This window comes from Nesterenkonia maliinae, assembly GCF_051262655.1.
In the GTDB taxonomy this organism is placed as follows: Bacteria; Actinomycetota; Actinomycetes; order Actinomycetales; family Micrococcaceae; genus Nesterenkonia.
Genome location: NZ_JBIMEY010000002.1, coordinates 1 through 112,638, shown reverse-complemented (window position 1 = coordinate 112,638; position 112,638 = coordinate 1). Strand labels below are relative to the sequence as shown.

General features: G+C 66.8%; 107 protein-coding genes and 3 tRNA genes. 47 read left to right on the top strand and 63 right to left on the bottom strand.

Features of this window, described 5'->3' with window-relative positions; translation table 11 throughout:
• Nucleotides 1-146: 146 nt before the first annotated feature.
• From ACHAA4_RS05000 to tctA, 3 genes are read left to right on the top strand one after another with little or no spacing between them, the layout of a single operon-like run.
• Nucleotides 147-1,163, top strand: a complete 1,017-nt coding sequence (locus tag ACHAA4_RS05000; RefSeq protein WP_435773095.1) for a tripartite tricarboxylate transporter substrate binding protein — start codon at nucleotides 147-149, stop codon at nucleotides 1,161-1,163.
• Nucleotides 1,160-1,756 (top strand): tripartite tricarboxylate transporter TctB family protein, encoded by a 597-nt coding sequence (locus ACHAA4_RS04995; protein WP_435773094.1) that lies wholly within the window; start codon nucleotides 1,160-1,162, stop codon nucleotides 1,754-1,756. Before ACHAA4_RS05000 ends, ACHAA4_RS04995 begins: the two co-directional genes overlap by 4 nt.
• A gap of 1 nt (nucleotide 1,757) precedes the next feature.
• Complete coding sequence (gene tctA / locus ACHAA4_RS04990) at nucleotides 1,758-3,263, top strand: tripartite tricarboxylate transporter permease TctA (protein WP_435773093.1); 1,506 nt, start codon at nucleotides 1,758-1,760, stop codon at nucleotides 3,261-3,263.
• Nucleotides 3,264-3,294: 31 nt separating this feature from the next.
• On the opposite strand, the gene ACHAA4_RS04985 is transcribed toward tctA, so the two are convergent.
• The 14 genes from ACHAA4_RS04985 to ACHAA4_RS04920 form a co-directional block, all read right to left on the bottom strand.
• Nucleotides 3,295-3,828 carry an AbrB family transcriptional regulator gene (locus ACHAA4_RS04985; protein WP_435773092.1) on the bottom strand — a complete coding sequence of 178 codons (534 nt, stop codon included), beginning with the start codon at nucleotides 3,826-3,828 and terminating at the stop codon, nucleotides 3,295-3,297.
• 13 nt (nucleotides 3,829-3,841) lie between these two features.
• On the bottom strand, nucleotides 3,842-4,375 hold the full coding sequence (locus ACHAA4_RS04980) for an AbrB family transcriptional regulator (protein WP_435773091.1): 534 nt from the start codon (nucleotides 4,373-4,375) through the stop codon (nucleotides 3,842-3,844).
• A gap of 18 nt (nucleotides 4,376-4,393) precedes the next feature.
• A complete protein-coding gene (locus ACHAA4_RS04975; protein ID WP_435773090.1) occupies nucleotides 4,394-5,227 on the bottom strand; it encodes a glycerophosphodiester phosphodiesterase family protein in 834 nt (277 codons plus the stop codon).
• Entirely contained in the window at nucleotides 5,228-6,184 is a 957-nt protein-coding gene (locus tag ACHAA4_RS04970; RefSeq protein WP_435773089.1) for an HAD family hydrolase, read from the bottom strand.
• A gap of 4 nt (nucleotides 6,185-6,188) precedes the next feature.
• Complete coding sequence (locus ACHAA4_RS04965; RefSeq protein ID WP_435773088.1) at nucleotides 6,189-7,181, bottom strand: carbohydrate kinase family protein; 993 nt, start codon at nucleotides 7,179-7,181, stop codon at nucleotides 6,189-6,191.
• A 29-nt stretch (nucleotides 7,182-7,210) separates the two neighbouring features.
• Nucleotides 7,211-8,467 (bottom strand): molybdopterin-synthase adenylyltransferase MoeB, encoded by a 1,257-nt coding sequence (moeB, locus tag ACHAA4_RS04960; protein ID WP_435773087.1) that lies wholly within the window; start codon nucleotides 8,465-8,467, stop codon nucleotides 7,211-7,213.
• 15 nt (nucleotides 8,468-8,482) lie between these two features.
• Nucleotides 8,483-9,292 (bottom strand): thiazole synthase, encoded by an 810-nt coding sequence (locus ACHAA4_RS04955; RefSeq protein WP_435773086.1) that lies wholly within the window; start codon nucleotides 9,290-9,292, stop codon nucleotides 8,483-8,485.
• A gap of 12 nt (nucleotides 9,293-9,304) precedes the next feature.
• The gene (gene thiS / locus ACHAA4_RS04950; RefSeq protein ID WP_435773085.1) at nucleotides 9,305-9,544 is read right to left on the bottom strand and encodes a sulfur carrier protein ThiS; all 240 of its coding nucleotides are present in this window, start codon (nucleotides 9,542-9,544) and stop codon (nucleotides 9,305-9,307) included.
• A 118-nt stretch (nucleotides 9,545-9,662) separates the two neighbouring features.
• A complete protein-coding gene (locus ACHAA4_RS04945; RefSeq protein ID WP_435773084.1) occupies nucleotides 9,663-10,907 on the bottom strand; it encodes an FAD-dependent oxidoreductase in 1,245 nt (414 codons plus the stop codon).
• Nucleotides 10,908-10,909: 2 nt separating this feature from the next.
• Nucleotides 10,910-10,980: transfer RNA gene (locus ACHAA4_RS04940), tRNA-Gly, on the bottom strand.
• Between the two features lie 146 nt (nucleotides 10,981-11,126).
• Nucleotides 11,127-11,519, bottom strand: a complete 393-nt coding sequence (locus ACHAA4_RS04935; RefSeq protein ID WP_435773083.1) for an Asp23/Gls24 family envelope stress response protein — start codon at nucleotides 11,517-11,519, stop codon at nucleotides 11,127-11,129.
• Nucleotides 11,520-11,571: 52 nt separating this feature from the next.
• Nucleotides 11,572-11,991 carry a hypothetical protein gene (locus ACHAA4_RS04930; RefSeq protein ID WP_435773082.1) on the bottom strand — a complete coding sequence of 140 codons (420 nt, stop codon included), beginning with the start codon at nucleotides 11,989-11,991 and terminating at the stop codon, nucleotides 11,572-11,574.
• Nucleotides 11,984-12,493 (bottom strand): hypothetical protein, encoded by a 510-nt coding sequence (locus tag ACHAA4_RS04925; RefSeq protein WP_435773081.1) that lies wholly within the window; start codon nucleotides 12,491-12,493, stop codon nucleotides 11,984-11,986. The genes ACHAA4_RS04930 and ACHAA4_RS04925 overlap by 8 nt, the downstream gene beginning before the upstream one ends.
• Nucleotides 12,490-13,074, bottom strand: coding sequence for an RNA polymerase sigma factor (locus ACHAA4_RS04920; protein ID WP_435773080.1), 585 nt, complete (start codon nucleotides 13,072-13,074; stop codon nucleotides 12,490-12,492). The genes ACHAA4_RS04925 and ACHAA4_RS04920 overlap by 4 nt, the downstream gene beginning before the upstream one ends.
• Nucleotides 13,075-13,184: 110 nt before the next feature.
• On the opposite strand from ACHAA4_RS04920, the gene ACHAA4_RS04915 reads away from it, so the two are divergent.
• The 4 genes from ACHAA4_RS04915 (at nucleotide 13,185) to thiE (ending at nucleotide 17,353) form a co-directional block, all read left to right on the top strand.
• Nucleotides 13,185-13,796 (top strand): malonic semialdehyde reductase, encoded by a 612-nt coding sequence (locus tag ACHAA4_RS04915; RefSeq protein WP_435773079.1) that lies wholly within the window; start codon nucleotides 13,185-13,187, stop codon nucleotides 13,794-13,796.
• A 177-nt stretch (nucleotides 13,797-13,973) separates the two neighbouring features.
• Complete coding sequence (locus ACHAA4_RS04910; RefSeq protein ID WP_435773078.1) at nucleotides 13,974-14,528, top strand: type 1 glutamine amidotransferase domain-containing protein; 555 nt, start codon at nucleotides 13,974-13,976, stop codon at nucleotides 14,526-14,528.
• Nucleotides 14,529-14,720: 192 nt separating this feature from the next.
• A complete protein-coding gene (locus tag ACHAA4_RS04905) occupies nucleotides 14,721-16,541 on the top strand; it encodes an ABC transporter ATP-binding protein (RefSeq protein ID WP_435773077.1) in 1,821 nt (606 codons plus the stop codon).
• A gap of 83 nt (nucleotides 16,542-16,624) precedes the next feature.
• Complete coding sequence (gene thiE / locus ACHAA4_RS04900; protein ID WP_435773076.1) at nucleotides 16,625-17,353, top strand: thiamine phosphate synthase; 729 nt, start codon at nucleotides 16,625-16,627, stop codon at nucleotides 17,351-17,353.
• Here the strand turns inward: thiE and ACHAA4_RS04895 are convergent.
• The 8 genes from ACHAA4_RS04895 to ACHAA4_RS04860 form a co-directional block, all read right to left on the bottom strand.
• Nucleotides 17,250-18,062, bottom strand: coding sequence for a LysR family substrate-binding domain-containing protein (locus ACHAA4_RS04895; RefSeq protein WP_435773075.1), 813 nt, complete (start codon nucleotides 18,060-18,062; stop codon nucleotides 17,250-17,252). The genes thiE and ACHAA4_RS04895 overlap by 104 nt on opposite strands.
• Nucleotides 18,063-18,071: 9 nt before the next feature.
• Complete coding sequence (locus ACHAA4_RS04890; RefSeq protein ID WP_435773074.1) at nucleotides 18,072-19,085, bottom strand: heme-dependent oxidative N-demethylase family protein; 1,014 nt, start codon at nucleotides 19,083-19,085, stop codon at nucleotides 18,072-18,074.
• On the bottom strand, nucleotides 19,082-20,017 hold the full coding sequence (locus tag ACHAA4_RS04885; RefSeq protein WP_435773073.1) for a PDR/VanB family oxidoreductase: 936 nt from the start codon (nucleotides 20,015-20,017) through the stop codon (nucleotides 19,082-19,084). Before ACHAA4_RS04885 ends, ACHAA4_RS04890 begins: the two co-directional genes overlap by 4 nt.
• The gene (locus ACHAA4_RS04880) at nucleotides 20,014-20,559 is read right to left on the bottom strand and encodes a dimethylamine monooxygenase subunit DmmA family protein (protein WP_435773072.1); all 546 of its coding nucleotides are present in this window, start codon (nucleotides 20,557-20,559) and stop codon (nucleotides 20,014-20,016) included. The genes ACHAA4_RS04885 and ACHAA4_RS04880 overlap by 4 nt, the downstream gene beginning before the upstream one ends.
• 95 nt (nucleotides 20,560-20,654) lie before the next feature.
• Nucleotides 20,655-21,374 carry a dienelactone hydrolase family protein gene (locus tag ACHAA4_RS04875; RefSeq protein ID WP_435773071.1) on the bottom strand — a complete coding sequence of 240 codons (720 nt, stop codon included), beginning with the start codon at nucleotides 21,372-21,374 and terminating at the stop codon, nucleotides 20,655-20,657.
• 168 nt (nucleotides 21,375-21,542) lie between these two features.
• Nucleotides 21,543-22,862, bottom strand: coding sequence for an ABC transporter substrate-binding protein (locus ACHAA4_RS04870; RefSeq protein ID WP_435773070.1), 1,320 nt, complete (start codon nucleotides 22,860-22,862; stop codon nucleotides 21,543-21,545).
• A 95-nt stretch (nucleotides 22,863-22,957) separates the two neighbouring features.
• Nucleotides 22,958-23,917 carry a carbohydrate ABC transporter permease gene (locus ACHAA4_RS04865; protein ID WP_435773069.1) on the bottom strand — a complete coding sequence of 320 codons (960 nt, stop codon included), beginning with the start codon at nucleotides 23,915-23,917 and terminating at the stop codon, nucleotides 22,958-22,960.
• Nucleotides 23,914-24,843: a carbohydrate ABC transporter permease gene (locus tag ACHAA4_RS04860; RefSeq protein ID WP_435773068.1), complete on the bottom strand. Its 930-nt coding sequence runs from the start codon at nucleotides 24,841-24,843 to the stop codon at nucleotides 23,914-23,916. Before ACHAA4_RS04860 ends, ACHAA4_RS04865 begins: the two co-directional genes overlap by 4 nt.
• 259 nt (nucleotides 24,844-25,102) lie before the next feature.
• On the opposite strand from ACHAA4_RS04860, the gene ACHAA4_RS04855 reads away from it, so the two are divergent.
• From ACHAA4_RS04855 to ACHAA4_RS04820, 8 genes are read left to right on the top strand one after another with little or no spacing between them, the layout of a single operon-like run.
• Entirely contained in the window at nucleotides 25,103-25,384 is a 282-nt protein-coding gene (locus tag ACHAA4_RS04855; RefSeq protein WP_435773067.1) for a hypothetical protein, read from the top strand.
• Complete coding sequence (locus ACHAA4_RS04850; protein WP_435773066.1) at nucleotides 25,381-25,728, top strand: cation:proton antiporter; 348 nt, start codon at nucleotides 25,381-25,383, stop codon at nucleotides 25,726-25,728. Before ACHAA4_RS04855 ends, ACHAA4_RS04850 begins: the two co-directional genes overlap by 4 nt.
• Nucleotides 25,725-26,699: a hydrogenase subunit MbhD domain-containing protein gene (locus ACHAA4_RS04845; protein WP_435773065.1), complete on the top strand. Its 975-nt coding sequence runs from the start codon at nucleotides 25,725-25,727 to the stop codon at nucleotides 26,697-26,699. Before ACHAA4_RS04850 ends, ACHAA4_RS04845 begins: the two co-directional genes overlap by 4 nt.
• Nucleotides 26,699-27,091 carry an NADH-quinone oxidoreductase subunit K gene (locus tag ACHAA4_RS04840; protein ID WP_435773064.1) on the top strand — a complete coding sequence of 131 codons (393 nt, stop codon included), beginning with the start codon at nucleotides 26,699-26,701 and terminating at the stop codon, nucleotides 27,089-27,091. Before ACHAA4_RS04845 ends, ACHAA4_RS04840 begins: the two co-directional genes overlap by 1 nt.
• A gap of 8 nt (nucleotides 27,092-27,099) precedes the next feature.
• Nucleotides 27,100-28,761 carry a complex I subunit 5 family protein gene (locus ACHAA4_RS04835; protein ID WP_435773063.1) on the top strand — a complete coding sequence of 554 codons (1,662 nt, stop codon included), beginning with the start codon at nucleotides 27,100-27,102 and terminating at the stop codon, nucleotides 28,759-28,761.
• Nucleotides 28,755-30,317: a complex I subunit 5 family protein gene (locus tag ACHAA4_RS04830; protein ID WP_435773062.1), complete on the top strand. Its 1,563-nt coding sequence runs from the start codon at nucleotides 28,755-28,757 to the stop codon at nucleotides 30,315-30,317. The genes ACHAA4_RS04835 and ACHAA4_RS04830 overlap by 7 nt, the downstream gene beginning before the upstream one ends.
• A complete protein-coding gene (locus tag ACHAA4_RS04825; protein ID WP_435773061.1) occupies nucleotides 30,317-32,188 on the top strand; it encodes a complex I subunit 5 family protein in 1,872 nt (623 codons plus the stop codon). The genes ACHAA4_RS04830 and ACHAA4_RS04825 overlap by 1 nt, the downstream gene beginning before the upstream one ends.
• Nucleotides 32,185-32,727, top strand: a complete 543-nt coding sequence (locus ACHAA4_RS04820) for a Na+/H+ antiporter subunit E (RefSeq protein WP_435773060.1) — start codon at nucleotides 32,185-32,187, stop codon at nucleotides 32,725-32,727. The genes ACHAA4_RS04825 and ACHAA4_RS04820 overlap by 4 nt, the downstream gene beginning before the upstream one ends.
• Nucleotides 32,728-32,741: 14 nt before the next feature.
• Here the strand turns inward: ACHAA4_RS04820 and ACHAA4_RS04815 are convergent, their stop codons facing one another.
• Nucleotides 32,742-33,068 carry a hypothetical protein gene (locus ACHAA4_RS04815; RefSeq protein WP_435773059.1) on the bottom strand — a complete coding sequence of 109 codons (327 nt, stop codon included), beginning with the start codon at nucleotides 33,066-33,068 and terminating at the stop codon, nucleotides 32,742-32,744.
• 126 nt (nucleotides 33,069-33,194) lie between these two features.
• On the opposite strand from ACHAA4_RS04815, the gene ACHAA4_RS04810 reads away from it, so the two are divergent.
• A complete protein-coding gene (locus ACHAA4_RS04810) occupies nucleotides 33,195-33,416 on the top strand; it encodes a hypothetical protein (protein ID WP_435773058.1) in 222 nt (73 codons plus the stop codon).
• Between the two features lie 9 nt (nucleotides 33,417-33,425).
• Here the strand turns inward: ACHAA4_RS04810 and ACHAA4_RS04805 are convergent, their stop codons facing one another.
• Nucleotides 33,426-34,643, bottom strand: coding sequence for an ROK family protein (locus ACHAA4_RS04805; protein ID WP_435773057.1), 1,218 nt, complete (start codon nucleotides 34,641-34,643; stop codon nucleotides 33,426-33,428).
• Between the two features lie 107 nt (nucleotides 34,644-34,750).
• Between ACHAA4_RS04805 and ACHAA4_RS04800 the strand changes: the two genes are divergently transcribed.
• The 5 genes from ACHAA4_RS04800 to ACHAA4_RS04780 are packed head-to-tail and all read left to right on the top strand — an operon-like array spanning nucleotide 34,751 to nucleotide 40,718.
• On the top strand, nucleotides 34,751-36,271 hold the full coding sequence (locus tag ACHAA4_RS04800) for a sugar ABC transporter ATP-binding protein (protein WP_435773056.1): 1,521 nt from the start codon (nucleotides 34,751-34,753) through the stop codon (nucleotides 36,269-36,271).
• The gene (locus ACHAA4_RS04795) at nucleotides 36,268-37,335 is read left to right on the top strand and encodes an ABC transporter permease (RefSeq protein WP_435773055.1); all 1,068 of its coding nucleotides are present in this window, start codon (nucleotides 36,268-36,270) and stop codon (nucleotides 37,333-37,335) included. The genes ACHAA4_RS04800 and ACHAA4_RS04795 overlap by 4 nt, the downstream gene beginning before the upstream one ends.
• Nucleotides 37,336-37,395: 60 nt before the next feature.
• On the top strand, nucleotides 37,396-38,451 hold the full coding sequence (locus ACHAA4_RS04790; RefSeq protein ID WP_435773054.1) for a substrate-binding domain-containing protein: 1,056 nt from the start codon (nucleotides 37,396-37,398) through the stop codon (nucleotides 38,449-38,451).
• Between the two features lie 9 nt (nucleotides 38,452-38,460).
• Nucleotides 38,461-39,711: a Gfo/Idh/MocA family protein gene (locus ACHAA4_RS04785; RefSeq protein WP_435773053.1), complete on the top strand. Its 1,251-nt coding sequence runs from the start codon at nucleotides 38,461-38,463 to the stop codon at nucleotides 39,709-39,711.
• Nucleotides 39,712-39,716: 5 nt separating this feature from the next.
• Entirely contained in the window at nucleotides 39,717-40,718 is a 1,002-nt protein-coding gene (locus tag ACHAA4_RS04780; protein ID WP_435773052.1) for a sugar phosphate isomerase/epimerase family protein, read from the top strand.
• Between the two features lie 132 nt (nucleotides 40,719-40,850).
• On the opposite strand, the gene ACHAA4_RS04775 is transcribed toward ACHAA4_RS04780, so the two are convergent.
• From ACHAA4_RS04775 to ACHAA4_RS04730, 10 genes are all read right to left on the bottom strand, one after another.
• Nucleotides 40,851-41,987 (bottom strand): ice-binding family protein, encoded by a 1,137-nt coding sequence (locus ACHAA4_RS04775; RefSeq protein ID WP_435773051.1) that lies wholly within the window; start codon nucleotides 41,985-41,987, stop codon nucleotides 40,851-40,853.
• Between the two features lie 453 nt (nucleotides 41,988-42,440).
• On the bottom strand, nucleotides 42,441-43,070 hold the full coding sequence (locus tag ACHAA4_RS04770) for a prepilin peptidase (protein WP_435773050.1): 630 nt from the start codon (nucleotides 43,068-43,070) through the stop codon (nucleotides 42,441-42,443).
• A gap of 14 nt (nucleotides 43,071-43,084) precedes the next feature.
• Entirely contained in the window at nucleotides 43,085-43,990 is a 906-nt protein-coding gene (locus tag ACHAA4_RS04765) for a type II secretion system F family protein (RefSeq protein ID WP_435773049.1), read from the bottom strand.
• On the bottom strand, nucleotides 43,990-44,955 hold the full coding sequence (locus tag ACHAA4_RS04760) for a type II secretion system F family protein (RefSeq protein ID WP_435773048.1): 966 nt from the start codon (nucleotides 44,953-44,955) through the stop codon (nucleotides 43,990-43,992). Before ACHAA4_RS04760 ends, ACHAA4_RS04765 begins: the two co-directional genes overlap by 1 nt.
• Entirely contained in the window at nucleotides 44,952-46,385 is a 1,434-nt protein-coding gene (locus ACHAA4_RS04755) for a TadA family conjugal transfer-associated ATPase (RefSeq protein WP_494337965.1), read from the bottom strand. The genes ACHAA4_RS04760 and ACHAA4_RS04755 overlap by 4 nt, the downstream gene beginning before the upstream one ends.
• Nucleotides 46,386-46,477: 92 nt before the next feature.
• On the bottom strand, nucleotides 46,478-47,239 hold the full coding sequence (locus ACHAA4_RS04750) for a CpaE/TadZ family protein (protein WP_435773046.1): 762 nt from the start codon (nucleotides 47,237-47,239) through the stop codon (nucleotides 46,478-46,480).
• A gap of 425 nt (nucleotides 47,240-47,664) precedes the next feature.
• Nucleotides 47,665-48,378 (bottom strand): Flp pilus assembly protein CpaB, encoded by a 714-nt coding sequence (gene cpaB / locus ACHAA4_RS04745; RefSeq protein ID WP_435773045.1) that lies wholly within the window; start codon nucleotides 48,376-48,378, stop codon nucleotides 47,665-47,667.
• 10 nt (nucleotides 48,379-48,388) lie between these two features.
• A complete protein-coding gene (locus ACHAA4_RS04740; protein WP_435773450.1) occupies nucleotides 48,389-49,372 on the bottom strand; it encodes a TadE/TadG family type IV pilus assembly protein in 984 nt (327 codons plus the stop codon).
• 20 nt (nucleotides 49,373-49,392) lie between these two features.
• Complete coding sequence (locus ACHAA4_RS04735; protein ID WP_435773044.1) at nucleotides 49,393-49,761, bottom strand: TadE family protein; 369 nt, start codon at nucleotides 49,759-49,761, stop codon at nucleotides 49,393-49,395.
• A 134-nt stretch (nucleotides 49,762-49,895) separates the two neighbouring features.
• Entirely contained in the window at nucleotides 49,896-50,129 is a 234-nt protein-coding gene (locus ACHAA4_RS04730; RefSeq protein WP_435773043.1) for a Flp family type IVb pilin, read from the bottom strand.
• Nucleotides 50,130-50,453: 324 nt separating this feature from the next.
• On the opposite strand from ACHAA4_RS04730, the gene ACHAA4_RS04725 reads away from it, so the two are divergent.
• Nucleotides 50,454-51,095, top strand: coding sequence for a TetR/AcrR family transcriptional regulator (locus ACHAA4_RS04725; RefSeq protein ID WP_435773042.1), 642 nt, complete (start codon nucleotides 50,454-50,456; stop codon nucleotides 51,093-51,095).
• 165 nt (nucleotides 51,096-51,260) lie between these two features.
• On the opposite strand, the gene ACHAA4_RS04720 is transcribed toward ACHAA4_RS04725, so the two are convergent.
• From ACHAA4_RS04720 to ACHAA4_RS04695, 6 genes are all read right to left on the bottom strand, one after another.
• A complete protein-coding gene (locus ACHAA4_RS04720; RefSeq protein ID WP_435773041.1) occupies nucleotides 51,261-51,794 on the bottom strand; it encodes a YceI family protein in 534 nt (177 codons plus the stop codon).
• 121 nt (nucleotides 51,795-51,915) lie between these two features.
• Nucleotides 51,916-52,887, bottom strand: coding sequence for a LacI family DNA-binding transcriptional regulator (locus ACHAA4_RS04715; RefSeq protein WP_435773040.1), 972 nt, complete (start codon nucleotides 52,885-52,887; stop codon nucleotides 51,916-51,918).
• 80 nt (nucleotides 52,888-52,967) lie between these two features.
• Nucleotides 52,968-54,413, bottom strand: coding sequence for a GH1 family beta-glucosidase (locus ACHAA4_RS04710; RefSeq protein ID WP_435773039.1), 1,446 nt, complete (start codon nucleotides 54,411-54,413; stop codon nucleotides 52,968-52,970).
• Nucleotides 54,410-55,387 carry a carbohydrate ABC transporter permease gene (locus ACHAA4_RS04705; protein WP_435773038.1) on the bottom strand — a complete coding sequence of 326 codons (978 nt, stop codon included), beginning with the start codon at nucleotides 55,385-55,387 and terminating at the stop codon, nucleotides 54,410-54,412. The genes ACHAA4_RS04710 and ACHAA4_RS04705 overlap by 4 nt, the downstream gene beginning before the upstream one ends.
• Nucleotides 55,384-56,388: a carbohydrate ABC transporter permease gene (locus ACHAA4_RS04700; RefSeq protein ID WP_435773037.1), complete on the bottom strand. Its 1,005-nt coding sequence runs from the start codon at nucleotides 56,386-56,388 to the stop codon at nucleotides 55,384-55,386. The genes ACHAA4_RS04705 and ACHAA4_RS04700 overlap by 4 nt, the downstream gene beginning before the upstream one ends.
• Before the next feature lie 2 nt (nucleotides 56,389-56,390).
• Entirely contained in the window at nucleotides 56,391-57,767 is a 1,377-nt protein-coding gene (locus tag ACHAA4_RS04695; RefSeq protein ID WP_435773036.1) for an ABC transporter substrate-binding protein, read from the bottom strand.
• A gap of 260 nt (nucleotides 57,768-58,027) precedes the next feature.
• Here ACHAA4_RS04695 and ACHAA4_RS04690 point away from each other — a divergent pair, with 260 nt between their 5' ends.
• From ACHAA4_RS04690 to ACHAA4_RS04650, 9 genes are all read left to right on the top strand, one after another.
• Entirely contained in the window at nucleotides 58,028-58,822 is a 795-nt protein-coding gene (locus ACHAA4_RS04690; RefSeq protein ID WP_435773035.1) for an FHA domain-containing protein, read from the top strand.
• Nucleotides 58,823-58,835: 13 nt separating this feature from the next.
• Complete coding sequence (locus ACHAA4_RS04685) at nucleotides 58,836-59,336, top strand: FHA domain-containing protein FhaB/FipA (RefSeq protein ID WP_435773034.1); 501 nt, start codon at nucleotides 58,836-58,838, stop codon at nucleotides 59,334-59,336.
• Nucleotides 59,337-59,339: 3 nt separating this feature from the next.
• On the top strand, nucleotides 59,340-61,193 hold the full coding sequence (locus tag ACHAA4_RS04680) for a PP2C family protein-serine/threonine phosphatase (RefSeq protein WP_435773033.1): 1,854 nt from the start codon (nucleotides 59,340-59,342) through the stop codon (nucleotides 61,191-61,193).
• Nucleotides 61,190-62,713: an FtsW/RodA/SpoVE family cell cycle protein gene (locus ACHAA4_RS04675; protein WP_435773032.1), complete on the top strand. Its 1,524-nt coding sequence runs from the start codon at nucleotides 61,190-61,192 to the stop codon at nucleotides 62,711-62,713. Before ACHAA4_RS04680 ends, ACHAA4_RS04675 begins: the two co-directional genes overlap by 4 nt.
• Complete coding sequence (locus ACHAA4_RS04670; protein ID WP_435773031.1) at nucleotides 62,710-64,155, top strand: penicillin-binding transpeptidase domain-containing protein; 1,446 nt, start codon at nucleotides 62,710-62,712, stop codon at nucleotides 64,153-64,155. The genes ACHAA4_RS04675 and ACHAA4_RS04670 overlap by 4 nt, the downstream gene beginning before the upstream one ends.
• A complete protein-coding gene (locus ACHAA4_RS04665; RefSeq protein WP_435773030.1) occupies nucleotides 64,152-66,047 on the top strand; it encodes a protein kinase domain-containing protein in 1,896 nt (631 codons plus the stop codon). The genes ACHAA4_RS04670 and ACHAA4_RS04665 overlap by 4 nt, the downstream gene beginning before the upstream one ends.
• Complete coding sequence (locus tag ACHAA4_RS04660; RefSeq protein ID WP_435773029.1) at nucleotides 66,044-68,422, top strand: protein kinase domain-containing protein; 2,379 nt, start codon at nucleotides 66,044-66,046, stop codon at nucleotides 68,420-68,422. The genes ACHAA4_RS04665 and ACHAA4_RS04660 overlap by 4 nt, the downstream gene beginning before the upstream one ends.
• Nucleotides 68,423-68,497: 75 nt before the next feature.
• Nucleotides 68,498-69,811, top strand: coding sequence for a MurT ligase domain-containing protein (locus ACHAA4_RS04655; RefSeq protein WP_435773028.1), 1,314 nt, complete (start codon nucleotides 68,498-68,500; stop codon nucleotides 69,809-69,811).
• Nucleotides 69,811-70,560: a type 1 glutamine amidotransferase gene (locus tag ACHAA4_RS04650; RefSeq protein WP_435773027.1), complete on the top strand. Its 750-nt coding sequence runs from the start codon at nucleotides 69,811-69,813 to the stop codon at nucleotides 70,558-70,560. The genes ACHAA4_RS04655 and ACHAA4_RS04650 overlap by 1 nt, the downstream gene beginning before the upstream one ends.
• Before the next feature lie 185 nt (nucleotides 70,561-70,745).
• On the opposite strand, the gene ACHAA4_RS04645 is transcribed toward ACHAA4_RS04650, so the two are convergent.
• Nucleotides 70,746-71,042 carry a cell division protein CrgA gene (locus ACHAA4_RS04645; RefSeq protein WP_435773026.1) on the bottom strand — a complete coding sequence of 99 codons (297 nt, stop codon included), beginning with the start codon at nucleotides 71,040-71,042 and terminating at the stop codon, nucleotides 70,746-70,748.
• A gap of 147 nt (nucleotides 71,043-71,189) precedes the next feature.
• Between ACHAA4_RS04645 and ACHAA4_RS04640 the strand changes: the two genes are divergently transcribed.
• The 3 genes from ACHAA4_RS04640 to ACHAA4_RS04630 are packed head-to-tail and all read left to right on the top strand — an operon-like array spanning nucleotide 71,190 to nucleotide 72,800.
• Nucleotides 71,190-71,960, top strand: coding sequence for a class E sortase (locus ACHAA4_RS04640; RefSeq protein ID WP_435773025.1), 771 nt, complete (start codon nucleotides 71,190-71,192; stop codon nucleotides 71,958-71,960).
• 1 nt (nucleotide 71,961) lies between these two features.
• Nucleotides 71,962-72,162, top strand: a complete 201-nt coding sequence (locus ACHAA4_RS04635) for a hypothetical protein (protein WP_435773024.1) — start codon at nucleotides 71,962-71,964, stop codon at nucleotides 72,160-72,162.
• On the top strand, nucleotides 72,159-72,800 hold the full coding sequence (locus tag ACHAA4_RS04630) for an aminodeoxychorismate/anthranilate synthase component II (RefSeq protein WP_435773023.1): 642 nt from the start codon (nucleotides 72,159-72,161) through the stop codon (nucleotides 72,798-72,800). The genes ACHAA4_RS04635 and ACHAA4_RS04630 overlap by 4 nt, the downstream gene beginning before the upstream one ends.
• A gap of 81 nt (nucleotides 72,801-72,881) precedes the next feature.
• Here ACHAA4_RS04630 and ACHAA4_RS04625 read toward each other — a convergent pair whose 3' ends face one another.
• A complete protein-coding gene (locus ACHAA4_RS04625) occupies nucleotides 72,882-73,841 on the bottom strand; it encodes a hypothetical protein (protein WP_435773022.1) in 960 nt (319 codons plus the stop codon).
• A 135-nt stretch (nucleotides 73,842-73,976) separates the two neighbouring features.
• On the opposite strand from ACHAA4_RS04625, the gene ACHAA4_RS04620 reads away from it, so the two are divergent.
• Together ACHAA4_RS04620 and ACHAA4_RS04615 are read left to right on the top strand one after the other, a co-directional pair.
• Nucleotides 73,977-74,510, top strand: a complete 534-nt coding sequence (locus ACHAA4_RS04620; RefSeq protein WP_106122709.1) for a peptidylprolyl isomerase — start codon at nucleotides 73,977-73,979, stop codon at nucleotides 74,508-74,510.
• Between the two features lie 129 nt (nucleotides 74,511-74,639).
• Complete coding sequence (locus ACHAA4_RS04615; protein WP_435773021.1) at nucleotides 74,640-75,395, top strand: rhomboid family intramembrane serine protease; 756 nt, start codon at nucleotides 74,640-74,642, stop codon at nucleotides 75,393-75,395.
• A gap of 259 nt (nucleotides 75,396-75,654) precedes the next feature.
• Here ACHAA4_RS04615 and ACHAA4_RS04610 read toward each other — a convergent pair whose 3' ends face one another.
• Both ACHAA4_RS04610 and ACHAA4_RS04605 read right to left on the bottom strand, forming a co-directional pair.
• Nucleotides 75,655-76,734, bottom strand: coding sequence for a CNNM domain-containing protein (locus tag ACHAA4_RS04610; protein ID WP_435773020.1), 1,080 nt, complete (start codon nucleotides 76,732-76,734; stop codon nucleotides 75,655-75,657).
• Nucleotides 76,731-78,092 carry a hemolysin family protein gene (locus ACHAA4_RS04605; RefSeq protein WP_435773019.1) on the bottom strand — a complete coding sequence of 454 codons (1,362 nt, stop codon included), beginning with the start codon at nucleotides 78,090-78,092 and terminating at the stop codon, nucleotides 76,731-76,733. Before ACHAA4_RS04605 ends, ACHAA4_RS04610 begins: the two co-directional genes overlap by 4 nt.
• Nucleotides 78,093-78,342: 250 nt before the next feature.
• Here ACHAA4_RS04605 and ACHAA4_RS04600 point away from each other — a divergent pair, with 250 nt between their 5' ends.
• Nucleotides 78,343-79,302, top strand: a complete 960-nt coding sequence (locus tag ACHAA4_RS04600) for an alpha/beta hydrolase (RefSeq protein ID WP_435773018.1) — start codon at nucleotides 78,343-78,345, stop codon at nucleotides 79,300-79,302.
• A 139-nt stretch (nucleotides 79,303-79,441) separates the two neighbouring features.
• On the opposite strand, the gene ACHAA4_RS04595 is transcribed toward ACHAA4_RS04600, so the two are convergent.
• From ACHAA4_RS04595 to ACHAA4_RS04540, 12 genes are all read right to left on the bottom strand, one after another.
• Nucleotides 79,442-79,517, bottom strand: a tRNA-Ala gene (locus tag ACHAA4_RS04595).
• 19 nt (nucleotides 79,518-79,536) lie between these two features.
• Complete coding sequence (locus ACHAA4_RS04590) at nucleotides 79,537-79,650, bottom strand: DLW-39 family protein (RefSeq protein ID WP_219886429.1); 114 nt, start codon at nucleotides 79,648-79,650, stop codon at nucleotides 79,537-79,539.
• A 23-nt stretch (nucleotides 79,651-79,673) separates the two neighbouring features.
• Nucleotides 79,674-79,747, bottom strand: a tRNA-Ile gene (locus ACHAA4_RS04585).
• A 95-nt stretch (nucleotides 79,748-79,842) separates the two neighbouring features.
• On the bottom strand, nucleotides 79,843-80,235 hold the full coding sequence (locus ACHAA4_RS04580; RefSeq protein WP_435773017.1) for a DUF3566 domain-containing protein: 393 nt from the start codon (nucleotides 80,233-80,235) through the stop codon (nucleotides 79,843-79,845).
• A 264-nt stretch (nucleotides 80,236-80,499) separates the two neighbouring features.
• Entirely contained in the window at nucleotides 80,500-83,238 is a 2,739-nt protein-coding gene (gene gyrA / locus ACHAA4_RS04575) for a DNA gyrase subunit A (protein WP_435773016.1), read from the bottom strand.
• A gap of 70 nt (nucleotides 83,239-83,308) precedes the next feature.
• Nucleotides 83,309-85,387: a DNA topoisomerase (ATP-hydrolyzing) subunit B gene (gyrB, locus tag ACHAA4_RS04570; protein WP_435773015.1), complete on the bottom strand. Its 2,079-nt coding sequence runs from the start codon at nucleotides 85,385-85,387 to the stop codon at nucleotides 83,309-83,311.
• Between the two features lie 264 nt (nucleotides 85,388-85,651).
• The gene (locus ACHAA4_RS04565) at nucleotides 85,652-86,215 is read right to left on the bottom strand and encodes a DciA family protein (protein ID WP_435773014.1); all 564 of its coding nucleotides are present in this window, start codon (nucleotides 86,213-86,215) and stop codon (nucleotides 85,652-85,654) included.
• Complete coding sequence (recF, locus tag ACHAA4_RS04560; RefSeq protein WP_435773013.1) at nucleotides 86,202-87,479, bottom strand: DNA replication/repair protein RecF; 1,278 nt, start codon at nucleotides 87,477-87,479, stop codon at nucleotides 86,202-86,204. Before recF ends, ACHAA4_RS04565 begins: the two co-directional genes overlap by 14 nt.
• Before the next feature lie 21 nt (nucleotides 87,480-87,500).
• The gene (gene dnaN, locus ACHAA4_RS04555; RefSeq protein WP_435773012.1) at nucleotides 87,501-88,628 is read right to left on the bottom strand and encodes a DNA polymerase III subunit beta; all 1,128 of its coding nucleotides are present in this window, start codon (nucleotides 88,626-88,628) and stop codon (nucleotides 87,501-87,503) included.
• 752 nt (nucleotides 88,629-89,380) lie between these two features.
• Nucleotides 89,381-91,057 carry a chromosomal replication initiator protein DnaA gene (gene dnaA / locus ACHAA4_RS04550; protein ID WP_435773011.1) on the bottom strand — a complete coding sequence of 559 codons (1,677 nt, stop codon included), beginning with the start codon at nucleotides 91,055-91,057 and terminating at the stop codon, nucleotides 89,381-89,383.
• A 101-nt stretch (nucleotides 91,058-91,158) separates the two neighbouring features.
• Complete coding sequence (locus tag ACHAA4_RS04545; RefSeq protein ID WP_435773010.1) at nucleotides 91,159-92,823, bottom strand: ABC transporter permease; 1,665 nt, start codon at nucleotides 92,821-92,823, stop codon at nucleotides 91,159-91,161.
• Nucleotides 92,820-93,779 (bottom strand): ABC transporter ATP-binding protein, encoded by a 960-nt coding sequence (locus tag ACHAA4_RS04540; protein WP_435773009.1) that lies wholly within the window; start codon nucleotides 93,777-93,779, stop codon nucleotides 92,820-92,822. The genes ACHAA4_RS04545 and ACHAA4_RS04540 overlap by 4 nt, the downstream gene beginning before the upstream one ends.
• 253 nt (nucleotides 93,780-94,032) lie before the next feature.
• Here ACHAA4_RS04540 and rpmH point away from each other — a divergent pair, with 253 nt between their 5' ends.
• The 8 genes from rpmH (at nucleotide 94,033) to ACHAA4_RS04500 (ending at nucleotide 101,222) form a co-directional block, all read left to right on the top strand.
• On the top strand, nucleotides 94,033-94,170 hold the full coding sequence (gene rpmH / locus ACHAA4_RS04535; protein WP_083504652.1) for a 50S ribosomal protein L34: 138 nt from the start codon (nucleotides 94,033-94,035) through the stop codon (nucleotides 94,168-94,170).
• Between the two features lie 183 nt (nucleotides 94,171-94,353).
• Entirely contained in the window at nucleotides 94,354-94,749 is a 396-nt protein-coding gene (rnpA, locus tag ACHAA4_RS04530; RefSeq protein ID WP_435773008.1) for a ribonuclease P protein component, read from the top strand.
• Nucleotides 94,746-95,177 (top strand): membrane protein insertion efficiency factor YidD, encoded by a 432-nt coding sequence (yidD, locus tag ACHAA4_RS04525; RefSeq protein ID WP_435773007.1) that lies wholly within the window; start codon nucleotides 94,746-94,748, stop codon nucleotides 95,175-95,177. The genes rnpA and yidD overlap by 4 nt, the downstream gene beginning before the upstream one ends.
• 68 nt (nucleotides 95,178-95,245) lie before the next feature.
• Nucleotides 95,246-96,208 (top strand): membrane protein insertase YidC, encoded by a 963-nt coding sequence (gene yidC / locus ACHAA4_RS04520; protein WP_435773006.1) that lies wholly within the window; start codon nucleotides 95,246-95,248, stop codon nucleotides 96,206-96,208.
• A gap of 5 nt (nucleotides 96,209-96,213) precedes the next feature.
• Entirely contained in the window at nucleotides 96,214-96,867 is a 654-nt protein-coding gene (locus ACHAA4_RS04515) for a Jag family protein (RefSeq protein ID WP_435773005.1), read from the top strand.
• A gap of 81 nt (nucleotides 96,868-96,948) precedes the next feature.
• Nucleotides 96,949-97,698 (top strand): 16S rRNA (guanine(527)-N(7))-methyltransferase RsmG, encoded by a 750-nt coding sequence (gene rsmG / locus ACHAA4_RS04510; protein WP_435773004.1) that lies wholly within the window; start codon nucleotides 96,949-96,951, stop codon nucleotides 97,696-97,698.
• A gap of 164 nt (nucleotides 97,699-97,862) precedes the next feature.
• The gene (locus ACHAA4_RS04505) at nucleotides 97,863-98,837 is read left to right on the top strand and encodes a ParA family protein (RefSeq protein ID WP_435773003.1); all 975 of its coding nucleotides are present in this window, start codon (nucleotides 97,863-97,865) and stop codon (nucleotides 98,835-98,837) included.
• 1,056 nt (nucleotides 98,838-99,893) lie between these two features.
• Nucleotides 99,894-101,222, top strand: coding sequence for a ParB/RepB/Spo0J family partition protein (locus tag ACHAA4_RS04500; RefSeq protein ID WP_435773002.1), 1,329 nt, complete (start codon nucleotides 99,894-99,896; stop codon nucleotides 101,220-101,222).
• A gap of 151 nt (nucleotides 101,223-101,373) precedes the next feature.
• Here the strand turns inward: ACHAA4_RS04500 and trxA are convergent, their stop codons facing one another.
• From trxA to ACHAA4_RS04475, 5 genes are all read right to left on the bottom strand, one after another.
• The gene (gene trxA, locus ACHAA4_RS04495; RefSeq protein WP_058887901.1) at nucleotides 101,374-101,700 is read right to left on the bottom strand and encodes a thioredoxin; all 327 of its coding nucleotides are present in this window, start codon (nucleotides 101,698-101,700) and stop codon (nucleotides 101,374-101,376) included.
• Between the two features lie 14 nt (nucleotides 101,701-101,714).
• Nucleotides 101,715-102,725: a thioredoxin-disulfide reductase gene (trxB, locus tag ACHAA4_RS04490; protein ID WP_435773001.1), complete on the bottom strand. Its 1,011-nt coding sequence runs from the start codon at nucleotides 102,723-102,725 to the stop codon at nucleotides 101,715-101,717.
• 115 nt (nucleotides 102,726-102,840) lie between these two features.
• Nucleotides 102,841-104,799 (bottom strand): hypothetical protein, encoded by a 1,959-nt coding sequence (locus tag ACHAA4_RS04485; protein ID WP_435773000.1) that lies wholly within the window; start codon nucleotides 104,797-104,799, stop codon nucleotides 102,841-102,843.
• Between the two features lie 70 nt (nucleotides 104,800-104,869).
• Nucleotides 104,870-106,684: a murein biosynthesis integral membrane protein MurJ gene (gene murJ, locus ACHAA4_RS04480; protein WP_435772999.1), complete on the bottom strand. Its 1,815-nt coding sequence runs from the start codon at nucleotides 106,682-106,684 to the stop codon at nucleotides 104,870-104,872.
• A gap of 21 nt (nucleotides 106,685-106,705) precedes the next feature.
• Entirely contained in the window at nucleotides 106,706-107,209 is a 504-nt protein-coding gene (locus ACHAA4_RS04475; protein WP_435772998.1) for an NUDIX hydrolase, read from the bottom strand.
• Nucleotides 107,210-107,385: 176 nt separating this feature from the next.
• On the opposite strand from ACHAA4_RS04475, the gene ACHAA4_RS04470 reads away from it, so the two are divergent.
• Nucleotides 107,386-108,810 (top strand): CCA tRNA nucleotidyltransferase, encoded by a 1,425-nt coding sequence (locus ACHAA4_RS04470; protein ID WP_435772997.1) that lies wholly within the window; start codon nucleotides 107,386-107,388, stop codon nucleotides 108,808-108,810.
• Here ACHAA4_RS04470 and ACHAA4_RS04465 read toward each other — a convergent pair.
• Nucleotides 108,796-110,238, bottom strand: a complete 1,443-nt coding sequence (locus ACHAA4_RS04465; RefSeq protein WP_435772996.1) for a glycosyltransferase family 87 protein — start codon at nucleotides 110,236-110,238, stop codon at nucleotides 108,796-108,798. The genes ACHAA4_RS04470 and ACHAA4_RS04465 overlap by 15 nt on opposite strands.
• A gap of 157 nt (nucleotides 110,239-110,395) precedes the next feature.
• On the opposite strand from ACHAA4_RS04465, the gene ACHAA4_RS04460 reads away from it, so the two are divergent.
• Nucleotides 110,396-111,481, top strand: a complete 1,086-nt coding sequence (locus tag ACHAA4_RS04460) for an inositol-3-phosphate synthase (protein WP_435772995.1) — start codon at nucleotides 110,396-110,398, stop codon at nucleotides 111,479-111,481.
• Between the two features lie 94 nt (nucleotides 111,482-111,575).
• On the opposite strand, the gene ACHAA4_RS04455 is transcribed toward ACHAA4_RS04460, so the two are convergent.
• Entirely contained in the window at nucleotides 111,576-112,442 is an 867-nt protein-coding gene (locus ACHAA4_RS04455; protein ID WP_435772994.1) for a potassium channel family protein, read from the bottom strand.
• Nucleotides 112,443-112,638: the final 196 nt, after the last annotated feature.

Here is a 112,638-nt window from a genome sequence, read left to right as displayed (position 1 = left end):
GGCGCCGGTGAAGGCGATGAAGACACCAACATATTGTAGGATAATCGCTACTTGGAGTGAGACGAGTCACGGACGATCAACCTGTACGGGACGCACTCCCAAGAATGTCCGATCCGCAATGACGCTGTTCGGCGTGAGGGGAACTGATGAGTCAGCAAGCGCAGTCCGACTCTGCACCAAAATCTCAGACCAAGAAGGTCCTCACCGCGGTGTTCGCCGTGGTCGCAGTGATCTGTGTGGGACTGGCCTCGTTCTTCTCCGTCCAGGCTGCATCAGGCGGCACGGACGTGCGCAACACGATGACCCTGATCGCGCCGGCGGCGGCGGGCGGCGGATGGGACACCTTCCAGCGCGAGCTGCAGCAGAGCATGCAGAACAACGATCTGGTGAACAATGTCCAGGTCATCAACGTTCCAGGTGCCGGTGGGACGATCGCGCTGGGCAACATGTCACAGCTGCCCGATGCCAACAACCTGATGGTCGGCGGGACGGGGCAGATCGCGGCCCAGATCCAGTTCGACACCCCGTCCCAGCTCCAGGACGTCACCCCGGTCGCGAAGGTCCTCGAGGAGTACGACATCGTCGTGGTGCCGGCGGACTCACCCCACGAGACCATGGACGACCTGGTCCAGGCGTGGCAGGAGGATCCCAGCGGGACGCCGTGGACCGGTGGCGGATCCTTCGACCAGCTGGTGATGACTGAGATCGCGCTGTCCGCGGACATCAGTCCCGGCGACACCACCTATATCCCCTCCGACGGCGGAGGCGAGGCGATCCAGGCGCTGCTCAACGGCACTGCCGTCGCCGCAGCAGGCGGCTTCGCCGATATGTACCCACAGGTGGAGTCCGGACGCCTGCGGGTCCTCGGCGTCGCCGCCGAGGACCGACTCGAAGGTGTCGACGACATCCCGACTCTGCCCGAAGAGGGGTACGACGTGACACTGACCAACTGGCGGGCGCTCTTCGCCCCGCCCAGCGCCACCGAGGAAGAGGTCGCCGAGCTGCGCGAGCTCGTGGACGAGGCGGTCGCCACCCCCGAATGGGCGGCCACCGTTGAGCGGAACTACTGGCGCGAAGCCCCCCTGCAGGGTGACGAGCTGGATCAATACATCGCTGACGAGACCGAACGCATCGCCGGCCTGTTTGAGGAGATTGAACAGTGAGCACCCCGACGAACCCTTCGCCTCCGGCGCACGGAGATGCCCCCTCCACGGTCAGCACCCACGAAGATCCGCCGCGCGGTGACCTTCCGGGCCCGACTCCCGCGGGAGAAGGCACTTTCTGGCACGGCCGCTCAGGGCTCATCATGCCGGTGGTCATCGCCGGGTTCAGCCTCTACATCCTCATCGGCGTCGCCACCATGGACGTCGGCGACGCCGATTTCCCGGGCCCCCAGTTCTTCCCGACCATCCTCGGCGTGCTGGGCCTGGTGCTCGCCGGCATCATCACCCTCGGGATCTTCCGGCATCCGGAGCATCCGGAGAACAGCTCGGACCGGTCCTGGCGGTTCCACTCCGACTTCACCGCGCTCGGCTGGACGGTCGGCGGGTTCCTCGCCTTCGCCGTCCTGCTCCCCTGGCTGGGGTGGATCCTCGCCGCAGCGCTGCTGTTCTGGTGCGTGGCCCGCGGCTTCGGCTCACAGCGTCCGCTCTTCGACATATTGATCAGCCTCTTCATGAGTTCGGTCGCATATCTTGGCTTCAGCGTGGCGCTGGGTCTGAACCTGCCCTCGGGCATTCTGGGAGGCGGTTTCTAGCATGGACTCACTTCCACTCTTGATGGAGGGCTTCGCCGGAGCCCTGACACCGGCCAACCTCTTCTGGGTCGTGGTGGGCTGTCTGTTGGGCACCGCGGTCGGCGTGATGCCGGGCCTGGGATCCTCAATGGCCGTGGCGCTGCTGCTCCCGATGACCTTCGCCCTGGACCCGACGGCGGCGTTCATCCTCTTCGCCGGGGTCTACTTCGGCGGCCTCTTCGGCGACTCCACCATGGCGATCCTGATGAACACCCCGGGTCAGGCCTCTGCGATCGCGTCGACCTTCGAGGGCCACCGCATGGCCCTGGACGGACGCGCGCCACAGGCCCTGGCCACGGCTGCCATCGGCGCGTTCATCGGCGGCATCATCGCCTCGACCATCGTGGTGTTCTTCGCCCCCACCCTGGCAGAGCTCTCCCGCTACTTCGGACCGGCCGAGTACTTCGCGCTGGCCGTGTTCGCCTTCATCGCGACCTCTTCGGTGGTCTCCGAATCAGTCCCCAAGGGACTGGCCGCGCTGATGCTGGGCCTGGGGTTCTCCACCGTCGGCATCGACTCGGTCACCGGGACCCAGCGCTTCACCCTCGGCGCGCCGCAGCTGTTCGAGGGCATCTCGCTGATCACCGTCACCGTGGCGATCCTCGCCCTGGGCGAGGTGTTCCACGTGGCCTCCCGGGCGCGGCGCGACCACCCGGACCTGAAGACCCGGTCCGCCGGACGTCCCTGGCTGAAGTGGGCAGAGTTCAAGGAGGCCGCTCCGGCATGGGGCCGCGGCACGGTGATCGGGCTGCCCTTCGGCGTGATCCCGGTCGGCGGCTCCGAGGTGCCCACCTTCATGGCCTACGACCTGGAACGCCGCCTGGATCGGCGTCGTCGCTTCCCGAAGTTCGGCAAGGGCGCCATCCGCGGCCTGGCCGCTCCCGAGGCCGCCGGCAACTCCACAACCGGCATGGCGATGGGCGCGCTGCTCGCCCTGGGTCTGCCGGTCTCGGCGACCGCCGCGATCATGCTGGCCGCCTTCCGCCAGTACGGCCTGCAGCCCGGCCCGCTGCTCTTCGACCGCAACCCCGACCTGGTGTGGGCGCTGCTCGCCAGCTTCTTCATCGCGATGGTCGTCCTGCTGATCATCAACCTGCCGTTCGCGCAGCTGTGGTCCAAGCTCCTGCTGATCCCGCAGCCCTACCTCTACGCCGGCATTGCGATGTTCTGCGGACTCGGCGTCTTCGCGACGTCCGGGCGGGTCTTCGACCTGTTGCTGCTGCTCGGCATCGGCCTGGTCGGCTTCGGGATGCGCCGCTACGGCTATCCCCTGGCTCCGCTGATGATCGGCATGGTGCTGGGACCGCTGGCGGAGACCTCGGTCCGCGACGCGCTGCTGTCCTCCGACGGCAACTATGCGGCCCTGATCGACAGCCCGATCACGTGGTTCATCTATGGGCTGCTGGCGCTGGTCCTGGCATTCACCATCCGCGCAGCGGTGCGCAAGAAGAGCCGCCAGGACATCTGAGGCGGGCACTTCGACGAGCCTGCGGCCGGGGTCACCCGTCGTCCGGGTCCGCGATCCAGCGCTCCCGGATCTTCACCGCCACCCAGAGCACCAGGGGAAGGCTCAGCAGCACGGTGAACAGCCGGACCATATGGGCTCCGATGATGACCGCCCCGTCGAAGCCCAGGGCAACCCCGGCGGTCACCATCTCCCCCACCCCGCCCGGCATCAGCGAGAGCATCGCCTCGGCAGGGTCGAGGATCCCCAGCGCGGCGAACGCCCACCCGAAGAGCAGCCCGGCGCCCAGCACAGCTCCGACGGCCAGGGTTCCGGGGGCCAGGAATCGCTTGAACTGACGGAACGTGTCCGGGGCGATCGTCGCGCCGATCGCCGTCCCGACGAGGAGCTGGGCGAGCAGCACGATCAGCTCCGGCACCTGCACCGCCAGGCCGAAGCCGAGGTTGATCGCGGCGGCACCCACCAGCCCGCCGGTGATCGGCCACAGCGGGATTCGACACCAGCGGAAGACCAGCGCGGCGACGGCTGATCCTGCCATCACCGCGAGCAGCGGCAACAGCTGCATCATGGGCACACCGCCGTCATGAGAGCACCAGCAGCAGGATCGGCAGGATGACGAGCACCAGCGAGAACAACCGGACCGCGTGGACGCTGAGCACCACCCCGACCTGGGCTCCCTTGTCGATGGCGATCGTGGTCACCTCGGCGAGTCCTCCGGGGGTCACGGCGAGGACCGCCGTGACCGGGTCCACCTGGTAGCGGGACATCAGGACCGTGACGAAGACCAGGTTCAGCGCGGTCAGAGCCAGGTAGGCCAGCACCACCGGCAGAGCGATCACGGCCGTGTTCAGGAGGGAATCCAGGGTGAGCAGCACTCCCGCGGCGAGTCCGACGGTGGTCAGTCCGATCTGTCGCACGACGAGCGGCAGGCTGGCGGACTTCATCCGGCGGGTCCAGGGCTGGTTGACCAGCGCCGCGCCCACCACGCTGCCGATCAGCATTCCGGCCGGGACGCCGAGCAGCTCCAGCACCGAGCCCACGCTCACTCCGCCGAGCAGCAGCTTGCCGATCCCGAGCAGCTGGGTCAGGCGTGAACCCTCATCGCCGATGGCCAAGTCTTCCCCCGTCCCGCTCTAGCGCTGGGGCCAGACGGAACGCTCCCGCATGACCTCCGCGAGCGCCTCGGCGTCGTCGGTCATCAGACCGTCCACGCCCATGTCGAGGAGTTCGTGCATCTCGGCGGGGTCATCGACGACCCAGACGTGGACCTGCAGACCGGCCCGGTGGCAGCGCTGCACGAAGCGCGGGGTCACGACGCGGATCCGTCCCCGGGAGACTGGGACCTGCACGCAGTCGATGTCGGCGACCCGCCCGCCGAGCCGTCCCATCAGCCCCAGCGGACCCATCAGCACGATCAGCGCGGTGGCCGCCCAGCCGCCCGAGGTCGCGACCGGCCGGCTGAGTCGACGTCGGACGCTGTGCCGTCGGGCGTCGTTGAAGCTGGCGGCGAGCACCCGGTCATGGACCTGGTGCTTCTCCACCAGTCGGGCGAACTCCATCACCGCCGCGGCATCCTTGAGGTCCACGTTGAGGTGGACGTCGTCCCAGGTGCCCAGCAGCTCCTCGAAACGGACCAGAGGCTCGGTGAACTCCTCACCGGCGCCGACCCGCAGCTGGGCGAGCTGCTCCCAGGTCTTCTCACTCAGCAGACCGCTGCCGGTGGTGGCGCGGTCCAGCTCTTCGTCGTGGAAGACCACAAGGGTGCCGTCGGCGGCGGTGCGGACATCGATCTCCAGATACCGGTAGCCGAGGTCCACCGCGCGGCGGAAGGCGCCCATGGTGTTCTCGCGGCGCGGATCGGCGCCGCGGTGTGCAAAGGCCAGCGGGCGGTGGTGCAGCGCACCGGGCCGGGAGTTCAGCAGATACGGGGCATCCCGATAGGCGTGCCGACGGTAGGGCTTGGCCATCTAGAGCTCTCCGGCGAGCAGCTTCTCGATCACCTGCGCGACGCCGTCCTCATCACAGGACGCGGCGGTATGGTTCGCGGCGGAGCGGGCCTCCGGATGCGCCGAGCCGACGGCCCATGAGGTCCCCGCCCAGCGGAGCATCTCGATGTCGTTGGGCATGTCCCCGAAGGCGACGACGCGTTGCCGGTCGATCTTCTGGGAGGCGGCGTAGCGGGCAAGCCCGGCGGCCTTGTTCACGCCGCGCGCGGAGAGCTCCAGCAGGCTGATCCCGGGAGCGGAGTGGGTGACGGTGAGCAGATCCCCGACCTGCTCCTGGACCCGGCCGAGGAACTCGTCCGGTGCCATGGTGTCGGTCTTGCAGAGCAGCTTGACCACCCGGTCCGTCACGTGGGCGCTCGTGACGTCGCTGCCCGGGGTCTGGGCGGCGTTGCTGAGCCCGTCGCGCTCGAGGGTCTCATCCAGCGGTCCGAGCCGGAGGTCTTCCTCGGTGACGCCGGCGGCGCGACGGCGGTCTTCCTCGAAGAACATCGAACCGGCGATGAAGGGCTCCTCCATGTGCAGGTGCTGGAGGGTCTCGGCGGCGAAGGAGGCGCGCGGATCGATCCGGCTGATCATGTCCTTGACGTCGAAGAGGGACTCGGCGTCCAGCGCGGCCTCGTGGATCAGCCGGTCGGCGGCAAGGTCGTAGATGACCGCGCCGTTGGAGGCGATGACGGTGCCCGGTGCGCCCAGGGTCGCACTGATGTGTTTGAGCCAGCGGACCGGGCGGCCGGTGACCAGCACGACCCGAATCCCCGCGGACTGGGCCGCCCGGAAGGCGTCCACGGTGCGGGTGGAGACGGTGCCGGACTGGGTGTGGGTGTAGCTGAGGATGGTTCCGTCGATGTCGCTGGCGATCAGGTGCACGGGCCCGCCGGTGAGCGTCGGAACGGAGGCAGGGAAGGAGAGCTCGGTCATCGGCTCAGCTCTCGAGGGCCTGGGTGAGCTCCTCCGCCGTGGGCGGCTGGGCGCCGAACCGGGAGGAGTTGATCGCGGCGGCCCGTGCGGCGGTGCGCAGCACGGTGGCCAGCTGGTCGGTGCTGATCTCGCGCAGCGTCGCACGCCGGGACGCGCCGAGCAGGTTCATCCCGCGCAGCGTGGAGAGGGTGGCGGCCATGAAGGAGTCTCCGGCGCCGACCGTGTCGGCGACCTCGATGGAGAAGGCCTCCTGTTCGGCGAAGCCTGCCCGGGTCAGTCCCATCGCTCCGGAGGGGCCTCGGGTGACGGTGACCACGGCGGGGCCCATCTGGAGCCAGGCCTCCATGGTCTCGCGGTGGCTGCGTTCGGGGTAGAGCAGGTCCAGGTCATCGGTGGAGGCCTGGATGATGTCGGCCCGGGCGATGAACTCCTCGGCCTGCAGGCGGGCCTCCTCACGGTTGGGCACCAGCGTGGGGCGGTAGTTCGGGTCATAGGAGATCGTCGCGACCTTCCGGGCCCGGTCGAGCACGCCCTTGACGGTCTCGGCGCCGGGCTGGAGCATCGCGCCGATCGAGCCGGTGTGGAGATGTTCCAGCGGGCCCGCGTCGTCGCCGGCCGTGTCAGCGGCGGCTGGCTTGTTCTGCCGGGCGAGGGCGCAGAACTTGTCCTCGAGCTCGGCAGCGCCGGGGAGGGTCCAGTCGAGGGTGAACTCGTAGCTGGCCTGCCCGGTGGGGTCCAGGGTGGCGCGGGCGACGGAGGTCGGGGAGGAGTCGGCGTCGAGCAGGGCGGTGATGCCCTGGGCGCGCAGGCTGCGGGCGATCATCCGGCCGTAGTCGTCGTCTCCGCGGCGACCGGCGAAGACCACGTCATGCTCAAGCCGGGCGAGTCCCACCGCGACATTGAACGGCGAGCCCCCGACGTGCGCCTTGGGGGCAGATGTCTCCGAATGGACGACATCTACCAAGCATTCACCGATGACCGCCAGGTATGCACTCACCCCACTAAACTACCGCACCGGGGGGAGGCTCAGAGCTGTTTGTACAGCTCGTAACCTCCGATGAGGTTGCGCAGCTCCGCACGGGGGTGGCGCTGGCGCAGCACTTCGAGCGCCTGGCGAGAGCGGACACCGATCTTGCAGTAGAGCACCACCGGCTTTCCCGCCCCGTCATCGAGACCCGAGACGCCGTCGTCGCCGCGCCAGAGATCGCCAAGCGGAACGTTCACGGCGCCCTCGATGGTGCCCATCTGATGCTCCCAGGGCTCCCGGACATCGACGATGCCCCCGATCAGGCCGGCGTCCATGAGTTCACGCAGCTCCTTCGGGGTGACTTCGTCGTCCAGCTTCGGGTCTCCGGTGAAGGGGTTGAAGTCGAGATCCTCGACGGCGGCCGGCGCTGGTTCCGGGTCAGCCGCGGCGGCGGTCGTGGCGGCGGCCGCGGCGGCGGATGGCGTCACATCCGACGCAACGGCGGCGGCTGGAGCGTCGGCGGTGAACCCGCCCAGTCCGGCCACGTCGGCGCCGATGCTGGTGACCGGCACCCGGTCGGGATCCGGACGCAGGCTGATCTCGCGGAAGCTGGCGCCCAGCGCGTCATAAATCAACACACGGCCCAGCAGGGTCTCACCGATGCCGGTGAGGAACTTGATGGTCTCGGTGGCCATGATCGAGCCGATCACTCCGGGCAGCACGCCGAGCACTCCCGCCTGGGCGCAGGTGGGGACCTCCCCGGCGTCGGGGGCCTCGGGGTAGAGGTCGCGGTAGGTCGGACCCTGCGAGGCCCAGAAGAGGCTGACCTGCCCGGCGAAGCGCAGGATCGAGCCGGAGACCATCGGCTTGTCAGCGATCTCGCAGGCGTCGGCGACCACGTAGCGAGTGGTGAAGTTGTCCGAGCCGTCCACCACGATGTTCGCCTCGGCGATGAGGTCCAGCGCATTCGACGCGGTGATCGGTTCGCGGTGTTCGTTGATGACGATTTCCGGGTGCAGCCCGCGCATCACTGCGGCGGCGGAGGCGGTCTTGGGCTCACCGATGCTGGCCTCGGAGTGGATCACCTGGCGGTGCAGGTTGGAGCGGTCGACGACGTCGTGGTCGATCACGTCGATGGTGCCCACTCCGGCGGCGGCCAGGTAGGTCAGGATCGGGGCGCCCAGACCGCCGGCGCCGATGACCACCACACGGGAGTTCAGCAGCTTCGCCTGGGCTTCGATGCCGAAGCCGTCGAGCGAGAAGTGCCGCTGGAACCGCTCCATCTGGGAGCGGGAGAACTGGGAGAGATCATTCATCGTGGGGCAGGGTCCTCAGGTGAGTTCGTCGATCGGGGCGATCCGGCCGTCAAAGGCCGAGGACGCCTGGGCGTGTTCGCGCCGCGGGATCCGGCCGGCGCGGGCGGAGAGGTAGCCGGCGTGCACGGCCATCCGCATCGCGGTGGCCATCTCGGTGGGGCGCTGGGCGCGTGTGACCGCGGAGGCGACCAGCACGGCGTCGCAGCCGATCTCCATGGCCAGGGCGGCCTCCGAGGCGCTGCCGATGCCGGCGTCGAGGACCACCGGGATGCTGGCCCGGGCGGTGATCAGCTCGATGTTGTGCCTGTTCAGGATGCCCAGGCCGGTGCCGATGGGGGCGCCCAGCGGCATCACCGCGGCGGCGCCGGCCTGTTCCAGGCGCAGCGCGACGGCCGGGTCGTCGGAGGTGTAGACCATCGGGATGAATCCGCGGTCGGCGAGCTGCTCGGTGGCCTCGAGGGTCTCGATCACGTCCGGGAGCAGGGTGTGCTCGTCGGCGATGACCTCGACCTTGATCAGGTTGGTCTCCAGCGCCTCGCGGGCCAGCTCGGCGGTGAGCACCGTGTCCTTGACCGTGTAGCAGCCGGCGGTGTTGGGCAGGATGTCGATGCCCAGCCGCTCCAGCATCGAGAACACTGAGGTCTTGGTCTCGGGGCTGTACCGGCGCATCGCCACGGTGGTCAGCGTGGTGCCCGAGGCCAGCAGCGCGCGTTCGAGCGCGTCGAGGTCGGTGATGCCGCCGGTGCCCATGATCAGGCGGTTGGTCAGCGTGTAGTCACCGACCTGCAGGGCGGGAAGGTCTGCGGCGCGCAGTGTTGTGCTCATAGGGCTCTCTTCTCAGCCGCCTTGGACGGCGGTGACGATCTCGAGGTCTTCTCCACCGGTCAGGGTGGTCGCGGACCAGCGGCTGCGTGGGACGACGGCGGCGTCGAGCGCGACGGCGACGCCGAGCCTTCCGCCGTCGGCGGGGGTGCCGTCGGGGTTTAGGCTGCGCCCGGTCGTCTGGGCGACGGCGTCCACGACGGTGGCGTCCTTGGGCAGCGTCACGGGTTCTTCATTGATGCGGACGGTGAGCATGATTCTCCACGTCATCAGGTGCGGGTGGTCTTGGCACAACACGGCGTGGGCCGGGTGTGTTCCTGGTCCGATCCAGGACTCGCCGCCTGCGCGACGACGCCGTGACCAGTCTAGTGAGTCAGTCCCGGTGCCGGGTGAGCCGCATGCTCTCGAGAAGCTGCTGGTCTTCTGCGCTGAGCTCCGGTGCAGATTTCATGAGTGCGGCTCCGAGCCGGGCGGCCAGCGGGGCGAGCAGGATGCCGTGCCGGGAGTATCCGGTGGAGACGACCAGTCCGGGGCGCAGCTCTCCGAGGAAGGGACGTTCATCCGGTGTGCCGGGACGGGCTCGGGTGGTGATCTCGGTGAGTTCCATGTCCTTGACCCCGGGCAGCACCGCGACGGCGTCGGTGAGCAGCTCCTGGACGGATCCGGCGTGGGTGCCGGTGAGGCTGTCCTCGCGAGAGGACGCCCCGATGACCAGTCCGCCGTCGGCGCGCGGGACCAGGTAGACCGAGCGGCCGTTGACCTTCGCCCGGACCGTGGCGTCGAGGATGTGGGACTCCCCGCGCATCAGCTGGGCCGGATTGACCTGCAGGCGCAGCACGTCGCCGTGGATCGGGCGCAGGTCCAGCGGGCAGGTCTCTGGAAGGCCGGCGATCCCGGAGTAGCCGAGCCCGGGCACCAGCAGCACCGAGCTGAACGGGTGCGCTGCGCCGTCGTCGGTGGTGACGGTGAAGCGCTGAGCCGGTGCGCCGTGCTCAGCAGGCGTGGCTCCCACGGCGGACTCGTCGACGGATGGTGACTCCCCGACGGCGGTGACCGTGGCCGTGAGCCAGCGGACCGGAGCCCCCGCGCCCGGGAACTGCTGCGGGTTCAGCTCGGCTTCAAGTGCGGCGCGGGTGGCGGCGACGAGCTGACGCGGATCGATCTGGTGATCGCTGGGGATGTCGAAGCCCTTCGCGAGCCCCGGGGCGAGGCCCGGTTCACGACGGCGCAGGGTGGAGCTGGTCAGCGCGGTGACCTCCATGCCGTGCTCGCGCTGGACCACGGCGAGTTCGGCGACGGCGTCGCGGTCGGAACGGTCGGCGGCGATGAGCAGCGTGCCGTTCTCGCGGTAGCCGGTGGGCACATCGGTGGCGCGGGAGACCGTGGCGAGGAACTGCGGGTACTCCGCCCGAGAGGCGGTCATGATCGGCCAGAGATCGTCCTGGCCGTATTGGACCTCGCTGATCGGAGCGAGCATGCCGGCGGCGGCCCAGGAGGCGTCCTGGGCGATGCTCGGCGCGATGACGGTGACGTCGTGGCCGGTCAGACGCAGCTGCCAGGCGGTCAAGAGCCCAATCACGCCGGCGCCGATCACTGCGGTGTTCGCCCTGGTGTTCACAGAGCGGGCGACGGGAATCGAACCCGCGTCGTCTGCTTGGGAAGCAGAAGCTTTGCCATTAAGCTACGCCCGCATTCTGGCCTGAAGTGGCCAGGTCTCGAGATTACCAGGTGCGCCGGACGGGTGCGCGCCGCCCAGGCGTTCGAAGCATGCGAGTGCCCAACCCGGATCAGAAGGGTTGGGCTGTGCGTAGCGAGGGTGCAGTCCAGGGCTCAGCGGTCAGGCCAGCGCCCGGTCCGGCTGCACAGATGGGTCCTCGTCGCCGGGAATGTGCACATCGGCGACCGTGATGTTGACCTCGACGACCTCCAGGCCGGTGCCGTGTTCCACCACGCGGACAACCTCGCGGCGGATGTTCCGGGCGACCTCGACGATCGGCGCCCCGAATTCCACGATCACCACGAGATCCACGGCTGCCTGGCGGAGGCCCTTCTCCACCGCGACCCCGCTGCCGGCCTGCGTGCGGGAGCCGGGGATCCGCTCGGAGATCGCATCGAAGGAACGGCGTGCTGCGCCGCCCAGGGCATGCACCCCTGGCACCTGGCGCGCCGCGAGGCCCGCCAGCTTGCGCACCACGACCTCCTCGACCGTGGTGATCCCGCGTTCGGTCACGAGTGGATTCAAGGCTGACTCGGTCCGGGGCGAAGAACCTGATGCTGTGCTGTCAGCCAGCATCCATGACACCCATGACGCGGACCTTGACCCGTGCTGGGGCTCCGTCATGACCGACCATCAGCGCCTGGACCTGGGCGTCGACGTCGTCGACCACGACGCCCGCCGGACGGGTGCCGTCGATGTAGAGATCGACATAGACGACGACGCCGGTCGCCTCGCTGACGATGTCGACGCCGGTCGCCGGGGTCGTCTCGGAGTTCAACAGCCGCTGCGCGGCGGCGGTGAGGACCTGTCGGAAGCTGGGCACCAGGCGCGCCACGCCGGGCACCATGGAGACGGACTCGACCACTGCGGCCTCGAGGGCCACACGGTCGCGCTCCGGTGCGCCTGCGCGCGGGGCGCGGTCGTCCGAAGCAGCTTTTTCCGGGGCGACATTGTCTGGCGCATCGTCCATCGGAGAATCACTCATCGTGGACATCCTCCACCACCAGATCCACGTGACCGGCCTTCACGCCGATGATCAGCTCCATGCGTTCGGCGATCCGAGCACGCAGCCGTGGGGCGAACTCGATCAGGGAATGTCCGAACGCCATCGTGAGCGTCACCCGAAGATCCAGCGGCTTGCCCGGCGCGCTCTCGGAGGTGACCTTGACCCTGCGGGCGCGCAGTCCGGGCTCTTCATCCACGGCGGCCCTGACCTGTGCGCGCAGCGAGGCGGTGGTCATGACGTAGGGAAGCCCTGCGGAGGAGTAGAGCGCGGTGCTGGGGCCGCGCGCGGCCTCGTCCTCGACGATGCTCATGATGCGGGCCTTGAGTCCGCTGACCTGGTCGCCCGCAGCGGTCTCGGTGCGCCTGTAGTCGTCCACCGCGCTGCGCAGCCGGTCATAGCTCTCCAGCGCCTGGGCTTCGCTGATGTCGCCGAAGACATCCTGATCCGCAGGCTCACGCGGGTCTGAGGGCGGCTGTGTCATGCCCATCCTTTCATCCCCTCGACGATGGCCAGGCGTGCGCGATGGATCCGTCCTCGCACGCTCCCTTCGGACACGCCCAGCACCTCCGCGATCTCGCCATAGGACTGACCCTCGATCTCGTAGAGCAGCCAGGCGATCCGCTGTTCCGGAGATAGCGTGATGAGCACCTGGTCAAGCTCCCTGACCGCCGCCGATGTCTCGGCGCGGTCTTCCACGGAGGGTCCTGTCGCCGATTCTCCCACCATGTCGTCAGGATCAACAGCGTCAGTTCTGCGCACCTCGCGGCGTCGCAGGAAGTCGAGACACCCATTGCTGGCGAGCCGGAACACCCACGACTTGAAGGCCGCTGGATCCTGCAGAGAGTCCAGCCCTCGCCAGGTGGTGAGGAAGGTGTCCTGGACGATGTCCTCGGCATCCGTGCGATTACGCAGCATGCGGATGCACAGTCCGAGCAGTCGGGATTCATAGCGGTCCACGAGCTGCTCGAATGCCATCAGGTCACCATCCTGGGCTCGCGCGACCAGCGTGACCTCATCAGGACCGGGGGAAGGTGCTCCGGCGCCGGTGGTCTGCCGTGACATGGGCTAATAGTACACAGACACTGGGAAGAACTTGGGCGGCTTCAACGTTCCACTCTGATGGAGCCAAAACCGGCAAATTCAAGCGCACATTCACGACCATGAGGAGATCCATGCCCACGGCGACTGCAGCACTCGACGGCGAGACGATGCACCGGCTCTTCGAGGGCCGGCACACGACGCACCTCTTCTCCGAAGGTGCGGTCGACCTGGAGTTGATCCACCAGGCCTACGAGGACGCTCGCTGGGCACCGACCTCCATGAACTGCCAGCCGATGCGCCTGACCGTGCTGAACCCCGGTGAACGACGCGACGCCGTCGTCGAGCACTTCAAGGGTGACAACGGCAAGAAGACCACCGCGGCACCACTGACCGTGGTCCTCGCCTATGACCCGAACTGGCACGAGCACATGCCCGCGCTCTATCCCCAGATGGAGGGCCTGCGGGAGAAGTTCGCTGATCGGCTCGAGTTCCGCGAGAAGATGGGGCGCGACAACGCCTTCCTGCAGGCCGGGTATCTCATCGTGGCGCTGCGCGCACACGGTCTCGATGTCGGGCCGATGGCGGGACTGGATGCCCCCGGGGTCGACGCCGAGGTCCACGCAGAGACGGGCTGGAAGACCCTGATGGTGCTCAACGTGGGCCATGGCCCCAGCACCGAGGAGGACGCTCAGTACCCGCGGGGCGAGCGTTTCGACTTCTCTGAGATCTCCCAGGTCTACTAAGCGGCTTCGGGACCCGGAACACAGCGCCCGCGAGCGCCGCTCAACGTGGCAGCGACGTCGAGAATCAGCTCACATGCAGGAGCCTCGCTGGCTCCGACCAGCGCCACGCACTAGTTTCGACAGGTGCATGAGTCCTTCAAGGGCCTGACCTGACCACCAACCGCAAGGAGCATCATCATGGCTGAGAATTCACCACAGATCACCGGCAAGACCATCGCACTGCTGGTCACCGACGGGGTCGAGCTGCCCGAGCTGACCGAACCGATCGCCGCCATCAAGGCGGCCGGTGGAACCGCGAAGATCGTCTCCCCCAATGAGAAGTCGCTGCAGGCGATGGAAGGGGACTGGAACCACTCGGATCACTTCGACGTGGACGTCCAGCTCGGTTCCGCCTCCGCAGGCGACTACGACGCTCTGGTGCTGCCCGGCGGCACCCTGAACGCCGACAGCCTGCGTATCGATGAGGACGCCAAGAAGTTCGTCTCCGCGTTCTTCCAGGCCGAGAAGCCGGTCGCCGCGATCTGCCACGGTTCCTGGATCCTCACCGACATCGAGCAGGTCAAGGGCCGCCGGGTCACGAGCTACCCGTCCCTGAAGACTGACCTCACCAACGCCGGCGCCGAATGGGTGGACGAGTCCGCCGTCGTCAGCAACGGTCTGGTCACATCCCGGACCCCCGATGACCTGGAGGACTTCAACCACGCGTTCCTGACGCTGGTCGCGAAGTCCTGAACACCTGGACATGAACATCTCGCTTCCGCCGATGAGCTGATGGCGGGGGAGCGCTGCGGCCAGGATCCGACAGGGGTCCTGGCCGCAGCTGTGTGCAACGGCCGCCTGCAGCGCGGAGGCCTTCTGGGCGGAGCGTCACCGCCGGGTCTTGAGTCATTGTGCGCGGAATCGGCGCATGTCTGAATAGTGTCCATGTCGGCCAGCGAGGGCGCTGCTTCCACCTCCACCAGGATGCGTCTGCTCTGGGCCTTCTCCCGCCCCTACACCCACATCCTGGCGCTGGCGCTGGTGCTCTCGCTGGTGGTGTCCGCGATGGCGCTGGCCACGCCTCTGGTCACCCAGTGGGTGCTCGAGACCGTCGCGGACGGAGGCTCGCTGCGGGACCCGGTGCTCGTGCTTGTGGGTCTGCTGGTGCTGGGGGCGGTGGTGACCTGGTTCCAGTGGGTGATGCTGGGCAAGCTCGCCGAGGACGTGGTCTATGACGCGCGCCGCGCGATGATCACCCGGTACCTCGGGGCTCGAGTCTTCGAGCTGCTCACGCGCGGACCGGGCCAGCTGGTCACCCGGGTCACCTCGGACACGCTGCTGCTCAATGAGGCGGCCTCGAACTCGATCGTGGGCCTGGTCAACGGCACCATCATGCTCATCGGATCGCTGGCGCTGATGGCGTACCTCGACCTGGTGCTCCTGGGCACGACGCTGGTCTGCGTGGTGCTGGTGGTCCTCTCCTTCGCCTTCCTTCTGCCGCAGATCTCGAAGGTGGAGGAGCAGGCCCAGGCCAGCCTCGGCGAGCTCGGTGATGAGCTCGAAGGTACGGTGCGGGCGATCAAGACCGTGAAGTCCTCCACCGCGGAGGCCCGCCGCTTCACCGTGCTGATGCACCACGTGGCCGAGTCACGGCGTTGGAGCCTCCGCTCGGTGCGCATCCAGGCCGCCGCCTGGACCATCGGGGTGACCGGGGTCAATGCCTCGGTGATCATGGTGCTGGCGATCGGGGCATATCGGGTCTCGATCGGGGAGATGACCGTCTCGGTGCTGGTGGCGTTCCTGCTCTACGTGTGGGGCCTCGCTGGCCCGGTCATGGAGCTGACCGAGGACCTCACCGCGCTGCAGTCCGGGCTCGCCGCGGCCGGTCGGATCAGTCAGATCCAGCAGCTGCAGGTGGAGTCCGAGGAGGCAGATGTGAGCATCGTGCCCTCCTCCGTCAAGGACGACGACGCTGCCGCACCGATCTTCCCCAGCACGGTCCCGGCGCGTGAGCCCGATCCCCGTAGAGGGGACACCCCGGCGCTGCAGTTCACCTCGGTGACCGCCCACTATGGCGCAGACTCCGCACCGGCGGTGGCTGACCTGGATCTGAAGATCCCGGCTCGTGGTCACGTCGCCCTGGTCGGGACCTCCGGCGCAGGCAAGACCACGGTGCTGGCCCTGGCGATGCGTTTCCTGGAGCCCTCGGCCGGGACTTTGGCGCTCTTCGGCACCCCGTATGCGCAGCTGAGTCACGCGCAGGTGCGCGCCGCATTCGCCTATGTCGAGCAGGAGACCCCGGTCATCCCCGGGACGCTGCGTGAGAATCTGGTGTTCTCCAACCCGGCGGCCACGGAGCGGGAGCTGGAGGTCGTCCTGGACCGGCTCCAGCTCACGGAGAAGATCTCGAGCCTCCCTGAAGGGTTGGATGCGCGGCTCACCGACACCAACTTCTCGGGCGGGCAGCGCCAGCGGATCGCGCTGGCCCGCGCCCTTCTGGCGAGGCCGCGGATCCTGCTGCTGGATGAGGCCACCGCGCAGGTGGACGGGATCACCGAGGCCGCCATCCATGCCACGATCCGCGAACACGCCTCCCGAGCGGCGGTGATCACCGTGGCGCATCGACTCTCCACCGTCGTCGACGCGGACCAGATCATCGCGATGGATGCCGGGAGGGTGACCGGTGCGGGCACCCATGCGGAGCTGTTGCGGGAGAACGCGCTCTATCGGGATCTGGTGGGGGCGCTGCGCCTGGATCGGGGGTGAGGTCCCCCGGTTCGGAGAACGGGATCTCCGCGGTCTCGGCTCGGGTCGCTGCACAGCCACCAGGGGTGCCCTAATGTGGAGACATGAATGAGACTGAGACCATGGCACACACTCCGCACCCCTCCCACATGGGCCATCTGCGCCGTGAACGACTGGTCTCGGCCCGGCTCTACGTCTGCACCGATCTGCAGCGGTTCATCACCCGGCCCGAGGCGGGACCGGTGGACGAGCTGGACTTCGATGCGCTGCGCGACTTCTTCGTGGCCGCCTACACCGGCGGCGTCGACATCATCCAGATCCGCGACAAGGGCGTCGCGGTGCAGACCGAGATCGCTGCACTCACCCTGCTGCGCCAGGTGGCCAATGAATACGGCGGGCTCTCTGCCGCGAACGATCGCGCCGACGTCGCCGTGATCACCGGGGTCGACGTCTTCCACGTCGGTCAGGACGACCTGACCACGGAAGAGGCCCGAATGGTTCTGGGCGACGACGTCGTCATCGGGCGGTCCTGCCAGACCATCGAGCAGGTCCGGGAGGCCGATTCAGACATCGGTCTGGACTATTACTGCACCGGTCCGATCTGGGAGACCCCGACGAAACCTGGCCGGGCCGCCGTCGGCCTCGAGCTTCCCGCCCAGGCGGCGGGCCTGGAGAGCTCCAAGGCGTTCTTCGCCATCGGTGGGATCGATGAGACCAACATCGGCGAGGTCACCGCGGCCGGCGCCGACCGCGTGGTGGTTGTCCGCGCCGTGACGCAGGCTTCTGACCCGGCCGCGAGCGCCCGGGCGCTGCGCGAGCAGCTGCCCGCTTAGAGCCTGACTTCTGCTTCGACTCAGGGTTGGAGCCGGACTTTGATCCGGAAGTGGAGCCGGACTTCGACTCGACGCCGGTGCTGATCTCGCTGCGACCGCTGCCGGGCTTCCGGCCGCGGGCCACCCCGATGAACTCCTGGATCACCGGCCCATCGGCCTCACGAAGCCACGCCAGGCCCACGTCGTAGCCGGGGAGGCCCTCGACCTCACGGATCACGATGTCCCGACGGGCCAACATCCGGGCCACTGAGTTCGGCAGGATCACGAGGCCGGCACCGGAGGCGACGACCTCCAGGGCCATCCGCTCCCCTGCCGCAAGATCGGCTCCCAGCTTGGGCGTGTGGACGTCGTCGGCGGCGGCCTGCTCCACCTCGGGCGCCGGGATCATCTCTGCCGGATCGAAGAAGGGCTCCCCGGCGATCTCCTCCCAGGTCACGGAGGTCTCGGCGGCGGACACCCAGTGGTCGCGGGAGGCGCAGACCACCGGGGCCTCGCGGTAGAGCCAGACTCGGTGCAGATCGTCGCCGGTAGGTGCCTGCGCGTCGTCGGGGAATCGGATGTAGCCGACGTCCACGGTGCCGGCCCGGAGGCGTTCGAGCTGGCCTGCCTCATCGAAGCGGTCCACGCTCAGGGCGAAGTCGGGGTACCGCTCACGCCAGCGCGTCACCCATTTGTCCGGCGTCGCGCCCGGTATGGCTCCCAGTCTCATCGGATCAGTCTACGGAGCGCTCGCCGCTCGGGCCCTCAGCCAGTCCACGGCGCGGTCGCGGTAGGCGCTGAAGCCCTTGTAATCGGCCATGTCCTCGGGCAGCTCGGCGAGCACGGCGGCCAGCCTCTCCCGCCAGGGCTCGACCTCCGCGATGACCTCGAAGGGGAGCTGGTAGGTGCGGATCAGGAACATGACACAGCCGGATTCCGGGAGTCGCAGCAGGTGCTGAACCTCCACCCGCAGGTGCAGCTCGGCGCCGAAAGCGGCGTCGTCGACGTCGTGGATCCGGTCTCTGCCAGGTCCCCACTCGGGGTAGTTCTCGGTGGACAGGTCGAGGTGACCCCCGATGGCGAGCGACCAGTTGGTGCGGCGGTACGGGGCATCCGGCTGCAGGCGCATCACCAGCTGCTGGGCTCGGGCGATGACGCCGGTGTCATGGACCCGCGGCACCGGCCCGTGGATCTCCAGGAAGCTCATGCCCAGATCGAAGCCGAAGGACCAGTTCGACGCGAAACAGACCAGGCCGGCATCCACGAAGAGCTGGTCCTCGCGCTGGTCCAGCAGGACGATGTCCTCCTGGACCTGGTCACCGATGAACGCCAGCGGCTCCTGCGGCAGCGTGCGGGGATCTCCGTAGACGAACCGCTGGTCGATGCCACGGCGCCGGTTGGTCCACCAGAATGTCCCGGCGGAGTCCCGACGCAGCGTCATGCTCTCCGGATAGGCGGCAGCCAGCTCCTGCATCAGGGTCAGCATGGCGTCCCACGCCGCCGGACGCATATGCGGCAGCACCTGCATCCGCGAGGGGTCTGCGCTCAAGATGGCCTGTCGCTCGGAGAGTTCAGCCTCGTACCCAGCATCGATGTGCAGCACGCTGTCTCCCCATCGGCCGGCCGGCGTCTGCACCGGCTGACCTGCAGGTCCCAGATTCGTGGAGTATCGATAGCTGTCTTGGGCGAAGGGGAACGGGAAGGCGCGGACCCGATCCCCGGCGGTGGTACCGGTACTCGACTCGGCTCTCACAGGGGCACCTCCAGCGGGCCGGAGGCGGCTCGGGAGACGCAGCACATGAGTGAATCATTGGTGGCCCGTTCATGGTCCTGCAGGTAGTGATCGCGGTGCAGCGGGATCCCACCGGTGACGTCGATCCGGCATTCCCCGCAGAATCCCTGCCGGCAGAGGTTCGGCACCGGGATCCCCTGGCCTTCGAGCTCCTCCAGGAGGCTCCGCCCGGGTGCCACCGTGATGGTCTTCTGCGAAACGCTCAGGACGACGTCGAACGCCTCCCCCGCCTCGAGCACGTCGGTGCCGAAACGCTCGGTGTGGATCCGCTCGGCCGGCCAGCCCCGGTGCGCGGCCATCTCGCAAACCGCGTCCATGAAGCTCTCCGGCCCGCAGCAGTAGAGGTGAGTGCCGAGAGGCTGACGCTGCAGACGCTGCTCCAGTGCGGCACGGAACTCGACGCGGTCGGTGGAGCGGTGCAGTGAGCCGCCGGCGAGGTCGCGCAGCTCCTCCAGGTGGACGCCACGGCCGGGCCGGTGCAGGTAGTGGACCTCCACCGGGTGGCCCCAGCGGACCGCGGCGCGCAGATGCGAGAGGATCGGGGTGACCCCGATGCCCGCGGCGATCAGCAGATACCTGCTGGCCTTCTGCACCGGAGGAAACAGCGATCGCGGAGCGCGGGCGAGGACCGTGTCCCCCGGGCGACGCGCGTGCAGCCAGCCAGACCCGCCCTGTCCGGACCCCGAGCGGAGCACCGAGATCAGGTAGGCCTCCGGCATCTGGGACTCCCCGTGCAGGGAGTAGGCGTTGACCGTGGGTCCACACTCAAGGACCAGGTGGCTCCCGGGGGTGAAGGACGGCAGCCAGCGACGATCGGGACGCGCCAGCGTGAGCGTGCGCACCCCCGGGGCCGCGTCCACCACGTCGGTGACTTCCAGGGTGAAGGTGCTCATGCCGGCTCGCCCGTCGGCTCCAACCGCGGCTCCGGAGCGCGCGTGACCCCGAGGAAGCCTCCGCGCAGCGGCGAGAGGTGATCGTGGACCACCAAGGTTTCCGCACAGCCCGCACATGTGATGAGGCGGGTCGCTCGTGCGGTGGTGAGCGTCGTCGTCGCACAGTGCGCGCAGGAGACGGGAACCCGGTCCACCTCCGTGGTGCCCACGATGATCTCTGCGCCGAGCAGCCCGGCCTGCAGCGCCCGTGCGCGGGTGCGCAGGACGTCCGTCAGCGGTCCGGCGAGCATCAGCCTCCACCCGACGACGGCGCGCTGGAGCTCCGCGGTCATGATGCGCTGCTCCTCGGCGCGGTCTCCCGGTCGAAGCGCCACGATGCGATGTGCGATGGCCAGGTCGCTCAGTTCGCGGCTCCACCCTTCGGCGAGCGCCGTCGCGGAAAAGCTGAGGATCGTGGTGGAGGCGGCGGCGGGGTCCACCGGCTGCGCGGTGGGCGTCCGCGCCCACTCAGGAACGCTCGTGTGGTCCAGGACCGGCGCCATCTGCCCTCCCGGGTGTCAGAGAGTGGTTTTGTAGCGGACACGATATCGTCGCTCGACGGACCGGTGGAAGTCCCACCCGGCGCGATGAGCTGGGGTCAGGCCACCTTCTCTTCGAGGAACGTCAGCGCACGGTCCCAGGCGAGCTGGGCGCGCTGTGGATCGTAGGTGCCGATGGCGTTGGTGTCGTTGTGGAAGGCGTGGCCGGCGTCGTAGTAGAAGTAGGTGACCTCCGCGCCGGACTCGGCGCGGATCTGCATCTCCTGCTCGCGGGCCTGCTCCACCGGGTAGCTCTCATCGTGTTCGGCGTAGTGGCCCTGCACCGCGGCGGTGACCCCGGTGTAGCTCTCCGGGACGCCCTGGCCCACTCCGTAGAAGGGCACTGCGGCGGAGATCTTGTCGCCCTGCTGGGCGGCCATGGCGAGCACGAACCCGCCGCCCATGCAGAAGCCGATGGTCCCGGCGGTGGCTGAGGTGACCGCGTCCAGTCCCAGCAGGTGATCGGTGGCGCCGGCGAGCAGCCGGGCGCCCTCCTCGGCGGGCAGCTTTGACATCATCTCTCCGGCCTCATCCCCGTCGTGGGTGATGGATCCGCCGTAGAGGTCTGGGGCAAGTGCCACGAAGCCAGCGGCGGCGAGACGGTCGGTGACGTCCTTGATGTGGTCGGTGAGTCCCCACCACTCCTGGATCACGATCACGCCGGGTCCGGAGCCGCTCTCGGGCAGCGCCAGGTAGCCGTGACCGGTCTGCTCGCCGGTGCCGGTGCCGTTGCCGTTGAGGGAGAAGGTGGTGTTCTGGTGTGGGGTCTGTTCACTCATGGTCTGACTCTAACGAACCCGTGGATCTCTCGGACTCGAGATGACCCCGAACGCACGGAGCCGCCGCCCGACCCTGTGGGATCGAGCGGCGGCTCCGTAGTTCACGTACTGCAGCGCCTCAGATGCTGCGGCAACTGAGATGCTGCGATGTTTCAGATGCTGCGGTGCTTATTCGAGCTCAGAGGCGAGATCGCGCTCGTAGAGCTCTTCGAGGGAGGACTGCACGGACTCCATCTGTTCGGCCACGTCCACGTCGTTGGTCAGGATCTCCTGCAGGGCCTGCGAGAGCTCCAGGTCACCGCCGGGGAGGAATACTCGAGCGTTGTCCTGCGAGCGGGCGCGGTCGAGCTGCTCGACGGCCACCTCGAACTGCGGGGTCTCCTCATAGACTGCCGACATGTCGGCGTCCTGCTGGACCGGCATGTAGCCGGTGGCCTCGGAGAACGTCGCGGTGTTCTCGGTGTTGGTCATGAAGCCGATGAACATGGCCGCGGCCAGCTGCTCTTCGGGCTCGGAGTCAGCCGAGATCATCAGACCCGCACCGCCGGTGGGGGTCTCACCCTCAGCTTCCGGACCGCCGGGGAGGAAGGCCACGCCCACCTCGAACTCAGCGGTGTCCAGGATCCCGCCGAGGGAGCCGGTGGACTGCACGATCTGGCTGGTGGCGCCGGAGCCGAAGTCGTCGGCCGGATCACCGGAGGAGACCGAGGCCCAGTCATCGGTGGCGTCCTGCGCAAACTGGATGGCTTCCACGGTCTGCTCCGAGGACACTGCGGAGAAGTCCCACTCCTCAGACCAGGAGCCGCCATAGCCCCAGATCAGGTTCTGCATCCACCAGGCGGGGTACTCCTCCTGAGGCGGGAAGGAGAACGCGGAGTCCGCGGTCCCGGCTTCCATCAGCTGCTGGGAGACCTCACCGACCTCCTCCCAGGTCTCGGGGGGAGACTCGATGCCCGCTTCTTCATAGTGATCGGCGTTGTAGTAGAAGAGCGGCGTGGAGCGGGCATACGGCACACCGTAGTGGGCGTCCTCGTAGACGTAGTCCTCGTAGAGCGCTTCGACGTAGCCGTCGGTGTCGACATCGGCGGCCTCAAGGACCTCATCGACCGCCAGCAGCGAATCGTTGAGGTAGTTGGGGAACCACGTGGCATCCGAGAGGACGACGACGTCGGGGGTCGCGCCGGTGCCCTGGGAGGTCTGGAACCCCTGGGAGGTCTCCTCGTAGGTGGCACCGGAGTTCTCCAGGGTCACCTCGATGCCGGTCTCCTCGGTGAAGGCCTCGATCATGGCCTCCTCCTGGTCCACGGAGGCGCCGGGGTGGTTGGACCAGAAGACGATCTCCTCGGCGGGCTCGACCTCGGCCCAGTCCACGCCCTCGCCGGCCTCCTGCTCTTCACCGGAGGTGTCGGGGCCGCAGGCGCTCAGTGCGAGTACGGCGATGCTCAGGGCTGCGACGCCCGTCGTCGTCCTGCTGTTGATCTTTTTCATCATGGTGCTCCTTGTGGTGCGGTGACTGATTCGGATTCGGTACAGGGAGGTCTAGGTGGCGTGGTGCGTCCGGGCGGTGAGCGTCGGGGCTGGGGTCATTTCACCGAGCCCTGAGTGAGTCCCGCCACGATGTACTTCTGCAGGGCCGCGAAGATGATGAGCATCGGCACGATCACGATCACCGCGCCGGCCATCAGGATCCCGTAGCTGCCGGCCTGGGATTCCACTGACTGCAGCAGGTTCAGACCCACCGGAAGGGTCATCTTCTCTGCGCTGCCGGTGATCACCAGCGGCCACAGGAAGCTGTTCCACTCATTGACCACGGTGACCAGCCCGACGGTCGCGATGGCCGGGATCGACACCGGGGCCGCGATCTGGAAGAGCTTGCGCACGTGTCCGGCGCCGTCGAGCTCGGCCGCCTCGAACATCTCCTTGGGGAGGGCCATGAAGTGCTGGCGCAGCAGGAAGGTGCCGAAGGCGGTGCCCAGTCCCGGCAGGATGATGCCCCAGAGGGTGTCGCGGCCGCCGAGGCCGGTGATCGTCAGGTAGTTCGGCAGCATCGAGACCTCGGGCGGGACCATGAGCGCCACCAGGATCCCCAGGAAGATGAAGTTCCGGCCGGGCACCTTGATGAAGACCAGCGCGTAGGCGGTGGTGACCGCCAGGAACACCTTGATGCTGGACCCGACGATGGTCACGTAGATGCTGTTGCCGAACATGGTCAGCAGCGGGACCCGATCCACGACGTCGCCGTAGTTGCTCATCGAGGGGTCCTGCGGCAGAAGGGTGGGGTTCAGCGTGACGATCTCGCTGGGCGGCTTGAAGCTGGAGGAGACCATCCAGGCCAGCGGCAGCACGATGATGATCAGCGCCACGATGATCGGCAGGTATCCGGTGAGGATCGTGTCGGCCAGGTTCTGTCGGCTGAACGCGTCCAGCCAGCCGCCGCGGCGCCTCTGCCTGCGCTCGGCCTTGGTCAGCTTCTGCTTCTTCTGCGGGGCGATGTCGCGGGGCCGGGCGTCTTCCACGGGAGGTCGCGATCGGGTGAGGCTCATGAGTAGTGCACCTTCCGCTCGACGAAGCGCAGCTGGACAGCGGTGATGAGGAACAAGGTGAAGAAGAGCACCACGGCGATGGCCGCGGAGTAGCCGGCCCGCTGGTAGGCGCCGAAGGACTGCAGGTAGATCTCGAAGATGATGGTGTTGGTGCCGTGACCGGTCGGGGTCATGGTGCGCAGGATGTCGAAGGCGTTGGTCATCGAGAAGAGGATGTTGGTGACCAGCAGGAAGAACACCGTGGGGGTCAGCAGCGGCAGCGTGACCGAGACGAAGCGGCGGATCGGGCCGGCCCGGTCGATGGTCGCGGCCTCGATCAGGTCCTTCGGGATGGACTGCAGCCCGGCGAGGAAGACCACCGCGCAGTAGCCGAGGTTCTTCCAGACGTAGACGATGATCACCATGAACAGCGACCAGTCCTCATTGAGGTACCACTCCGGCGAGCTGATTCCGAAGAAGCCCAGGATGTGCGAGAGGCCGCCGCGGGTGGGGTCGAAGATGAAGTTCCACACCATCGCGACGCCGACGCCGGAGAGCACGTAGGGGGAGAACACGGCGGTGCGGGCCGCGGTCTTGCCCGGGATCTTCTTGTTCAGCACCAGCGCGATCAGCAGCCCCAGGATCATCGAGCCCAGGACCGCGCCGGCGGTGAAGATGCCGGTCACCCGCCAGACCTCCAGACCGGAGTCCGAGGTGAAGAACGCCACGTAGTTCTCCAGTCCGATCTGGGTGGCGCTGGAGGAGCCCAGCCGCCAGTCCAGGGTGGAGTAGTACATGTTGGAGAACAGCGGGTAGTAGATGAACGCGAGGATCAGCAGGATGTTGGGGCCGGCGAAGAGCAGGAACAGCGACCAGTTCTTCGATTGCCGTCGGCGATGCGCGCGGACACGCTTTCGCTCCAGCTCGGTCTGCACAGCAGGGCTCATCCAGGTTCCTTCCAGTCTCTACTGAACTCATGTTAGCCACGTCACCGACGGAGAGGATGACAACGGGTGAACTCCACGTGAACCCGCCCAAAGTGAGAGACAGATCACAGGTGCTCAGTGTATGTCCTGCCGCTCGGGCGCGGCTCGCTAGGCTGGTGGGGGTTGACCACGCAGGTCGACGACTGACGTGGACGAAGCCTGATGCGGACGATGACACATTCCGGCTTGGCGACGACTTCCTGGCGAATGAGGAGCGGCGATGATCGAACTGGTGCTGCTGGGCGTCTTCGCAGTGCTGCTCGCCAACTACGTGCTCGCTCTGGCGGTGTTCGCCCGCCGCGGGCTGGAGGGGAACTGGCTGCTGGTGGTCCTGCTCACCGGCACCACCGGTGCAGCGCTGGCCGCGGTGCTCGCCGCGCTGTCCGACGACGGCGCCCGGTACCTCGACGTGGCCCTGGTCCTCACCGGGACGGCGGCGGTCGCCGCGGCGGTGCGCGCCGGGCTGCCCCGGCACCGCTCACCCGCGGAGGAGTCGGCATGAGCGAGCTCAGTCAGATCGTGGCGATGGCCCTGATCCTTGCCGGGACCTTCTTCTTCACCGTGGGCACCCTGGGCCTGATCCGGTTCCCGGATCTCCGCAGCCGCCTGCATGCGCTGACCAAGGCCGACAACCTGGGCCTCGGGCTGGTGCTCGCCGGCATCGCGCTGCTGATGGGCAGCTGGACCGGGGCAGTGGTGCTGGCGCTGACCTGGGTGTTGGCCTTGGGCGCGGCGTCGATCTCGGCGCATGTGCTCGGCGGGATCGACGCTGGGGACGAGTCGGCTGAACATGGGTCAGTTCAACGCGGGTCAGTTGAGCGCGAGTCGCCGGAGCCCAGGTCATGACGGACGGCGTGCCGGCGGCAGATCTGGTGCTCGGCGCCGGGCTGCTCGCGTCGGTGCTGTGCACCGTCCTTCCGCGGTCGCGGTTCGCGCAGTCCATGGGCCTGCTCGGCCTGGGCGTACTGACCACGCTGGCCTGGCTGCGACTGGGCAGCGTGGATGTGGCGCTGGCCGAGGCCGGGGTCGGCGGTGGGATCCTCGCCGCGCTGTTGGTGTGGGTCTCGGTGCGATCCCCCGCTCAGCCCTCCCCCGATGCTGCCGCCGCTCCGCAGTGGCCATGGCTGCGCCCGGTGGTGGGAACGCTCAGCGCCGTCGCGCTGATCATCGTCGTCGCGGCCGTCTGGCTGCGCGCTGAGCAGTCGCTGCCCGCCTGGGATGCCGCGCTCGCCGCGAACATGGACCTGACCGGGGTGGAGCATGAGATCACCGGGGTGCTTCTGGTCTTCCGCTTCTACGACACGCTGCTGGAGTCCGCGGTGCTGATGCTCACCGCCGTCGCGGTGCTCGCGCTGGGCCAGGGTGACGTGGGATCCCGCGCGGGACTCTGGGCCGCACTGAGCCCGCAGCCAGCGATCCCGGCGAGCCTGCACTGGCTGATCCGGGTGTTCGCCCCGGTGTTGTTCCTTGCCGGGCTGTGGCTGCTCTTCGCCGGCAGCACCGACTCCGGCGGGGCGTTCCAATCCGGGGCGGTGCTCTGCGCAGTGCTGATCCTGCTGCGCAGCGCCCAGGTGCCCATGGAGAAGCTCACCGCGAGCTGGCTGCGCCCGGCGCTGGTGGCCGGCGTCGTCGTGTTCATCCTGGCCGCCCTGGTGCACCTGGACACGCCGTTCTCCTTCCCAGTGCTGCTCACCGTGGAGATCCTGCTGACGCTGGGGATCGCGGCCGGTCTCTATACGATCTACCTCTGCCTGGAGAACCCCGGCTGGGAGAGCACGAGCCTGGAGACTGCAGCGCGGCGGGCGGGCGGCTCATGATGCTCGCGCAGAGAGGCCTGAGCGTGGACGCGATCGAGCTGACCCAGATGCAGTGGTACCTGCTGCTCGGCACGGCGATCGCGGTGATCGGGCTGGTGCGGATGCTGCTCACCCGAGACCTGGTCGCCCGGCTGATCGCGCTCAACGTCACCGGCATCGGCTCGCTGATGACCATCCTCGCCCTGGCGTCCCGCACGTCGGAGCCCGGGGACGCCGCCGGCGCAGGGTCCGGGATCGATCCGGTGCTCTCGGCGCTGGTGATCACCGGGCTGGTGCTCACGGTGGCCTTCACCGGACTGGGCGTGGTGCTGATCCGTCGGATCGAGGGCGCCCAAGACCAGGACGACGTCCAGAACCCCGACCGCTCCGGGGATGCGGGGGCCCAGGAGTGACCACACCCATGAGTCTCACCCTGTTCTGTCTGGCTGCCGTGGTGCTGCTCCCGCTGCTGGCCAGCGCGCTGAGCGTGCTGTTGGGCTCCTCGGCCCGACGGGTCCTGGGCGTGATCACCTCCGTGGCGGTGCTCGGCCTGGTCACTCCGATCCTGGTCCAGGTCACCTCTGGGGACACCCTGGAGCTCGCCCTGGGCGGCTTCGAGTCCCCGCTGGGCATCACCCTGCGCGCCGACGGCCTCTCCGCACTGTTCCTGGCGATGACCGCGATCGTCGGCGCGGTGGTCAGCTGCTACGCCGCCGCGCGCCCCGCCGCCACAGGAAAACGACTGGTCCCGGCAGCCGCGGGGACGCGTCGGGACGGCCCCGCGGACGCACCTCCGCACGCAGACGTCCACGCCCGCGCCGAACCCTCCGCGGTCTGGCGCGCAGGCCACGCCGGGTTCTGGCCGCTGTGGCTGGGCTGCTGGTCCGGACTCAACGCGGTCTTCCTCTCCGGGGACCTGTTCAACACCTATGTGGGCCTGGAGCTGGTGGGACTGACCGCCGTCTCACTGGTGGCGCTGGGCGGCCGCGACGCCTGGCCCGCCGCGCTGCGCTACCTCTTCATCGCGGTGCTCGGCTCGCTGCTCTTCCTGATCGGGGTGGCGCTCATCTACTCGGTGACCGGCACCCTGGACACCATCGCCTCGGGTGAGGTCATCGCGGAGCTCGCCGCAGGGGACGACGCCGACATCGCCGCCGTCGTGCTCGCGCTGTGCCTGATCAGCCTGGGACTGACGCTGAAGGTGGCCCTGGTGCCGCTGCACCGGTGGCTGATCCCGGCGCACTCCTCGGCGCCCAGCGCGGTCTCGCCGCTGCTCTCCGCCCTGGTCATCAAGGCGGCGCTGTTCGTGCTGCTGCGGGCCTGGCTGTGGGTCGCGGGTCCGTTGCCTGAGCTGGCCTTCCTGGCCTGGGTGCTCGCCGGGATGGGTGCCGCCGCGATCCTGCTGGGGTCGGTGATGGCGCTGCGGCAGAGCCGGCTCAAGCCGCTGATCGCGTATTCGACGGTGGCGCAGGTCGGCTATTGGTTCCTGCTGCTGCCGCTGCTGCTGGATCCGGAGGCCAGCGCGCTGGAGGGGCAGCCGGGCACGACTCTGGAGGACGGTGCCGTGCTGGCGGGTGCGCTGGGCGGCACCGTGGCGCTGGCGCTGGGACATGGGTTAGCCAAGGCCAGCCTCTTCCTGTCCGCCGGGCACCTCAAAGACCTCTATGGCACCGATGAGATCGCGGATCTGCGCGGCGCCGGTCGGGCGCATCCGATGCTGGTGCTGGGCATGGGGCTCAGCGCGGTGGGCCTGATCGGGCTGCCGCTGTCCCTGGGGTTCACCGGGAAATGGCTGCTGGCCACCTCCGCCGTCGCCGCCGGACACTACTGGATCCTGGTGGTCCTGGTGGCCGGAACGCTGTTCAGCGCCGCCTACCTGCTCAAGGCCGTGGCGCCGCTGCTGGTGATGAGCGAGGACGACCAGACCGCGCTCACCCTGCCGCAGGCCCAGAACCACCCGGATGACCCCGTCCAGACCGGTAAGGCGCAGCTGGCGCCCTTCGTGCTGGGCCTGCTGACCGTGCTCACCGGATTCCTCGGGGTCTGGTTCACCGGAGTCCTGGAGGTGGGAGCCCCATGGTGACCTGGCTCGAGCAGATCCCGGCGGAGCTGCTGCCCGCGATCCCGGTGGTGATGGTGCTGCTGTCGCTGACCGCCGCCGTCGCGATCTTCCCGCTGCCCGAGAACAGCGTGAAGCTGCGCGCCGGGATCAACCTGACCGCCGCGGTGACCAAGGTGCTGCTGATCATCGCCCTGGTCCCGGCGGTGGTGGCCGACGGCGCCCGGCCCGAGTTCTCCGCGCCGTTCCTGCCGGGCATCGAGCTGGTCCTGCGGGTGGATCCGCTGGCCCTGTTCTTCGCGGGACTCTCCTCGCTGCTGTGGCTGCTGACCACCATCTACGCGCTGGGGTACCTGCGCGGGTCGAAGAACAAGAGCAGGTTCTTCGGGTTCTTCAGCCTCTGTGTGACCGCCACCGTGGGCATCTCGTTCTCCGGGAACCTGATCACCTTCCTGGTGTTCTATGAGCTGCTCACCGTGGTGACCTATCCGCTGGTGGCGCACTGGGGCACCCCCGCTTCGCTCCGGGCCGCTCGGATCTACCTGCGCTACGCACTCGGGGGCGGACTCGCGGTGCTCATCGGGGTGGTCTGGCTGACCATGTACGTGGGTCCGGTGGGCTTCGCCGACGGCGGCGCCGAGGGCGTCTCCGAGCTGGTGCGCGCGAACCCGGTGCCGGCGCTGCTGATCTTCGTGCTGCTCGTGGGCGGGCTCGGGGTCAAGGCGGCGCTGTTCCCGCTGCACGGCTGGCTGCCGCTGGCGATGGTGGCTCCGGCTCCGGTCTCCGCGCTGCTGCACGCGGTGGCGGTGGTCAAGGCCGGCGTGTTCGGGATCGTGCGGGTGCTCCACGACGTCTTCGGGGTGGAGGCCGCCGCTGAGCTAGGAGTGCTGACCCCACTGCTGATCCTCGCGGCCTTCACGATCCTCTACGGCTCCTACCAGGCGCTGCGTCAGCAGGAGATCAAGAAGCGGCTCGCCTATTCCACGATCTCCCAGGTCAGCTACGTGGTGCTCGGAGTGGCGATGGTCAATGTGCTTGCCACCAGCGGCGGCATCGTGCACCTGGTGCACCAGGGACTGATGAAGGTGACGCTGTTCTTCTGCGCGGGACTCTTCGCCGAGGTGATCCGCGCCCATACGGTGAGCCAGCTCCGCGGAGCTGGACGCCGGATGCCGCTGACCTCGGCCGCGTTCACCGTGGGCGCCTTCGGCATGATCGGGCTGCCGCCCACTGCCGGGTTCATCTCCAAATGGCAGCTGGGCACCGGGGCACTCGCCTCGGAGCATCCGTGGGTGCTGTGGATGCTGGTCGGGTCCTCGTTGCTCAACGCCGCCTATTTCCTGCCCGTGGTCTACGCGCTGTGGTTCGCCGACCCCGATGAGGTGGACCCGAAGACGCTGGTCAGCGGAGACGCCGAGTCGGCCGACTCCGCGGATCCGCTGCGTGTGAAGGAGCCCAAGAGCCTGCTGGCCCCGGCGCTGATCACCGCTGGGCTGACCCTCTTCGTCGGGATCGCCGCCTCCCTGGCCTTCGCCCCGCTGCAGGTCGCCCGGTTCATCGCCGAGGGGGTGCTGGACTGATGCTCGCCACACCAGTGCTGTTCTCACCGGCGTTGGCCTCACCACCGCTGTTCTCACCGTCCCTGATCGCGGTGTCCCTGGTGACCCCGCTGGTCCTCGTGCTGGTGCTCGGACTGGCCGGGCTGCTGCGTCCGGGGCAGGCCTTCACGCTGCGCCGCCGGCTGACCCTGTTCGCGCCGCTGGCCGTGGTTCCTGCGGTGCTGCTCGCGCTGCTGGCGGAGCCAGGGTCCCAGGCCGCCGCCCTGGAGGTGCCGTGGCTGCTCTTCGGGGCGCACTTTGCGGTGGATCTCTATGCCAGGCCGCTGCTGCTGATTGCGGCGCTGCTCTACGGGGCCGGGCTGCTGGCGATCAGCTGGATCAAGCTGCGTGACACCGAACGCGGCTCGGGCGCGCTCTCGGCGTTCCTGCTGCTCAGCTACTCCGGCAACATCGGCACCTACCTCGCTGCCGACGCCGCCAGCTTCTATCTGTCCTTCGCTTTGATGAGCTTCTCGGCGGCCGGGCTGGTGATCCACTACCGGACTCCTGCCGCGCGGCGTGCCACCCGGGTCTACCTGGTGATGTCGGTGCTGTCCGAGACCGCCATCCTGGCCGCGCTGATCCTGCTGACCTCCGCCGGCGGGTTCCTGCTCACCGACTCTGCAGACGCGGCGGGCACCGCGCACCCCGGTCTGATCCAGGGGCTGCTCTTCTTCGGGTTCGGGGTCAAGGCCGGCACGGTTCCGCTGCACGTGTGGCTGCCGCTGGCCCATCCCGCCGCGCCGCCGGCCGCCTCGGCGGTGCTCTCCGGGGCCATGGTCAAGGCCGGGCTGATCGGCTGGCTGCGCTTCCTTCCCGAAGGTGAGACCGCCGGGGCGGTGCTGATGGCTCTGGCGCTGACAGGCGCCTTCGCCGCCGTCGTCCTCGGGGTCCTCCAGCACGATCCGAAGGTCGTGCTGGCCTATTCGACCATCTCGCAGATGGGGTTCATCACCGCGCTGGTTGCGGTGGGCCTGATGGTCCCCGAGCTGCAGGCGGCGACGTCGGCGGCTGCGGTGATCTACGCGGTGCACCACGGCCTGGCCAAGGGCGCCCTGTTCCTGGGAGTGCCGGTGGTCAAGCACTACGCCCGGGGCCGAACCGGGATCCTGGTGCTGCTCGGGATGCTCGGCGCGGGACTGGCGGTGGCCGGTGCCCCGCTGACCTCTGGCGCGTTCGGCAAGTATGTGTCCAAGGAGGCGGTGAGCGGGATCCAGGTGCTCGGCGTGGGTCTCGACCAGCTGCTCCCGCTGGTCGCCACCGGTTCCACCCTGCTGCTGCTGCGCTTCGCGGCGGTCCTCTGGACGGCAGACCGTGACCCGCGCCGTCGAGCCGATGGGGAGCTGTTCTCCTGGCTGGGCGTCTGCGCGGCGGGGATCGTGGTGCCCTGGGTGATCGGCGCCCGGTGGGTGACCGACCCAGTGCAGGCCGAGGGCGTCGCCGTGCCCAGCTGGGAGCGGAGCACCCTGTGGGATGCGACCTGGCCGATCCTGCTCGGGGTTTTACTCGCGGGGCTGGCCTGGGGTGCTGCCCGCCGCGGGTGGCTGCCGGCGCGGCTGACCAGCAGCGAGAAGGCGGCGATTCCCCCCGGGGATCTGCTGGTGGCGGAGGAGTCGCTGCTGCGCCGGGTCGGATCCGGTGGGGGCAGGGCCCTGGACGGCGCGCATGGATTCACCCACGCCGCAGCGCAGCGGTGGGGCAGCTTCTGGTCCTCCGCGGCTCAGCGCGGTCGACGCGGAGTCTCCTGGACGGAGGCCCGCTTGGGCCGCTGGGAGTCCACCGGCCTGACGCTGGTGGTGCTGTTGAGCGTGGTCACGGTGGCCACGATGCTCATTGCGGGGAGGAGTCTATGAGTGCCTTCGTGCTGGCGGCAGTGCTGCGCGCCGTGGTGTTGGGACTGCTCTGGTGGGCGCTCTCCGGCGGTGGCGCGGACTACGTGACCTACGGTGTGGTCTCGGTGACGCTGGCCACGGCGCTGAGCCTGGTGCTGCTTCCGCCGTCCTCGAGGAGCTCTCCGGGTGCATGGCCGCGCCGATTGGGGTCCTCGATGACGCTGCTCGGCTGGTTCCTCGGGCAGTCGGTGATCGGCGGGGTCGATGTGGCGCGTCGAGTGCTGTCCCGTCCGGTCGACATCAATCCCGGCGTAGTGGTTGCGCCCATCGCGCTGGAGCCTGGCCATGCCCGCCAGCTCGCCCTGGTGATGATGAACCTGATGCCCGGATCGATGGTCCAGCAGGTGGTGACCGTCGACGGTGAGCCCGCGGACAACACCGCCGAGGGCCCGGTCCTGACGCCCGCCGCGGTGCAGCTGCACACGCTCTCCCCGCAGCTGGATCCCGCAGACCAGTGGGCGCGACTCCAGCGCCGGGTCGGTGCCGCGTTCGGGGTATGAGGCTGGCCCGACCCTCACGCCGGCTGTCCTGCTCCTTGACCGTGCTGGCCCCGTGCGACCCGGCGGTTGTGCAGGATGTTCAACGCCCATGCCGGCAGGCCGGCCAGCGCGACCAGCAGCACGCTGGCGTAGCCGATCGACCCGCTCAGTTCGAAGACAGCGAGGAACAGGAAACCGATGGCTGCCGCGCGGATGACGTAGATCCTGCCCGGGTGACGCGCGGGCCGCCCCCAGAGCTGGGGGATGCGCTCGTTGGGATTCGCCTGGATGAGCATGCGGAATGACATCGTGAACAATACAGATCCGATGATCAATGCAGTGATGGGGAGAAACAGCTCCATGCCTCCATCAGATCGACCTGCACCCCGTCCGTCAACCCCTGACGTGCGGTTTCCTGTGCCGTGCCGGCATTCCGATAACCTGGAGACTCGGATCACAATCCCGCCACAGACGATGAGGGTGAACACATGGCACGCAGCAAGAACGTCATCAATGGGCTGTTGTTCTTCGCCCCGATCGGCATCGTGCTCTCTGCCATTCCGCAAGCCCCGGACTACACGGCACCCTTGGGCTGGGGGCTGGCGCTGGTGATGCTGGGCACCGCCCTGGTCCTGGCACTGGGCAACGCCAAGGCTCGGCGGAGGACTGAGGCTCAAAGCGAGGGCGAGGCCCAGGACGCGCTGTCCTAGCCGCGCGGTTCAGCCGACGAGTCGGTTCACGTTCTCGATCGAGAGCCCGTGACCGGTGACCAGCGTCGAGGCGCCGAGCACCCCGGCGCGCGCCTTCGTCTGGGTGGCCACGATGCGCAGATGCTGGGTCGCCAGCGGCAGCGAACGGGAGTAGACGGCCTCGCGGATGCCGGCGAGGAAATGCTCCCCGGCAGTAGAGACCACTCCGCCGATCACGATGACCGAGGGGTTGAGCAGGTTCACGCAGCCGGCCAGCACCAAGCCGACCTGCCGTCCCGCCTGACGCACGGTGCGCAGCGCCTCTAAATCCCCGGAGCGCACCAGCTCCAACATCGCTCCATGGTGAGGCACGTCGAACCCGCGCTCGCGCAGCTGCGCCGCGATCGCCGGCCCCGAGGCCACCGCCTCCAGGCATCCGGAGTTCCCGCAGGTGCACTGTGTGGTATCGCCGTCAGGGGTCGCGATGTGGCCCAGATCCCCGGCCGCTCCCTGGGCGCCGTGCTGCAGCCGGCCGTCGCTGATGATGCCGGAGCCGATGCCGGTGGCGACCTTGACGAACATCATGTTCGCGACGCCGGGATAGGTCACGGCGTGCTCTCCCAGGGCCATGGCATTGACGTCGTTGTCCACCATGATCGGGCCCGGGAACCACTGGCGCAGATGTCCGGGGATGTCGAAGTGGTCCCAGCCGGGCATGATGGGCGGGCTCATCGGGCGTCCGGTGGCGAATTCCACGGGGCCCGGCACGCCCACCCCGACGCCCAGCAGGTCCTCGGGGCCGCGGCCTGCCTCCTGCAGCAGCTCCATGGCGATGGCTCCCACCGCATCGAGCACGGCCACCGGTCCACGGGTGATGTCGAGCTCCTGCTCCTTCTCCGCCAGCACCCGGGCGGCAAGGTCCGTCACGGCGATCCGGGCGTGGGTGCCACCGAGGTCGACAGCGAGCACGGCCCGGGCATCGGGGTTGAAGCTGAAGGTGCTCGGCGGGCGGCCCCCGGTGGAGGAGTTCTCCCCCGCGGGTCGGATCAGCGAGGAATCCAGCAGCTCCTCCACCCGGGCGGAGATCGTGGATCGGGCGAATCCCGTCATCGCGGTCAGGTCAGACCGGGTCCGCGGGGTCCCGTCCCGCAGCAGCTGGAACAGCGCTCCCGCACTGTTGGGGAGGGAGTTCCCCGCCGAGCCGGAGGCCGCGCTGTTCTGCTCATCGATCACGGTGACGTAGGCCATGGGACAAGTAAACCACCCCTTCCTCAGTCACTGAGACTCCAAAAGTTTTCAGAATCATCGGCAACTTTTGATTGACACTCGACAGAAGTACCGCCTAAATTGTGAGCATGGTCACACAAAATGGTGGGTCCGAGCTCCTCCGGATGCGAGGAATCATCAAGCACTTTCCCGGTGCGAAGGCCCTCGACGGCGTCGACCTGGAGATTCGCGCCGGCGAGGTCCATTGCCTGCTGGGTCAGAACGGTGCCGGCAAATCAACGCTCATCAAAGTGCTCTCCGGGGCGCACCAGCCCACCGAGGGTGAGATTCTCTGGAAGGGTGAACGGGTCACGTTCCCGACCACGATGGCCGCACTGCGACTGGGCATCTCCACGATGTACCAGGAGCTCGACGTCGTCGACGGTCTCAGCGTCGCAGAGAACATCTACCTCGGCCATGAACTCAGCTCCGGGGGCGTGCTGCGCCGCGGCACCGCCCTGGAACGCACCCGGGATCTCCTCGAACGTCTCGGCCACCCCGAGATCCCGGCTCAGCGCGAGGTGGGCCGCCTCTCCGCCGCCGGAAAGCAGATCGTCTCGATGGCGCGTGCACTCTCCCATGATGCGCAGCTGATCATCATGGACGAACCCTCCGCAGTGCTTGACCCCGAAGAGGTGGAGAACCTCTTCCGCGTCGTCCACACGCTGAGAGACCAGGGCGTCGCGGTCGTCTACATCTCACACCGGCTCGAAGAGATCCGGCGGATCGGGGACCGGATCACGGTGCTCAAGGATGGACGCACCGTGGCCACCAGCCTCGAGGTCGAGGACACCCCGACCCGAAAACTCATCTCCCTGATGACCGGCCACGAGGTCATCTCCGACTTCGGCGGGACCGCCATCGGACCCACCAGCGATCAGCCGCTGCTCGAGGTCGATGGACTCAGCATCGACGGAGTCTTCGATCCGGTCTCCTTCGACGTCCGCCCCGGCGAGGTCGTCGGCCTGGCCGGACTGGTGGGCGCAGGCCGCTCCGAGATCCTGGAGACCATCTACGGAGCCCGTCGGGCCACTGCGGGAGAGGTCCGGGTCAAAGGCAAGAAGCTCCGCCGCGGCTCGGTCCCAGATGCAGTCAGCCACGGCGTGGGACTCGCGCCCGAGGAGCGCAAAAGCCAGGGGCTGCTGCTGGATGAGCCGATCTACCGCAACATCACCCTCTCCACCTTTGCTCGGTTCGGCAGATCGGGGCTGCTCAACGAACGCGCCGAGCGCACCGCAGCGCGCGAGCAGGCCGAGGCGCTGCACCTCTCCCCCGCCGATGTCCAGCGCAACATTCGTACCCTCTCCGGCGGGAACCAGCAGAAGGCGATGCTCGCCCGCTGGCTCGTGCACGGCTGCGAGGTGCTGCTGCTGGATGAGCCCACCCGCGGCGTCGACGTCGGTGCGAGGGCTGAGATCTACGGCCTGGTCCGAGAACTGAGCCGGCAGGGCACAGCAGTGCTGATGGTCTCGAGCGAGATCGAGGAGGTCCTGGGGCTCGCCGATCGAGTCCTCGTCGTCGCTGACGGCAGGGTGGTCCACACCGGAGCATCCAAGGACATGGACGAACACCAGGTGCTTGATCTTGTGATGGAAGGAGCTCACGGATGAGTGAGACGACGGCAACAGGCTCTCCCGCCAGTGCAGGGAACCCTGCCCAGGACAAGATGCCGGGTCGGGACCACACCCCGGTCCAGGAGAAGTCCCCCAAGACCGCCGCGGGGTCCAGGCTCAGCCTCGGACACAGCCTCGGCCTGGTCCTCGCCCTGGCCGCGTTGATCGCGCTGGGCGTGATCACCGGCGGCGATCGGTTCCTGAGCGTGGCAAACCTCATGATCATCCTGCAGCAGGCGGCCGTCATCGGCGTGATCAGCATCGGCGTGACCTTTGTGATCACCTCAGGCGGCATCGATCTCTCCGTGGGATCCGTGATGGGACTGGCCACCATCTGGGCCACCACGCTGGGCACCCAGGCCATGGCCGCAGACATCCACTGGTCGATCATGTTCTTCACCGCCCTGGCCGTCGGCGCCGCCGCCGGAGTGATCAACGGGGTGATCATCGCCTACGGGAAGGTCGTGCCGTTCATCGCCACTCTCGCGATGCTCGTCGCCGCCCGAGGCTTCGCCGAACTGATCTCCGGACGACAGACCCAGATCGTCCGCGTGCAGGAGTTCAACGACGTGTTCCGCGGGGACTTCCTGGGCATCTCGGTCATCGTGTGGATGTTCCTGATCGTCGCCGCAGCGGGGTGGTTCGTGCTGAACCGGACCACCTTCGGACGGCGCACGATCGCGGTCGGTGGAAACGCGGAGGCCGCCCGGCTCGCCGGCATCAAGGTCAATCGTCACCTGGTGATGGTCTACACCCTCGCTGGTCTCTGCGCCGGCATCGCGGCGGTCATGATGATCAGCCGCACAACATCTGGCTCCTCCACCCACGGCTACCTCTACGAGCTGGACGCGATCGCCGCCGTCGTCATCGGCGGAACGCTGCTTGCCGGCGGCCGCGGCACCATCTTCGGCACCGTGCTCGGGGTCCTGGTCTTCGCCGTGCTCACCAACGTCTTCGTCCAGAACAACCTCGATTCATCCGTCCAGGCAGTGGTCAGCGGCGCCATCATCGTCGCCGCGGTCCTGCTGCAGCAGCGCTTCTCCGCCCACCGGACGAAATAGCCCACCATCCGTCTACCACAATCACTCCGCACCGCTTGATCACTCTCACCAGGAGGAACCATGTCTCGCTTCACTCCCCGTTATCTCTCGGCCGCCGCGCTCATCTCAGCCACGCTGCTGGTCAGCGGCTGCCTCTCCAATGACCCCGAGGAGGTCGAATCCGACGACGACGCCGGAGCGCCGACCGCCGCGGAACCTGCCGGTGACAACGCCGAACCTGGCGAAGAGGTCGTCATCGGATTCTCCGGTCCCGCCGCCGGTCACGGCTGGATCGGCGCCATCACCGAAGGGGCCCAGGCCCAGGGCGAAGCGTTCGAAGACATCGACCTCCGGGTCTCGGAGGGCACTGATGATGTCAACGAGCAGATCGGCCAGATCGAACAGTTCATCAATGACGGCGTGGACGCGATCGTGGTCCTGCCCTTCGACGGAGCGGCACTGACCGAGGTGGCCACCGACGCGATGGAGGCCGGCATCCCCGTGGTCAACGTCGACCGCGAATTCTCCAGCCCCTTCGCCGCACGCACCACGATCCTCGGGGACAACTACGGGATGGGAGTCTCCGCGGGCAACTACATCTGTGAACAGCTCGGCGACCAGGAGGACGCAGTCGTCGCCGAGATCGCCGGCATCGATTCGTTGCCGCTCACCCAGGATCGCAGCGAAGGCTTCGAACAGGCCCTCAGCGACTGTGGCCTCGAGGTCGACAACCGCGTCGCGGCCGACTTCACGGTCGCCGGAGGGGAGAGTGCCGCCGCGAACCTGCTGCAGGCAGCGCCCGAGATCGACGCCATCTGGAACCACGACGACGATCAGGGCGTCGGTGTCCTGGCCGCCATCGAGAACGCTGGCCGTGACGAGTTCTTCATGGTCGGCGGTGCCGGTTCAGCGAACATGATGCGGGAGATCGAGTCCGGGGATTCCGTGGTGGAGGCAACGGTCGTGTACCCCGCCTCCCAAGCCGCTGACGGAGTGCGCCTGGCACGGCTGCTCGCCCAGGGTCGGGCCATGGGAGACCTGGTGCAGAGCGACGTTCCTCGCGAGATCCAGCTCTACGCCCCCGTGGTCACTGAAGAGAACGTGGACCAGTACCTGCCCGACGCCTTCGAGTCCTGAGCCGCAGTGATGGCTGAACTGGAGAAGCCGCGTCTCGGCGTGGCCATGATCGGACACGCCTTCATGGGCCGGGTCCACTCTCAGGCCTGGAGATCGGCCTCGCGGTTCTTCGACCTTCCGATGGAGCCTCGGATGCGCGTGCTGGTCGGTCGCGACGCGCAGCGGAGCAAACAGGCTGCCCAGCGGCTGGGATGGGTTGAATCCGCCACCGATTGGCGACGGGTGCTCGAGCGCAAGGATGTCGATCTGATCGACATCTGCACCCCCGGCGACACCCACGCGGAGATCGCCGAGGCGGCGCTGGCGGCCGGCAAGCACGTGCTGGTGGAGAAGCCGATGGCCAACTCAGTCGCAGAGGCACAGCGGATGAACGACGCCGCCCACCGTGCCCGAGCCCAGGGCGTCCACGCGATGGTGGGCTTCACCTACCGCCGGGTGCCGGCGCTGAAGCTGGCGCAGGAGCTCATTGCCGAAGGCCGGATCGGTGAGGTGCGACAGGTGCGCGCCCAGTACCTGCAGGACTGGCTCGGCGACGAGACCGCGCCGCTGTCCTGGCGGCTGGACAAGACCCGGGCGGGGTCCGGGGCGCTGGGCGACATCGGAGCCCACATCGTGGATCTGACCTACTTCCTCACCGGTCAACGCTTCGCCGGGGTCTCCGGGATGCTGGACACCATCGTCGCGGAACGTCCGCTCGCTGCCGCGGTCGCCGTCGCGGCAAGTGGAATCGGCGGTGGCGGAGGTGGACTCAGCGGCGGTCTCGGCACCGCGGTAGAGGCGCCCGACGCCGTCGGAATGGGTCCGGTGACCGTGGACGACGCCGCGCTGGTCACCGCCCGGCTGACCTCGGGGGCCCCAGTGATCCTGGAGGCTTCACGCTTCGCCTGGGGTCGAAAGAATGCGCTGCGCATCGAGATCTCCGGATCTCGGGGGGCCGTCAGCTTCGATTTCGAAGACATGAACGTCCTGCACTACTACGATGCGACTCAACCCGCGCGGACTTCGGGGTTCACCCGGATCCTGGCCACCGAACCGGAGCACCCGTATCTCGAGCCCTGGTGGCCGCCCGGCCACGGACTGGGCTACGAACATGGGTTCACCCATCAGGTGGTGGATCTGGTGCGTGGGATCGCGGCCGGGGAGGATCCGCGGCCCTCCTTCGAAGACGGACTCCACGTGCAGAAGGTGCTGGAGGCGATCCAGCACTCGAGCGGGGCCTCCCACCAATGGACCGAGATCCACGATCAGGAACGGAGCTGAAGACCATGGCACGACCAGTGACGCTGTTCACCGGACAATGGGCGGACCTGCCCTTCGAAGAGGTCGCCCGGCTTGCCGGCGAATGGGGCTACGACGGCCTGGAGATCGCCTGCTGGGGGGATCACCTGGACCCGCGGCGGGCGGCCGAGGACGATGCCTACGTGAAGGACCGCCTGGACATCTTGGAGAAGAACGGCCTGAAGGTCTACACGATCGCGAACCATCTTCGCGGCCAGGCCGTCTGTGACGACCCCATCGACGCCCGCCACCGGGACATCCTGCCCGATCACATCTGGGGCGACGGTGACCCGGAGGGGGTGCGGCAGCGGGCGGCCGAGGAGATGAAGCACACGGCGCGGGCCGCGGCCCGGCTGGGGGTCAAGACCGTGACGGGCTTCACCGGATCTGCCATCTGGAAGTACGTGGCAATGTTCCCTCCCGCGTCAGAGGAACTTGTGGAGGCCGGGTACCGGGACTTCGCCGACCGGTGGAACCCGATCCTCGACGTCTTCGACGAAGTCGGAGTCCGGTTCGCCCACGAGGTGCACCCCTCCGAGATCGCCTACGACTACTGGACGACTCAGCGCACCCTGGAGGCCATCGGCCACCGGACGGCGTTCGGGCTGAACTGGGATCCCTCCCACATGGTGTGGCAGGACCTGGACTCGGTGGCGTTCCTCTGGGACTACCAGGACCGGATCTATCACGTGCACTGCAAGGACACGAAGAAACGGCTCAACGGACGGAACGGCCGGCTCTCCTCGCATCTGGCCTGGGCCGATCCGCGACGCGGCTGGGACTTCATCTCCACCGGACGCGGAGACGTGCCCTGGGAGGACGCCTTCCGGATGCTCAACGCCATCGGCTACACCGGCCCACTCTCAGTCGAGTGGGAGGACGCCGGCATGGACCGATTGGTGGGAGCACCCCAGGCCCTGGAATTCGTGCGCGCCAACGCGTTCGAACCCTCGGATGCCGCCTTCGACGCGGCGTTCTCCTCCTCCTGACACCGAAGAGGGGGTGAGGCACCAGCGCAGAACACGTAGAAGGGCCCGATCTTGGCCCCTGGTGATTGCATCCACCGGGTTTCGAGATCGGGCCCCTCTGCTGTCTGGACCAGGGATCCGGTCCAGGTGAGGCTAGTCGCTTGAGTGCGAACGACGGTGCCTGATGCTCAGCAGCGCCGCGCCGCCCAGGAGCAGTAGCGCGCTCAGCCCAACCAGCATGCCGGTCAGGGCGCCGGGTCCGGTGGCCGGAAGATCCGACTGGTCAGCAGCGGTTTCGGCGGAGTCGGTGTCTGAACCTGCTGGAACACCCGACTCGGTTGAGTCTTCGCCCGAGACGTCAGATCCTGCAGGGGAATCCGAGCCGTCCGGTGTGTCCGAGCCAGTGCGGGAATCCGGACCGCCGCGCGACTCTGTCGGATTCGCTGCCGCTGACTCCGACTCGGTGGGCTCATCGGTCGGGACCGGGGTGTCGGTCGGGACCGGGGTGTCAGTCGGGGTGTCGGTCGGGACCGGGGTGTCAGTCGGGGTGTCGGTCGGGACCGGGGTGTCAGTCGGGGTGTCGGTCGGGACCGGGGTGTCAGTCGGGGTGTCGGTCGGAACCGGCGTCGGCTCGCCACAATCAGGGGCGTCAAAGACATTGGTATCGAGGGTCACTGCACCATTTCTGGCAAGGGCTCGCCCAGCGACCGTTGCGCCTGTGGTGACCGTGATCGACTCGAGAGCAAGGATGGAACCAACGAATGAAGAGCCCGTCCCCAGCGTTGCCGAGCTTCCGACCTGCCAGTAGACGTTGCAGATGTTGGCGCCATTGATCAGCGAGATGCTGCTTCCCGATTCGGTAGTCAGCGCGGATCCTGCCTGGAAGACGAACACCGAATCCGGGTCGTTCTGACCGTCCAAGACCATCGTGCCGCTGAGCAGCATCGAATTCGGCGAGTTGTACACGCCGCCTACGAATGGATCCTCACGGTCCAGGACCGTGACGTTCTCCTCCGTTGCCGGCAGTCCCTCGTAGGTGTTGTAGGCCGTGGTGAGACTCTCCTGCGCGAGCCCTGCCGGCCCGTTAGCGACATTGGTCTGATTCCCTGGAAGCACGAGTCCCGGCGGGAATCCAGTCACTGCCGTCCCTGGACTCAGACCCAGGCTCCCGTTCAGCGTGGTGGCACCAGTATTGGTCACCGTTGACCCGGCGAGCACAGCGTAGGAGCCGGCAGCCCCGAGCGAACTCGGCGGAGTCGTCACCGCCGAGGCGACAGAAGAGTAAGACAAGGTGACTGCCATCGCCAAGAACGAAGCCAGCAAGACTGCAAAGAGCAGCCTCGCTTGTGCAGTGAAGTGAGGCCCCGGAACTGCTAACGCAGAGCGACTCGAGCCGGTCGTCTTATTCATTTTCCCCCAGAGTGGAATGCAATTGGTGCCGATCGAACCTAGTCGTTCGCACAAGGCCCAACAGATTCTGCACCCGCTTCGAAACGGGCGATCTGGGTCACTTATTGCTGAGATTACGGGGCGAACGAAAGATTCACAAGCGGATTTGCGTCACTAGTCCCAGCGAAAATCTCGAGGGGTGACCTGAGGTGCGGTGATACCCGAAAATCGCACTTCAAAAGCCGATGTCATAATTCCGCGTATTTCATAATGGCTTGGTTTTGGTCGAGATTCACCAGGTTTTACCAATCCGTAGCTCATCGCAAAGAAGTAACCGAGGCTCGTCCATTGCGGTCAGTTCAGCAAAACCAGAGCGCAGACAGCACCAAAAATCATGGACGGGCCAAAGGGAACCTGCGTGTCCGGGCCGGCCCTGCGCCCTACCAGCACCACCAGAGCGACCACCCCGTTGATGACGAATCCCAACACCGTGCCAACCGCCACGTAGGGCCACCCGAACCAGCCCAGGAACGCGCCGATCAGAAAAGCGAACTTCACGTCACCGAGTCCCAGCCCCGACGGAGCGATCAGTGCCAGCAAGAAGTACCCGATCAGAAGGACGACGGCGGCGAGCAGGCTCCGCCCGAACGCGGACCATTCATCTGACACGCCAGCCGCCACCGCCAGTGGGACCAGCAGGGCGACAGCCGTACTTGCCACCAGGACGTCCGGCAGGCGGCGCACCATCAGGTCGATCACCACCAACAGAGAACACCCGACTCCTGCCGCAGCGAAAGCCGCCAGCTCGGCGGCACTGTGCGCAACGGTCACGGCGCCGAGTCCGGCTGAGGCCGCGAGCGCCGCGACGGGTACACGCAGGAGGTTCCCCATGCGTTCGGCGTCCCGCTCAAGGAACGGTCGCAGAACCGGCGTGAGCAACCAGCCCAGGATGGCGGCGAGCAGCGCCGTCGCCAGCGTGATCATCAAAGGTCCACTCATCACATGCCGCTGAAGGAGTCCACGATGTTGATCGCGGCCGGACCCATGACCACGATGAAGATCACCGGAAGGATGAACAGCATCAGCGGCGCCAAGACCTTGACGGGAATCTTCTGGGCCTTCTCCTCTGCGCGCTGACGCCTTTTGAGCCGCATTTCATCGGCCTGTGTCCGCAAAACAGTGGCGATGGAAACTCCGTAGGCATCCGCCTGGATCACGGCGCGCACGAAGCGCCGCAGGTCCACGACCGTGGTGCGGACGGTGAGTGCTTCAAAGGCCTGCCTGCGTGAGTTACCCATCTGGATGTCCTGCAGGGTGCGGACCAGTTCGTTCGCCAATGGGCCTTTGCCGTTCTGCGCGGCGCGTGCCATCGCAGAGTCGAACCCCAGGCCGGCTTCAACAGCAATGGTCATCTGGTCCAGGGTATCGGCGAGCTCAAGCTCGATCTGTTGGTTGCGCTTGGTTCCTTCGCTGTTGAGCAGGAGCTCGGGGAGAAAGTACCCGACCACGGAGACGCCCAGGGACATCAGCGCAATCACCGGTGGGGGGCTGGAGAGGGCAATGAGAACGTTCACGACGAGCGCTGTCACCAACCAGAGCAGCTTCAGGGTGAGCAGCTTTTCAAGGGTCCACGCGGCTGGCCGACCCGCGAGGGTGTGCTGCCGGTCCAATACCCGTAAGACAAGCGCAGGGGTCAGCCGCTTCGCAAGCGCAGACAGAGACACTGTGCGTTCTATCGTCGGTTGACCACTGGATGCGGCTACCAAAGTCACTCCGCCACGACGGAGATTAGCCTGGGCTCCGCGGCGGACAGGGTCTATCCCGGTCCACACCAGCCAGACTCCGGTAGCCACGGCGAGGGCGGTGCAGATGACGGCAAGAATGACGAGGGCGTCCATGGTCATCAAAACTTGATCTCCACAACCTTGCGCAGCCACAGACCACCGATCGTGAGCATCACCACGGCGAGGATCATCAGGCCATAACCAAGCACACTCTGGGTGAAGGGAGCAAGGTACCCGGGATTCGTCATCAGCAAGAATCCGCCCAGTCCAAAGGGAAGCACCATCAGGATCAGGGCGGACAGTCGTCCTTCAGCACTCAACGTAGCCACCTGGCGGCGGATCTCGTTGCGCTGGCGGATGGTGTTGGCCACGCCGTCGAGCACCTCGGCGAGATTTCCGCCGACCTCGCGGTTGATAGCGATCGCCTGGGTGATCCAGGAGAAGTCTTCACTTGCCATCCGAGCGGCGGTCGTGTCCAGGGCGACGCCGAGGTCTCGCCCCACCCGGGTCTCATTGACGATCCGCACGAACTCATCAGAGGTCGGACTCTCCGCTTCCTTCGCCACCGACGACAGTGCCTGCGGCAGGCTGTGCCCGGCGCGCAGGTTCGAGGCCATGAGCTGAAGCGAGTCATCGAGCTGCTCGGCGAACTGCTTCTGTCGCTTGGAGATCCGCAGCCCCAGGAGAATCTTCGCGCCCAGCGGCACCACAGCGGCGAGGAAGATCGCCAGCAGTGCCCCGCTGAGCAGCAGGCCGAGGGCGAAACCCACCACCGAGCCGACGAACACCAGGAAGATAAAGTCCTGGGGTCGGAGTTTCACTGCGGCGAGCTCCAGCGTCGAGGCGCCCACCGGCGTGCCGCGACGGTGGATCAGCCGCTCCACCAGTGCCGTCGCTGTTCCCGCTCCCCGCTCCAAAGCGCTGGGCATCGGGACGTGTCCGGGCCGGCGGCGTTCTGCAGGTACCCGCACGGGACCTGGGGAGATCAGCAGGTAGGCGAACACGCCTACGGCCAGTGCCACGATCAGCACCGCGCCGGCGAGAAGACCGCGCTCCACGAAGAGATCGATCAGGGGACCTATCACCGCGCGGGGCCAGTCTCGTGTTGCGAGAAGACTCCAGGGGACACGGTGATGCCGAGGTCGGCGAAGCGCTCGGTGAAGCGCGGGCGGATGCCCGTCGAGATTGGTTTACCGAGGAACTTGCCGTCGTCGTCGACGCCCGCTGAGTAGTCGAAGAGGAAGACGTCCTGGAGGGTGACGGTCTGACCCTCCATGCCATGGACCTCGGTGACCGCAGTGACCCGCCGGGTGCCGTCGCGGAGCCGGGTGAGCTGCACGATCAGATCCACCGCCGAGGCAATCTGTTCCCGGATGGCGCGCAGCGGCAGGTCCATGCCGGCCATGAGCACCAGGGTCTCCAGCCGAGCGATAGCGTCGCGAGGTGAATTCGCGTGGACGGTGGACAGGGAACCGTCGTGGCCGGTGTTCATCGCCTGGAGCATGTCGAGACTCTCCCCGCCGCGGACCTCACCGACCACGATCCGATCCGGTCGCATGCGCAGCGAGTTGCGCACCAGATCCCGGATACTCACCTCACCCTTGCCCTCGACGTTAGGCGGCCTAGACTCGAGCCTGACCACGTGGTCCTGCTGGAGCTGAAGCTCCACCGCATCCTCGATCGTGACAATCCGCTCACCGTCTGGGATGAACGAGGAAAGCACATTGAGCAACGTGGTCTTTCCCGAACCGGTGCCACCAGAGACGATGATGTTGAGCTTGGCCGCGACACAGGCATCCAGGAGCTCCGCCATCTCCGGGCTGAGCGTGCCGAAGCGCACGAGATCCGCCACCTTGAAAGGGTCCTTGCTGAACTTTCGAATGGTCAGCGAAGATCCGTTGAATGCCAGCGGCGGAATCACAGCATTCACGCGGGAGCCATCGAGGAGTCGGGCGTCGACCATGGGTGCGGACTCGTCGATCCGGCGTCCAATTCGGGACACGATGCGTTCGATGACCAGCCGCAGGTGCTCCTCAGAGGCGAATCGACTGGCGGCGCGCTGCAGCTGACCGGACTTCTCGATGAAGATCATGTCCGGTCCATTGACCATCACCTCAGTGACGGTTTCATCGTCAAGAAGCCGCTGCAGCGGACCATAGCCGAGCACGTCGTCCTGGACCTCGGCGGTGAGCCGCTTGCGTTCTTCGGCGCTCAGCGGGATGGAGGACTTCTCGATGACGGCGTTGAGCTCGGCTCGCACGAGGGCATGGAGCTGGCGCTCATCCAGGGACGGGTCGTTGAGCCGGGCACCGATGCGCTGGAACAGCGTCGCCGCTGCGCTGTCTTTCAGCCGGCGAAGTGCATCGTCGGGCTCCTCCGCACGAGCGGGTGCGGGTGGCCGCTCGCGGGCACTGGCCGCGGTCCGACGGGTGATGGGCTGCGCTGGAACCTCCGTGGAGGTCGCGGGCTCAGGTTCAGCCGGGCCTACCAGTGCCGGGGTCGGAGCGGCCGGCATCGCTGGGGTTTTCGGTGACTGAGTCTTCGGTGAAGGGGCTTTCAAGTGTTGGCCCGAGCTTTCTTGCGCGGCCTTCAGGCGTTCTGAGAGGCTCATGCTTTTCCTCTTTTCTTGACGCGGAGCCTGCCCCGTGGGTCCAGCTTGACCCCCTCGGGGAGCAGCGTGTTGACCAGTGAGGCAAGGGATTTCACCAACGGGTCTCGAACATGAGACTGCATGAGCGGAACCCCGACGTTGGCGGACCCTGGTGCACTCTTGGACCGGGGAATCGCCGTTCCCACCGGGGTGCCGAGAGTCTGCTCCACGTCCGCGAGCGACACCCCATCGGTTGCGTCGGCCCAGTTGACGACCACGTGATAGCGGTCAGTGAACATCTGCAGCACCGAGAGGGTGTCCACTACTTTTCGCATGCCGCTGACTCCAGTCACGCTCAGACCTGTCAGCAGCAGCGGATCGGTCGTGTGGTCCAGTGCCCCCAGCGTGTGGTCCGAAAGCCCCGGAGAGGTGTCGACGACCACGTAGGGAAACTCTTGCGTCAGCACCTTGAGCAGTTGGCTGATCTGGGCGCTGGTGATGCCATCGGCCTCCGCAGGGTGCGCTGGCGCCGGCAACACATAGAGCCCTGTCTCGTGCAGCGTCAACCTGGTCTTCAGCGCGATGGTGTCTCCGCTTGCCACACTCTGCAGCGCCTCGGCCATGAAGTGTTCCGGCGAGAGGTTCAGCGTCGTAGCCACGTCGCCAAACTGGAGATCCAGATCCACGATCACCGTGGAGTAGGGCACAGCCTGGGCCAGAGCGACGGCGAGGTTGGTCGCCACCGTCGTCTTGCCCACTCCTCCCTTGGAAGAGACCACAGTAATCACCCTGCCAGTGGGTGTCGCTGATTCCTGAGTGGCGTGCCGTGCAGCACGAGTGTCAGCTAGCTGAGATGCGTCACCGAGGGCCTGTCGAACCTCATCAGCATCGGCCGTGACAGAAAGGAGGTCCTTGACTCCGGCGCGCATGGCCCGCAGCCCCATCCCCTCAGGCTGGTCGGTGACCAACAGCACCACCGTGTCGGGGTGCTCAGTATGGAATCGGGCGGCCAGCGCAAGACAAAGATCTGGGTCACACCGTGAATCCAGCACCAGCACGCCCGGCACCGGGGCCCCATTGAGCCGGCCCAACAAATCCGAAGGGTTCTCCGAATAGGGCACCGGCAAGGACAGAAATCCCGCACCAGAGGCTTCCGCGTACGTCGGTTCGATGTCTGGCCCGGCAGCAGCTACTGCGATACGGCTCATCGCAGCACGTCCTCCACGCTCACAGGGCCCGCATCATCAATGGGGCCATCCTCAGGCTCCAGCGACAGCCATATCCCATAACTCTCGGCAGCGTGAGCAACCAGCTTGGCATCGGTGACGTCGACTGCAAGGGTCACCATGAGAGTCTCAGCGGCGGGAGTGGTGGTCTCTGTGCCATCTTCTTCCACAGTTTGGGCCACACCGCCCTGGACTCGGGTGACCAAAACCTTCTGCAGCGTTAGTTGCGTCTCATTATTGCCCGGGGTGACGAAGAATCCGACCGTGTCCCCGGCCGCCAGGTGCCCACCCATCACCCTAGCTGTGGCCAGCTGGACAGTGATCTCGTGGAAACCTTCGGGGGCATCGACCTTCGCGGGGTCTTCGAGCTCCTCTGGTGAGGCGAAGCGACCCTCGACCAGTTGTTCACCGGGATAGAGCGCCGTGGTCGTCAGCTCTCCCGCCACATCATCAAGTGTCCCGATCCCACCCGGGACGACCGCTGAGGCGGGCACCTCATCGGTGATCACGAGGTCCGTCATCTCGTCCACCGGGGTGCCCTCGGGTACCGATTCTGTCACCACCAGGACCGATTCCGGTGACATGTCCGCCATGGCGCGCTCATCTGCGGCGTTGACGTAGCTGATGACCAGCACTGCGGCAAGACCAGCGAGGATGACCGCGAGAATAGCGGCGAGGAAACGACGTGACAATGAATAGGCCTTACTCGGTCAGGGCCACAACGGCTGCGCCCAGGCGCGGTCCGCTCGGGCTGTAGTCGAAGTCTTCAGTCAGGTCGACGAAACGGTCGAAACTTCCCCGGATGCACCGATCAGCGCCTCCGCAAGGAGAGGATGATCGATACTGTGCGGCGAAATAGTATCCCGAGAGTGTGAAGGCGGCGTAGCCGAAAACCTTGTATTGGCCGCCACTGCCGGTTCCGGTGTACTCATCAAAGATTGGGAGAAGCACGGTCTTGCCGACCCATTTCTGGAATTCGGCGTCGGTGCAGATGGAGGGCACATTGTTTCCTGTGTCTGATCCGACCCACCCATCGATGATCGACTCGGTTTTCCCGCAGCTCTGCGCACTCGGGGTCAGCCACCCGAACCCTCCCGGCAGAAGATTGTTCGAAGGCCCTGTGCAGTCTGTCCCTGAAGCCTTGGTGAAGTAGATGGTCTTATCCGGTGTGGACGCGGGAATATCCACACCGGTAACGGCCCCAGAATCGTCCCGCATCACGGTGATGCCCGCCTGGGCGGCGAGCTCGCACCAGGAGAAGGCAAGCGGCAGGACCGCGGTTCCACCGGTGGGGTACCCCCACCGGGCACTGGACTGAGCCTGCAGGGTGGTGGAGTTGACGCCGAGGATCGGGGCGAACCAATGTTCGCGAACGGCGCTTGTCTGCACTGTCACTTGCCCGGCCGCTTCGTCCATGGAGTTGATCTCACCGGTCGCGCCGGCTGCGTTGAGATTCGCAGTCGCCATGCTCTGGGCGGTGGCGGCTGTGGTCGTGCAGTCATCGCGTGCACAGTCCTGAGCGATGGCAAGAGCTCCAGCATCTGCACCGGTCTGGAGTTGCTGCCGCTCGGCGTGCATCGCTCCGACATCGATGGCCAGCGCGGCCAGGATCATGATCGGGACCATCATCAGCGCAACGACGACAGCCGAGGCCCCGCGGTCACCTTGTCTCTCCCGACGCCGCATGAGAATCGCGCGGAGGGTCCTCAGCCGTTGCATCGCATGGTCCCCTTACCCGTAAGGGTGACGGACCCGATGCCACCGAGCAGATCCATCGGGTAGCTGATGGTCACCGTGGCAGTCCCCGGACCCGAGGTGCCGGCAGCCTCGCACGTGGCGGGGGTGATGCTGATCTGTCCCGCGGAGAGACTTGCCGAGGGTGCTGCAGAGGCGACCACTGCGTTTCGTGCGGCGGTTCGAGGATCCGTTCCACCCGAGGTGTCCTGCAGGGCCATCACCCGGACCCCATCACGGGCGGCATTGGACAGCACCGACTGCACGTGGAAGGCGTGGCCGAAGGCGAGGATGCCAAGCAGCATCAGCACCAAGATCGGAGCGACAAGCGCAAACTCCACTGCAGAGGCACCGCGATCACGCTCTCGTACTCTCACGTCTCGACCCTTCCGCAGGATTGAAGCAGCAGGGCCTTGAGCCCAAAGTTGCCGGTGGACCCCCTGAGGGACCACCGGCAACTAATCATGGGAAGCGGTTACTCGACCGTGCCTTCGCCACCTCCGGTGCCTCCGGTGAGCTCGGTGTTCACGTCACCGAAGAGATCATTAAGAGTTCCACCGAGCAGGATGACGGCCCCGATGATCACAACCGCGATCAGCCCGACCAGGAGGCCGTACTCCACGGCCGTGGCGCCGCGGTCCTTGCGGCCTTCGAAGCGATCAGTCATGAAGGACTGGAGGGTGGCGACGAGCGCGTATGCACGGTTCATGGTGATTCCTTCTCATCAAAATGGAAGCCCAGAAGAGGCCCTTGAAGTTGGCTCCTTTGTCCTTCCAGGAATCAGGTGCCGCTTTGATCATGACAGCGTTTTGCCACTTGCGCAAGTTTCTTTCTTGGTTACTTTGCGTTCTAGGCATGGTTGCTTCGTCGGTAGATTGACATGTGTACACAATTTTTGAGTGCTGTCATTCGAAGTTTCAGGCCGTCTTTGATGGCTGCAATGCAGGCCATGCGCCTGAAGTTCCCCGTCGTACAGGAAGTTTGCGTGTCATGCAAAACGTCACAACCAGCAGACCTCCGCTAACATCGAATAATGGACGAGGATCAGCTGGGCCTGCGTGAGTTGAAGAAGCAGATGACGAGAGAAGCGATCGCCGGAGCAGCGCTGAAGCTGACCCTGGCCAAAGGACTCAGCGATGTCACCATCGAGGAGATCGCGCGTGAGGCCTTCGTCTCTCCGCGGACGGTCTCCAATTACTTCTCCTCCAAGGAAGAAGCCGTGCTGGCCGCGGGCAGCATCGGCGCGGAACAGATCCTCGACGACTGTGACAATGTGCAGTCCAACGAGTCCCCGCTGAAGGTCCTCTGCGAGCAGCTCAGCGAATACGCCCGTGAGAACCCGGACCAGCTGAGACGCGCCTCCCAACTCGCACAGCTGGAGGACACGAACCCGTCGCTGCGGCCCTTCCGAGTCACCCAACAGGTGAAGCTGGTGCAGCTTCTCAGCGAGCGCATCGCCGTGCACACCGGCACCGATGTCAGCACAGACCTCTACCCCTCGCTCGCCGCCTCAGGCGCGGTCTCGGCCATGGTCACTTCACTAGCCCTCTGGTCGCGAAACAACCTTCCAGATGACAGGCTCCCAACTCTCATCCAGGACGCCTTCAACATCTTGAGCGCGGGGTACCCCCATCCCCCGGCAGAGGCCGCCAAGGTGCAGACAACAGACGCCTGAGCGCAGCCACTCCTGCGACTGACACAGGCACAAACGACACGACACGTGACCTTAAACACAAAAAGGCCCGGCCCCGTACCGGTGGAGATCAACTCCACCGGCAGGAAGCCGGGCCTCTTTCAGCAGAGGGAATCGACCCTCACCGCTGATGCGCTGAGCATCGACTCACTGAGCCAAGACGAAGGCTGCCTCGAGATCGATCGAGACCTTGTCGCCGACGAGGACGCCACCGGCCTCAAGGGCTGCGTTCCAGGTCAGGCCGAACTCCTTGCGGGAGATCACGGTGTTGGCGGAGAAGCCTGCGCGAGTCATGCCGAAGGGATCCACGGCCTGGCCGCCGAACTCGACCTCGAAGGTGACCGGCTTGGTGACGCCGCGGATGGTCAGGTCGCCGGAGATCTCGAACTCTTCACCGCTGGCGGTGATGTTGTTCGCCACGAAGGTCAGCTCGGGGTGCTTCTCGGAGTCCAGGAAGTCCTCGCCGCGGACGTGGGCGTCGCGGTCGGGGCTCTTGGAGTTGAAGGACACAGCCTTGACGCGGGCGTCAAGAGTGGCCACGTCACCCTCGGAGACGACGAGGGTGGCCTCGGCCTCTTCGAAGATGGCCCGCACCTTGGAGATGCCGGCGTGGCGCACGGTCATGCCGATCTCGGAGTGTGAGGAGTCAAGGTTCCAGGTGCCGGGGGTGAGGTTCGCCATGAAGAGGTCTCCTAGAGATTGCGGCCTCGCGCCGAGTGCGCAGGGCCATTGAGGTTGGTCAGATGTCTCAACAGCAGTCTGCCTCATTTTATTTCAAAACTGAAACATGCAGGCCAGAGTGTCACGCAGAGGTCCGTTTCACCATGGCCGTCTGGAGCACCACAGGGTCCACGCTGTCTCCCTGCATCAGCTGCAGCAGCAGGTCCACGGCCCGAGCGGCAAGCTCCCCCACCGGGTTGATCACGGTGGTCAGCGGCGGGCGGGTCAGCTGCGCGGCGTGGGTGTCATCGAACCCGACCACCGCGATCTGCTCGGGCACGACGATCCCCCGCGACTGCACTTCGTGCATGGCGGCGACCGCCATCAGATCCGAGGCGACGAAGACGGCGTCGAGATCCGGAGCACGTTCCAAGAGCCGCTCCATCGCCACCGCACCTGAGGCGGAGCTGAAGTCGCCGAACTCGACCAGGCCCGAATCCAAACCTGCGCGCTGCAGCGCCGCGGTCCACCCCGCCAGCCGGTCTGACCCGGCCGCCATGTCCTGCGGCCCCGCGATGGTGGCCAGCCGGCGTCGTCCCTGGCTGATCAGGTGCTCTGCCGCGAGCGCGGCACCGGAGTTGTTATCCACATCCACCCAGGGGATGCCGACGTCTCCGGCGTAGGGGCGACCCACGTAGACCGCGGGAAGCTTGGTCTCGTGGATCACGTCGGAGAGGTCATCGTCGCGGTGATGAGAGACGATGATCGCGCCGTCGGTGTAGCCGCCGCGCAGATACCGCTCGATCTTCTGCCGGCCCCCGGGCTGCCCCATGGCCAGCAGCACCTGCACCGGGGAATCCGCCAGCCGCTGGGTGATCGACGCGAGCATCGCGGCGAAGAACGGATCCGCAAAGACCCGATCCTCAGCCTCCGGCACGACGACGGCGATCGAATCGACCTCCTGATTCACCAGCGAGCGCGCTGCCCGGTTCGGCCGGTAGCCCAGCTCGGTCACCGCAGCCTCCACCGCGATCCGGGACTGCGCACGCACCCTCGGATCCAGGTTCACCGCCCGGGAGGCGGTGGCGCGGGAAACCCCTGCCCTGGCAGCCACATCCTCCAGAGTCGGCAGTCGCCGAGCCGGCATCGGGTCCCCCTTCGTCGGATGCGATCACCACAGCCTCGTGGCTTCGCTCAGTCCACCACACCCGTGGCCGCCACCTGTGCATACCAGTTCGCGGAGGCCTTCGGGGTGCGCGCCAGCGTATCGTAGTCCACCCGCACGATCCCGAACCGGCGGTCGTAGCCGAACGCCCATTCGAAGTTGTCCAGCAGAGACCACACGAAGTACCCACGCACATCCGCACCGGCCTCCTTCGCCCGATGCACCGCATGCAGGTGCTCCCGGATGTAGCTGAGCCGCTCATCGTCCTGGACGAAGCCCGCTGCATCGGGGGAATCCGGGTAGGCCGCCCCGTTCTCGGTCACGTAGAGCGCCACTCCGGCGGCACCGGTGTACTCCCGGTGCAGCCGCAGCAGCAGGTCATGCAGACCCTGCGGGAAGACCTCCCACCCCATCGAGGTGGTCGGCAGCCCGCGCGGCACCGAGGTCACATGCTCGGAGCCCACATTCGGGTTCGGGGACCCCTGGGCCCGTGCGGCAGCGGCGGCCTGGGCTGCGCGCTCCGGCTCCACCTCGGTGAGCAGCTCCCCGGTGTAGAAGTTCACCCCGAGCACGTCGATGGGGGTTGAGATGATCTCCAGGTCTCCCGGCTGGACAAGCCCCTCGCGCCAGAGCCCGGCCTGGTCTTCGAGCACGTCCGCCGGGTAGGCCCCGTCGAAGATCGCCCCGGCAAAGAACCGGTTGAAGCTGCCGTCGAGGCGGCGTGCGGCGTCCACATCGCCAGGTGAGTCCGGATCCGCCGGACGATAGTCGGTGAAGTTCAGCGTCAGTCCCAGCTCCAGCTCCGGATCACGACGACGTAGCTGCGCCACCGCCAGTCCATGTCCGAGCAGCAGGTGGTGCGCCGCGGCCAGCGCGTCCTCGGGCGAGGTCCGCCCGGGGGCGTGGTGTCCGTTGGCGTAGCCCAGGAACGCCGCGCACCAGGGCTCGTTCAGCGTGGTCCAGTGCCTGACCCGGCTCCCAAGCGCCTCGTGCAGCACCACCGCGTAGTCGGCGAAGAGCTCCGCCGTCCGCCGGTTCGCCCAGCCGCCCGCATCCTCCAGCGCCTGGGGCAGATCCCAGTGATACTGCGTGAGCCAGGGCAGGATCCCGGCGGCCAGGAGCTCGTCGACGAGGTCGGAGTAGAACTGCAGCCCCTGCGGGTTCACCGTCACCCCGTCGGGCATCACCCGAGACCAGCTGACCGAGAACCGGTAGACCTTGAGGTTCAGCCGCTTCATCAGGGCCACGTCGTCGCGGAAGCGGTGGAAGTGGTCACAGGCGACGTCCCCGGTGTCACCGGCATGGACCTTGCCCGGAGTGTGGGCGAAGGTGTCCCACACCGAAGGGGCGCGCCCGCCTTCTGCTGCAGCTCCTTCCACCTGGTAGGCGGCGGTGGCCGAGCCGAAGAGGAAGTCGGCGGGGAACTCCACGGTGCGCGGTGCGCTGGTGGGCTGGGTGGCGACGAAAGAACTCATTGTTTGACGGCTCCTTGCATGATTCCGGACACGAGCTGACGGCCCGCGAAGATGAACAGGATGAGCAGCGGCACGGTGGCCATGGTGGCCCCGGCCAGCACCAGCGAGTAGTCCACGAAGTGCGCCGCCTGTAGCTGCTGCAGCGCGACAGGCAGGGTGGGGTTCTGCGGACCGAGCACGATGAACGGCCAGAAGAAGTTCGTCCAGTTCAGGACGAAGGTGAAGAGGAACAGCATGGCCGCCGCCGGCTTCGCCGCGGGCATCGCGACGTGCCAGAAGGTGCGGATCATCGAGCATCCGTCCACGGTGGCGGCCTCGATGAGCTCATCGGGGATCGCCTGGCGCAGATACTGGGTCATCCAGAACACGCCGAAGGCCGTCACCAGGCCCGGCACGATGACCGCCTGGAGCTCCCCGATCCAGCCGAGCGTCGCCATCACCTGGTAGAGCGGAACCACCCCGAGCTGGGTGGGGATCGCCATGGTGGCGATCACGAACACCAGCAGCGGCACCGCTCCCTTGAAGCGCAGCTTCGCGAAGGCGTAGCCGGCCAGGGTGGAGAAGAACACCACCGAGACCGCGGTCGCTGTGGACACGATGATCGAGTTCATCGTGGCGCGCCAGAAGGGCACGGTGTCGATCACCGCGGTCGCGTTCTCCAGGAAGTTCCCGCCCGGAAGCAGCGGGAAGGAGTCCCGGGAGAGGATCGTGGAGTCGTGGCTGCCGATCAAGAACGACCACCACAAGGGGAACATGCTGCCCAGGATCACCGCGACCAGGCAGCCGTAGACGATCCAGCCGGGACCGCGGCCGGGGCCGCGGGAGCCGCCCCGGCGGCGCCGACGTGCTCCTGGTCGGGATCCGGCCCCGGAGCCGGACCTGTCGCGACCGAAAGGGTCGTCGTCGTTCTTGGGTGCGGCCGCCGGTCCCGTGCGCGGGATGATCGGCAGCGGCTTCTCTTCGAGCGCGCTCATCGCTTGACCTCCGAGCTTGAGATGCGGCGTGTGATGACGAAGTTGACCAGCCCGATGGCCACGATCAGCAGGAACAGCAGCACCGCCACTGCGGAGGCGAGCCCGAAGTCGGACCGGGTCCAGCCCAGTTCGTAGAGGTACAAGGTCATGGTCTGCCACTGGCCGTCCGCCCCGCCGCGGCCGTACTGGTCGAACATCCTCGGCTCGTCGAAGATCTGGAGCCCGCCGATGGTCGAGGTGATGATCACGAAGATGATCGTCGGGCGCAGGTTCGGGATGGTCACCGAGATGAACTGACGGACCTTGCCCGCGCCGTCGATCGCTGCAGCCTCATAGAGGTCCCGCGGCACCGCCTGCATGGCGGCCAGGAAGATCAGCGCGTTGTAGCCGGTCCAGCGGAAGTTCACCATGGTCGCGATCGCCAGGTGGCTGGGGAGCACGTCGGAGTGCCAGCCGATGGCGTCGATGCCTATGGCCTGCAGCGTCGAGTTCACCAGCCCGTAGCGGTCACCGAAGAGGTTGGAGAAGATCAGCGCCACGGCCACCGGGGTGACCACGTAGGGCACGAGCACGCCCATGCGCCAGAAGGTCTTGGCGCGCAGGTTGTAGTCGAGCAGGTAGGCGATCAGGATCGCGACGACCACCTGCGGGGCGGAGGAGAGGATGAAGATCGAGAGCGTGTTGCGCAGCGAGACCCAGAAGGCCCGCTCGCCGAGGATATGGGCGAAGTTCTCCATCCCGATGAACTCGCCCTGGCCCATGATCAGGTCCCAGTCATGGACGGCGACCCAGGCGGTGTAGATCAGCGGGAACAGGCCGACCACGGCGAAGAGCAGGAAGAACGGACTGATGTAGAGGTAGGGCGAGTACCGACGATCCCAGGCCGAGGCCCGGTGCCGGAAGCTGATCTGCGGCTTCCGACGACCGGTCCCGGCGGGTCCCGTCGGGCCGCCGCCACGAGGACTCGTGACGGCGGCCTCAGCCCGGGCAGGAGCGACCATGATCAGCGCAGGGCTTCCATGTCGTTGACGAACTTCTCCCAGGAGGACTCCGGATCATCGGAGCCGTCGACGTCGACCCGGTTGATCGCGTCCTGGATCGCCACGTTGATGGTCAGATAGTCGGTGCCCTTGAGCGGCTGGGTCTCCACGGCCTCGGCGCGTTCGGCCAGGATCTCCCCGGTGGGCGCGTCGTTGAAGAACTCGTTGGTGGCCGAGAGCAGCTCCTCGGACTCCAGCGCGTCCACAGTGGACGGGAAGGCGTTGACCACCTCGAAGGCCTTCAGCTGCTGTTCCGGAGCGGTGAGCCACTTGGCCAGCTCCTTGGCCGCCTCGACGTTCTCGCCCTGGGACGGCACGGTCAGGTAAGACCCGCCCCAGTTGCCGCCGCCGCCCGGGAAGGTGTTGGCGATGTCCCAGCCCTCGACCTCCGCGGCGTTGCCCTCGATGATGCCCAGCATCCAGCCCGGGCACATCATGGTCGCGAAGGTCTCCTCGCGCTGGAAGGCATCCGCCCAGTCGCCGCTCCACTGGGTCAGCCCGGCGGAGAGCTCGTTGTCCACGGAGGCCTCGAGCAGCTGGTCGTAGAGGTCCTTCACCTCAGGGTTCGTGTCGGCGATGATCTCGCCGCTCTCATCCTGGAAGGGCACCTCGACCTGGTTGATCATGCCCTGCCAGATGTTGTCGGAGCCGGAGTACCAGGCGGAGTCAGACGCGGCGACGAACTCCTCTCCGGCTGCGAAGTAGTCCTCCCAGGTGTCACCGAGGAAGTCAGCGACCTCTTCACGATCGGTGGGGAGCCCGGCCTCCTCGAACAGGTCGGCCCGGTAGCAGACGGCCTGCGGGCCGCTGTCGGTGCCGTAGCCGATGAGGCTGCCGTCCTCGAGCAGCGCATCCTCGTGCTTCCAGTCCAGCCACCGTCCCTCGACCTCGGGGTCCGAGAGGTCCTCGAAACGATCCGGGTACTGCTTGAACTCTGCGAGCCAGTCCACCTCCAGCGGCTCGATGTCCGAGGCGCCCTGTCCGGCGCCGAGGCTGTTGCGCAGCGAGTCACGGGCGTTCTCCGCGGTGTCGATCTTGTTGTGCTCGATGGTGACGTTGTCGTTGAGCTCCTCGTACTCCTCGAAGAGCTCCTCGTAGCCGAACTCGTTGAAGGTCGTCACGCTCAGGGTGACGTCCTCTCCCTCGGCCGCGCCGCCGTCCTCGTCGTCGCCGCCGTCGGCGGCACCGCCGCAGGCGGTCAGGGCCAGCGCCAGCACCGAGGTCAGCGCGACCCCCTGCAGGACCCGGGGATGACGCCGCCGGCTGCGGGCCGACGTCGGCCGCCGGCCCGGACGGGCCGCTGCGGAGGCGTTGCCCTCCGCATGATCAGTAGTCCTCATCACAGATGTCTCCTTAGAAGTGGGGTGCGAGCGGATCTCCGAAGCATCGTATGAGAGCGCTCTCACGGTGAGAAGAAAGTAGCACCCCCGGCGTGATTGTGGCAAGAGTCACAGTTCTTTTCGCCCAATTCCGTGCCCGGCAGAGTGCCGGGTGAGCCGCACGGAGCAGAGGTGAGACAGTAGACTCAGGTCATCTTGCCCACCTCACGACGCAGCCATGCGGAGGCTGGGCACACATTCATCAGTAGAAGGAGGTGCCGGTGGGACTGCTAGACAACCTTGAACGCGGCATCGAAAAGGCCGTCCGCGGTGCCTTCTCAGGACGAGGAGGGAGTCTCGGACCCGTGGAGATCGCGACCGCCGTACGCCGGCATATGGACCGAGAGTCCAAGACCATCGCTGAGGGTCAGAACCTGGCGCCGAACCTGTACAAGATCCGACTCGCCGCTGAGGACTTCACCGAAGCCAAGAAGTACGGAGTCGCCCTGGCCGAGGAGCTCTGCGAGGAGATCCTGCGCCACGCCGAATCCCAGGGATACACCCTGCTGGGCCCGGTGAAGGCGACGTTCGTGAAGAACACCGAGCTCAAGCGTGGTCAGCTGAGCATCGAATCACGCACCGACAAGGACCCACAGTCCGGACCGGTCGCGCCCCAGCAATCCTCCCCGGCTGCCGGCCCCAGCGCCGCGGCACCGCTTCCATCCACGATGTCCCAGCCCACGGTGACCCCGCGTCCGCCCGCGCCGGCTTCGTCGCCGTCCGCGCAGCCCACCGCGAGCCTGGAGTACGAGGAGCAGACCTACCCGCTGCGCCCGGACTCCACGGTGATCGGCCGCTCCACCTCGGCGGACGTCACCGTCCCCGACACCGGGGTCTCCCGCAAGCACCTGGAGCTCTTCCGCTCCGGCGGCGCGTGGTACGCCCGCGATCTGGGCTCCACCAACGGCTCCTACGTGGACGGCGAGCAGCTCACCAGCGACTCCCCGAAGGTCCAGCTCATCGACGGCGCCCTTATCTCGCTCGGCAACGCGCGCCTGCGCTTCCGCCAGGGCTGAAGGACACCGGGACATGAGTGAACTTGCTGTCACGGTGCTGCAGTTCGGCGTGCTGCTGCTGCTCTGGATCCTGATCCTCTCGATCATCGCCGCGCAGGGCCGGGACATGACCATCTCCAAGCGTTCCCGGGCCCGAGCCGCTGCTCCGCACCCGGCGCCCTCCCCGCGCAGCGGACCGCCCGCCCCTGCGGGCGCCAGCAACTCCGGTCCTGCGCAGCGTCCACGACCCCGGCGCCTGCTGGTCAGCGAGGGACCGCTGGCCGGGACCGAGCTTCCGCTCGGCTCCGCCTCGATCATGATGGGCCGGGCGCAGGAATGCACCCTGGTCCTCGATGACGACTACGCCTCCGGCAAGCACGCCAGGCTCTTTCCGCAGGGATCGCGCTGGTTCCTCGAGGATCTGGGCTCCACCAACGGAACCTGGCTCGGTGACGAGCAGCTCACCCGCGCCTCCACCGTGGAGCCCGGGGATCGCATCCGCATCGGCAAGACCGTCCTGGAGCTGAGGACCTAGCCCGTGGCTCTGGTATTCCGCTTCGCAGCGCGCTCCGACACCGGTGCCGTGCGCTCCAAGAACGACGACTCCGGCTACGCGGGTCGTTATTTCGCCGTGGTCGCAGACGGCATGGGCGGCCACGCCGGCGGCGACGTCGCCTCAGCCTCCACGGTGCTGGACCTGGCGCATCTGGACACGCGCGGATTCGCCGACCCCGACACGGTGCTGCCAGATGAGATCCAGACCGCGAACTCCTTCCTGAACAAGCTGGTCAAGGCCAACCCCAAGCTTGCCGGCATGGGCACCACCATCACCTCGCTGCTGATCACCGCGGACCGGCTGCAGTTCGCCCACATCGGTGACTCCCGGGCCTACCGGCTCAAGCGCGGACGCTTCCGGCAGGTCAGCAAGGACCACACCTTCGTCCAGCGACTGGTGGACGAAGGCCGGCTGGATCCCGACCAGGCCGAGTACCATCCGCACAAGAACGTGCTGATGCGCGTGCTCGGCGACGTCGACGCCTCCCCCGAGCTGGACATCACCTCCTTCCCGCTGGAGTCCGGCGAGCGCTGGCTGCTGTGCTCCGACGGGCTCAACGCGGTGGTCTCCGAACGACTGATCGAGCAGAAGCTGCGCTCCACCCAGAGCCTGGAATCGATCGTCGATGACCTGGTCGACCTCACCCTCGGCGGGGGCGCCCCGGACAATGTCACGGTGGTCTGCCTGGAGGTCGTCGAGGCCGACGAGGCGGCCCTGGCTCCCAGCGACGATCTGCCGCTGAGCGAAGCCGCCGTGGCCGCCGCCAGCACCAACTACGGCGGGGCCGATGCCACCATCGAGCTCGACGTGGTCCCGGTGGTCAACTCCGAGGCCTTCTCCGACCACGACGACGAAGACTCGCTCTCCCCGCTCTCCGCCGCGATGGTGCGCAAGAAGCTCGGCGCACGCCCGCACCTGCTCGTCGGTGCCGCGAACAAGGCCGCCGAGACCGGCACGATCCCGGTGGTAGGGCGCAATGTAGATGAGCACCCGATGGCCTCGCTGCTCACCGGCCAGCCCCTGCGCCCCGTGCGCCACACCTACTCCGAGCTGCTCGAAGAGCACCCCGACGACGCCTCCGCGACCGGCCGGCAGGCCCAGGACAGGGGCGACTCCGGCGCCGGGACTGCCGCCCAGACCGCCGCGGGCGCCGCGGGGACAGCTACCGCCGACGGGCAGTCCACGGACCAGCCGGACGCCGGTGCCCCCGACGCCCCTGCCGTGCAGACCTCCAGGGACTCACCGTCCTCCACCGATTCAGCATCCTCCGGCGACTCCGGGCCGCACCGCGCGGGCGCAGGTCTCGCAGAAGACCCCGAGAGCATCGAGGAGGAGCAGCTCGTCCTCGATGAGGAGGAGCTCGAGGCGCTGCAGACCACGCGTCGTCGCAGCTCCTGGTTCCTGCCCACCTTCGTGGCGCTGCTGGCGGTGCTGGTCGCCGTCATCACCTTTCTCGGCTATGTCTGGACCCAGACCCAGTACTACGTGGGTGAGGACGAGGGCGAGGTCGCCATCTACAGCGGCGTCTCTCAGTCCCTGGGCCCGATCCGGCTCTCCGAGGTCGACGAGCACGCCGAGATCGCCCTGGCGGACCTCACCGCGTACCACCGTGAACGGGTCGAGCGGGGCATCGCCGCCGACGACCGCGATCATGCCGAACACATCGTGGACCAGCTGCGCGCGATGGCCGAGACGAACGCCGACCCGCAGGAATCCGGCACCGAGGACGAGCCGAGCGAGGATGAGGCCGAGGAGCCCACCGACGCACCGGCCGATGAACCCGATGATGAGCCAACCCAGGACCAGCCAGCCGAGAATCAGGGAGGTGACCAGTGAACGCAGCAGCACAGCAGGTGTACAAGCCTCGCAGGAACCTCGAGCTGGTGCTGCTGCTGATGGCCCTCACCGTGGCCGTCGGCTCCCAGTTCCTGGTGGCGCTCGCCCTCGACGAACCGATCACCACCGACTACTACGTGGAAGGTGCCGTCTTCGCCGGACTTGTCCTTGCGTTCCACGTGGTGCTGCGACTGCGCGCGAAATACGCGGACCCCTTCATCCTCCCGATCGTGGTGACCCTCAACGGGCTCGGCATCGCGATGATCCACAGGCTCGACTTCACCCCCTCCTACTCCGGGGTGGCCGATCGGCAGCTGCTGTGGACCGGCGTCTCGATCGTGGCCGCCATCGTGCTGCTGTGGCTGCTCCGAGACCACCGCCGGCTCCGGCAGCTGACCTACATCTCACTCGCCGTCAGCGTCGTGCTGCTCTTCCTGCCGATCGTGCCCGGACTGGGCCAGGAGCTGAACGGGGCCAGGATCTGGGTGACCCTCGGACCGGCCTCCTTCCAGCCCAGTGAGATCGCCAAGATCACCCTGGCCGTCTTCTTCGCCGGATTCCTGGCCAACAACCGCGACCTGATCCTGCTGGCAGGCCGCAAGGTCGGACCCGTGACCTTCCCGCGACTCCGCGACCTCGCCCCGATGTTCATCGCCTGGATCATCGCTATCGGTGTGCTCGTGGTGCAGAACGACCTCGGCAACGCGCTGATGTTCTTCGGCCTCTTCGTCGCGGTGATCTACGTGGCCACCTCGAGGTTCTCCTGGATCGCCATCGGCGCGGTCTTCATGCTCATCGGCGCCGCCCTGGCCTACCAGTTCGTCGGGCACTTCCGCGACCGGGTCGAGATCTGGCTCAACGCCTTCGACCAGGACATCTACGAGCGCACCTTCGGCGGCTCCTACCAGGTGGTGCAGGGCCTCTTCGGCCTCGCCCACGGCGGACTCGTCGGCACCGGCCTGGGCTCGGGCAATCCGAACATGGTCTCGCTGGCGAACTCGGACATGATCATCGCAGCCTTCGGCGAGGAGCTCGGCTTCATCGGGCTCTCCGCGATGCTGCTGCTCTACCTCCTGCTCTTCAGCCGCTACATGCGCGCCGGACTGGGCACCCGCGACACCTTTGGCAAGCTGCTCGCGGTGGGCCTCGCCGTCGTGCTGGTGCTGCAGGTCTTCGTCGTCGTCGGCGGCCTCACCCGGGTGATCCCGATGACCGGCCTGGCTACGCCGTTCCTCGCCGCAGGCGGGTCCGCGCTGCTGGCGAACTGGCTGATCGTCGCGGTGCTCCTGCTGATCTCGCACTCCGCGCGGCAACCGGTGATCGTGGGCCCGATGGTCAAGGTGACCGGGGAGTCCTCCTCCGGGATCGAGTCCCGGCTGCAGCACTCGGACGGGCCTGGAGCCCGCGAGAGCGCGGTGCACCGGCACAGTGCGCAACGGCACCACGACGACGACCAGACCCGTCTGAACCACACCCCAGCTGACCAGCAGGCCCCAGCCGACCAGGGAGGGACGAAATGAACAACGCCATCCGTCACACCTGGGTCGTCTCCGTCGGCCTGTTCATCACCCTCTTCGTCGCGCTGTCGATCATCCAGGTGGCCATGACCGACGAGCTCAACGCCAACCCCAACAACGTGCGCCAGGTCTATGAGGACCGCGGCGCGCCGCGTGGGGCGATCACCGTGGACGGCGCAGCCATCGCCGAATCGGTCCCCTCGGAGAACTCCAGCTTCGACTACCAGCGCGTCTACAACGAGCCCGAGCTCTACTCCGGGATCACCGGCACCTACTCCATCGCCGCCAACCCCACCGGACTCGAAGGCACTCTGAACGAATACCTCTCAGGACAGTCCGACAGCCAGTTCTTCGACCGGATCACCTCGGTCTTCACCGGCGACACGATGGACGGCGGCCAGGTCGAGCTGACTCTGGACTCCGAGCTGCAGCAGCTCGCCTACGACCAGATCCCTGACGGCACCCGCGGGAGCATCATCGTCAGCGAGATCGCCACCGGCGACATCAAGGCCATGGCCGCCAAGCCCAGCTACGACAACAACCTCCTCGCGGTCCAGGACTCCACCGAGCTGGTGGCGAACCAGGAACGGCTGGAGACCGACCCGGACCTGCGCTACACCTCCCGGGCCATCTCCAGCACCCTCGCGCCGGGCTCCGTCTTCAAGCTCGTGGACCTCGTCGCGATGCTGGAGTCCGGTGACTACGAGGCGGACACGGTCCTGGCCAACCCGAACTCGATCACCCTGCCGGACTCGAACACCCAGCTGGAGAACTTCGGTCGCGGCATCTGCGCGCAGCGGCCCCAGGCCGAGCTCTCCTGGATCGTGGCGCAGTCCTGCAACACCCCGTTCGCCGAGGCCGCCATGGACCTCGGGCAGGGTCCCATCCAGGACAGCGCCGAGGCCTTCGGGTTCAACTCCGGAGACCTGGGCATCCCGCTGCGCGTGGAGACCTCGAACTTCCCCGAAGACCTCTCCGACGCCGCCCTGGCCCAGTCCTCCATCGGCCAGTTCGACGTGACCTCCACACCGCTGCAGATGAACATGGTCGCTGCCGCGATCGCCAATGACGGCACGCTGATGAAGCCGAACCTGGTCGACGCGATCCGCGGCTCTGATCTGCAGCTGCTCACGGCCTCTGAGCCTGAGACGCTCTCCGAGGTGACCTCCGGCGAGGTGGCCGACGAGATCACCGAGATGATGGTGGGCGTGGTGGAGTCCGGCACCGCCACCCGTGCGCAGACGCAGAGCTTCCAGGTCGCGGCCAAGACCGGCACCGCCGAGGTCGGCGACACCGGGCAGGTCAACTCGTGGATCACCGGGTTCGCGCCCGCCGATGACCCGCAGTACGCGGTCACCGTGGCCTATGAGCGGATCGACTTCGACACCGGGTCCTCCCTCACTGCGCCCCAGATGCTGACGATGCTCGAGGCGGCGATCGAATGAGGCCCGTGGTCGGCATCCTGATGGGTGAGCGCTATCAGCTCACCGAACGCATCGCCATCGGCGGCATGGGCGAGGTCTGGAAGGCCTCTGACCAGGTGCTCGGACGTACCGTGGCGATCAAGATCCTCAAAGAGGAGTACACCGGGGATGAGGCGTTCCTGCGCCGGTTCCGGGCCGAGGCGCGCCACACCGCGCTGCTCAACCACCCCGGCATCGCTGACATCTACGACTACGGCGAGCAGTCGGGCTCCGGCTACCTGGTCATGGAGCTCGTCCCGGGGCGCCCGCTCTCGGTCCTGCTCGAGACCGACAAGACGCTGTCCTGGGAGAAGACCCTCTCGATCATCGCCCAGACCGGTCGCGCCCTGCAGGTCGCCCATGACCAGGGCCTGGTCCACCGCGACGTCAAGCCCGGAAATCTGCTGATCACCCCCACCCGGCGGGTGAAGATCACCGACTTCGGCATCGCCCGGCTGGCAGATCAGGTGCCGCTGACCGCCACCGGACAGGTCATGGGCACCGTCCAGTACCTCTCCCCCGAGCAGGCCACCGGTCAGCACGCCACCGGCTCCTCGGACATCTACGCTCTGGGCATCATCGGCTATGAGGCTCTGGTGGGGCACCGCCCGTTCACCGGGGAGTCGCAGATCGCGATCGCGCTCAAGCAGGTCAACGAGCCGCCTCCGACGCTGCCGGACAGCGTCCCTGAAGGGGTGCGCGCGCTTATCATGTCGATGCTGGAGAAGGACCCCGGCAAGCGGCCGCTGACCGCGACCAAGCTCGCCGAGGCAGCCGACGCTCTGCTGCGCCATGACACCGAGTCCGCGCTGAAGGCGGTGCCCGCCATGGCCGCGCATCTGGACGGCGCCGAGCCCGACGCGGACGCGACCACCGCGATCCCCCGGGCCGACACCACCCCGACCGCCGTCGTCCCAGGCGCAAGCCGAGCCCCCTCGGCGCGCACCCCGGAGCAGCCGGCCCAGGCTCCGGAGAACACTGCTCAGTATGGCGCCGCTCCCGCAGCGGCCGGCGTCGCGCAGGCGCGCCCCAGTGCGGGCAGTGACACGCCCGAGTCCGGTGCGCAGAAGGAGCAGCGTCGACTCCACGGGGGTCGCCGGTGGTACTGGCCGCTCATCGCGCTGCTGGTGCTGGTGCTCCTCGCCCTGATCGGGTCCTGGTTCTTCCCCCAGCTCGGCGGCAGCAACGGCGAGGACGAGCCCACGCCGACCCCGACCGTCACCGAGACTCTCACTCCGGGTGCCGAGGTCGTGGAGATCGCCGAGAGCGACTTCCTCGGGCTCTCCCTGGACGAGACGACGGCGCGCCTGCAGGCGGCAGGGCTCGAGGTCCAGTCCGAGGCCGTCGCCTCCGGCCAGCCAGCCGGGGTGGTCACTGGGATCACGCCGACCGGCAGCGTCCCGGTGGGATCCACCGTCACAGTGCTTTACTCCGCAGGTGCCGGCGACCCCGCGCCCGAAGACCCCGCGCCCCAGGACCAGGCGCCCGGCGTCCAGGACGGCGGGCAGCAGGACGGCGGGCAGGGCGACGGTGGGCAGGGCAACGAATCGGGCCAGAACGGTGCTGAGCCGGGCGAGACCGGCCAGGACGACACTGGACAGGACGGCAACGGGCAGGACGACACCGGGCAGCAGGACCAGCAGGAACCCGATCCTGGCACCACCCCAGCCCCCACTCCCTCGCCCGAGACGCCGGACGAGGCGGAGGGTGCTCCTGAGGCGACCCAGCCGGATCCCAACGACGCCGCCGAAGACGCAGCACCTCAGGATGACCAGGCCGGTGTCGAGTCCGGCCCGGAGAGCACCGAGGATCCGAACCGGGCTGGCTTCTCCGCCGAGGATGAGCCAGGATCGGAGACAGGAACCGACACATGACCGAGAATGCAGAGCGCGTCCTCAACAACCGCTACCGAATCACATCGCTGATCGGCCGCGGCGGGATGGCCGATGTCTACCTCGGCCATGACCTCACCCTGGACCGCAAGGTCGCGGTCAAGATGCTGCGCCCTGACCTGGCCCGGGACCCGCAGTTCCAGGGTCGCTTCCGTCGCGAGGGCCAGTCCTCAGCTTCGCTGAACCACCCCAACATCGTCGCCGTCTACGACTCCGGCCGCGCCCAGGTCGAGGACCAGGCCCACCACGAGATCAAGACCCCGTTCATCGTCATGGAGTACGTCGACGGGGTCACCCTGCGGCACATCCTGCACGGCACCCCCCGGGTCACCGACACCGCCGACGTCGACGACGAACAGACCCGGATAACTGCCGAGTCCAGCAACAATGCCCCGACCGGGGAGACCGACGACGACGTCCTGGCCCTGGGTGACACAGGCCGGGTCCACGACGGCGAGGATCACCTCCCTGCCGCGCAGGTCGGCTCACAGCTGCAGTCGAAGATCGATCATGCACTGAACACGCCGCTCTCCGAGCGGGAGACCGCAGGCTACATGCACGGGATCCTCGGCGCCCTGGGATACAGCCACGAGAAGGGCATCGTCCACCGCGACATCAAGCCCTCCAACGTGATGGTCTCCCAGACCGGGCAGATCAAGGTCATGGACTTCGGCATCGCGCGGGCCCTGGCCGACTCCGCCTCCACGATGACCCAGACCTCCGCGGTGGTCGGCACCGCGCAGTACCTCTCCCCCGAACAGGCGCGCGGCGAAGTGGTCGACCACCGTTCGGACCTCTACTCGGCTGGCTGCGTGCTCTTCGAGCTGCTCACCAACCGTCCGCCCTTCCAAGGTGAGTCTCCCGTCTCCGTGGCCTACCAGCACGTGCGCGAGGAAGCGCCGATGGTCAGCGACTTCAATGCCAAGGTCAGCCCCGCGATGGAGTCGGTGGTGGGCAAGGCTCTCACCAAAGATCCGGCGTACCGGTTCCAGACGGCCGACGAGTTCAATCAGGCCATCCAGAATGCGGTGATCGGGATCGGCGTGGACGACGAGGACCAGCCCACCGCCGCGATGGCGGCCATCGGCGGGCGTCAGGACTTCAACCAGGTTCTCGCCGCAGGCGCCGTCTCGCAGTCCCCGCAGCTCTCGGCCCGCACCCCCGAGGACCCGGATCTCTACCAGGGCTATGACCAGCCCCAGGAACGGCCGCGTCGTCGTCGTGGGGGCCTGATCCTGATCTGGGCCCTGCTGATCCTCGCGCTGGCCGGAGGCGGCACCTGGGCGCTGATGAGCATGCTCGACAATCCGGAGGTCTCCATCCCGGATGTGACCGGAATGGAAGAGGACGAGGCGCTCGAGGAGCTGAACGCCGCGAACCTGAACCCGACCGTGGAGACCGAGGCCCATCCCGAGATCGACGAGGACCTCGCGATCCGCACCGACCCCGAGGCGGAGACCACGGTGGAGCCCGACAGCGCCGTGGTGCTCTACATCTCCACCGGCGCCGAGAGCGTGCGCGTCCCGGACGGCCTCCAAGGCTCCTCGGAGGACGAGGTCCGTGAGGCGCTCGAAGAGGTGGGCCTGGAGGTCGGCGAGATCAGCCAGGAGAACCACCCGAGCATCGAAGCCGACACATTGATCAGCACCGACCCAGATTCCGGCTCCTCGGTGGCGCCCGGATCCGAGGTGAACCTGGTGCTCTCCACCGGTCTGGTGACGATGCCGGGAGTCTTCGAGCGCAGCGTCACCGACGCGCGGACGACCCTGGAGACCCTCGGGCTGAACGTGGCCACCGTCGAAGACGAGCGCACCGACTACGGTGAAGGCACCGTGGTGGGCCAGCGGGTGGACGGCTCGTCGGTGGTCGCCGGCGACAACATCCCGCAGGGGTCCACGGTCACGCTGGTCGTCGCCGTCGCCCCGGAGGAGGCGCCCGAGCCGGCGCCCGAACCGACGCCCGAACCGGCGCCCGAACCGGCGCCCGACACCGATGATGGTGACGGCTCCGCCGAGCCCCCCAGCGAAGAGCCTGAAGAGTCCCCCAGCGAAGAGCCTGAGGAGTCCCCCAGCGAGGAGCCTGAGGAGTCCCCGGGCAACGGGAACGATGACTCGCCCGAGCAAAGCACGGACGAAAGCTCCGACGCGCCCGAGGAATCGCCTGAGGAGGAGCAGTCCCCGGAGGCCAACAGCGGCTCGAACGACGACTCCACCACAGACTCCGAGGAAGCCCCCGCAAACTCCGGGAACGGCGCCGGCGGCGGGAACGGCAACGGTGGCGGCGGGAACGAGAACAACGGCAACGCGAACGGCAACGGCGGCGGCAACGGCAACGGGAACAACAGCAACGGCAACTGAGATGCCGTTCACCCGGACCACCACGCGGCACCGAGCTGCGCGGCACCCTAGGAATGAGATGAAATAATCAGCGCCATGTCCAGACTCTCCTCATCACCGCGCACCGTCGCCTCGGCCCTGGGCTCGGTCGGCTCAGTGCTCATCGGCCGTGCCGCCCGCACCGTGACGAAGCTGCGCGGCGGCGGCGGCTCAGCCTTCCCGGGGCTCGTCGTGGAGAAGCTGGACCCGCATTTCCTCGCCCGAACACTGCACCGGCTGCCCCGAGGCGTCATCGTGGTCTCGGGGACCAACGGGAAGACCACCACCACCAAGATGGTCGTCGAGCTGCTGCAGGGCCAGGGCCTGAAGGTGTTCACCAACCGCAGCGGCTCCAACTTCACCCGCGGCGTCGTCGCCTCGATCCTCGAGGAGGTGAAGCTCTCCGGGAAGCTCGACGCCGACATCGCCGTGCTGGAGCTCGACGAGGCCCACGCGGTGCACTTCGTCAAGGCCGTGCGCCCGAACCACAGCCTTCTGCTCAACGTCATGCGCGATCAGCTCGACCGCTTCGGCGAGATCGATACCACCGCCGGGATGCTGCGCACCATTGCCCAGCACACCGTCGAAGCCGTGGTGCTCAACCGCGAGGACCCCAGGGTCCGGGCCATCGCCCAGACCCTGGGCACCCAGCGGGTCGACTACTTCGGGCTCAGCGAGTCCCTGCGCAGCCACTTCCCCAGCGACGACGACTTCCACTCATCACCCGCGAGCGCGGCGCAGCATCCACACGCCGACGTGGTCCTGGAGCAGCTGATCGAGGGCGGGGGCAGGTTCACCGTGGACGGCGAGTCCGTGACCACCTCGCTGACCGTCAACGGCGCCTACAACACCTTCAACGCCGCGGCCGCGATGGCAGTGGTCCGCCAGGCGCTGGGCGACGCCGTGGACGCCCCGGCGCTCATCGATTCGCTCTCCAAGGTCTCCCCGGCCTTCGGACGCGGCGAGAGCCTCACCGTCCAGGGCCGTCCGCTGGACCTGGTGCTGGTGAAGAACCCCTCCGGCTTCCGCCTCGGACTGAGCTCCTTTCCCGCCGGCGGCGTGGCCACGATGATCGCGATCAACGACAACTATGCCGATGGCCGGGACATGAGCTGGCTCTGGGACGTGGAGTTCGCCTCCCTCGCCGAGGACGGCGTGCGCATGATCTCCGGAGTCCGCGCCTATGACATGGCGCTGCGACTCAAATACGACGAGGTGGACTTCGACGCGGTGGAGCCCGACTTGAAGCTCGCGCTCACCCGCTTCCTGCAGGAGAACCCCGGCCAGCCCGCCCGGATCTTCTGCACCTACACCGCCATGCTCGCACTGCGTAAGCTGCTGGGCGCCTATACCGAAGTGGAGGCCTTCTGATGGCCGAGTCCAGACCCATCCATGTGCTGCAGCTCTACCCCCGGGACATGAACATCTACGGAGACTTCGGCAACGCGCTGGTGCTCCAGCGGCGTCTGCAGTGGCGCGGCTACGAGCCGATCCTGCACAGCTACGACCCGGAGGATGAGTTCCCGGAGCAGGTGGACATCGTCATCGGCGGCGGCGGTCAGGACAGCGGCCAGGACAAGATCCAGCAGGACCTGCTGCGCATCGGCGACAAGCTGCACGCCCTGGCAGACTCAGGCACCCCGATGCTGATGATCTGCGGGCTCTACCAGCTCTTCGGCCATTCCTTCCGCACCCGCGAGGGTCGCGAGATCAAGGGCGTGGGGATCCTCGACCTGCGGACCGAGGGCACCGACACCCGGCTGATCGGCAATGTGGTGGCCGAGTCCAAGGAGTTCGGGGAGATCCTCGGCTATGAGAACCACTCCGGACAGACCTACCTCGGTCCCGGGGTCCAGCCGCTGGCGCGGGTCACCAAAGGCGAGGGGAACAACGCCAAAGATGCCCACGAAGGGGCGCGCTGGAAGAACATCGTGGGCAGCTACCTGCACGGGTCGCTGCTGCCGAAGAACCCTGCGATCGCTGACTTCCTGATCGCTCGCGCCGTAGAGAGCCGCTTCGGCGAGACCATCGCCGCGCAGATCGCTCCCTCCGGGGCGAACCAGCCCATCGAGGAGCTCACCCGGCAGGCCAGGGCGACGGCGACCCGGCGACCCCGCTGAGCCGCCTGGCTCCATCAAGCCTCACGTCGGTTCGGCTGCAGGCCGGGCTCAGGCCGGCTCGGGATAGATGCGCTCGAGGGGCCCGATCCGGTCGTGACTGTCCGGAATCCCCAGTATCGGCATCTGGTAAGGCTGCCGTCGAGGCCGACCACCTCGTCGGCCCAGTCCCCGCTGGCTTCGCGGTTCTACTTCCAGCGCATGGTCATGAAGAAACCGACCATCGCGATGCTGAAGCCGATGATGATGTTCCAGCCCCCGGCGCCGGGCACCGGCGCGGCGCCCTGAGTGATGTAGTACACGATCAGCCACAGCAGGCCCAGGATCATCAGGCCGACCATGGTCGCGCGGTACCAGAGCGGCAGGGAATCATCCTCGAGTCCCAGGTCCTTGAGCTCCTTGGGATCGGCGTCGTTCAACGGAGACTTCTTCGTCTCGGTCTTGTCGCGCGTCCTGCGGTTCTTGCGTTGCTTGGACTCAGCCACGTCGGTTCGGTCCCCTCTGGATCTGGCACGGATGTCGGTTCGGTATCATGGGTGCACGGTCGTGCGCCTGAATGGTCACGGCCGTGGTCTGCGTGCCATTCTACCGTTTGAGTGTGATGGTCGCCCCACCCAGCCTTCGGAGGATTCATGTCAGGACATCGCGGCCGCGGCGCGGGCGCCCGGATACTCGGTGTCACAGGTGAGCTGCTGGTCACTCTGGGCGTGCTGGGACTGCTCTTCGTGGTGTGGGAGATCTGGTGGACCGGGCTCGACGCGGACCGCGGCGCCCGGGAGATCGAGGATGAGTTCCACAGCCGTATCGAGCAGCTGGAGACCGAGCCTGAACAGGACGATCAGCAGGAACCGGCGGAGTCCCAGGAGGAGTGCCAGCAGCTTCCCAACGGCGAGTATGCCGCCTGTCCCGAGAACATGGCCGCCGTGGACTCCGGCGCCATGGCCGTGGTCTATGCGCCCGCCATCGGTGCCGACTGGTCCGCGCCCGTGCGTTCCGGCGTCGATGACGAGACCCTGAACACCGGCGGACTGGGACACTATCCCGACACCCAGCTGCCCGGAGAGCCGGGAAACTTCGCCGTCGCGGGACACCGGCTCACCTACGGCGACGTGCTGCGCGACCAGGACCGGCTCACCCCCGGGGACGAGGTCTACGTGGAATCCCCCGACGGCTACTACACCTATGAGGTCTACGAGACCCATGTGGTGATGCCCCAGGACTCAGAGGTGATCCTGCCGGTGCCCGGCGAGCCGGAGGCCGAGGCTGACCGCTCGCTGCTGACCCTCACCACGTGTCACCCGCTCTTCTCCAACCGTGAGCGGCTGATCACCCATGCCGAGCTCGTGGACTTTACGCCACTGAGCGGCGAGGCCCCGACCGCCCTCGCCCAGAGAGGATCCTGAGATGTACGCCTGGCTGTTCCGCTCGCTCCCCGGTCCGCTGTGGGTGCAGATCCTGCTCGCCCTGGTCATCGTGGCCGGTGTCGTGCTGCTCCTGATGCAATTCGTCTTTCCCTGGCTGAGCCAGTACAGCCCGCTCAATGACTCCACCCTTGAATCGATGACCTTCCCGGCCCTGGGCCGGGCCGAAGGGACCCCTGTATGAGTGACACCGCGGCCCGCATCCTCGTCATCGACAACTACGACAGCTTCGTCTACACCCTGGTCGGGTACCTGCGCGAGCTCGGCGCGGAGGCGACCGTGATCCGCAATGACGACCTCTCGGTTGAGGACGCCAAGAAGCTCGCCGCAGAGCACGACGGCGTGCTCATCTCCCCCGGTCCCGGCACCCCTGGCGAGGCTGGCGTCTCGGTGGAGCTGATCCGCTGGTGCGCCGAGGCCCAGGAGCCGATGCTGGGTGTCTGTCTGGGACACCAGGGACTGGGTGAGGCCTTCGGGGCCACGGTCACCCACGCCGAACAGCTGATGCACGGCAAGACCTCCCCGGTGACCCACACCGGGCACGCCTCCTTCGCGGGACTGCCGGAGACCTTCGTGGCGACTCGCTACCACTCACTGACCGTGGCCCCGGAGACCATCCCTGCGGTGCTCGAGGTCACCGCTCGCACCGAGGACGGGGTCATCATGGGTCTGGCCCACCGGACGGCGCCGCTCTGGGGCATGCAGTATCACCCAGAGTCGGTGCTCACCGAGGGCGGCTACCGGATGCTCGGCAATTGGCTCGAGACCATGGGACAGACCGGTGCGGCGGAGCAGGCCGCGAAGCTTAACCCCATCCGCTGACGCCCCCGCTGACACACGAGCGGACCTGGCGTGATCGCCAGGTCCGCTCGTGTTCAGCTACGTTCTCCGTCGCGGCTCAGCTCAGGTGGCTGGCTTCGGTGAGGGAACGTTCTTGCCCTTGGCCTCGTCCGCGTTCTGTGCGTTGACGTTGGTCGTTCCCGAGGGTCCCGCCTTGGACTCCGGTGCACCGGAGGTCTTGGGGGCATCGGGAGCGGCCTTCGGCGCGGCGGCCGGAGTGCCAGCAACGGTGCTCGGCGCTGCCGAACCGCCCTGGCCAGCCGGCTTCGGCGCCGACGTTGCCGGCTGGGGAGCCGAGCCTGCGGGCTTGGCCGAGGTCACCGGCTTGGGAGCCGCAGTGGAGGAGGTGGCTGGCCGGGTGACCGGCGCAGGCTTCTTCCACGGATCCTCCACCGGCTGGCTCGCGCGCCATGCGGCCACGCCTGCGGTCACAGCCGCGGCCACCAGTCCGAAGACCAGCAGACCCTTCTTCCGGCTGTTGGAGCGCTGCTGCTTCTTCAGCGTCTTGGCAGCGCCCTTGGCGTAGTTCTCGGAGCTCTTGCGCAGCTTCTTGACGATCTTCTTGTCACCGGTCGCCTTGATCAGCGCCTTCTCGACGCGGGGATCAAGCTCAGCGCGGTGGATCAGCTTCGCGGTCTTGTCCGCATAGCCGCCCAGCTTCGCCGAGGTGGCCGGGACATACTCCGTGGCGAACTGCGTCTTGGCAGTGTCGTACTTGGAGAGGATCTTCGAGACCTCCGCCTTGGCCTGCGGGGGAAGCTTCTCGTACTGGGACGAGATGCCGCCGCCGGCGACCGAGGAGTACTCCTTGATCTTCTTTCCAGCCACTGAAGCGCTGTCATTGACGGCGCCCAGTGCGCGTCCCGAAGCGTCGTGCACCTTCGGGGCGCCCTTGCGGTAGGTGTCTTCGGCCCAATCTGCTGCCGCACCCAGTTTGGGGGCGGTCCAATCACGTGCGGTCTCGACTCCTGCAAGCACCAGGTGCTCCCAGCCGTGATTCCGCTTCTTCTTCTTGCCGAACATGCATGTCCTCCGAATCCGGATCGGTTGCTGGCATCAGCTTACGTGGTCTGTTCGTGACCTGCTATGGCACGGCCCATCCCTTCATCATCCCCCCACCTGACATCGCGCGCCACCAAGAGTGAGAGAATGGGGTCCATGAGTGCTATCGCAACGCATAAGGCAACTATCCGTACATCCCAGGGCGAGATCCTCGTGGAGCTCTTCGGGAACCACGCTCCCAAGACCGTGGACAACTTCGTCGGTCTCGCCACCGGTGAGCGCGAATGGACCCATCCCGAGTCCGGTGAGAAGAAGGTCAACACCCCTCTCTACAGCGGCACCGTGTTCCACCGCATCATCTCCGACTTCATGATCCAGGGCGGAGACCCGCTGGGCCTCGGCGTCGGTGGTCCCGGCTACAAGTTCGGCGACGAGATCCACCCGGAGCTCGACTTCACCTCCCCGTACAAGCTGGCCATGGCCAACGCCGGTCCGGGCACCAACGGGTCCCAGTTCTTCATCACCTCGGTGGCCACCAACTGGCTGCAGGGCAAGCACACCATCTTCGGCGAGGTCACCGACCCGGCTTCGCAGAAGGTCGTCGACGCGCTGAACACGGTCCCCACCGACAACCGGGACCGCCCGAAGGAAGATGTCGTGATCGAGAAGATCGACATCGAGAAGCTCTGAGGATCTAGACCGATCAACGCAACATTCTGTCCGCAACACCCGGACAGGCCCGCCACGGTGCAGTGTCAACGCTGCGACCGGCCGGCCTGTCCGGAGTGTCTGCGGGAGGCCCCGGTCGGGTTCCAGTGTGTGGACTGCCTGGCCCGGGCCCGAGAAGAGTTCCAACGACGCCGCCCCCCGGCCCGCTCCCAGTTCGGTGCCGTGCTGCGCCCAGACCAGCGCCCCGTGGTCACCTTCACGGTCATCGGCCTCTGCGTCGTGCTCTATGGCCTGCAGCTGCTGAGCAGCGCGGTCACCGAGGCGCTCTGGTACGCCCCGCTGCAGACCTCCCCCTGGTTCTTCGAGCCCTGGAGGATGCTCACCTCCGCGCTCGTGCATTCTCCGGCGAACGCCATGCACCTGCTCTTCAACATGTTCGCACTGTGGTTCATCGGCCGCGCCATCGAGCCGGCTCTCGGACGGCTCCGCTATATCGCGCTGCTCGTCCTCTCAGCGCTCGGCGGCTCGGTGGCGGTGCTCTTCCTGACCCCCGCCACGACGCCCACGCTGGGGGCCTCCGGGGCAGTCTTCGGCCTGTTCGGGGCGCTGTTCATCCTGATGCGGGCCACCGGTTCCCAGACCGGTGGGATCCTGGCCCTGATCGCGATCAACGTGGTGATCAGTTTCGTGATCCCCGGCATCTCCTGGCAGGGCCATTTGGGCGGCCTGCTCGTCGGCGTCGCTTGCGCCCTGGTGATCTCCAAGGCTCCGTCACGGTCCACCGGTGACCGTCAGGCCGACGCACGCCGTCGAGGCCGCTGGCACGGCTTCGGGCTGCTCGGCATAGCCGTGGTCCTGGTGCTGCTCACCGCGCTCGGCATGAGCCTGGTCAATCCCTACGCTTGAGTCGACGGCATCCGCCCGGATTTCTCCCCAGGCTGTGCACGACTAATCCACAGTTTTGTGCACAATTCACAAAATCCTGTGGATAGCGCTCTGACCAGCGGAATCACACGCATGTAACTTATGCACACTGTGGATAACACCTGTGGATAACACGCTGATCTGGGCTTTCTCAACAGATACGACGACGCCGGACCCACAGACTGTGGATCCGGCGTCGTGGTGCTTGTGCGACCTGCACGGGCCGCGCGGGCCGCGGGGGCTAGCGCTGTGCGGCAGCGCCCTGCGGGCGGGAGTCAGCAGCGGCCTCTGATTCGCTCCACTGCTCCTCCATGGTGGGCCACATCCGCTTGAGGATGTCATTCCACGTGATCGCTCCGGCGAGGGTCCCCTCGGAATAGACCACCGCGAGCTGCTCGCCGGCCTCTCGCATGGTCTGGAACGCCTCGTAGACCGAGGCTCCGGTCGAGACGACCAGTGCTGGGCGGGCCAGCTCACTGGCCGGATGCTCGGGCGGCACCGTGAGGGTGTCCCGCACATGGACCACCATTGGGTTGGTGCCCGTCTCGGGAATGATCAGGATTCGCAGGTGCCCGGTGCGCTGGGCCTCGGCCTGCACATCGGCCGCGGTGGCCGTGACCGGCACCGTGGTGGTCTCCTGTCGGGTGCGTGCGGCGATGACGTCGTCCACGGTGAGGGTCTCCAGGTCGATCACCCGGGAGATCTGCGAGGCCGAGGCCTCATCCAGCGTGCCGGTCCGGGTGGAGTGCTCCACCAGGTGCCGGATCGTGTCGGAGTCATATCCGCCCGCCGCAGCCCGGTCCACCGGGGTGATCCCGCTGGCCGCGACGAGCCGGTTGGCGATCCCGTTGATCCAGAGCAGCAGGGGACGGAAGGCCCACAGGACCACCTGGGCCGGGAGCGCGATGAGTTTCGCGGCGCGCTCCGGGTGCGCGATCGCCCAGGACTTCGGGGCCATCTCGCCGACCACCAGGTGCAGGAAGGTCATCAGGAACAGCGCCAGCGCGAACGCCAGCACGTCTGCGGCCCACAGCGGCATGTTCCACGACTCGAAGATCGGGGTCAGTGCGTAGTCGACAGCGGGCTTGCTGACCGCGCCCAGCGCGAAGGTACATGCGGTGATGCCCAGCTGGGCTCCGGCGAGCATCACGGTGAGCTCGTTGAGCCCGCGCAGCGCGGCACGTGCGGATTTGCTGTGCTCGGCCTCCTCCTCGAGGCGGTGCCGGCGGGCTGCCAGCAGCGCGAACTCCAGGATCACGAAGAACGCGGAGATCGCGATGATGGCGATGGTGGCAATGGTGGGGATCAGCCAGTCGCTCATCGTTCCTCCTCGAAATGTTCGGTCAGGCGAAGATGCACTGACTCGGGAACGTGGCGGTCCACGCTGATCACGGTGACATCGACCCACCGTGTGGGGGGCGAAGCCTCTCCGTAGTCGGCAGGATCCGCCGGCAGATCGATGCGGACCTCCTGGCCTTCGGTGAGCAGCGCGCCCTCTTGGGACATCAACAGCCCGGAGAGGGTCTCGTAGTCGCCTTCGGGGAAGTCCTGACCGATGACACGCTCCACCTCATCGAGATGCAGATCAGCGTCGACGCGCCAGTGGTTCTCACCGACATGTTCGATACCGGCGGGCTCCTCGTCGTCGTGCTCATCGCCGATCTCGCCGAGGATCTCCTCGGCAAGGTCTTCCATGGTGACCACACCGGTGAAGCCGCCGTATTCGTCGATCACGCAGGCGAGCTTGGCGTTGGCGTCGCGCAGGGTGCGCACGGCATCGGGCAGCGGCATCAGCGTGGGCACGATCACCGGGGCGCGCATGATCTCGGTGGCCGCGGCGGCGTCGGTGAACTTGCTGCCCAGCAGGTCCACGAGATGGACCACGCCGACGGGCTCGTCGTGCATGTCGACCACCGGGTAACGGGTGTGCTCCTCAGCCATCAGCGCCCGGATCTCACCCAGCGTGGTGTCAGGGTGGATCAGCCCGGTGCGTGAACGGGGGATCATGGCGTGCTCGACGTCGTGGTCCGGGAAGTCCAGGATCCTGTCGAGGGTCAGGTACATCTCCTCGGCAAGGTCACCGCTCTCATGCGAGCTGGTGACGATGTGTTCCAGGTCCTTGGCCGTGGCGCTGGACTCGACGTCGTGGACCGGCTCGATCCGCAGCAGCTTCAGCAGTGCGTTCGCGGAGACGTCGAAGATCCAGATCAGCCAGCCGAAGGCGGCGAGATAGAACTTCGTGGAGCGGGCGAGACCCAGCGACAGCGGGGTCGGGTTGGCGATGGCGTAGTTCTTGGGGAAGAGCTCGCCGAAGATCATCTGCACGATGGTCGAGGCGGCCAGCGCGAAGATCGTACCCACCGTGATGCCCAGCGCGGCGGGGACGCCTACGCCGCCCAGAAGGGCGCCGAGGCTCTCGCCTACCAGCGGCTCGGCGACATAGCCGACGAGCAGGCCGGTGACGGTGATGCCCAGCTGCGCTCCGGAGAGCATGAAGGAGGTGCGCCCCGTGACATCCAGCGCTCGTTTGGCGGATTTATTTCCTTCAGCGGCCAGTGCCCGCAGCTTATTGCGGTCCACGGACATGTAGGCGAACTCTTGGGCGACGAAGAACCCATTGGCTGCAATGATCACCAGGATCACCAGGATGCCCAGCAGAAGGAGCAGGAGCTCGATCACCGGGTCACCACCCGGGTGTGCGCGCGGCGATCAGCTTGCCCTGCGTTCGCAGCACTCGCGAGTCGATATCTTCGGCGGCGGAGTACTGCGCGTTGTAAGTCGTACACCTGTGTCAGGCACCTCTTCAGTCTCTAGGTTGATCTGTTAGACCGAGACTATAGCTCAAGATGCCCTTGGCGATAGTCCAGCGCCCGCCTAAGCCGTCCCTCGGGTCATGCGAAGGACCGTCGCGGCTTGATAACGTGAGCGCGTGACCGCCCAGGACTACGCATCCTTTCTCCATCCAGCGCACCAGCCCGCGGCCCGCCGGGCCATGCTGAGCACCTGGTGGCGGTGGCGGGATCATCAGGTACACATTGCCCGTCCGGCTCCGCAGCCCGGAGGGGTTCAAGGGTTCGGCGGCGCACCCGAGGACAGACCGACCGAGGGCCGATCGTTCGGGCCCCGGCTGCTGGTGATCCATGGGGGCGGCGGGTACAGCGGGGCGCTCTGGCCGCTCACCTCGCTGCTCGCGGCGCAGGGTCTTGATGTCGCCGCGGTGGACCTGCCGCTCTATGGCAGGACCCTCAGCCTGGACCCGGGCTCCGTGCGCTACCAGACCTGGGTGTCGCTGCTGGTCGATCTCATCGACGCCGAAGCGGATGGACGCCGGCTGATCCTTCTCGGAGCAAGCATGGGCGGGATGCTCGCCTATGAGGCGGCGGCCAGGGCGCCCCAGGTGGTCGCGGTCGCCGCGACCTCCCTGTTGGATCCGCGGGACTGGCGGGTGCGGGCGCGGCTGACCCGATTCGGCCCGCTCGCCATCCCGGTCGCGCCGCTGACCCGTCTGGTCCGTGGGAGATCCGAGTCGATCATGGTGCCGATGCCCGCGTTGGCTGACTTCGCCAAGATGAGTCGCAGCCGGGAGCTCTCCCAGCGCTGCGCGTCAGATCCGCTCGGTGGTGGCGCCCACGTCCCGCTGGGCTTCCTCAGCTCATTCCTGAACTATGTCCATGTCCCCGCGGCCGCAATGTCCACCCCGGTGACCCTCTTGCACCCCGCGCTTGACGACTGGACCCCGGTGCAGCTGAGCATGCGCTTCTTGCAGCGGATCGCGGCGCCGACCGAGGTGGTGATGCTTCGCGGATGCGGGCACTTTCCGGTCGAGGAACCCGGGGTCAGCGATCTCATCAGCGCTGTGGTTCGCCTGGCCAGACGCCACGGGTCCTGACGCCACACCGGAGGGCGTCTGCGGACCGACCGCCGATGGTCTGCCACGAGATATCACCCTCGGCCGATCGGCGAATGCGGCTCATACACGAAGAAGCTCCCCGCACGTCGTATGCGGGGAGCTTCTTGGTCACGTCCTCTGGTGGAGGCAAGGGGACTCGAACCCCTAACCCCCTGCTTGCAAAGCAGGTGCGCTACCAATTGCGCCATGCCCCCAAAGGTGCTTCTCAGGTTATCAGAGCGAGTCTGTTGCCTGAGACCAGACCTGCCGGGTGTCCTCGGCACGTCGCCACTGGCGATAGCCGAGGATGCCCGCCACTGAGAGAGCCACAAAGACGATGCGTTTCATGTTTCCCTCCTTGGAGTCCGGGGTGGGCGTAGGAGGACTTGAACCTCCGACCTCATCGTTATCAGCGATGCGCTCTAACCGCCTGAGCTATACGCCCGGACACCTTGTTTCAGGTGCGTCACCCCCGCGAGGGCGACCACTACACATTACCCTGCTCTCGGCGAGCGGGCCAAATCGTCAGATCCGGAGCCCTCAGTCGTCGGTGAGCGTGACCCCGACGCCGCCCACGAGGGAGGCGGAGAGGTTGTACAGCACGGCTGCGAGCATGGAGAGCACGGTCAGCAGCACCACATTGAGCACCGCGATGATCGTGGCGAAGGCCGCGACCTGCGCAAGGCTGACGAGTTCTTCGACGCGGAAGGTGCCTCCGCCGCCCTCGGTGCCGAGGATCTGGCCGAGCAGCTCGTTGACCCGGTTGAAGACGCCCGAGACATCCATCACGGTCCACAGCGTGACCGCCGCAACGACGGTCATGATGCCCAGGGCCACCGAAAGCAGGAAGCTCATCTTCAACACCGACCAGGGGTCGATCTTGGAGATCAGCAGTCGGGCCTTGCGGACCTTCGCCTTTGGCGTCGGACGCACCAGGCCTGGCTGGGGGCGGCTTCCGGAGGGACGCTGACCCTGGGCCGGTCGTGCGCCCTGCCCGCTGGGGCGAGCCGCCGCGGTGGGACGGGGGCGGGGTGCGCCCGTCTGGTCCGACGCGGGTCGGGCGGGCGTGGGGGCTCCGCCGGCGGCCTGGGCACGAGGCCGAGGCGCGGGGAACCGAGTCGACGGGCGCGCCGCGGAGGATCCCGACTTGTTCCCGGTATTACCTGCGCCGTTGCTTGCGCTCACTGAAGTCCTCCATCAAGCATCATCTTGGTCCGATTCATCCCGGTCCGCTTCATCAGGGTCCAACGCTACTGCATCGTCGGTCTCAGAACGCTCAGCTTCGACTGCGTCCGCCGCCGGTGTTCCGTTCTCCGGGGCCGCGGTCTCTTCCAGGGTCTCTGCCGGGCTCTCCGCGCTGGAGGCCTCGGCTGCGCCCTCTGCGGCCGCCGCCTCGGCTTCTCCGGTGGCGGCAAGGGTCACACCGGAGTTCCGAGCCACCTTGAGAATGCGGTCCTTCTTGCGCGGCTTCGCGAAGATGACTCCCATGGTGTCACGGCCCTTGGAGGGCACGCCCGAGACGGGAGACCGGACCACGTTGCCGGATTCCATGACGACCAAGACCTCGTCGTCGTCCTCGACCACCATGGCGCCGACCAGATCGCCGCGATCCTCGACCAGCTTGCCCACCTTGATGCCCAGGCCGCCGCGGCCCTGGACCCGGTATTCGCTGACCTCGGAGCGCTTGGCATAGCCGGCCTCGGTGACCACAAACACATAAGAGTCGTCGGTGACCACGTCGGCGGCCAGCAGCTCGTCCTCTTCGCGGAACTTCATGCCGGTGACGCCGGAGGTGGCACGACCCATGGGCCGCAGGGCCTCGTCGGTGGCGGTGAAGCGCAGCGACTGTCCCTTCCGCGAGACCAGCATCAGGTCATCGGTGGCCGAGATGAGCTTGGAGGAGACCAGCTCGTCGTCCTCGCGCAGGTTGATCGCGATCACGCCGGCCTGCCGCGGGGTGTCGTAGTCGGTGAGCACCGTCTTCTTCACCAGGCCTCGCTTGGTAGCGAGCACCAGGTAGGGGGCGTCCTCGTAGGTGCGCAGCGGCAGCACTCCGGCGATGTGCTCATCGGGCTGGAAGGCCACGATGTTCGCCACGTGCTGGCCCTTTGAATCTCTGCCGGACTCGATCAGGTCGTAGCACTTGGTGCGGTAGACCCGGCCGAGGTTGGTGAAGAACAGGATCCAGTGGTGCGTGGTGGTCACGAAGAAGTGCTCGACGATGTCGTCGGTGCGCAGCTGGGCTCCGCGGACACCCCTGCCGCCGCGGTGCTGCGCGCGGTAGCTGTCGATCTTGGTCCGCTTGACGTAGCCGTCGCGGGTGATCGAGACGACGACGTCCTCCTGGGGGATCAGGTCCTCCATGGACATGTCGCCGTCGTAGCCGAGCTGGATGTGGGTGCGTCGGTCGTCGCCGTGCTTGTCCACGATGGTCTCCAGCTCGGAGCTGATGATCCGGCGCTGGCGATCCTCCGAGGCCAGGATGTCCTGGAAGTCCTCGATCATCTTCATCAGCTCGTCGTACTCGTCCTGCAGGCGCTGGCGCTCAAGGGCTGCGAGCTTACGCAGCTGCATGTCCAGGATGGCCTGGGCCTGGTCGTCGTCGATCTCCAACAGCGACTTCAGGTTCTGCCGGGCTTCGTCGACGGTGGAGGAGGCGCGGATCGTGGCGATCACGCGGTCCAGGTCGTCCAGGGCCTTGAGCAGGCCGATCTTGATGTGGGCCTCGCGCTGGGCCTTGTCGAGCCGGAACTGGGTCCGCCGGACGATCACGTCGATCTGGTGGGTGACCCAGTGGTGGACGAAGGCGTCCAGGCTCAGCGTGCGGGGCACGCCGTCGACCAGGGCCAGCATGTTCGCGGAGAAGTTCTCCTGCAGCTGGGTGTGCTTATAGAGGTTGTTCAGCACCACCTTGGCCACGGCGTCGCGCTTGAGCACGACGACCAGGCGCTGACCGGTGCGGCCGGAGGACTCATCGCGCAGATCCGCGATCCCGGAGACCTTCCCATCCTTGACCAGCAGCGCGATCTTCCGGGCCAGGTTGTCGGGGTTCGCATGGTACGGAAGCTCCGTGACCACCAGGCAGGTGCGTCCCTGCAGCTCCTCCACGCTGACCACGGCGCGCATCGTGATCGAGCCGCGGCCGGTGCGGTAGGCCTCTTCGATCCCGCGGGTGCCCAGGATCTGTGCGCCGGTGGGGAAGTCGGGGCCCTTGATCCGCTGCAACAGCGCCTCGAGCAGCTCCTCGCGGCTGGCCTGCGGGTTCTGCAGGTACCACTTCACGCCGTCGGCGACCTCGCGCAGGTTGTGCGGAGGAATGTTCGTGGCCATGCCCACCGCGATGCCCGAGGAGCCGTTGACCAGCAGGTTCGGGAACCGCGAGGGCAGCACGACGGGCTCTTGCTGCTTGCCGTCGTAGTTGTCCTGGAAGTCCACGGTGTTCTCGTTGATGTCCCGGACCATCTCCATGGCCAGCTGGGCCATCTTGGTCTCGGTGTACCGCGGGGCCGCCGGACCGTCGTCGCCGGGGTTGCCGAAGTTGCCCTGGCCGGTGGCCAGCGGGTACCGCATGACCCAGTCCTGGATCAGCCGGGAGAGGGCGTCGTAGATCGCCGAGTCGCCGTGCGGGTGGTAGTTGCCCATCACGTCGCCGACCACGCGGGCACACTTGTTGAAGGAGCGGTCCGGGCGGTAGCCGCCGTCGTACATCGCGTAGAGCACGCGGCGATGCACCGGCTTGAGTCCGTCGCGCACATCGGGGAGCGCGCGGCCCACGATGACAGCCATCGCGTAGTCCAGGTAGGACCGCTTCATCTCGGTCTGCAGGTCGATCTGCCGGATCCGGTCGGTGGTCACGACGTCGCCGACGACGACGCCCTCCACGGCCTCGGTCGGGCCGCTCTGCGGGTCCTGTGGTTCTTCGGTGTTGTCACTCACGTGTGGTGTTCTCCCTTAGGCGAAAAATCGGCATCGTCTCGCGGCTGCGTCCGGGTGGGACGGCTGCGACTCAGATGTCGAGGAAGCGGACGTCCTTGGCGTTCTGCTGGATGAATCCGCGGCGGGATTCGACGTCTTCACCCATGAGGATGGAGAACACCTCATCGGCGGCAGCGGCGTCCTCCATGGAGACCTGGAGCAGGGTGCGGTGGTCCGGATCCATGGTGGTCTCCCACAACTCCGAGTAGTCCATCTCGCCCAGACCCTTATAGCGCTGGATCCCGAGCTCCTTGGGCAGCTTTCGCCCGTTCGCCCGGCCCTCGCGAAGCGCGACGTCGCGTTCGGCGTCGGTGTAGACGTAGTCCTGCGGGCCGGTCTGCCATTTGATCTTGTACAGCGGCGGCTGGGCAAGGAACACGTTGCCGTGCTCGATCAGCGGACGCATGTAGCGGAAGAGCAGGGTGAGCATCAGGGTGGTGATGTGCTGGCCGTCCACATCGGCATCGGCCATGAGCACGATCTTGTGATAACGAAGCTTGGCCTGGTCGAAGTCCTCGCCGATGCCCGTGCCGAAGGCCGTGATCATCGACTGGACCTCTTGGTTGCCCAGCGCGCGGTCCAGCCGAGCCCGCTCGACGTTGAGGATCTTCCCGCGCAGCGGCAGGATCGCCTGGGTGCGCGGGTCCCGGCCGCGCTTGGCCGAACCGCCGGCCGAGTCGCCCTCGACCAGGTAGATCTCTGATTCAGAGGGGTCCTTGGAGGAGCAGTCGGCGAGCTTGCCGGGCATGCCCATGGTCTCCAGCGGCGACTTCCGGCGGGCGTTCTCCCGGGCCTTGCGGGCCGCCACACGCGCATGCGCGGCCGACTGGGCCTTGCGCACGATGTCCCGGGCCGGGCCGGGATTACGCTCCAGCCAGTCGCCGAGGTACTCGTTGACGACCTTCTGCACGAAGCCGCGAGCCTCGGTGTTGCCCAGCTTGGTCTTGGTCTGGCCCTCGAACTGCGGCTCGCGAAGCTTGATCGAGATGACCGCCGTCAGGCCCTCGCGGATGTCCTCGCCGGTGAGGTTGTCGTCCTTCTCACGCAGGATCTGCTTGTCCCGGGAGTACCGGTTGATCAGCGTGGTCATCGCGGCACGGAAGCCCTCTTCGTGGGTGCCGCCCTCGTGGGTGTTGATCGTGTTGGCGTAGGTGTGCACCGACTCCGAGTAGGACAGCGTCCACTGCATGGCCAGCTCGGCGGCCATGCCGCGCTCGGTATCCTCGGCCTCGAAGGCGATGACGTCGTCGTGGACGACCTCGGCCCGCTTCGTGGCATTGAGGTGATTGACGTAGTCCAGCAACCCGGCGTCGTACTGGTAGACGACGACGCGGCCCTTCGGGGTCTCGATGATGCCGTCGCTGCCGCCGCCGGCCTCGGTGGGCTCCAGCTCGGCCTCGGTCTCCTCGTGGTGCTCCTCGAGGACCTCGTCGTGGACGACCTCGTTGCCCGGGATCTTGCGCTCATCGCGCAGGGTGATGCGCAGTCCCTTGTTCAGGAAGGCCATCTGCTGGAACCGAGCGCGGAGGGTCTCGAAGTCGAACTCGATGCTCTCGAAGATCGACGGGTCCGGGTAGAAGACCATGGTGGTGCCGGTCTCGTCGGTCTCCCCGCCCTGGGACAGCGGCTGGGTGGTCTCGCCGCCGTTGCCGAAGCCGATGCTCCACTCGTGGCCCTGTCGACGCACCGTGGTGCGGACCTTGCGGGAGAGTGCGTTGACCACGGAGATGCCGACGCCGTGCAGCCCGCCGGAGACCGCGTAGCCGCTGCCGCCGAACTTGCCGCCCGCGTGCAGCACGGTCATCACGACCTCCACGGTGGGCTTGCCCTCGGTGGGGTGCATGTCCACAGGGATGCCGCGCCCGTCGTCCTCGACGCGCACGCCGCCGTCGTCCTGCATCGTGATCTGGATGTGGGAGCAGTAGCCGGCCAGAGCCTCGTCCACCGAGTTGTCGACCACCTCGTACACCAGGTGGTGCAGACCGCGCTCACCGGTGGAGCCGATGTACATGCCGGGGCGCTTGCGGACTGCTTCCAGGCCCTCCAGGACGGTGATGTCCGAGGCGCCGTAGTTGCCCTGATGCTGCTTGTTCTCGTTAGCCGAGGTCACGGGCTATGCCGTCTCCTTGAGTTGCCGGGAAGGTCGAGGCTGCTGACCTTGTCATGACACAGACCAGCCCGAGTGGTGGGTGCGCTCGGGCCGTCGGTCGAGTCTACCGCGCCGAGGCCCCAAAATCGTATTTTCTGCGCGCTGTGAGCGGGCAGAGTCCATGATCAGCGGCCGAGGAACGGGCCTGGGATCAGCGCAGGGATGGTCGGGTGAGGTTGGGTTCCACTAGGAGGGCCCGAGCGCGGCATATCGCAGCCTGGCGTTTCATCCGTAGGTGTCCCGTGGACCCCGGCCACGCACCGAGTAACGGCCCTTCTTCCAGCTCGGGGCGGCGGGGCCGCGGATCGAGAGACCAGTGACGATCCCGGGTCCCAGCTCGGTGTTGAAGACATCCATCAGCTGCGGCCGCATCAGCTTGAGGTTCGTGGCCCAGGCGGTGGAGTCGCAGAGCACCTCCACCACGCCGTTCTCGAACTTCTCCGGCTTGCAGTGCTGCGCTATCGCGGAGCCGACCAGCTGCTCCCAGCGGGCAATGACCGAGCCCACGGCGACCGGTGAGCTCCAGCCGCGGGTCTTGATCAGACCTCCGACCACTCCGCCCAGCAGGTTCGGGTCCCGTCGGTCAGCGCCGGGCTTCGAGCTCGCGGCGTTCTTCGCGCGGTCCTGGGCCTCTTTGGCGCTGCTACGTGGGTCACCGGCGAGCGAGGAGCCGCGCGGGATGCCACGCATCCGGTGCTCGCCGCGACCGCGCGCCGCCGCGCGCATCCTGGCCAACAGGATCTTCGCGGCGTCCTCGTGGTCGTGGATCTGGTCTTCAATCCCGTTCATGGACGGTCACCTGGCTGATCTGGCCCACCGATTCCACCCGCAGCGCGTTGTGCATGAGGCTAGCCGGGACGTCGTCGTCGACCGCGGCGGTGACGATGAGCTGCTCCGCCTCGGCGGCGAGCTCGGCCAGTCGACGACGACGGCGGGCATCGAGCTCCGCGAACACGTCGTCGAGGATCAGCACCGGCTGAGCGCCCTCACTGGGGTCGTCGTCGACCATCACGCGGTAGGCGGCGAGGCGCAGGGCCAGCGCGAAGGACCAGGTCTCTCCGTGGGAGGCGAATCCCTTCACCGGAACCTCGTCCAGGGTGAAGGCGATGTCGTCGCGATGCGGCCCCACCAGGGTGATCGCGCGTTCGCGTTCTTCACGCCGGACGGTGGCCAGGCGCTGCACCATCAGCGCCGCGAGGTCTTCCCGGGAGAACGATTCTAGGGCGGAGACGTCGAGCGAGGAGACGTCGCGAGGCCCGGGATCCGAGAGCGCGCTCGACGGATTTTCGGCGGAGTCGGCGTGAGCTGGGCCTGGATCGACAGCATCCGAGTCACCAGCACCGCGGTCCTCGACGTCCAAGGAGCTGAGGTACTTCACCCGTGCGGTGCGCACGCTGCCGGAGAGCTGCTCGTAGGCGGTGGCCACATGCGGGCGCAGCGCGCTGAGCATCTGCAGCCGCGCCGTGAGCAGATGCGACCCGGCTTCGGCGAGCTGGTGATCCCAGACTGCCAGAGTGGACTCGTGGGTGGCGGTGAAGCCCTGGTGCCGGATCGATTTGAGCAGCGCGTTGCGCTGTTTGAGCACCTTTTCGTAGTCCAGGCGCACCCCGCCCAGGGCTGGGCGCAGCTGAACCGCGAGATCGTCCAAGAGGCGGCGTCGGACGGTGGGGGATCCCTTGATCAGCTCCAGATCCTCTGGAGCGAAGAGCACGGTGCGCAGAATCCCGAGCACGTCGGTGGCCCGCACCGGGTTGCCCCGGTTGATCCGAGCCCGATTGCTGCGGCCTGGATTGATCTCCACCTCGAGCAGCGCCTGCCGGGTCCCGCGATGGGCATCGGCGCGGATGAAGGCCTGTTGCTCTCCATGGCGGACCAGCGGGCCGTCCTGGCTGACCCGATGTGAGCTCAGCGTGGAGAGATAGCCGATCGCCTCGGCGATATTGGTCTTTCCCACGCCGTTGAAGCCCAGCAGCACATTGGGGCCAGGCTGCAGCGTCAGCTGCGCCTGGGCGTAGCTGCGAAAATCTGTGAGCGTGAGCTGTGAGATCCGCATGGTCTCCTGGGCCGCCGGCGACTACGAGTTGATCAGGCGCACTGGCATCAGCAGGTATCGGAAGTCGATGGACTTCTCACCCTCGGCCTCCGCCTGACCGGTGATCATCGCCGGCTTGGGAGCGGAGACGAAGGAGAAGCGCAGGAACTCGGTGTCGATGACGTTGAGCCCCTCGTTGAGGTACGCCGGGTTGAACCCCACCGTGATGGCTTCCCCGGTGAGGGTGGCCGGGATGACTTCGGAGGCCGATGCGGCGTCGTCGACCCCGGCGTCGAGGATGACTTCGTTGTCCTGGGTGAACTGCAGCCGCACATGACCGTTGCGTTCGGAGACCAGAGACACGCGGCGGGCGGCCTCGATGAACTCGGCGGTGCCGACCACGGCGTGGATCGGTGTCTCCTCGGGGAACAGCTGGCGGATCTTGGGGTAGTCACCGTCGACCAGCACGGAGGTGGTGCGGCGCCCGCCGGAGGAGAAGCCGACGAGCTCAGCGGTCTCCGAGAGCGCGATCTGCAGCGATCCGGCTCCGGCGAGGGACTTGGCCACGTCGTTGAGCGTCTTGGCCTTGATCAGGACAGAGGTTGAGATGTCTGGGGCGACGGGCGACCAGTTGATCTCTCGCATGGCCAGCCGGTAGCGGTCTGTGGCCAGGAAGGTGATCGTGTCGCCCTCGATCTCGACCTTGACGCCGGTGAGGATGGGGAGGGTGTCGTCCTTTGATGCCGCTGTGATGACCTGGGAGACCGCGCGGGCGAAGGCGGCACCGTCGACGGTTCCGGCGAGCTCCGGCATGCCGGGAAGCTCCGGGTACTCATCCACCGGCATCGTCGAGAGCGTGAACTTCGAAGACCGGCAGGTCAGCTGCACACGCGAGTCCTGCAGGTGCACGGTGACGGGAGCATTCGGCAGGGATTTCACGATGTCGTTGAGCAGCCGTCCCGACACCAGGATCGTGCCCTCCTGCTTCACATCGGCCTCGATGTGAAGCTGAGCGGAGATCTCGTGGTCGAAGCTGGAGATCGTCACCGTCTGGTCAGCTGCGGTGATGTGCAGCCCTGCCAGGACGGGAGCCGGGGGGCGGGGAGACAGCGAACGGGCAGCCCATGAGACTGCTTCGGAAAGAACGTCCCGTTCAACAGTGAACTCCACTGATCCCTGCCCTTCTTGTGGCTCTTCGACAGCCCAATGGTGAATGTCAAGCATCTCGTGGCTGTGTCGAGTGTCGAGCTTACCTGCAATAGCGAGGCAGAAGCCAGCAACGGTCTGCCCGACCACCATATGAGCCGTCTGACAGTTCGTGAGCCACAAGATCTGGGATCAAGTGGAGCGGCTGGAGGGCTTGCGGCCAGGGTTTGTAGCTCAGCGCCGCGGCGTTGGTGGGCGCTCAATGAGCTCCTGGCGGTCTCTCCAGGCAGCGCCTGGGTCTTCGGGGTGGGTCCTGGCTTGAACGGTCGAGGTGATTGTTCTCTGTCATATAAGGGGTTAAGGGTCAGAAGTGTTAACAGGTGCTGTGGAATCTGTGGATAACTGCCTGCATCCTGCTCGTCGGCTCGGTCTGGCTGTGCACCCAGCGGTGGACCCTCTCCGCTTCGGCTGTGCAGGGGCGGGGGAGATTCCTGAGGGGCCTACCTGCCGATTCCCCAGGAGCAGCGTAGTTATCCACAGAAACGGCCGGATCTCCACCGCGCGGTGCACTATTTTATCCACAGCTGTTAACAAGAATCGGGAAAACTCCACCGCCGCCTGTGGATATGTGGGAAAACCTGTGGAGATTGAGTGTGTCAACTGCGCTGAATCCCAATTGCGAGAGGTAATGACAACGGTGTGAGTTGTGGAGCAGGAGTTTCTCCACAGGTGTCAGGGACGAGCTTGACTTAACCGCACCGATTCTGTCGCCTAGGTCAGCGTTGCTGCTTGATCTTGTTGGTCAGTTCCGTGACCTGGTTGAACACGGCACGGCGTTCGGCCATCAGTTCACGGATCTTCCGCTCTGCGTACATCACGGTGGTGTGGTCGCGTCCGCCCAGGGCCTGCCCGATCTTGGGAAGGGACATCTCGGTGAGCTCGCGCAGCAGATACATCGCGATCTGACGCGCCGTCACCAATGTGCGATTGCGCGACTTCGAAGTCAGTTCCTCGACCGTGAAGTTGTAGTAGTCGGCAGTGGCGTTGATGATCTGCTCGGAAGTGATCTCCTGAGCATGATCATCGGAGATCAGATCGCGCATGACCTGTTCGGCCAGGGAAAGGTCCACCGCCTGCTTGTTCAGCGCGGCATAGGCCGTGACACGGATCAGCGCACCTTCAAGCTCCCGGATGTTCGTGGAGATCTTGGAGCCGATGTACTCCAGGACATCATCGGGGCAGGAGAAATTCTCCGCGGTGGCCTTCTTGCGCAGGATCGCGATCCGGGTCTCGAGCTCGGGCGGCTGGATATCGGTGATCAGGCCCCATTCGAAACGGGACCGCAGCCGCTCTTCAAAGCCGGAGAGCTGTTTCGGCGGCAGGTCCGAGGTGATGACCACCTGCTTGTTGTTGTTGTAGAGCGTGTTGAAGGTGTGGAAGAACTCCTCCACCGTGCGTTCCTTGTCTGCCAGGAACTGGATGTCGTCGAGCAGCAGGATGTCCACGTTGCGATAGAGGTGCTTAAAGCTGGCCCCTTCGTCATCGCGGATGGAGTTGATGAAGTCGTTGGTGAACTCTTCGGAGTTCACGTAGCGCACACGGATGCCCGAATAGAGCCGCTGAGCGTAGTGCCCGATGGCGTGCAGCAAGTGAGTCTTGCCCAGGCCGGAATCTCCATAGATGAACAGCGGGTTGTAGGCCTTCGCTGGCGCCTCGGCCACAGCATTGGCGGCGGCATGGGCGAATCTGTTCGAGGATCCGATCACGAAGGTGTCGAAGGTGTAGCGCGGGTTCAGCCGCGAGGTCTCGTAGGACTCGCCGCCGCCGCTGGCGGTGAAGGACTCCGCCGGTGCCGGCCGGGCGGGGGGACGGCGTTCGGCGAGACGCTGCTCCCGCGGCGTCGGCTCGGGCCGCTCATACTGCGAGTAGTCGGTCGGGGCGAAGTTGGGCTGGCCGAACTCATCGCGCTCCCGACCTCTGCCGATGCCTCGGCGCTCGGGGGCCCGCTCTGTCCGGTCGTAGGTGTCAACATCAGGGGCAGGTCCCCGACGGGGCGGCTCGACCACGGGTTCGCCGGGGTAGAGATCGTCCACTGCTGTGGAGGAGGCCGAGGAGGCCGACGGTGCCGAGGGGGCTGAGCTGTCGGGGGTGTTCTCACGCTGACGCTGGGACATCTCGAGGTCGACCACATAGGCGCAGAGCACCTCCCTGCCGAACACCGTGCGCAGCGCGTTGCTGAGCTGCACCGCCAGAGTCGACTGCATCAGCTCGCGCACCCGCTCATGGGGCACGGCGACGGTGAGCAGCAGGGTCTCACCGAGGAGCTGTTCACCCTGCGGCACTGCTCGTCCCACATCGGTCAGGTTCAGTGCTCCGATGCCATGGTTCTCGCGGAGTTCTGCGAGCACCCGCTGCCACTGGCGCGGCACATCGATCTCTGACTCAGCAGGCACGCTGCTCCCCTCATGTACATCGGTGAAATTCTGCCCATAGTATTCCACAGCTTCTGTGGACAGACCTGTGGAACAACCTGACTCTCCCGCGTCATGGCAGGTCAGGCGCTGTTGATCTCCCGGCGTCGCCATCCTGTGAATCCAAGGATGATCCCTCCCACCCCGATGATGGCCAGGGCGAGCACCGGAGCCCACTCCACCGACTCCACCGGATGCTGCGCGAGGTGCCCAAACACGTTGAACTCGAAGAAGACTTCCGGCAGCTCCAGCAGCGGACCGAAGTTCGTCATCGCGGCTGCGTAGCCGAGAACGACCCAGCCCAGCACGCCGGCGAACCGAGGTGCCCAGCCGAAGGCGGCGAAGGTCAGACCCACCACGGCCAGCACGGCGGGCCCCTGATGCAGACTTGAAAGCAGGATCTCGGAGAAGAGACCGGCGGAGTCATCCTGAAGCACCGTCACGGCTGCGGCCGCTGTGGCGAGGCCGGTGCACAGCAACATGATGCTGAGCCCGCCCAGGATCACGACCAGGTGCGCGCCGAGCCAGCGGGTCCGGCTCAGCGGGGCGCTGAGCAGCAGCTCAGCCCGCCCCGCCTTCTCCTCACCGCGCAGCCGCTGGATCCCACCGATTCCGGCGGCTGCGACGAAGAGGGCAAGGAACATCGCCATATAGGCCAGGTATCCCAGCAGGATCGTGTCTCCGCTGAAGAAGCTGCGGAACTCTTCGGGCAGGTCGTCGGCCGCGCCGAGCATGGATTCGGCATAGCCGCCGAAGAGCCCCGCGCACAGGATCACCGCGATCCCCCAGCCGCGCAGACCACCCCGCAGGGTGTGCGCCGCCACCCCGACGGGAGTCGTCAGCCCCGGCCGAGCATGGGACCTGCCCAGTCGAGACGGCAGCAGTCCGGCCCCGACGTCGCGCCGGGTGCTCAGCTCATAGGCTCCCAGGACCGCCATGACCGTCAGCGCCAGGCACAGCAGCAAAGGCCACCAGCGGTCTTCGACGTAGGGCGCGGTCTGCTGCGACCAGCCGAGCGGGGAGAACCAGGACAGCGCCGTCCCCTCGACGGCTGCGATGTCCCCTACCATCCGGATCAGATAGGCGAGTCCCAGCAGGGCCCCGGTCAGGGCGGACGCCGAGCGGGAGGTCTCGGTCAACTGAGCAGCGAGCGCCGCCGCGGCGGCGAAGAAGAGTCCGACGGCGGCCCCGGAGCTGGCCACCAGCAGCGACCCGTGGAGCGCGAATCCACCGGAGAGCGCGCCGAGAAGGACCAGCGTCGCTGCCGCAGCATTGGCCAGCAGCACCAGGAGCAACGCCGCGGTGAGTGTGGCATGTCGACCCAGCACGTCGGCGCGGAGCAGCTCTGCCCTGCCTGATGCTTCCTCCGCACGCGTGTGCCGAATGACGGTGAACATGCTCATCAGGGCGGTGAGGATGTAGATGAAGAGCACATAGCCAGCCGCATAGAAGCGTTCAAAGGTCGGCGTCTCCATGCCATAGGCCGGACCGGTCATCAGTCGCCCGACAGGATCCGCGAAGAGTCCCGCCATCTGGCCCAGCTCCGCCTCGTCAGTGACCAGTGCCTGTACGGCGTTGGCCACATAGAAGCTCATCAGCCCGATGCCCAGGATCCACAGGCTCAGCCGCACCCGCTCCTGCCGCAGCATGAAGCGCAGGAGGGGGCCAGTCCCGACCAGGCCCCCCTGGGTCTCATCGCGGGATCGGGTGCCGGACCCGCGAGTGGTCCGGGTCTGCGCGGTGGTCATGGTCCTGATGCCGTGGACGCGGAACTGCGCGACTCAGAGGTCACTCCGTAATGCCTGATCAACAGTTGCTCCAGCGTCGGTGGATGGGCGACGAGCGACTGCACACCCAGGACTGCCAGCTGGGCGGTGATCTGCGCCAGATGGTCGTTGTCGACCTCCAGAACGGTGCGGCTCGTCCCGGAGATGGTCTTCACGCGCAGATCGTGGACTCCCTCAAGCTGGTGAAGCCCGGTGGCGGACCTCTCGGTCTCGACCTCGATCGTGGTGCGGGTCATGTGGCGCATCTCCGAGAGGCTGCCGGTCTCCACGGTGCGGCCTTCGCGAATGATGGAGATCCGATCTGCCAGCGCCTCAACCTGCGCCAGGATGTGGCTGGAGAGCAGCACCGCCCGGCCCTCGCGCTGAGTCTCGGCGATGACCTGCTGAAAGACCACCTCCATGAGCGGATCAAGACCCGAGGTCGGCTCGTCGAGGAGCAGGAGGTCGACGTCAGCCGCCAGGGCCGCGATGAGGGCGACCTTTTGTCGATTGCCCTTGGAGTAGGTACGGGTCTTCTTGCGCGGGTTCAGACCAAAGCGTTCGATGAGCTCATCGCGACGCGCGGTGACATGTCGGGACCCGGCGTCGCGACTGCGCAGCCGCAGGAAGACATCGATGACCTCACCTCCCGAGAGGTTGGACCAGAGCTCCACATCCCCGGGCACGTAGGCCAGTCGACGGTGCAGGGACACGGCATCCCGCCAAGGGTCCCCGCCGAAGACCTTGACCGAGCCGGAGTCTGCACGGAGCAGTCCGAGCAGCACGCGCAGCGTGGTCGACTTCCCCGACCCGTTGGGACCTAGGAACCCGTGAACCTCAGCCTGCTCGACCTGCAGAGACAGCTTGTCCAGGGCGCGCACCTCGCCGAACGACTTCGTCAGGTCCTGCACCTGGATCACGGGATCATGACCAGTCATGTCCATCCTTTCGTGACCCCCGCCAGCGCCGGGAGCTCTACGATAGGTCAGCCGATCAGTGTCACAATAGGGGCGGCAGCCCGGCTTATACACAGTGTTTTGCACAACTGTTGATGGCCGCAGCGAGCCCCGACTTGACGCGGCGGGGAAAAAACCCCTAGTGTTGGCAGGTCGCCCCACAGTACTGTCGTGCCTGCACGCAGGTACTTTCCGGGGCCCGAATGACTTCAAACCATCCAAGTGGGAGTACACAGTGAGCAAGCGGACTTTCCAGCCGAGCAACCGCCGTCGCAGCCGCAAGCACGGCTTCCGTTCCCGTATGCGCACCCGTGCCGGCCGATCCATCATCTCGACCCGCCGCGCCAAGGGCCGCAAGGAACTCTCGGCCTGATTCAGAGCGATTCACGCTGACCAACCGGTCAGCCGGTCCGAGCATGCTGCGCCCGGACCGACACCGCGGCCCGTCCCAACACACAGGGATCGGGCCGTTCGTGCATCTGCAGACCATGACGGGGCCCACGCCCGAGGACATGCCCTGCACCAGATCGGTCGCCCCGAAGGGAGTTCACGCGCTGTGCTTCCCAAGGAACACCGTCTGACCTCCTCGCGGGATCACCGTGCCGCGATGCGTCACGGTTCGCGAGCCGGAGGCAGTGGGCTGATGGTCTCGGTCCTTGCGCGCCCGAACGCAGAGGCCACGGATCACGAGTCCTGGCGCTGCGGACTGGTGGTGTCCAAGGCGGTGGGCAATGCCGTGGTCCGGCACCGCGTCCAGCGCAGGCTGCGCCATATCGTGATGGAGCTGATGCGCGAAGAGGCCCTCGAGCCCGTTGCCGGGCACTCGTGGGACCTTGTGATCAGGGCTTTTCCCGAGATCACGAGCCTGGACCACGCCCAGCTCCGCGCCGAGGTCCTCGGCGCGGCCCAGCGCGCCCGACGCAAGTCCCTGCGCAGGGCGGCTCGGACGTGAATCGGGAAGCGCCCGGTGGCTGGGTCCGGCATCGAGACTTCTACGTGGCCCAGGGGGAGCCCCCTGGCCTGCCGACGGAAACGGTCGCCGAGAGCGAGCTGCGCCGCGGACACTGGGGATGGATTCGCTCCGCGCCGTCGATCCTGCTCGCCTGGATCCTGCGGGGATACCGCAGGGTCATCTCCCCCCTGTACGGTCAGGTGTGCAGCTTCTATCCGAGCTGCTCTGCCTATGGGCTGGAAGCGGTGACCGCTCACGGGGTCATCCGCGGCATCCCGCTGACGCTGTGGCGGATCCTTCGCTGCAATCCCTTCACCGGTGGTGGAGTCGACCCGGTGCCGCCCACGGCGAGGATTTGGCCGCAGGGCGCAGTACCGACGATCATAGAGACAAACCACCCACCGATACCCCGCGACGACGATGACTGATGCCATCGACGCCGCCGAGCCGGCAGGCTGCTTCCGCATGACGCCTGGCCACGACATCTGAGAGATTCATGGGCTTTTTCGACACAATCATGTGGCCCTTCACCTGGGCCGTCTCCTTCATCCTGAGCACTTTCCACGGCCTTCTGACGGCTGTCGGCATGGACTTCAACTCCGGGTGGAACTGGGTGATCTCCATTGTTCTGCTCGTGCTGGTGATCCGCATCATCTTGATCCCGCTGTTCGTCAAGCAGATCAAGTCGCAGCGCGGCATGCAGATCATCCAGCCCGAGGTCCAGAAGCTTCAAGCCAAGTACAAGGGCAAGAAGGACCCCGTCTCCCGCCAGCAGATGGCGCAGGAGCAGCAGGCGCTCTTCAAGAAGCACAACGTGAACCCGTTCATGACGTGTCTGCCGCTGCTTGCCCAGATGCCGATCTTCTTCGCGCTGTTCTGGATGCTCAACCGGATGCGCGAACCGCAGAACCAGGCCGAGGGCTACGGTGCGCTGAGCGCCGCAGAGGTGCAGAGCTTCGACGGCTCGGAGATCTTCGGTGTGGGGATGTCCGACATCTTCCTGCCCGCCTTCAGCGAGGACCCCACCCGGTGGGATGTGGTCATCCTGACCTCGATCATGATCGTCGCGAGGGTCGCCACCCAGTTCTTCACGCAGAAGCAGCTGATGAGCAAGAACATGTCCGAGGCGGCCCTGACGGGGCAGTTCGCGCAGACGCAGAAGATGATGCTCTACGTGCTGCCCCTGGTCTTCGTCGTCGGCGGTGTGAACTTCCCCGTCGGCGTGCTCGTCTACTGGACGGCCACGAACTTCTGGACCATGGGTCAGCAGTGGTGGGTCATCCGCAACAACCCGACGCCCGGATCCCTGGCAGAGAAGGAACTCAACCTGCGCCGGGCCGCGCGAGGACTGCCGCCCTTCAACGAGGCGCCCAAGCCGGTTGCTGAGCAGCCCAAGCCGACCGGAAAGCACCTGGGCCAGACTTCCCAGCCTGCGAAGAAGAAGAAGAGGAAGAAGTAGCAGCCATGAGCGAGAACGAGACCCAGCTGGGCGAGACCGACACTCCCGAGAAGGCGTCCGCCGCCGAGCAGACCGCACCGGCTGCCTCGCAGCACAGCGCCTCCGCAGCAGCAGAGCCAGCCCCGGTGAGCAACGACGACGCCGAGGCCCTCAGCAACGATGCTGACGCCGCTGAGCGCGACGAGCCCTCCACCGAGGGCGCCACCGACGAAGGTGACATCGCCGCTGACTATCTCGAAGAGCTGCTCGACATCGTCGATCTCGATGGCGACATCGACATCGAGGTCCGCGGGGGACGTACCTATGTCTCCATCGTGACCGAGGAGGACGGCGAGGAGCTCGACGACCTCGTCGGAGACCGCGGCGAGGTCCTGGATGCACTCCAGGAGCTGACCCGGCTGGCAGTGCTCACCGCCACCGGTGAGCGGACTCGGCTGATCCTGGACATTGCGGGACACCGGGACCAGCGCCAGGCGGAGCTCAAGGAGCAGGCAGAGAGCGCCATCGCCAAGGTCAAAGACCGGGGCGAGGACGAGCACATGGAACCGATGAGCGCCTACGAGCGCAAGATCGTCCATGACTTCGTCGCCGAGTCCGGACTCATCAGTGAGTCCGAGGGCGAAGGCAAGCGCCGCCACGTCGTCATCTCACCCGCCTAGGCACCGTCACCCTCCGCTGAGTCCGAGAGGCCTGGGCACAGCGACGCCGAGAATCCGGTTCATCAGCACAAGGAGCAAGTCATGAGCGAGCCCCAGGACGACCGCGAAGCTGCGACCGCCGAGCAGGTGAACGCCTCCCAGCTCGGCGAGCCGGAGCTCCCGGAGCAGGGACCTGAACTCGTGGCTCCGGAGCTCACCGAGAAGGAGCAGCACGCCGCTGAGACGCTCTTCGGTGATCGTCTGGACCTGGCCAAGCAGTACGTGGGGCACCTCTGCTCCACAGGCATCGAGCACGGCCTGCTCGGCCCCCGCGAGGTGCCGATCATGTGGTCCCGTCACGTGCTCAACTGCGCCGTGCTCGCGCCGGAGCTGCAAGAGGGCAGCACCGTCGCCGATGTCGGCTCTGGAGCCGGCCTGCCGGGCCTTGCGCTGGCCATCGCCCGCCCTGACGTCGAGTTCATTCTCATCGAACCCATGGAACGCCGGGTCGAGTGGCTGAGCACCGTGGTCCAGGACCTCCAGCTCGACAACGTCCAGCTCATCCGTGCCCGCGCCGAAGAGGTCACGGATGAGGTCATGGCCGATGTCGTCACGGCCCGCGCAGTGACAGGACTCAAGAAGCTTTTGCCCCTGACAGTGCCGCTCCTGGACGACGATGGCGAGCTGATGCTCATCAAGGGCCGCAGCGCTCGAGGCGAGATCGCCGCCGCCGGAAAGTCCTTCAGCAAGCACAAGCTGGCGAACCCCACCGTGGAGCTCCTCGGCGAAGGTCTCCTGGAGGAGCCCAGCACGGTGGTGCGGGTTCGCCGCCGCTCTGCGGGCCCGCGCTAGCTCCAGCGCAGACCCGGTCCGGCATGACCGGGGCTGCACCCCTCGACGTCGCGGGGTGCGGCGTGAGAGCAGTGACCTAGACTCATACCTGTGTCGGTCCCGACTCCCGGTCGGGGTCACGCACAGAGCCAAGCGGCACAGTCAGAACAAGGAAAGGGTGGCCCGTGCAAGAGAAGCGCGTTTCACGTGAAACCAGTGGTGCCGCCAAGGCTGCCGAAGCGGCCGCGAGCACAGCTGAGGGATCTTCCATCCTGGAATCCCTGGGCGCCTCCTCTCCCCTGGCTGCCGAGCTCGCCGATGAGAACCGTCGCCGCAAGAAGCTCACGAGCACCGCCTTGAATCGTCCCAGCCACACTCGTGCCATCACCGTCTCCAACCAGAAGGGTGGGGTGGGCAAGACCACCAGCACGGTGAACCTCGCTGCGGCGCTGGCCGACCAGGGCTTCAACGTCTTGGTGATCGACATCGACCCGCAGGGCAACGCGTCGACTGCCCTCGGCGTCGAGCACTCAGCGGATACCGATTCGGTCTACGACGTGCTCATCGAAGACTTCGCACTGGCGGATGTCGTCGCCGACTGTCCAGATGTGCCCCGGCTCCAGGTCGTGCCGGCAACGATCCATCTCGCGGGCGCTGAGATCGAGCTGGTGTCCCTGGTGGCCCGGGAGCAGCGTCTGGCACGAGCACTCGCCGAGTACTACCGGTACCGGGAAGAGAATGGGTTGGAGCGGCTGGACTTCGTCTTCATCGACTGTCCTCCCAGCCTCGGCCTGCTGACCGTCAACGCCTTCGTCGCCGCCCAGGAGGTCTTGATCCCCATTCAGTGCGAATACTACGCACTTGAAGGCCTGAGCCAGCTGCTGAACAACATCGGAATGATCCAGAAGCACCTGAATCCTCCGCTGAAGGTCTCCACGATCCTGCTGACCATGTACGATGGCCGCACCAATCTGGCATCCCAGGTCGCGGGAGAAGTCCGCGAGCACTTCCCTGAATCAGTGCTGAAGTCCGTCATTCCACGCAGCGTCCGCATCTCCGAGGCGCCCTCGTATCAGCAGACTGTCATCACCTACGATCGCTCGTCCACCGGCGCCCTCGCCTACCTCGAAGCCGCAGCGGAGCTCGCCAGCGCCTCCTGACCTGGAGTTATAGGCGTCACGGCAGTCATTTTGTCATCCGCTCATGGTTGAGGTCATGGCGATGGGCAGTCTTCAGACTGCCGATGTTTCACGTGAAACCCTTCCTAGAATGAGGGTCAACGACAGCGTCACGGCCGCCGTGGGGCGTCGTTTCACGTGAAACGAGCCCGGGTTTCGCGGGCATGCGCTGGACACCTGAGCCCCTGTGAATCCTCTGCTGCAACGCGAGCTGGGCGTGGACGTGTGACTACTTTCCTTCGAAATTCCGTCCCCGCTTCAGGCACTGCCCCGCCCTCGCTTCTCGCAGGCACTACATCTACTGCGCGGCTCCTAGGCGACTGCGTCCCTTAACTCTCGCTGGGTCTTTGAGTAAATGCTATCCGTGAGCCCCAGCTGTTCCACGTGAAACGTAACTAGCCGCCCAAAGCTGGCAGTCAGGCAGGATCGCGACGTTTCACGTGGAACTTGAGTGGCGAGCTCCAGAGTCTGAGTCCCGCGTTGCAAAGAACTGAGGTTTCACGTGAAACCATGGCGCCCGGGACAGGTCATCGACCTGGTTGCTGGTGTGCCGAACTGTCAGCCTCGGGCGACGCGAGTACACCGTGAGCGATCCGGTCATCTCGAGCGCCGTGAACTGCCAGGCGTACTGAACGACCGTGAACTGCTGCCAAGCCGCGTGACGCGCCCCTGACGTGACTCCATGGAGAACTCAGGGTTTCACGTGCAACCACCATGTGCACTGCCGAGCATCGGACAACGACAGCCCGCGGGCACGCGTTTCACGTGCAACACGCCGAGAACCGTACCTCCCACAGCATCTCGCCAACAAGAATGGTGTGCTCGGAGGACGACCGGTGCGGAATACCTGTCTGACCTGGGAATCCACCGCGCCAATCCAGTTTCGAGGACACGCGCATAGCTTGCTGATCGCGTTTCACGTGAAACTTTCGCCGTGCGAGCCTTGCCTGACCGAGCTGCACCTCATCGCTCCGTAGAATAGATGAAGCCGCCATCTACGTTGTGCGGCTTCAGTACTATCTCCTAGGAGGCTGCCGCATGGCAGAACGAAAGCGGCGCGGACTGGGTCGAGGCTTGGGCGCATTGATCAACAGTGATGCCCAAGAGGCTGAGGCGGCAGAAGCGCAGAAGAGCGCAACCACTGGTGATAACGTGGGCGCGGAGCATGGCGCGGAGCAAGATTCTGAGCCGGCAGTGTCGGTTTCACGTGAAACCTCCGAGGCCCGTACCGCTTCTCCACGACCGATTGATGTGTTCTTCTCGGCCAAGTCTGACCTTGACCGACAGGTCATCGCTCGTGAATCCGCCACCATCTCACGGCCCAGCACCGCTTCACGTCGCGTCACGGGAGGTCAGCGGGCCCCCATGCCCGATGTGTTGTCCCGCAATGGTGCCAAACCCTCGGCTCCGAAACCCAGCGTCCTCGAAGATTCCACCCCATCGACGCAGCGGCCGGCTCCAGAGGTCACTGATATTGAGACACAGGTGCCGGAGGATGGGTCGCCCTCGACTCCCGAGGGCGCATGGACGGGCGCGGTTTCACGTGAAACCGGCGGTTCGGTCGACGGCGCCGAGTTCCGCTCCATACGCGTCGACTCGATCGTGCCAAACCCGCGTCAGCCGCGGCAGGAGTTCGACGAAGAGCACATGGATGAGCTGATCCACTCGATTCGAGAGATCGGCGTGCTGCAGCCCATCGTGGTGCGCCCCGCAGGCCCTGACCACTTCGAGCTGGTTATGGGCGAGCGACGCTGGCGAGCCTCGAAGGCCGCCGATCGCGATACTGTTCCCGCGATTGTCCGGATGACCGCCGACGATGATCTGCTCCGCGATGCACTTTTAGAGAATATCCATAGATCTCAGCTCAATCCTTTGGAGGAAGCAGCTGCATATCGTCAACTTCTGGATGATTTCAACTGCACGCAGGATGAGCTGGCGGAGCGCATTGGTCGCTCGCGCCCGCAGATCAGCAATACGCTGCGTCTGATGAAGCTTCCGCCCGCTGTTCAACGGCGTGTGGCGGCGGGTGTCCTTTCAGCGGGGCATGCGCGTGCACTGCTGGGTTTGAAGTCTCAGGAGCAGATGGATCAGCTGGCGGGAAGGATCGTCGCGGAGGGACTCTCTGTGCGGGCCACAGAAGAGGCTGTCACGCTGGCCCAGCGGGACCAGGGCACCGGAGACCTGGGTCGCGAACGGGCGAAGAGTCCCCGTGTGCGGCAGCTGGAAGAGTTCTCCGACGCGTTGACCGATCGACTGGACACCCAGGTGAAGATCACGTTGGGCGCGAAGAAGGGGCGCATCGCCATCGACTTCGGCTCGATCGACGATCTGCACCGCCTGATGGAGATGATCGGCTCACGGTCGTGATGTTGCGGGAGTGACGTGCCCGTGGGGATGTCACTCCCGTGATCTGCCGGTGGTCGAGCCGGAGCAGTTTCACGTGAAACGCAGTGGGGCCCGGAACGCGATGCGTTCCGGGCCCCACTCGTATGGTCTCAGCAGCTGAGGCTGGAGATGCTCACTTCAGCAGGTCGGCGAACTCCTGTTCCAGGACCTGCTTCGGCTTGGCGCCGATGGAGGACTGGACGTGCTCTCCACCCTTGAAGGCGTAGACCGCGGGAATCGAGGTGATGCCGAACTTCGCGGCGGTGCCGGGGTTCTCATCCACGTTGACCTTGACGACCTCGATCTTCTCGGGGTTCTCAGCGGCCAGTTCTTCCAGGATCGGGGTCAGCATGCGGCAGGGGCCGCACCATTCGGCCCAGAAGTCCACAAGGACCGGCTTGTCGGCCTGCAGGACGTCCTGCTCGAAGCTTGCATCGGTGACGTTCTTGAGATCTGACATAGAGATCTCCTTCCTTAGAGCGGTACTGGTGAGGTGTGAGTCTGGGGGGTGGGCACTTCGGCGGCGTCGGAGTTCAACGTGTCCGCGAGCCAGTGCTCGACGTCGAGAGCGGCCACGCAGCCGGAGCCGGCTGCAGTGATCGCCTGACGGTACGTCGGATCCAGCACGTCTCCAGCGGCGAAGACGCCCGGCAGCGAGGTCCTGGAGCTACGTCCGTCGACCCATGCGGTGCCGTCCTCGGTCAGAGTGATCTGATCCTTGAACAGCTCCGTGCGAGGGTCATGACCAACTGCGACGAACAGACCTGTCACACCGATTGAAGAGGGCTCGCCGGTGGTGGTGTCACGAAGGAGCAGTCGACTGACCTTCCCTTCGCCCTGGACCTCGGTGACCTCGGTGTTCCAGATGAACTCGATCTTCTCGTTGGCCTTGGCCCGGTCGGCCATGATCTGCGAGGCGCGCAGCTCGGACCGACGGTGCAGGACCGTGACCTTGGAGGCGAACTTGGTCAGGAACAGCGCCTCTTCCATGGCCGAATCGCCTCCGCCGACGACGGCGATGTTCTGCTCGCGGAAGAAGAAGCCGTCGCAGGTCGCGCACCAGCTCACTCCGTGGCCAGAGAGCGCCTTTTCGCCGGGCACGCCCAGCTCGCGGTAGGCGGAGCCTGTAGCCAGCACCACGGCGCGAGCATGAAGCACGTCTCCGGCGCCGGTGGTGATCTGCTTGATCGGCTGGTCCAGGAGCAGCTCGGTGGCGTCCTCGTGGCGGATGTCCGTCCCGAACCGGCGGGCCTGCTGCTCCATGTTCATCATGAGATCGGGCCCCATGATGCCTTCGGGGAAGCCGGGGAAGTTTTCGACGTCGGTGGTGTTCATCAACTCGCCACCTGCGGTCACTGAGCCGGTGAGCATGATGGGCTTCAGGTTTGCACGGGCCATGTAGACGGCCGCGGTGTAGCCAGCAGGGCCGGAGCCGATGATGACCACGTCGTGAACCTGGTCAGGGGTCTGTTCAGTCACAATCACATGTCCTTAACAACGGTCGTGGTGTCTGGAATATTGAACATCATCGATGTTCAGCCTATTCCTCACCCGCCAGCCTACTGGAGCGCTGCGCAGGACCCCACTGGGCGGAGGGTGGTCAGTCGACGGTGATCTCGGCCAGTTCGGTGCTGAAGGGCAGGCCGTCGGTGTTGGGTGCGTCCTGACGTGGCAGCTCTGTGATGTTGATGATCACGTAGGCCGCCTCACCCTCGTTCTCGAGCTCGACGGTGGTCTCATTCCAGTTCAGGGTGCCGTTGCCGACCTGCTCAGCGCCTTCAAAGCTGGGCGAGTCATTGACCAGGACCTCGAAGGCGCCTCCGGTGGACTCACCCTGCTGGTTGATCGTGACGGCTGATACCTCGGCAGTCTCGTCGAGCTCGGCGACGAGGCCGACGCCGGAGCTGAACCCGCCGAAGTCCGCAGTCGCAAAGGACAGCGTGACCCAGGTGGTACCGGTGTCGCCGTCAAAGAGGTTCGCCAGCTGCGCGTCCCGGTCGGAGATCAGGTCTGGGGAGTCGGGCACCAGGCGGGTGATGTCTGCGATCTCAGGCTCCGGTCCGGTGTCCTCGGCCGGGGCCGATTCCTCGGTGGAGGTTCCCTCGTCACTCTCAGGGTCACCCTCCGTGTCGTCCTCCGCGGGCGCCTCCTCGGCATCCTCATCCTGACCCTGTTCCTCCTCGGTCACAGTGTCTTCGGGTTCGCCGCCGCGCAGGTTCAAAAACATCACGACAGCCGCGACCAGAAGCACCGCCGCGAGAACCGCCGCAGTGATCCAACGGCCGATGCCGGGCTTCTTATCGGTGAATTCGGTGTCTGCGGGTTCCGTGTCCGCGGGCTCTGAGTCGGCGAACACCGGGTCGGCGGGCTCGCCGCTCGAAGCCGCGGTGCCGGAGGCTGCCGCCCCAGCCATGAGAGCAGGAGCCGCGTCGTCGTCGCGGTCGGCCTCGGGGTGCGATGCCGCAGAGGCGGTGTGTGCTGGAGCCTGGCGCGCTGCGGGGGCCCGCATGGCCGTCTCCTTCTCAAGGCTGGGGACGGGGCGGATCAGTCCGGTGAAGGAGACCGCGTCGCTGAGCCGGCGGGAGCGGGGCGGGCCTGGAAGCGGAGGCTGGGTCGAGACGTCGGGCACGTCCGGCGCCGGTGGCTCGTCATAGTCGTCGATGGGTGAGTCCGGTGGGTTGTCCACGACCTCGTCACCGTCGAGCCGCTCCTCAGACGGTGCGTCAGCGGCTTGGGCGGACTCCTCGTGGGACGTCTGCCCGGAAGCCGGTTCGGAGGCGAGCGCGCCGTGGTTCTGGAGGCTCGGTGCGGGGAATGACGACGTCTCGGCTGCGGGCACATCTGCGCCGGCCACGTCGGTGGTGAGCGTGGCGGCGTCGCGGGTGCCGGTGAAGGCCTCCTCGGTGTCTGCTGCGGGGTCCGCGGCGGTGACGTCCATGTCCCGGTTCAGATAGGCGGAGGCGGCCGCACGGGCCTGCTCAGCCTGTCCTGCGGCGACAGCCAGCGCAGCGGCGTCGTTCTCGGTGCCGAGTCGGCGGTTCAAGGAGTCCGAGACCTTGTCCAGGAACGCTGGGCGTCGCCGACGGAACCGGCGGGCGGGCTCTCCGGCGCGGTGATCGGGGGCGGAGCCGGCGTGCAGACCGGCGTAGTACTCGGCGTCGTCCTCGTAGGTCTCGGGCTCCATGACGCGGGACTGCCCGAAGAGCTCGGATCCCAGCGAGTCCGTGAAGAAAGGCTCAACGTAGGGCGCGGTGTCCGGGACCACGAGGTCCAACAGCGTGTTGGGGTCCACCAGCGAGGAGATCAGGTAGGTGCGCTCTTCGGCCAGTCCCAGGTCGAGCACCTCAACGTCGGAGTCGCGGGCGCCGGTCGCCAGCTCACGCGCGGAGGTGGCCACCTGTTTGGCGTTGGAGCGCGAGGCCAGCAGGATGCTCACATCGCGGTCCCGGACCTCGTCGCTGGCCTGGAAGACGATGTCCTGATCAGCGGACGTCACCACATGATGGGTGATGCGGTATCGCCCACCAACTACATCGCCGACGCCGAAAGGCTGCGCCACAAGTCCTCCTCGGTCCGGGAAACATCCTGGTCGCCCCTCGCAGGCGGCCAGATTCACATCGGGGTCAAGCCTACCGGGCCAGACGGGACAGTGCTGGTACGCGCCTGGCCAGCGGTGCGATCGCCGCGGTGAACTCCTCCACGCGCAGCCAGCGCAGCATCACCACGAAGACCACCGCCATCACCACGCCGACGACGGCGCAGCTGAGCACCGCGGTGAAGATGGAGTTCCAGGCGAAGCCCCAGTCATAGCCGCCGAGCAGCCACAGCGTCCCGGCACCGGCCACCCCGGCAGCCGCCGCGCAGGCTCCGGAACGCAGGTAGGCGGTCAGCACGGAGGCGAAGTCGAAGCCGCCCCAGCGACGGACCACCAGCAGGTGGCAGATCACGTACTGCAGGATGTGCAGAGCGGAGAACAGGCCGATCACGAGATAGGCGATCTGCTCCTCAGGAACGATCGTCGCCAGACCGTAGCCCGTGGTCAGGCCCACGACGGCGATGATCGCGTAGATCAGCATCGGGGTCTTGGCGTCCTCGGCCGAGTAGAAGACGCGCATCAGGTAGAAGCTGGCGGAGCGGAAGGGCATGCCCAGCGCCAGCAGGACCAGCAGCTGGCCGATGGCGGCGCCGGCAAGGTTCGCGTTCTCCGCGGCGCCGCCGAAGATCCGTCCCAGCGGACCGGCGAGCACCAGGACCGCGACCATGCAGAACATCACCGGGATCGCGAAGATCCGGAGCCCCTCGTTGATGATCTCCCGTGCGCGGCCATAGCGTCCCAGGTCCATGGCGCGGGCAAGCTGGTTGAAGAGCACCGTGGCGATGGAGAGCACGAAGACCGAATGGGGCAGGATCGCGATCAGCTCAGCGACGTTGGCCGCGTACTCACCTGGCACCGAGGCACCGAGCGCGCCCATGTCTCGGCGGGCCGCGGTCGCGCCGGAGATCAGCCGCATATAGGCGAGATTCGCCAGGTTGCCGATCAGCATGGTCAGCAGGGTCCAGCCAGCGATGCGACCGGTGGAGGCCAGTCCCATGCCCTTGAGCCCGAACTTCGGACGCAGCCGCAGCCCGAGCCGGGAGAGCGGCCACAGCAGCAGCAGGGCCTGGGCGATGATGCCCACGGTATGGCCGGCCGCGAGCCAGATGGTCTGCTGGGCCGTCCACTCGGTGAGCTGATCACCTTCGGCGGCGTACTGCCCGAACGTGACGATGAAACTCAGGATCACCCCGATGGCGATCACGTTGTTCAGCACCGGAGCCCACATGTACCAGCCGAAGCGGGCATTGGCGTTGAGCACCTGACCGGTGACCGCGTAGAGCCCGTAGAAGAAGATCTGCGGCAACGTCCAGATCGCGAAGGCCGTGCCCAGGGCGAGCATCGGCTCGGTCCAGTTGCGGGTCAGTGTCACGATGATCGGATACGCCGCCAGGGTGAGCAGCACCGTGAACCCCGCCAACACGACGATGGTCAGAGTGAGCAGCCGGGAGGTGTAGTCCGCGCCCCGGTCCGGGCGTCGTGCGGCCTTGATCAGCTGCGGGACCAGCACCACGTTGAACATCCCGCCGGCCAGCAGCAGGTAGACGACGTTGGGGACCGTATTGGCCTTCTCGAAGACGTCGCCCACCAGGGTGGTGCCGCCGATGGCCACTGCCAGCAGCGCGGTGCGCACGATTCCCAGCACCCGGGACACCAGGGTCCCGGCTGCCATGATGGCGCTGGCGCGGGCCAGCCCCTTGGCGGGGAGGTGACCGTGATCCGCTGAAGGATCTGGGACCACGGCGTCCGGCGACGACGGGTCCGGCGTCGCAGTGTGCTGGGTCGAGGGAGACGAGGGCGGAGGCGGCGGTGGACCGGTGTCGGTCTGACCGGGAGAAGCGGCAGTCATCGTCAGTGGACTATAGCCGGATCAGCTGGACTGTACAGACTCATCGATGACCTGGCGGGCGAGATTCACGATCCGGCGCTCGTTGGGGAAGGACAGCGTGCGGTCCAGCGAATCCATGCTCACCCAGGCGACGTCCACGGCTTCATGATCGGGATCGTTCTCGATGCTCAGCTCCCCGCCCACGGCTTCCATCAGGTAATGGTGGACGGTCTTGTGGACCCGGTGCGAGGGCACGGTGAACCAGTATTCGATGCTCCCCAGGGAGGTCAGGATGGCGCCTTCGACGCCGGTCTCCTCGGCCACCTCGCGCAGCGCGGCCTCCTCGAAGCTCTCGGTGCCCTCGGGGTGGCCCTTCGGGAGGCACCACTCCAGGCGACCGCCGCGGTTGTAGCGGGCGATGATGGCGACCTCGAACCCGGGGCTGGCCGGGCGGATGATCACCCCGCCGGCGCTGATTTCCTCGACGGTGGGAAGGCTCCCCTGCTGCCGGGTGCTCTGGCGGGCCGGCATGCGCCGCGCACCCATTGACACAGTCAATGGGGTGCGCCGTTCATCGCCGGTCTCCGGTCTGTCCATACCCAACACTCTAATCGGAGTGCCGTGCAGATCTCCGCGTCGGGAGCCGATGCGGGCGTGGATCCCGGTGTTCTCGCGGATGCGGGGGCCGCCGTCGGCGAGGCATATGGGACACTGTTTCCGCTATGCCTTACCTTCCCTCTGGTTTCCCTGACGGCGCCTGGCTGCCCGACGTCGTCGTCGAACTCGGCGAACTCTTCGCCGCCCGCGGCTTCGAGCTCTCCCTGGTCGGAGGTCCCGTGCGCGACCTCTTTCTGGGGCGCACCTCCCCGGATCTCGACTTCACCACCGCCGCGACCCCGGATCAGATCATCGAGACGGTCGCCGGCTGGGCCGAAGCACACTGGGACATCGGGCGGGACTTCGGCACCATCGGGATCCGCAAGGGTGCGGACACCATCGAGATCACCACCTATCGGGCCGAGGCCTACGACCCGGGCTCCCGCAAGCCTCAGGTCAACTTCGGCACCGACCTGGGCGAGGACCTGGTCCGGCGGGACTTCACGGTCAACGCGATGGCGCTGAAGCTGCCCAGCTTCGAACTCGTGGACCCCCACGGCGGGGTCAAGGACCTGCACCTGCGGCTGCTGCGCACCCCGGCGACCCCGCAGGAGTCCTTCTCCGACGACCCGCTGCGGATGATGCGCGCGGCCCGCTTCGCCTCGCAGCTGCGCATGGACGTCGCCCCGGAGGTGCGCGCCGCGATGACGGAGATGTCGCAGCGACTGAGCATCGTCTCGGCGGAGCGGATCCGTGAGGAGCTCGTGAAGCTGATCTGCGGCGCCGACCCGCGCGCCGGGATCGACCTGCTGGTCGACTCCGGGCTGGCCGAGATCATGCTCCCGGAGGTGCCGGCGCTGAAGCTCACCGACGACGAGCACCACCGGCACAAGGACGTCTACCAGCACTCCCTGCAGGTGCTGGAACAGGCCTGCGCGCTGGAGACCGACGACGAGGGCCCGGTGCCCGGCCCGGACTTCGTGCTGCGCTTCGCGGCGCTGATGCACGACGTCGGCAAGGCCAAGACCCGACGCTTCGAACCCGGCGGCGGGGTCAGCTTCCGCCATCACGACGTGGTGGGCGCCAAACAGACCCGCCGCAGGATGCAGGAGCTGCGCTTCGACAAGGCCACCATCGCCGCGGTGAGCCTGCTGGTGGAGCTGCACATGCGCTTCTACGGCTACGGAGACCAGGGCTGGAGCGACTCCGCGGTGCGCCGCTACGTCACCGACGCCGGAGACCAGCTGCAGCGGCTGCACCGGCTCACCCGATCGGACGTGACCACCAGGAACAAGAAGAAGGCGGCCCGGCTCGATCACGCCTACGACGACCTCGAGGAGCGCATCGCGGCGCTGGCCGAGCGTGAACAGCTCGACCGGATCCGGCCGCACCTCGACGGTGAACAGATCATGGAGGTCCTGGGCATCTCCCCAGGCCCTGAAGTGGGCCGGGCGTATAAGTTCCTGCTCGAGCACCGGATGGAGCATGGCCCGGTGGAGCAGGCGGACGCCGTGGAGATCCTGAAGGAATGGGCCTCAGCGGAGCTCTGAGGTCGGCATCGGGTCCCCTGCGGCACGCGGCTCAGGGGTGCGGGCGGCACCAGCTGTCGGGGCGCCTGTGGCACCACGCACCGGGTCTCGCTCCGGGCGCAGGATGTCGAGCACCACCTGGCCCATGAGGTAGAGGGTCGCCCCGATGTGGCCGAGGACTGCGGCGATGTAGAGCGCGGAGTCGAAGGAATGCTGCGGATCCTGGTCTCCGACGATGCCGGCCAGGTACATCCACACCGCCCAGAAGTGCAGCAACTGGAAGCCCTGCCAGATCAGCGCATCGCGCCAGCGCGGAGCGGCCAGCGCGATGATCGGAATCAGCCAGATCATGAACTGCGGCGAATAGACCTTGTTGAGCAGCAGGAACGACGCCACGATCAGGAACAGCAGCTGGACCGTGCGCGGGGGATGCTTCGCCCGCAGTCCCAGCCCCAGCACGCCGAGGCAGGCCGCCGCGAAGAGCCCGAGGGAGAGTCCCGAGATCGTCTCGGCGCTGAGCCCGGAGCCCCCGCGGCCCTCCGCGATCAGCTGCCAGATGTGCCAGGGGGAGGAATACCCGGCGCCGCGCTCGGCCGAGAGCTCGAAGAACTCGGACCAGGAGCTGAAGCTCAGCAGCATCGCCGGCACATTGAGCACCAGCCAGCTGACCACCGCACCGCCGAGGGTGCGCAGGAAGACGTCGAACCCGATCCGGGTGTCCCGGCGCAGCACCAGGACCAGCACCGCGCCGAGCAAGAAGAGCGGGAAGAGCTTGAAGGAGACGCCGACTCCGATCATCACCCCGGCGCTGATGTGGGCCCCGCGGCCGAAGGCGAGGATCGCCAGCACCAGCGCGGTCACCGCCCAGATGTCCCAGTTGATCCCGATCCCGAAGATGACCGCCGGAGAGATCGCCACGATCGCGGCATCCCAGGGGCGCGCCCCGGCGGCCTTCATCACCGCCAGCACGAGCACCAGCCACACCACGGCGGCCGCGGCGAAGCTGAGATCCCAGTACAGCAGGGAGGCGCGATCGGCGGACCACCCCAGCGCCGTCGTGAGCTCCTGGGCGAGCAGGAACCGCGTGGAGGCGGCGAGCAGCGCCGCGATCAGGCTGGTGAGCACCGGATACTCGAAGTAGCCCGGACCGATGAGCGGGCTCCACGGCGCATCATCGAGTTCGCGCTGGCTGAAGAGCGCGCTGATGTCTGAATAGCAGCCCGCGTGATAGACCTCCACCCCGCCCCAGCCGTTGATCCGGCAATACTGGCTGGTCAGTGCCGAGAGCAGGATCCCCAGCACGGTGAGGCCCAGCAGCACCGAGGCCGGGGAGAACCGTGGGCGCAGCCGCTTCCCCGCGGGGCCGCCGAGGCGTTCCGAGAGGTGCCGCAGCAGCGGATCATCCCTGGTCGCAGCGACCGGGGAGCCGTCATTCGGGGACTGGGTCATCGGCTCCACGATAACCTCCGGCGCCGACTCGCTATAGGCTTCTCCTGCAGAGACACCGGTATGACTGGGATCACCTTCCAGCCTGCGGCGTCTCATGACCGCCGAGCAGCAGGCCCCGCCGCGCGGCGCCGCTGCAGGACACCGAGGAGAGAACCTTTTGGCAGAACAACCCATCCGAGTCGCCGTCGTCGGCGTCGGTAACTGTGCAGCATCACTAGTCCAGGGCGTGGAGTACTACCGCGACGCCCCTGATGATCAGAAGGTCCCGGGGCTGATGCATGTCCGGTTTGGGGACTACCACGTCGGGGATGTCAGCTTCGTCGCGGCGTTCGATGTGGACGAGAAGAAGGTCGGGCTGGACCTGGTCGACGCGATCACCGCCTCGCAGAACAACACCATCACCATCGCAGAGGTTCCGCACACCGGGGTGACGGTGCAGCGTGGACCCACCCTCGACGGGCTGGGCAAGTACTACCGGGAGACCATCGAGGAGTCCACCGCGGAACCCGTGGACGTCGTGGCCGCGCTGAAGCAGTCACAGGCACAGGTGCTGGTCTGCTATCTGCCGGTGGGCTCCGAGGAGGCCGCCCGCTTCTACGCCCAGGCCGCGATCGACGCCGGAGTGGCCTTCGTCAACGCGCTGCCGGTGTTCATCGCCGGAACCCCCGAATGGGCAAGCAAGTTCACCGACGCCGGAGTTCCGATCGTCGGAGACGACATCAAGTCCCAGATCGGCGCGACTATCACGCACCGGGAGCTGGCACACCTCTTCGAGGACCGCGGCGTGCACCTGGACCGCACCTACCAGCTCAACGTGGGTGGAAACATGGACTTCAAGAACATGCTCGAACGCGACCGCCTGGAGTCCAAGAAGATCTCCAAGACCCAGGCGGTGACCTCCAACACTTCCGCGCCGCTGGCCGATCGAGACGTCCACATCGGACCCAGCGATTACATCCAGTGGCTCGACGACCGGAAGTGGGCCTTCATCCGGTTGGAAGGACGGAACTTCGGTGACGCTCCGGTGTCGATCGAGCTCAAGCTGGAGGTCTGGGACTCGCCGAACTCGGCCGGAGTCATCATCGACGCGATCCGAGCGGCGAAGATCGGATTGGACCGGGGCATCGGCGGGCCGCTGATCTCGGCCTCGAGCTACTTCATGAAGTCCCCGCCGGAGCAGTTCCACGACGATGTCGCCCACGAGAAGGTCGAGGCCTTCATCCGCGGCGAGATCGACCGCTGACTCCACCCACCCCGCGTCTTACCCGGGATCAGGTGTTGTACCGGACCCCCCGCGTCCCCGGTAGACCACCTGATCCCCGGTGGATGGATGAAGGTCAGCGGCGGCTGGGGTGGTCCGCGGCATAGGCCGCGAAGATCTCATCCAGGTCTCGGCCGGAGACGAAGCGCGGACTCAGCGTGGAGCCCAGCTGCGTGAGCATCGTGCCGAGCTTGGCCGCGCTCATCCGCACCTCGAGTGAACCGGATCTTTCGGCCTCCCGATGCAGCCGCAGCGCGTAGGGCAGATGATGCGAGAAGGAGACCGCGGTGGAGTTGACCTGAAAGTAATAGGTCTCGCCGTTCTGAGCAAGGTCCACGCAGACCTCGGAGATCTGCTCGGAGAGTCGGTCGACCTCGGTCTGGATCGCACCGGGCTGCAGCTGCGCGAGCGTCTCGGCATAGTCGGCCTCTTGCAGCGCCTTCAACGTCAATGCCGCCGATCGACGCCGCAGCAGCGGTGGGTAGACCTGAATGAACCACGTCAGCGCGCCGGTGAGCAGGGCGAATCCGGTCAGCCCCTGGATCGGCGCCACCAGGCGCAGCCACGGATCGACGGCGACCACGTCGCCGAAGCCGAGCGTCGCCAGCGAGACCAGCGAGATGTAGAGCGCCTCCGCGAAGGTCGCATAGTCGCCGGGATCGATGCCGTCGGAATAGAGGAAGCCCTCGGGGACGTGCGGGTAGTAGATCAGCGCCCAGCCCACCCCCTGGAGCAGCACCCACAGCATGATCACCGCGACCATCGTCCCCGGACCGAGCGCATAGCCCAGGCGGTGCTTGGCTGCCCGGGCGAGCTTCCACACTGTGGAGAAGACGAGGCCGCTCAGCGGACCCGACCCGCGCGGGTGCAGAAGCTGGTGGAACATGTCCCAGAGGCCCACCAGGATCACGCAGATCCCGGCGATGGTCAGTACGGTGCCCAAAGAATCTCCTGAGATGTGTGGTGTCTCCTGACCATACCGCTCCAAGTTTCACCGGGCTTAGGCGGGAGTCATCGCAGGGACCGTCCCGGTGGAGTCCGGCGGCGGCCACCCCCACGGGCACAGGTATTTTGGGGGGATGGAGAGACTTCACGCCGTCGACGCACTGCGCGCCCTGGCCCTGCTGGGAATCTTGTCC

Bases quoted from the DNA above. Each gene is read 5' to 3' on its own strand.
- ACHAA4_RS04785 (WP_435773053.1), top strand. From the start codon at position 38,461: ATGGCTGAACTGGAGAAGCCGCGTCTCGGCGTGGCCATGATCGGACAC.
- ACHAA4_RS04800 (WP_435773056.1), top strand. From the start codon at position 34,751: ATGGTCACACAAAATGGTGGGTCCGAGCTCCTCCGGATGCGAGGAATC.
- ACHAA4_RS04665 (WP_435773030.1), top strand. From the start codon at position 64,152: ATGAGGCCCGTGGTCGGCATCCTGATGGGTGAGCGCTATCAGCTCACC.
- ACHAA4_RS04655 (WP_435773028.1), top strand. From the start codon at position 68,498: ATGTCCAGACTCTCCTCATCACCGCGCACCGTCGCCTCGGCCCTGGGC.
- ACHAA4_RS04860 (WP_435773068.1), bottom strand. From the start codon at position 24,843: ATGAGCCCTGCTGTGCAGACCGAGCTGGAGCGAAAGCGTGTCCGCGCG.
- ACHAA4_RS04545 (WP_435773010.1), bottom strand. From the start codon at position 92,823: ATGACCACCGCGCAGACCCGGACCACTCGCGGGTCCGGCACCCGATCC.
- ACHAA4_RS04875 (WP_435773071.1), bottom strand. From the start codon at position 21,374: ATGAGTGAACAGACCCCACACCAGAACACCACCTTCTCCCTCAACGGC.
- ACHAA4_RS04870 (WP_435773070.1), bottom strand. From the start codon at position 22,862: ATGAAAAAGATCAACAGCAGGACGACGACGGGCGTCGCAGCCCTGAGC.
- ACHAA4_RS04895 (WP_435773075.1), bottom strand. From the start codon at position 18,062: ATGAGACTGGGAGCCATACCGGGCGCGACGCCGGACAAATGGGTGACG.
- ACHAA4_RS04835 (WP_435773063.1), top strand. From the start codon at position 27,100: ATGAGTCTCACCCTGTTCTGTCTGGCTGCCGTGGTGCTGCTCCCGCTG.
- ACHAA4_RS04805 (WP_435773057.1), bottom strand. From the start codon at position 34,643: ATGGCCTACGTCACCGTGATCGATGAGCAGAACAGCGCGGCCTCCGGC.
- ACHAA4_RS04910 (WP_435773078.1), top strand. From the start codon at position 13,974: ATGGCTGAGAATTCACCACAGATCACCGGCAAGACCATCGCACTGCTG.
- ACHAA4_RS04815 (WP_435773059.1), bottom strand. From the start codon at position 33,068: ATGGAGCTGTTTCTCCCCATCACTGCATTGATCATCGGATCTGTATTG.
- rsmG (WP_435773004.1), top strand. From the start codon at position 96,949: ATGAGCGAGCCCCAGGACGACCGCGAAGCTGCGACCGCCGAGCAGGTG.
- ACHAA4_RS04700 (WP_435773037.1), bottom strand. From the start codon at position 56,388: ATGGTCGCTCCTGCCCGGGCTGAGGCCGCCGTCACGAGTCCTCGTGGC.
- ACHAA4_RS04565 (WP_435773014.1), bottom strand. From the start codon at position 86,215: ATGAACGGGATTGAAGACCAGATCCACGACCACGAGGACGCCGCGAAG.
- ACHAA4_RS04475 (WP_435772998.1), bottom strand. From the start codon at position 107,209: ATGGGTGCGCGGCGCATGCCGGCCCGCCAGAGCACCCGGCAGCAGGGG.
- tctA (WP_435773093.1), top strand. From the start codon at position 1,758: ATGGACTCACTTCCACTCTTGATGGAGGGCTTCGCCGGAGCCCTGACA.
- ACHAA4_RS04670 (WP_435773031.1), top strand. From the start codon at position 62,710: ATGAACAACGCCATCCGTCACACCTGGGTCGTCTCCGTCGGCCTGTTC.
- ACHAA4_RS04780 (WP_435773052.1), top strand. From the start codon at position 39,717: ATGGCACGACCAGTGACGCTGTTCACCGGACAATGGGCGGACCTGCCC.
- ACHAA4_RS04695 (WP_435773036.1), bottom strand. From the start codon at position 57,767: ATGAGGACTACTGATCATGCGGAGGGCAACGCCTCCGCAGCGGCCCGT.
- ACHAA4_RS04725 (WP_435773042.1), top strand. From the start codon at position 50,454: ATGGACGAGGATCAGCTGGGCCTGCGTGAGTTGAAGAAGCAGATGACG.
- ACHAA4_RS05000 (WP_435773095.1), top strand. From the start codon at position 147: ATGAGTCAGCAAGCGCAGTCCGACTCTGCACCAAAATCTCAGACCAAG.
- ACHAA4_RS04905 (WP_435773077.1), top strand. From the start codon at position 14,721: ATGTCGGCCAGCGAGGGCGCTGCTTCCACCTCCACCAGGATGCGTCTG.
- ACHAA4_RS04865 (WP_435773069.1), bottom strand. From the start codon at position 23,917: ATGAGCCTCACCCGATCGCGACCTCCCGTGGAAGACGCCCGGCCCCGC.
- ACHAA4_RS04855 (WP_435773067.1), top strand. From the start codon at position 25,103: ATGATCGAACTGGTGCTGCTGGGCGTCTTCGCAGTGCTGCTCGCCAAC.
- ACHAA4_RS04825 (WP_435773061.1), top strand. From the start codon at position 30,317: ATGCTCGCCACACCAGTGCTGTTCTCACCGGCGTTGGCCTCACCACCG.
- ACHAA4_RS04650 (WP_435773027.1), top strand. From the start codon at position 69,811: ATGGCCGAGTCCAGACCCATCCATGTGCTGCAGCTCTACCCCCGGGAC.
- ACHAA4_RS04660 (WP_435773029.1), top strand. From the start codon at position 66,044: ATGACCGAGAATGCAGAGCGCGTCCTCAACAACCGCTACCGAATCACA.
- ACHAA4_RS04810 (WP_435773058.1), top strand. From the start codon at position 33,195: ATGGCACGCAGCAAGAACGTCATCAATGGGCTGTTGTTCTTCGCCCCG.
- ACHAA4_RS04640 (WP_435773025.1), top strand. From the start codon at position 71,190: ATGTCAGGACATCGCGGCCGCGGCGCGGGCGCCCGGATACTCGGTGTC.
- thiS (WP_435773085.1), bottom strand. From the start codon at position 9,544: ATGCTCACCGTCCGCATCAATGAAGAACCCGTGACGCTGCCCAAGGAC.
- ACHAA4_RS04820 (WP_435773060.1), top strand. From the start codon at position 32,185: ATGAGTGCCTTCGTGCTGGCGGCAGTGCTGCGCGCCGTGGTGTTGGGA.
- ACHAA4_RS04955 (WP_435773086.1), bottom strand. From the start codon at position 9,292: ATGAGCACAACACTGCGCGCCGCAGACCTTCCCGCCCTGCAGGTCGGT.
- ACHAA4_RS04840 (WP_435773064.1), top strand. From the start codon at position 26,699: ATGCTCGCGCAGAGAGGCCTGAGCGTGGACGCGATCGAGCTGACCCAG.
- ACHAA4_RS04985 (WP_435773092.1), bottom strand. From the start codon at position 3,828: ATGATGCAGCTGTTGCCGCTGCTCGCGGTGATGGCAGGATCAGCCGTC.
- ACHAA4_RS04540 (WP_435773009.1), bottom strand. From the start codon at position 93,779: ATGACTGGTCATGATCCCGTGATCCAGGTGCAGGACCTGACGAAGTCG.
- thiE (WP_435773076.1), top strand. From the start codon at position 16,625: ATGAATGAGACTGAGACCATGGCACACACTCCGCACCCCTCCCACATG.
- ACHAA4_RS04830 (WP_435773062.1), top strand. From the start codon at position 28,755: ATGGTGACCTGGCTCGAGCAGATCCCGGCGGAGCTGCTGCCCGCGATC.
- ACHAA4_RS04920 (WP_435773080.1), bottom strand. From the start codon at position 13,074: ATGTCACGGCAGACCACCGGCGCCGGAGCACCTTCCCCCGGTCCTGAT.
- ACHAA4_RS04610 (WP_435773020.1), bottom strand. From the start codon at position 76,734: ATGAGCGACTGGCTGATCCCCACCATTGCCACCATCGCCATCATCGCG.
- ACHAA4_RS04470 (WP_435772997.1), top strand. From the start codon at position 107,386: ATGCCTTACCTTCCCTCTGGTTTCCCTGACGGCGCCTGGCTGCCCGAC.
- ACHAA4_RS04515 (WP_435773005.1), top strand. From the start codon at position 96,214: ATGAGCGAGAACGAGACCCAGCTGGGCGAGACCGACACTCCCGAGAAG.
- ACHAA4_RS04590 (WP_219886429.1), bottom strand. From the start codon at position 79,650: ATGAAACGCATCGTCTTTGTGGCTCTCTCAGTGGCGGGCATCCTCGGC.
- ACHAA4_RS04465 (WP_435772996.1), bottom strand. From the start codon at position 110,238: ATGACCCAGTCCCCGAATGACGGCTCCCCGGTCGCTGCGACCAGGGAT.
- ACHAA4_RS04880 (WP_435773072.1), bottom strand. From the start codon at position 20,559: ATGGCGCCGGTCCTGGACCACACGAGCGTTCCTGAGTGGGCGCGGACG.
- ACHAA4_RS04730 (WP_435773043.1), bottom strand. From the start codon at position 50,129: ATGAACCGTGCATACGCGCTCGTCGCCACCCTCCAGTCCTTCATGACT.
- moeB (WP_435773087.1), bottom strand. From the start codon at position 8,467: ATGAATGATCTCTCCCAGTTCTCCCGCTCCCAGATGGAGCGGTTCCAG.
- ACHAA4_RS04885 (WP_435773073.1), bottom strand. From the start codon at position 20,017: ATGAGCACCTTCACCCTGGAAGTCACCGACGTGGTGGACGCGGCCCCG.
- ACHAA4_RS04630 (WP_435773023.1), top strand. From the start codon at position 72,159: ATGAGTGACACCGCGGCCCGCATCCTCGTCATCGACAACTACGACAGC.
- ACHAA4_RS04845 (WP_435773065.1), top strand. From the start codon at position 25,725: ATGACGGACGGCGTGCCGGCGGCAGATCTGGTGCTCGGCGCCGGGCTG.
- ACHAA4_RS04500 (WP_435773002.1), top strand. From the start codon at position 99,894: ATGGCAGAACGAAAGCGGCGCGGACTGGGTCGAGGCTTGGGCGCATTG.
- ACHAA4_RS04710 (WP_435773039.1), bottom strand. From the start codon at position 54,413: ATGAGTTCTTTCGTCGCCACCCAGCCCACCAGCGCACCGCGCACCGTG.
- ACHAA4_RS04795 (WP_435773055.1), top strand. From the start codon at position 36,268: ATGAGTGAGACGACGGCAACAGGCTCTCCCGCCAGTGCAGGGAACCCT.
- ACHAA4_RS04850 (WP_435773066.1), top strand. From the start codon at position 25,381: ATGAGCGAGCTCAGTCAGATCGTGGCGATGGCCCTGATCCTTGCCGGG.
- ACHAA4_RS04925 (WP_435773081.1), bottom strand. From the start codon at position 12,493: ATGACACAGCCGCCCTCAGACCCGCGTGAGCCTGCGGATCAGGATGTC.
- ACHAA4_RS04975 (WP_435773090.1), bottom strand. From the start codon at position 5,227: ATGGCCAAGCCCTACCGTCGGCACGCCTATCGGGATGCCCCGTATCTG.
- ACHAA4_RS04740 (WP_435773450.1), bottom strand. From the start codon at position 49,372: ATGCGGCGTCGGGAGAGACAAGGTGACCGCGGGGCCTCGGCTGTCGTC.
- ACHAA4_RS04770 (WP_435773050.1), bottom strand. From the start codon at position 43,070: ATGATCACGCTGGCGACGGCGCTGCTCGCCGCCATCCTGGGCTGGTTG.
- recF (WP_435773013.1), bottom strand. From the start codon at position 87,479: ATGCGGATCTCACAGCTCACGCTCACAGATTTTCGCAGCTACGCCCAG.
- murJ (WP_435772999.1), bottom strand. From the start codon at position 106,684: ATGACTGCCGCTTCTCCCGGTCAGACCGACACCGGTCCACCGCCGCCT.
- ACHAA4_RS04970 (WP_435773089.1), bottom strand. From the start codon at position 6,184: ATGACCGAGCTCTCCTTCCCTGCCTCCGTTCCGACGCTCACCGGCGGG.
- ACHAA4_RS04755 (WP_494337965.1), bottom strand. From the start codon at position 46,385: ATGCCGGCCGCTCCGACCCCGGCACTGGTAGGCCCGGCTGAACCTGAG.
- trxA (WP_058887901.1), bottom strand. From the start codon at position 101,700: ATGTCAGATCTCAAGAACGTCACCGATGCAAGCTTCGAGCAGGACGTC.
- ACHAA4_RS04790 (WP_435773054.1), top strand. From the start codon at position 37,396: ATGTCTCGCTTCACTCCCCGTTATCTCTCGGCCGCCGCGCTCATCTCA.
- yidC (WP_435773006.1), top strand. From the start codon at position 95,246: ATGGGCTTTTTCGACACAATCATGTGGCCCTTCACCTGGGCCGTCTCC.
- ACHAA4_RS04915 (WP_435773079.1), top strand. From the start codon at position 13,185: ATGCCCACGGCGACTGCAGCACTCGACGGCGAGACGATGCACCGGCTC.
- ACHAA4_RS04930 (WP_435773082.1), bottom strand. From the start codon at position 11,991: ATGAGTGATTCTCCGATGGACGATGCGCCAGACAATGTCGCCCCGGAA.
- ACHAA4_RS04635 (WP_435773024.1), top strand. From the start codon at position 71,962: ATGTACGCCTGGCTGTTCCGCTCGCTCCCCGGTCCGCTGTGGGTGCAG.
- ACHAA4_RS04625 (WP_435773022.1), bottom strand. From the start codon at position 73,841: ATGTTCGGCAAGAAGAAGAAGCGGAATCACGGCTGGGAGCACCTGGTG.
- ACHAA4_RS04720 (WP_435773041.1), bottom strand. From the start codon at position 51,794: ATGGCGAACCTCACCCCCGGCACCTGGAACCTTGACTCCTCACACTCC.
- ACHAA4_RS04620 (WP_106122709.1), top strand. From the start codon at position 73,977: ATGAGTGCTATCGCAACGCATAAGGCAACTATCCGTACATCCCAGGGC.
- ACHAA4_RS04685 (WP_435773034.1), top strand. From the start codon at position 58,836: ATGAGTGAACTTGCTGTCACGGTGCTGCAGTTCGGCGTGCTGCTGCTG.
- ACHAA4_RS04765 (WP_435773049.1), bottom strand. From the start codon at position 43,990: ATGACCATGGACGCCCTCGTCATTCTTGCCGTCATCTGCACCGCCCTC.
- ACHAA4_RS04705 (WP_435773038.1), bottom strand. From the start codon at position 55,387: ATGAGCGCGCTCGAAGAGAAGCCGCTGCCGATCATCCCGCGCACGGGA.